The sequence below is a fragment of the Paracoccus sp. DMF genome, from assembly GCF_004407025.1.
Taxonomy (GTDB): domain Bacteria; phylum Pseudomonadota; class Alphaproteobacteria; order Rhodobacterales; family Rhodobacteraceae; genus Paracoccus; species Paracoccus aminovorans_B.
Genome location: NZ_SOKV02000006.1, coordinates 53,881 through 162,276, shown reverse-complemented (window position 1 = coordinate 162,276; position 108,396 = coordinate 53,881). Strand labels below are relative to the sequence as shown.

General features: G+C 68.1%; 113 protein-coding genes and 2 tRNA genes (2 of these 115 cut by a window edge). 42 read left to right on the top strand and 73 right to left on the bottom strand.

The window, feature by feature from the left end; genetic code table 11:
* From smpB to E3D03_RS05625, 5 genes are all read left to right on the top strand, one after another.
* Nucleotides 1–201, top strand: the 3' end of a protein-coding gene (smpB, locus tag E3D03_RS05645) for an SsrA-binding protein SmpB (protein ID WP_263566158.1). The gene continues 270 nt to the left of window position 1, outside the view; only the last 201 of its 471 coding nucleotides appear in the window; its start codon lies beyond the left edge, outside the window; it ends in the stop codon at nt 199–201.
* Nucleotides 202–264: 63 nt separating this feature from the next.
* Entirely contained in the window at nt 265–1,131 is an 867-nt protein-coding gene (sseA, locus tag E3D03_RS05640; protein WP_263566157.1) for a 3-mercaptopyruvate sulfurtransferase, read from the top strand.
* Complete coding sequence (locus E3D03_RS05635; RefSeq protein WP_263566156.1) at nt 1,132–2,316, top strand: aromatic amino acid transaminase; 1,185 nt, start codon at nt 1,132–1,134, stop codon at nt 2,314–2,316.
* Between the two features lie 64 nt (nt 2,317–2,380).
* The gene (locus tag E3D03_RS05630) at nt 2,381–2,689 is read left to right on the top strand and encodes a hypothetical protein (protein ID WP_263566155.1); all 309 of its coding nucleotides are present in this window, start codon (nt 2,381–2,383) and stop codon (nt 2,687–2,689) included.
* A gap of 28 nt (nt 2,690–2,717) precedes the next feature.
* The gene (locus E3D03_RS05625; RefSeq protein WP_263566154.1) at nt 2,718–3,104 is read left to right on the top strand and encodes a hypothetical protein; all 387 of its coding nucleotides are present in this window, start codon (nt 2,718–2,720) and stop codon (nt 3,102–3,104) included.
* A 64-nt stretch (nt 3,105–3,168) separates the two neighbouring features.
* On the opposite strand, the gene E3D03_RS05620 is transcribed toward E3D03_RS05625, so the two are convergent.
* The 3 genes from E3D03_RS05620 to ubiA form a co-directional block, all read right to left on the bottom strand.
* Nucleotides 3,169–3,495 (bottom strand): hypothetical protein, encoded by a 327-nt coding sequence (locus tag E3D03_RS05620; protein ID WP_062561790.1) that lies wholly within the window; start codon nt 3,493–3,495, stop codon nt 3,169–3,171.
* Nucleotides 3,496–3,522: 27 nt separating this feature from the next.
* On the bottom strand, nt 3,523–5,778 hold the full coding sequence (locus tag E3D03_RS05615; protein WP_263566153.1) for an OmpA family protein: 2,256 nt from the start codon (nt 5,776–5,778) through the stop codon (nt 3,523–3,525).
* 62 nt (nt 5,779–5,840) lie between these two features.
* Complete coding sequence (ubiA, locus tag E3D03_RS05610) at nt 5,841–6,797, bottom strand: 4-hydroxybenzoate octaprenyltransferase (RefSeq protein ID WP_263566152.1); 957 nt, start codon at nt 6,795–6,797, stop codon at nt 5,841–5,843.
* A gap of 15 nt (nt 6,798–6,812) precedes the next feature.
* On the opposite strand from ubiA, the gene E3D03_RS05605 reads away from it, so the two are divergent.
* The gene (locus E3D03_RS05605) at nt 6,813–7,532 is read left to right on the top strand and encodes a 16S rRNA (uracil(1498)-N(3))-methyltransferase (RefSeq protein ID WP_263566151.1); all 720 of its coding nucleotides are present in this window, start codon (nt 6,813–6,815) and stop codon (nt 7,530–7,532) included.
* A 238-nt stretch (nt 7,533–7,770) separates the two neighbouring features.
* Nucleotides 7,771–7,965 carry a DUF1127 domain-containing protein gene (locus E3D03_RS05600; RefSeq protein WP_017999339.1) on the top strand — a complete coding sequence of 65 codons (195 nt, stop codon included), beginning with the start codon at nt 7,771–7,773 and terminating at the stop codon, nt 7,963–7,965.
* 131 nt (nt 7,966–8,096) lie between these two features.
* On the opposite strand, the gene E3D03_RS05595 is transcribed toward E3D03_RS05600, so the two are convergent.
* Both E3D03_RS05595 and msrA read right to left on the bottom strand, forming a co-directional pair.
* Nucleotides 8,097–8,966, bottom strand: a complete 870-nt coding sequence (locus tag E3D03_RS05595) for a 50S ribosomal protein L11 methyltransferase (RefSeq protein WP_263566150.1) — start codon at nt 8,964–8,966, stop codon at nt 8,097–8,099.
* Entirely contained in the window at nt 8,967–9,551 is a 585-nt protein-coding gene (gene msrA, locus E3D03_RS05590) for a peptide-methionine (S)-S-oxide reductase MsrA (RefSeq protein WP_263566149.1), read from the bottom strand. It abuts the gene before it with no gap.
* A gap of 101 nt (nt 9,552–9,652) precedes the next feature.
* On the opposite strand from msrA, the gene E3D03_RS05585 reads away from it, so the two are divergent.
* Nucleotides 9,653–10,633 (top strand): P1 family peptidase, encoded by a 981-nt coding sequence (locus E3D03_RS05585; protein WP_263566148.1) that lies wholly within the window; start codon nt 9,653–9,655, stop codon nt 10,631–10,633.
* Here the strand turns inward: E3D03_RS05585 and E3D03_RS05580 are convergent.
* Nucleotides 10,630–11,409 carry a protein-disulfide reductase DsbD domain-containing protein gene (locus E3D03_RS05580; RefSeq protein WP_263566147.1) on the bottom strand — a complete coding sequence of 260 codons (780 nt, stop codon included), beginning with the start codon at nt 11,407–11,409 and terminating at the stop codon, nt 10,630–10,632. The genes E3D03_RS05585 and E3D03_RS05580 overlap by 4 nt on opposite strands.
* Nucleotides 11,410–11,531: 122 nt before the next feature.
* Here E3D03_RS05580 and E3D03_RS05575 point away from each other — a divergent pair, with 122 nt between their 5' ends.
* Nucleotides 11,532–12,104 carry a YqgE/AlgH family protein gene (locus E3D03_RS05575; RefSeq protein ID WP_263566146.1) on the top strand — a complete coding sequence of 191 codons (573 nt, stop codon included), beginning with the start codon at nt 11,532–11,534 and terminating at the stop codon, nt 12,102–12,104.
* On the opposite strand, the gene E3D03_RS05570 is transcribed toward E3D03_RS05575, so the two are convergent.
* The 6 genes from E3D03_RS05570 to E3D03_RS05545 all read right to left on the bottom strand — a co-directional run bounded on the left by E3D03_RS05570 (nt 12,101) and on the right by E3D03_RS05545 (nt 18,234).
* Nucleotides 12,101–13,246, bottom strand: a complete 1,146-nt coding sequence (locus tag E3D03_RS05570) for an iron-containing alcohol dehydrogenase (protein WP_263566145.1) — start codon at nt 13,244–13,246, stop codon at nt 12,101–12,103. The two genes, E3D03_RS05575 and E3D03_RS05570, sit on opposite strands and share 4 nt — an antisense overlap.
* A 32-nt stretch (nt 13,247–13,278) precedes the next feature.
* Nucleotides 13,279–13,905: an ABC-type transport auxiliary lipoprotein family protein gene (locus E3D03_RS05565; protein WP_263566144.1), complete on the bottom strand. Its 627-nt coding sequence runs from the start codon at nt 13,903–13,905 to the stop codon at nt 13,279–13,281.
* A gap of 9 nt (nt 13,906–13,914) precedes the next feature.
* The gene (locus E3D03_RS05560; RefSeq protein ID WP_263566143.1) at nt 13,915–15,216 is read right to left on the bottom strand and encodes an MlaD family protein; all 1,302 of its coding nucleotides are present in this window, start codon (nt 15,214–15,216) and stop codon (nt 13,915–13,917) included.
* A 3-nt stretch (nt 15,217–15,219) separates the two neighbouring features.
* Nucleotides 15,220–15,996, bottom strand: a complete 777-nt coding sequence (locus E3D03_RS05555; RefSeq protein ID WP_062561802.1) for an ABC transporter ATP-binding protein — start codon at nt 15,994–15,996, stop codon at nt 15,220–15,222.
* The gene (locus E3D03_RS05550) at nt 15,993–17,081 is read right to left on the bottom strand and encodes an MlaE family ABC transporter permease (RefSeq protein WP_062562305.1); all 1,089 of its coding nucleotides are present in this window, start codon (nt 17,079–17,081) and stop codon (nt 15,993–15,995) included. The genes E3D03_RS05555 and E3D03_RS05550 overlap by 4 nt, the downstream gene beginning before the upstream one ends.
* Before the next feature lie 235 nt (nt 17,082–17,316).
* The gene (locus E3D03_RS05545; RefSeq protein ID WP_263566142.1) at nt 17,317–18,234 is read right to left on the bottom strand and encodes a LysR family transcriptional regulator; all 918 of its coding nucleotides are present in this window, start codon (nt 18,232–18,234) and stop codon (nt 17,317–17,319) included.
* 90 nt (nt 18,235–18,324) lie between these two features.
* On the opposite strand from E3D03_RS05545, the gene metF reads away from it, so the two are divergent.
* On the top strand, nt 18,325–19,188 hold the full coding sequence (metF, locus tag E3D03_RS05540) for a methylenetetrahydrofolate reductase [NAD(P)H] (protein ID WP_062561804.1): 864 nt from the start codon (nt 18,325–18,327) through the stop codon (nt 19,186–19,188).
* Nucleotides 19,189–19,851: 663 nt separating this feature from the next.
* Here metF and E3D03_RS05535 read toward each other — a convergent pair.
* Both E3D03_RS05535 and E3D03_RS05530 read right to left on the bottom strand, forming a co-directional pair.
* Nucleotides 19,852–20,970 (bottom strand): DUF2235 domain-containing protein, encoded by a 1,119-nt coding sequence (locus E3D03_RS05535; protein WP_263566141.1) that lies wholly within the window; start codon nt 20,968–20,970, stop codon nt 19,852–19,854.
* 41 nt (nt 20,971–21,011) lie between these two features.
* The gene (locus tag E3D03_RS05530; RefSeq protein WP_062561805.1) at nt 21,012–22,169 is read right to left on the bottom strand and encodes a type III PLP-dependent enzyme; all 1,158 of its coding nucleotides are present in this window, start codon (nt 22,167–22,169) and stop codon (nt 21,012–21,014) included.
* A gap of 138 nt (nt 22,170–22,307) precedes the next feature.
* Between E3D03_RS05530 and E3D03_RS05525 the strand changes: the two genes are divergently transcribed.
* Nucleotides 22,308–22,739, top strand: a complete 432-nt coding sequence (locus tag E3D03_RS05525; protein ID WP_017999354.1) for an Lrp/AsnC family transcriptional regulator — start codon at nt 22,308–22,310, stop codon at nt 22,737–22,739.
* Here E3D03_RS05525 and rsmD read toward each other — a convergent pair.
* Together rsmD and E3D03_RS05515 are read right to left on the bottom strand one after the other, a co-directional pair.
* Nucleotides 22,736–23,302 (bottom strand): 16S rRNA (guanine(966)-N(2))-methyltransferase RsmD, encoded by a 567-nt coding sequence (gene rsmD / locus E3D03_RS05520; RefSeq protein WP_263566140.1) that lies wholly within the window; start codon nt 23,300–23,302, stop codon nt 22,736–22,738. The two genes, E3D03_RS05525 and rsmD, sit on opposite strands and share 4 nt — an antisense overlap.
* Complete coding sequence (locus tag E3D03_RS05515) at nt 23,299–24,480, bottom strand: NAD(P)/FAD-dependent oxidoreductase (RefSeq protein WP_263566139.1); 1,182 nt, start codon at nt 24,478–24,480, stop codon at nt 23,299–23,301. The genes rsmD and E3D03_RS05515 overlap by 4 nt, the downstream gene beginning before the upstream one ends.
* A gap of 81 nt (nt 24,481–24,561) precedes the next feature.
* On the opposite strand from E3D03_RS05515, the gene E3D03_RS05510 reads away from it, so the two are divergent.
* Entirely contained in the window at nt 24,562–25,044 is a 483-nt protein-coding gene (locus E3D03_RS05510) for a peroxiredoxin (protein ID WP_263566138.1), read from the top strand.
* On the opposite strand, the gene E3D03_RS05505 is transcribed toward E3D03_RS05510, so the two are convergent.
* Complete coding sequence (locus tag E3D03_RS05505; RefSeq protein ID WP_263566137.1) at nt 25,041–25,685, bottom strand: winged helix-turn-helix transcriptional regulator; 645 nt, start codon at nt 25,683–25,685, stop codon at nt 25,041–25,043. The two genes, E3D03_RS05510 and E3D03_RS05505, sit on opposite strands and share 4 nt — an antisense overlap.
* Before the next feature lie 88 nt (nt 25,686–25,773).
* Here E3D03_RS05505 and E3D03_RS05500 point away from each other — a divergent pair, with 88 nt between their 5' ends.
* The 6 genes from E3D03_RS05500 to E3D03_RS05475 are packed head-to-tail and all read left to right on the top strand — an operon-like array spanning nt 25,774 to nt 32,000.
* Complete coding sequence (locus E3D03_RS05500; RefSeq protein ID WP_062561809.1) at nt 25,774–26,130, top strand: DUF1428 domain-containing protein; 357 nt, start codon at nt 25,774–25,776, stop codon at nt 26,128–26,130.
* Between the two features lie 10 nt (nt 26,131–26,140).
* Nucleotides 26,141–26,929, top strand: coding sequence for a VOC family protein (locus E3D03_RS05495; protein ID WP_062561810.1), 789 nt, complete (start codon nt 26,141–26,143; stop codon nt 26,927–26,929).
* Nucleotides 26,926–27,558 carry a YceI family protein gene (locus tag E3D03_RS05490; RefSeq protein ID WP_263566136.1) on the top strand — a complete coding sequence of 211 codons (633 nt, stop codon included), beginning with the start codon at nt 26,926–26,928 and terminating at the stop codon, nt 27,556–27,558. Before E3D03_RS05495 ends, E3D03_RS05490 begins: the two co-directional genes overlap by 4 nt.
* Nucleotides 27,559–27,561: 3 nt before the next feature.
* Nucleotides 27,562–28,191, top strand: a complete 630-nt coding sequence (locus tag E3D03_RS05485; protein ID WP_263566135.1) for a glutathione S-transferase family protein — start codon at nt 27,562–27,564, stop codon at nt 28,189–28,191.
* Nucleotides 28,191–28,850, top strand: a complete 660-nt coding sequence (locus E3D03_RS05480; RefSeq protein WP_263566134.1) for a glutathione S-transferase family protein — start codon at nt 28,191–28,193, stop codon at nt 28,848–28,850. Before E3D03_RS05485 ends, E3D03_RS05480 begins: the two co-directional genes overlap by 1 nt.
* Before the next feature lie 60 nt (nt 28,851–28,910).
* Nucleotides 28,911–32,000, top strand: coding sequence for a valine--tRNA ligase (locus E3D03_RS05475; protein ID WP_263566133.1), 3,090 nt, complete (start codon nt 28,911–28,913; stop codon nt 31,998–32,000).
* Between the two features lie 116 nt (nt 32,001–32,116).
* On the opposite strand, the gene E3D03_RS05470 is transcribed toward E3D03_RS05475, so the two are convergent.
* Nucleotides 32,117–32,797, bottom strand: coding sequence for a sirohydrochlorin chelatase (locus tag E3D03_RS05470; RefSeq protein WP_263566132.1), 681 nt, complete (start codon nt 32,795–32,797; stop codon nt 32,117–32,119).
* Nucleotides 32,790–33,350, bottom strand: a complete 561-nt coding sequence (locus tag E3D03_RS05465; protein ID WP_263566131.1) for a DUF4202 domain-containing protein — start codon at nt 33,348–33,350, stop codon at nt 32,790–32,792. Before E3D03_RS05465 ends, E3D03_RS05470 begins: the two co-directional genes overlap by 8 nt.
* Before the next feature lie 90 nt (nt 33,351–33,440).
* Here E3D03_RS05465 and E3D03_RS05460 point away from each other — a divergent pair, with 90 nt between their 5' ends.
* The gene (locus E3D03_RS05460) at nt 33,441–33,947 is read left to right on the top strand and encodes an NnrU family protein (protein ID WP_263566130.1); all 507 of its coding nucleotides are present in this window, start codon (nt 33,441–33,443) and stop codon (nt 33,945–33,947) included.
* Here E3D03_RS05460 and E3D03_RS05455 read toward each other — a convergent pair.
* Nucleotides 33,931–34,932 (bottom strand): NAD(P)/FAD-dependent oxidoreductase, encoded by a 1,002-nt coding sequence (locus E3D03_RS05455; protein WP_263566129.1) that lies wholly within the window; start codon nt 34,930–34,932, stop codon nt 33,931–33,933. The genes E3D03_RS05460 and E3D03_RS05455 overlap by 17 nt on opposite strands.
* Nucleotides 34,933–34,978: 46 nt before the next feature.
* Between E3D03_RS05455 and mnmD the strand changes: the two genes are divergently transcribed.
* A complete protein-coding gene (gene mnmD, locus E3D03_RS05450) occupies nt 34,979–35,632 on the top strand; it encodes a tRNA (5-methylaminomethyl-2-thiouridine)(34)-methyltransferase MnmD (protein WP_263566128.1) in 654 nt (217 codons plus the stop codon).
* Here the strand turns inward: mnmD and E3D03_RS05445 are convergent.
* Nucleotides 35,629–36,348: a rhomboid family intramembrane serine protease gene (locus tag E3D03_RS05445; RefSeq protein ID WP_062562308.1), complete on the bottom strand. Its 720-nt coding sequence runs from the start codon at nt 36,346–36,348 to the stop codon at nt 35,629–35,631. The genes mnmD and E3D03_RS05445 overlap by 4 nt on opposite strands.
* A 101-nt stretch (nt 36,349–36,449) precedes the next feature.
* Here E3D03_RS05445 and E3D03_RS05440 point away from each other — a divergent pair, with 101 nt between their 5' ends.
* Nucleotides 36,450–37,718, top strand: a complete 1,269-nt coding sequence (locus E3D03_RS05440; RefSeq protein ID WP_062561820.1) for a 4-aminobutyrate--2-oxoglutarate transaminase — start codon at nt 36,450–36,452, stop codon at nt 37,716–37,718.
* A gap of 261 nt (nt 37,719–37,979) precedes the next feature.
* Here E3D03_RS05440 and E3D03_RS05435 read toward each other — a convergent pair whose 3' ends face one another.
* The 4 genes from E3D03_RS05435 to pgsA form a co-directional block, all read right to left on the bottom strand.
* On the bottom strand, nt 37,980–38,936 hold the full coding sequence (locus tag E3D03_RS05435) for an acetyl-CoA carboxylase carboxyltransferase subunit alpha (protein ID WP_263566127.1): 957 nt from the start codon (nt 38,934–38,936) through the stop codon (nt 37,980–37,982).
* 76 nt (nt 38,937–39,012) lie between these two features.
* Nucleotides 39,013–39,447, bottom strand: coding sequence for a molybdenum cofactor biosynthesis protein MoaE (locus E3D03_RS05430; RefSeq protein WP_263566126.1), 435 nt, complete (start codon nt 39,445–39,447; stop codon nt 39,013–39,015).
* Between the two features lies 1 nt (nt 39,448).
* Nucleotides 39,449–39,700 carry a molybdopterin converting factor subunit 1 gene (gene moaD, locus E3D03_RS05425; RefSeq protein WP_062561823.1) on the bottom strand — a complete coding sequence of 84 codons (252 nt, stop codon included), beginning with the start codon at nt 39,698–39,700 and terminating at the stop codon, nt 39,449–39,451.
* Nucleotides 39,690–40,319, bottom strand: coding sequence for a CDP-diacylglycerol--glycerol-3-phosphate 3-phosphatidyltransferase (gene pgsA / locus E3D03_RS05420; RefSeq protein WP_062562309.1), 630 nt, complete (start codon nt 40,317–40,319; stop codon nt 39,690–39,692). The genes moaD and pgsA overlap by 11 nt, the downstream gene beginning before the upstream one ends.
* Nucleotides 40,320–40,484: 165 nt before the next feature.
* On the opposite strand from pgsA, the gene E3D03_RS05415 reads away from it, so the two are divergent.
* A complete protein-coding gene (locus E3D03_RS05415; protein ID WP_062561824.1) occupies nt 40,485–40,889 on the top strand; it encodes a group II truncated hemoglobin in 405 nt (134 codons plus the stop codon).
* 18 nt (nt 40,890–40,907) lie between these two features.
* Here E3D03_RS05415 and E3D03_RS05410 read toward each other — a convergent pair whose 3' ends face one another.
* The 12 genes from E3D03_RS05410 to E3D03_RS05355 all read right to left on the bottom strand — a co-directional run bounded on the left by E3D03_RS05410 (nt 40,908) and on the right by E3D03_RS05355 (nt 55,248).
* Nucleotides 40,908–41,549, bottom strand: coding sequence for a DUF429 domain-containing protein (locus E3D03_RS05410; protein WP_263566125.1), 642 nt, complete (start codon nt 41,547–41,549; stop codon nt 40,908–40,910).
* A 138-nt stretch (nt 41,550–41,687) separates the two neighbouring features.
* Nucleotides 41,688–43,559, bottom strand: coding sequence for an excinuclease ABC subunit UvrC (gene uvrC / locus E3D03_RS05405; protein ID WP_263566124.1), 1,872 nt, complete (start codon nt 43,557–43,559; stop codon nt 41,688–41,690).
* Nucleotides 43,560–43,858: 299 nt separating this feature from the next.
* Nucleotides 43,859–44,629 carry an SDR family oxidoreductase gene (locus E3D03_RS05400; RefSeq protein WP_263566123.1) on the bottom strand — a complete coding sequence of 257 codons (771 nt, stop codon included), beginning with the start codon at nt 44,627–44,629 and terminating at the stop codon, nt 43,859–43,861.
* 103 nt (nt 44,630–44,732) lie between these two features.
* Nucleotides 44,733–45,545, bottom strand: a complete 813-nt coding sequence (locus E3D03_RS05395; protein WP_263566122.1) for a S49 family peptidase — start codon at nt 45,543–45,545, stop codon at nt 44,733–44,735.
* A gap of 39 nt (nt 45,546–45,584) precedes the next feature.
* A complete protein-coding gene (locus E3D03_RS05390) occupies nt 45,585–46,454 on the bottom strand; it encodes a ribokinase (protein ID WP_263566121.1) in 870 nt (289 codons plus the stop codon).
* A 145-nt stretch (nt 46,455–46,599) separates the two neighbouring features.
* Nucleotides 46,600–48,006, bottom strand: a complete 1,407-nt coding sequence (locus tag E3D03_RS21310; protein ID WP_318013704.1) for a cytochrome c1 — start codon at nt 48,004–48,006, stop codon at nt 46,600–46,602.
* A gap of 13 nt (nt 48,007–48,019) precedes the next feature.
* A complete protein-coding gene (gene petB / locus E3D03_RS05380; RefSeq protein WP_263566120.1) occupies nt 48,020–49,342 on the bottom strand; it encodes a cytochrome b in 1,323 nt (440 codons plus the stop codon).
* A gap of 10 nt (nt 49,343–49,352) precedes the next feature.
* Nucleotides 49,353–49,922, bottom strand: a complete 570-nt coding sequence (gene petA / locus E3D03_RS05375; RefSeq protein ID WP_026155292.1) for a ubiquinol-cytochrome c reductase iron-sulfur subunit — start codon at nt 49,920–49,922, stop codon at nt 49,353–49,355.
* A 196-nt stretch (nt 49,923–50,118) separates the two neighbouring features.
* On the bottom strand, nt 50,119–50,895 hold the full coding sequence (gene radC / locus E3D03_RS05370) for a RadC family protein (protein ID WP_263566119.1): 777 nt from the start codon (nt 50,893–50,895) through the stop codon (nt 50,119–50,121).
* 118 nt (nt 50,896–51,013) lie between these two features.
* Complete coding sequence (gene dnaJ, locus E3D03_RS05365) at nt 51,014–52,174, bottom strand: molecular chaperone DnaJ (RefSeq protein ID WP_263566163.1); 1,161 nt, start codon at nt 52,172–52,174, stop codon at nt 51,014–51,016.
* Nucleotides 52,175–52,255: 81 nt separating this feature from the next.
* Nucleotides 52,256–54,175, bottom strand: coding sequence for a molecular chaperone DnaK (gene dnaK / locus E3D03_RS05360; RefSeq protein WP_263566118.1), 1,920 nt, complete (start codon nt 54,173–54,175; stop codon nt 52,256–52,258).
* Between the two features lie 209 nt (nt 54,176–54,384).
* Nucleotides 54,385–55,248 carry an ABC transporter permease gene (locus tag E3D03_RS05355; protein ID WP_318013703.1) on the bottom strand — a complete coding sequence of 288 codons (864 nt, stop codon included), beginning with the start codon at nt 55,246–55,248 and terminating at the stop codon, nt 54,385–54,387.
* A 102-nt stretch (nt 55,249–55,350) separates the two neighbouring features.
* Here E3D03_RS05355 and cysQ point away from each other — a divergent pair, with 102 nt between their 5' ends.
* From cysQ to E3D03_RS05315, 8 genes are all read left to right on the top strand, one after another.
* Complete coding sequence (gene cysQ, locus E3D03_RS05350; RefSeq protein WP_062561834.1) at nt 55,351–56,148, top strand: 3'(2'),5'-bisphosphate nucleotidase CysQ; 798 nt, start codon at nt 55,351–55,353, stop codon at nt 56,146–56,148.
* 5 nt (nt 56,149–56,153) lie between these two features.
* Nucleotides 56,154–56,954 carry a 3-deoxy-manno-octulosonate cytidylyltransferase gene (locus E3D03_RS05345; protein ID WP_062561835.1) on the top strand — a complete coding sequence of 267 codons (801 nt, stop codon included), beginning with the start codon at nt 56,154–56,156 and terminating at the stop codon, nt 56,952–56,954.
* A 281-nt stretch (nt 56,955–57,235) separates the two neighbouring features.
* A complete protein-coding gene (locus E3D03_RS05340; RefSeq protein ID WP_017999391.1) occupies nt 57,236–58,126 on the top strand; it encodes a UTP--glucose-1-phosphate uridylyltransferase in 891 nt (296 codons plus the stop codon).
* Nucleotides 58,127–58,128: 2 nt separating this feature from the next.
* Nucleotides 58,129–59,127: a UDP-glucose 4-epimerase GalE gene (galE, locus tag E3D03_RS05335; RefSeq protein ID WP_062561836.1), complete on the top strand. Its 999-nt coding sequence runs from the start codon at nt 58,129–58,131 to the stop codon at nt 59,125–59,127.
* Nucleotides 59,124–60,167, top strand: a complete 1,044-nt coding sequence (locus E3D03_RS05330) for a glycosyltransferase family 2 protein (protein ID WP_263566117.1) — start codon at nt 59,124–59,126, stop codon at nt 60,165–60,167. Before galE ends, E3D03_RS05330 begins: the two co-directional genes overlap by 4 nt.
* 86 nt (nt 60,168–60,253) lie before the next feature.
* Nucleotides 60,254–61,282 carry a glycosyltransferase family 2 protein gene (locus E3D03_RS05325; RefSeq protein ID WP_263566116.1) on the top strand — a complete coding sequence of 343 codons (1,029 nt, stop codon included), beginning with the start codon at nt 60,254–60,256 and terminating at the stop codon, nt 61,280–61,282.
* The gene (locus tag E3D03_RS05320; RefSeq protein WP_263566115.1) at nt 61,279–62,961 is read left to right on the top strand and encodes a beta-1,6-N-acetylglucosaminyltransferase; all 1,683 of its coding nucleotides are present in this window, start codon (nt 61,279–61,281) and stop codon (nt 62,959–62,961) included. The genes E3D03_RS05325 and E3D03_RS05320 overlap by 4 nt, the downstream gene beginning before the upstream one ends.
* A complete protein-coding gene (locus E3D03_RS05315; RefSeq protein WP_263566114.1) occupies nt 62,958–64,352 on the top strand; it encodes a sulfotransferase in 1,395 nt (464 codons plus the stop codon). Before E3D03_RS05320 ends, E3D03_RS05315 begins: the two co-directional genes overlap by 4 nt.
* Here the strand turns inward: E3D03_RS05315 and E3D03_RS05310 are convergent.
* From E3D03_RS05310 to choX, 6 genes are all read right to left on the bottom strand, one after another.
* Nucleotides 64,349–65,281, bottom strand: a complete 933-nt coding sequence (locus E3D03_RS05310) for a DMT family transporter (RefSeq protein WP_062561838.1) — start codon at nt 65,279–65,281, stop codon at nt 64,349–64,351. The two genes, E3D03_RS05315 and E3D03_RS05310, sit on opposite strands and share 4 nt — an antisense overlap.
* Nucleotides 65,278–66,336, bottom strand: coding sequence for a tRNA epoxyqueuosine(34) reductase QueG (gene queG / locus E3D03_RS05305; protein ID WP_263566113.1), 1,059 nt, complete (start codon nt 66,334–66,336; stop codon nt 65,278–65,280). The genes E3D03_RS05310 and queG overlap by 4 nt, the downstream gene beginning before the upstream one ends.
* Nucleotides 66,317–67,006 carry a glutathione S-transferase family protein gene (locus E3D03_RS05300; protein WP_263566112.1) on the bottom strand — a complete coding sequence of 230 codons (690 nt, stop codon included), beginning with the start codon at nt 67,004–67,006 and terminating at the stop codon, nt 66,317–66,319. Before E3D03_RS05300 ends, queG begins: the two co-directional genes overlap by 20 nt.
* Nucleotides 67,007–67,082: 76 nt before the next feature.
* Complete coding sequence (gene mtgA, locus E3D03_RS05295) at nt 67,083–67,829, bottom strand: monofunctional biosynthetic peptidoglycan transglycosylase (protein ID WP_263566111.1); 747 nt, start codon at nt 67,827–67,829, stop codon at nt 67,083–67,085.
* A gap of 40 nt (nt 67,830–67,869) precedes the next feature.
* Complete coding sequence (locus E3D03_RS05290) at nt 67,870–68,427, bottom strand: DUF1269 domain-containing protein (protein ID WP_263566110.1); 558 nt, start codon at nt 68,425–68,427, stop codon at nt 67,870–67,872.
* A 110-nt stretch (nt 68,428–68,537) separates the two neighbouring features.
* Nucleotides 68,538–69,479: a choline ABC transporter substrate-binding protein gene (choX, locus tag E3D03_RS05285; protein WP_062561842.1), complete on the bottom strand. Its 942-nt coding sequence runs from the start codon at nt 69,477–69,479 to the stop codon at nt 68,538–68,540.
* A 160-nt stretch (nt 69,480–69,639) separates the two neighbouring features.
* On the opposite strand from choX, the gene E3D03_RS05280 reads away from it, so the two are divergent.
* Nucleotides 69,640–69,715, top strand: a tRNA-Ile gene (locus tag E3D03_RS05280).
* Nucleotides 69,716–69,722: 7 nt separating this feature from the next.
* Here E3D03_RS05280 and E3D03_RS05275 read toward each other — a convergent pair.
* The 6 genes from E3D03_RS05275 to E3D03_RS05250 all read right to left on the bottom strand — a co-directional run bounded on the left by E3D03_RS05275 (nt 69,723) and on the right by E3D03_RS05250 (nt 72,228).
* On the bottom strand, nt 69,723–70,841 hold the full coding sequence (locus tag E3D03_RS05275; RefSeq protein WP_263566109.1) for a tyrosine-type recombinase/integrase: 1,119 nt from the start codon (nt 70,839–70,841) through the stop codon (nt 69,723–69,725).
* 2 nt (nt 70,842–70,843) lie between these two features.
* Nucleotides 70,844–71,011 carry a hypothetical protein gene (locus tag E3D03_RS05270; protein WP_263566108.1) on the bottom strand — a complete coding sequence of 56 codons (168 nt, stop codon included), beginning with the start codon at nt 71,009–71,011 and terminating at the stop codon, nt 70,844–70,846.
* Between the two features lie 5 nt (nt 71,012–71,016).
* Nucleotides 71,017–71,481 (bottom strand): hypothetical protein, encoded by a 465-nt coding sequence (locus E3D03_RS05265; RefSeq protein WP_263566107.1) that lies wholly within the window; start codon nt 71,479–71,481, stop codon nt 71,017–71,019.
* Between the two features lie 95 nt (nt 71,482–71,576).
* On the bottom strand, nt 71,577–71,801 hold the full coding sequence (locus tag E3D03_RS05260; protein ID WP_263566106.1) for a hypothetical protein: 225 nt from the start codon (nt 71,799–71,801) through the stop codon (nt 71,577–71,579).
* Nucleotides 71,798–72,064: a hypothetical protein gene (locus tag E3D03_RS05255; protein ID WP_263566105.1), complete on the bottom strand. Its 267-nt coding sequence runs from the start codon at nt 72,062–72,064 to the stop codon at nt 71,798–71,800. The genes E3D03_RS05260 and E3D03_RS05255 overlap by 4 nt, the downstream gene beginning before the upstream one ends.
* Nucleotides 72,065–72,078: 14 nt before the next feature.
* The gene (locus E3D03_RS05250) at nt 72,079–72,228 is read right to left on the bottom strand and encodes an Arc family DNA-binding protein (protein WP_263566104.1); all 150 of its coding nucleotides are present in this window, start codon (nt 72,226–72,228) and stop codon (nt 72,079–72,081) included.
* Between the two features lie 97 nt (nt 72,229–72,325).
* Here E3D03_RS05250 and E3D03_RS05245 point away from each other — a divergent pair, with 97 nt between their 5' ends.
* Nucleotides 72,326–72,640: an Arc family DNA-binding protein gene (locus tag E3D03_RS05245; RefSeq protein WP_263566103.1), complete on the top strand. Its 315-nt coding sequence runs from the start codon at nt 72,326–72,328 to the stop codon at nt 72,638–72,640.
* A gap of 548 nt (nt 72,641–73,188) precedes the next feature.
* Here E3D03_RS05245 and E3D03_RS05240 read toward each other — a convergent pair.
* The 8 genes from E3D03_RS05240 to E3D03_RS05205 are packed head-to-tail and all read right to left on the bottom strand — an operon-like array spanning nt 73,189 to nt 80,422.
* Nucleotides 73,189–74,259, bottom strand: a complete 1,071-nt coding sequence (locus E3D03_RS05240; RefSeq protein ID WP_263566102.1) for a phage portal protein — start codon at nt 74,257–74,259, stop codon at nt 73,189–73,191.
* Between the two features lies 1 nt (nt 74,260).
* Nucleotides 74,261–74,830 (bottom strand): HK97 family phage prohead protease, encoded by a 570-nt coding sequence (locus E3D03_RS05235; protein WP_263566162.1) that lies wholly within the window; start codon nt 74,828–74,830, stop codon nt 74,261–74,263.
* On the bottom strand, nt 74,830–76,065 hold the full coding sequence (locus tag E3D03_RS05230) for a phage major capsid protein (RefSeq protein ID WP_263566101.1): 1,236 nt from the start codon (nt 76,063–76,065) through the stop codon (nt 74,830–74,832). Before E3D03_RS05230 ends, E3D03_RS05235 begins: the two co-directional genes overlap by 1 nt.
* Before the next feature lie 8 nt (nt 76,066–76,073).
* Nucleotides 76,074–76,412, bottom strand: a complete 339-nt coding sequence (locus tag E3D03_RS05225) for an HNH endonuclease (RefSeq protein WP_263566100.1) — start codon at nt 76,410–76,412, stop codon at nt 76,074–76,076.
* A complete protein-coding gene (locus tag E3D03_RS05220) occupies nt 76,403–78,040 on the bottom strand; it encodes a terminase large subunit domain-containing protein (RefSeq protein WP_263566099.1) in 1,638 nt (545 codons plus the stop codon). The genes E3D03_RS05225 and E3D03_RS05220 overlap by 10 nt, the downstream gene beginning before the upstream one ends.
* Nucleotides 78,037–78,648 (bottom strand): hypothetical protein, encoded by a 612-nt coding sequence (locus tag E3D03_RS05215; protein ID WP_263566098.1) that lies wholly within the window; start codon nt 78,646–78,648, stop codon nt 78,037–78,039. Before E3D03_RS05215 ends, E3D03_RS05220 begins: the two co-directional genes overlap by 4 nt.
* On the bottom strand, nt 78,645–80,003 hold the full coding sequence (locus tag E3D03_RS05210; protein WP_263566097.1) for an AAA family ATPase: 1,359 nt from the start codon (nt 80,001–80,003) through the stop codon (nt 78,645–78,647). The genes E3D03_RS05215 and E3D03_RS05210 overlap by 4 nt, the downstream gene beginning before the upstream one ends.
* Nucleotides 80,000–80,422: a hypothetical protein gene (locus E3D03_RS05205; RefSeq protein ID WP_263566096.1), complete on the bottom strand. Its 423-nt coding sequence runs from the start codon at nt 80,420–80,422 to the stop codon at nt 80,000–80,002. Before E3D03_RS05205 ends, E3D03_RS05210 begins: the two co-directional genes overlap by 4 nt.
* Nucleotides 80,423–80,585: 163 nt before the next feature.
* On the opposite strand from E3D03_RS05205, the gene E3D03_RS05200 reads away from it, so the two are divergent.
* Nucleotides 80,586–81,578 carry a type I glyceraldehyde-3-phosphate dehydrogenase gene (locus tag E3D03_RS05200; RefSeq protein WP_263566095.1) on the top strand — a complete coding sequence of 331 codons (993 nt, stop codon included), beginning with the start codon at nt 80,586–80,588 and terminating at the stop codon, nt 81,576–81,578.
* A 62-nt stretch (nt 81,579–81,640) separates the two neighbouring features.
* On the opposite strand, the gene katG is transcribed toward E3D03_RS05200, so the two are convergent.
* Nucleotides 81,641–83,818, bottom strand: a complete 2,178-nt coding sequence (gene katG, locus E3D03_RS05195) for a catalase/peroxidase HPI (RefSeq protein ID WP_263566094.1) — start codon at nt 83,816–83,818, stop codon at nt 81,641–81,643.
* Nucleotides 83,819–83,966: 148 nt separating this feature from the next.
* On the opposite strand from katG, the gene E3D03_RS05190 reads away from it, so the two are divergent.
* Complete coding sequence (locus tag E3D03_RS05190) at nt 83,967–84,356, top strand: VOC family protein (RefSeq protein ID WP_263566093.1); 390 nt, start codon at nt 83,967–83,969, stop codon at nt 84,354–84,356.
* On the opposite strand, the gene nagA is transcribed toward E3D03_RS05190, so the two are convergent.
* Genes nagA through E3D03_RS05170 form a run of 4 tightly spaced genes read right to left on the bottom strand, consistent with a single transcriptional unit; the run spans nt 84,353 to nt 88,090 of the window.
* Entirely contained in the window at nt 84,353–85,468 is a 1,116-nt protein-coding gene (gene nagA, locus E3D03_RS05185) for an N-acetylglucosamine-6-phosphate deacetylase (RefSeq protein WP_263566092.1), read from the bottom strand. The genes E3D03_RS05190 and nagA overlap by 4 nt on opposite strands.
* On the bottom strand, nt 85,465–86,490 hold the full coding sequence (locus E3D03_RS05180; RefSeq protein ID WP_263566091.1) for an SIS domain-containing protein: 1,026 nt from the start codon (nt 86,488–86,490) through the stop codon (nt 85,465–85,467). The genes nagA and E3D03_RS05180 overlap by 4 nt, the downstream gene beginning before the upstream one ends.
* Entirely contained in the window at nt 86,487–87,257 is a 771-nt protein-coding gene (locus E3D03_RS05175) for a GntR family transcriptional regulator (RefSeq protein WP_263566090.1), read from the bottom strand. The genes E3D03_RS05180 and E3D03_RS05175 overlap by 4 nt, the downstream gene beginning before the upstream one ends.
* On the bottom strand, nt 87,257–88,090 hold the full coding sequence (locus E3D03_RS05170; RefSeq protein WP_263566089.1) for a BadF/BadG/BcrA/BcrD ATPase family protein: 834 nt from the start codon (nt 88,088–88,090) through the stop codon (nt 87,257–87,259). The genes E3D03_RS05175 and E3D03_RS05170 overlap by 1 nt, the downstream gene beginning before the upstream one ends.
* Before the next feature lie 153 nt (nt 88,091–88,243).
* Here E3D03_RS05170 and E3D03_RS05165 point away from each other — a divergent pair, with 153 nt between their 5' ends.
* The 5 genes from E3D03_RS05165 (at nt 88,244) to E3D03_RS05145 (ending at nt 93,388) form a co-directional block, all read left to right on the top strand.
* Complete coding sequence (locus E3D03_RS05165) at nt 88,244–89,122, top strand: N-acetylmuramic acid 6-phosphate etherase (protein ID WP_263566088.1); 879 nt, start codon at nt 88,244–88,246, stop codon at nt 89,120–89,122.
* Between the two features lie 50 nt (nt 89,123–89,172).
* The gene (locus E3D03_RS05160; protein WP_263566087.1) at nt 89,173–90,447 is read left to right on the top strand and encodes an ABC transporter substrate-binding protein; all 1,275 of its coding nucleotides are present in this window, start codon (nt 89,173–89,175) and stop codon (nt 90,445–90,447) included.
* A 149-nt stretch (nt 90,448–90,596) separates the two neighbouring features.
* Nucleotides 90,597–91,514: a carbohydrate ABC transporter permease gene (locus E3D03_RS05155; protein ID WP_062561851.1), complete on the top strand. Its 918-nt coding sequence runs from the start codon at nt 90,597–90,599 to the stop codon at nt 91,512–91,514.
* 10 nt (nt 91,515–91,524) lie between these two features.
* The gene (locus E3D03_RS05150; protein ID WP_263566086.1) at nt 91,525–92,364 is read left to right on the top strand and encodes a carbohydrate ABC transporter permease; all 840 of its coding nucleotides are present in this window, start codon (nt 91,525–91,527) and stop codon (nt 92,362–92,364) included.
* A gap of 31 nt (nt 92,365–92,395) precedes the next feature.
* On the top strand, nt 92,396–93,388 hold the full coding sequence (locus tag E3D03_RS05145) for an ABC transporter ATP-binding protein (RefSeq protein WP_263566085.1): 993 nt from the start codon (nt 92,396–92,398) through the stop codon (nt 93,386–93,388).
* Here the strand turns inward: E3D03_RS05145 and E3D03_RS05140 are convergent.
* From E3D03_RS05140 to E3D03_RS05100, 9 genes are all read right to left on the bottom strand, one after another.
* Complete coding sequence (locus E3D03_RS05140; RefSeq protein WP_263566084.1) at nt 93,385–94,284, bottom strand: cation diffusion facilitator family transporter; 900 nt, start codon at nt 94,282–94,284, stop codon at nt 93,385–93,387. The two genes, E3D03_RS05145 and E3D03_RS05140, sit on opposite strands and share 4 nt — an antisense overlap.
* A 187-nt stretch (nt 94,285–94,471) precedes the next feature.
* The gene (locus E3D03_RS05135; protein ID WP_263566083.1) at nt 94,472–94,723 is read right to left on the bottom strand and encodes a hypothetical protein; all 252 of its coding nucleotides are present in this window, start codon (nt 94,721–94,723) and stop codon (nt 94,472–94,474) included.
* Nucleotides 94,724–94,731: 8 nt separating this feature from the next.
* Nucleotides 94,732–95,085 carry a hypothetical protein gene (locus E3D03_RS05130; RefSeq protein ID WP_263566082.1) on the bottom strand — a complete coding sequence of 118 codons (354 nt, stop codon included), beginning with the start codon at nt 95,083–95,085 and terminating at the stop codon, nt 94,732–94,734.
* Between the two features lie 92 nt (nt 95,086–95,177).
* Nucleotides 95,178–99,710, bottom strand: a complete 4,533-nt coding sequence (gene gltB / locus E3D03_RS05125) for a glutamate synthase large subunit (RefSeq protein ID WP_263566081.1) — start codon at nt 99,708–99,710, stop codon at nt 95,178–95,180.
* A 14-nt stretch (nt 99,711–99,724) separates the two neighbouring features.
* The gene (locus E3D03_RS05120) at nt 99,725–100,423 is read right to left on the bottom strand and encodes a hypothetical protein (RefSeq protein ID WP_263566080.1); all 699 of its coding nucleotides are present in this window, start codon (nt 100,421–100,423) and stop codon (nt 99,725–99,727) included.
* A 110-nt stretch (nt 100,424–100,533) separates the two neighbouring features.
* Nucleotides 100,534–102,018: an NAD(P)-dependent oxidoreductase gene (locus E3D03_RS05115; protein WP_263566079.1), complete on the bottom strand. Its 1,485-nt coding sequence runs from the start codon at nt 102,016–102,018 to the stop codon at nt 100,534–100,536.
* A 150-nt stretch (nt 102,019–102,168) separates the two neighbouring features.
* Entirely contained in the window at nt 102,169–102,972 is an 804-nt protein-coding gene (locus E3D03_RS05110) for an undecaprenyl-diphosphate phosphatase (protein WP_411969791.1), read from the bottom strand.
* Entirely contained in the window at nt 102,972–103,970 is a 999-nt protein-coding gene (locus tag E3D03_RS05105; protein WP_074969392.1) for a complex I NDUFA9 subunit family protein, read from the bottom strand. The genes E3D03_RS05110 and E3D03_RS05105 overlap by 1 nt, the downstream gene beginning before the upstream one ends.
* Before the next feature lie 34 nt (nt 103,971–104,004).
* Entirely contained in the window at nt 104,005–105,591 is a 1,587-nt protein-coding gene (locus E3D03_RS05100; protein ID WP_263566078.1) for a GMC oxidoreductase, read from the bottom strand.
* 247 nt (nt 105,592–105,838) lie between these two features.
* Between E3D03_RS05100 and E3D03_RS05095 the strand changes: the two genes are divergently transcribed.
* Nucleotides 105,839–105,923: transfer RNA gene (locus E3D03_RS05095), tRNA-Leu, on the top strand.
* Between the two features lie 161 nt (nt 105,924–106,084).
* Nucleotides 106,085–106,546: an NUDIX hydrolase gene (locus tag E3D03_RS05090; RefSeq protein ID WP_263566077.1), complete on the top strand. Its 462-nt coding sequence runs from the start codon at nt 106,085–106,087 to the stop codon at nt 106,544–106,546.
* On the opposite strand, the gene E3D03_RS05085 is transcribed toward E3D03_RS05090, so the two are convergent.
* Nucleotides 106,531–107,811: a PP2C family protein-serine/threonine phosphatase gene (locus tag E3D03_RS05085; RefSeq protein ID WP_062561863.1), complete on the bottom strand. Its 1,281-nt coding sequence runs from the start codon at nt 107,809–107,811 to the stop codon at nt 106,531–106,533. The two genes, E3D03_RS05090 and E3D03_RS05085, sit on opposite strands and share 16 nt — an antisense overlap.
* Nucleotides 107,812–107,928: 117 nt before the next feature.
* Between E3D03_RS05085 and E3D03_RS05080 the strand changes: the two genes are divergently transcribed.
* On the top strand, nt 107,929–108,282 hold the full coding sequence (locus tag E3D03_RS05080) for a histidine kinase (protein ID WP_062561864.1): 354 nt from the start codon (nt 107,929–107,931) through the stop codon (nt 108,280–108,282).
* A 22-nt stretch (nt 108,283–108,304) separates the two neighbouring features.
* Here E3D03_RS05080 and ilvA read toward each other — a convergent pair whose 3' ends face one another.
* A protein-coding gene (ilvA, locus tag E3D03_RS05075) for a threonine ammonia-lyase IlvA (protein ID WP_263566076.1) crosses the window boundary here: on the bottom strand, nt 108,305–108,396 show its 3' portion. Its footprint extends 1,150 nt past the window's final position; 92 of the gene's 1,242 nt are visible here — the last part of the coding sequence; its start codon lies off the right edge, out of view; its stop codon occupies nt 108,305–108,307.

The following is a 108,396-nucleotide window of genomic DNA, read 5'->3' as shown; positions in this document are numbered from 1 at the left end:
CGCAAGGAGCTGGCGCGGCTCTGGCAGGCCATCGGGCGCGAGGGCATGACGCTGGTGCCGCTGGTGATGTATTTCAACGACCGCGGCATGGTGAAGCTGAAGATCGGCGTCGCCAAGGGCAAGAAGAACCACGACAAGCGCGAAACCGACGCGAAACGCGACTGGAACCGGCAGAAGCAGCGCCTGCTGAAACAGGGATAGGCATTGCAGCCCCGCGCGCCTGCGGTTACATCGAAGGCGTTTTTCGCGGGGGGAGCCAGGCCGATGTCCCAGACGACCGATTCCGACGATCCCAGGGTGCTGGTCTCGACCGACTGGCTCGCGGCCCATCTGAACGATCCCGACCTGCGCATCATCGACGCGACCTGGTTCCTGGAGCCGGGCCGCGACGCCCGCGCCGAATACATGGACGCGCATATCCCCGGCGCCCGCTTCTTCGATCTCGACGAGATCGCGGACAAGCGCAGCCAGCTGCCGCATATGGCGCCGCCGCCCGAGATGTTCATCAGCCGCATGCGCGGCATGGGCATCGGCGACGGCCATCAGGTCGTGGTCTATGACAATTCGCCGGTGCGTTCGGCGGCGCGGGTCTGGTGGACCTTCAAGCTGATGGGCAAGCCCGACGTCGCGGTGCTGGACGGCGGCTTTGCCAAGTGGCAGGCCGAGGGCCGCCCGGTCGAGGACATGCCGCCGATCCAGCGCGACCGCCACATCACCGTCGCCCGCCAGGCCGGGCTGGTGCGCGACGTGACCCAGGTCGCCGCCGCCAGCAAGCTCGGCAGCCACGAGATCGTCGATGCCCGCAGCGCCGAGCGCTTTCGCGGCGAGGCGCCCGAGCCGCGCCCCGGCCTGCGCGCGGGCCATATCCCCGGCTCGAAAAGCCTGCCCTTCGGCCGGCTCTATAACGCCGACGGCACCCTGAAGCCCGCCGCGGCGCTGCGCGCCGAATTCCAGGCCGCCGGGGTTGATCTGTCCAGGCCAGTCATCACCAGCTGCGGCTCGGGGGTGACGGCGGCCTCGCTGTTCCTGGCGCTCGAACGCATCGGGCACCGGGACCATTCGCTTTACGACGGAAGCTGGGCCGAATGGGGCAGCTTCCCGGACCTTAAAATCGCAACCGGAGACGCGTGAATGCTGGGCAATCTGAAACCGCAGGCCCCCGACAAGATCCTGGCCCTGATGGGCGAATTCAAGGCCGATCCCCGCCAGGGCAAGATCGACCTCGGCGTCGGGGTCTACAAGGATGCCAGCGGCCACACCCCGATCATGCGCGCCGTGCTTGCCGCCGAAAAGCGGATGCTGGAAACCGAGACGACGAAAAGCTACGCCGGCCTGTCGGGCGAGCCGGATTTCCAGAAGGCCATGGGCGGGCTGATCCTAGGCGATCTGCTGAAGCCCGAGACCACCGCGACGCTGGCCACGGTCGGCGGCACCGGCGCGATCCGCCAGGCGCTGGAACTGGCGCGGATGGCGAATCCCGACCTGCGCGTCTTCGTCTCGAACCCGACCTGGCCGAACCATGTCTCGATCATGAATTTCATGGGCGTGCCGGTCCAGGAATACCGCTATTTCGACGCGGCCACCCGCGGCGTCGATTTCGAGGGCATGAAGGCCGACATCTCGACGGCGAAAAAGGGCGATGTCGTGCTGCTGCACGGCTGCTGCCACAACCCGACCGGCGCCAACCTGACGCTGGAGCAATGGGCCGAGGTCGCCGAAATCCTGGAAAGGACCGGCGCGCTGCCGCTGATCGACCTGGCCTACCAGGGCTTCGGCGACGGGCTGGAAGAGGACGCGGCCGGCACCCGGCTGATCGCCGCGCGCATCCCCGAGGTGCTGATCGCCGCCTCGTGCAGCAAGAACTTCGGCATCTACCGCGAGCGCACCGGCTGCCTGCTGGCGCTTTGCACCGACGCCGCGACGCGCGAGCTGGCCCAGGGCGCCATGGCCTTCCTGAACCGGCAGACCTATTCCTTCCCGCCCTTCCACGGCGCCAAGATCGTCTCGACCGTGCTCAACACGCCCGAGCTGCGCGCCGACTGGATGGCCGAACTCGAGGCGGTGCGCAGCGGCATGCTGCAACTGCGCGAGCAACTCGCCGGCGAACTCCGCGACCTTTCCGGATCGGACCGCTTCGACTTCGTGGCCCGGCATCGCGGCATGTTCTCGCGCCTCGGCGCAACGCCCGAGCAGGTGCAGCGGGTCAAGGAAGAGTTCGGCATCTACATGGTCGGCGATTCCCGCATCAACATCGCCGGCCTGAACCAGGCTACCATCCCGGTCCTGGCCCGCGCCATCATCGAAGCCGGCGTCTGAACCCGACCCAGACAGGGGGCGACCGCCGGTCCTGACCGACGGTCCGTCCCGACCGGGGGGTGCCATGACCAACCTCGAACGCGAGCTCTGGGTCGATCAACTCGGCAAAAGCCTCCTCACCGCTTTCCGATGGGTCAGCGGGCGCGAATCGCAGACTCCGGTCACCGAATTCGCCAGCGAATGGGCGGCGCTGATCGACAGCGCCCTGAACGATGTGCGGCTGACCGCGCCGCCGACCGTCGATGACCGGCAACCCTTCCTGTCCTTCATCAAGACACACCGCATCACCACCCACCTGTTCCAGGCCCTGCGCAGCGGCATGCTGGGCGGGGCCGCCGCTCGACCTGATCCTGCAGATCTGGTTCGACACTGAACATGCCAGCGGCGGCTTCGGCGTTCCAATGGTCATGCAGCAGGTGCCCCGCAGCGGCGCCATGCCGGAACCGATGTGGCACGAGCTGCGCCAGACGGCGCAAAAGCTGAACGTCGCCACCCCGGCCGGGCGGTTCGTCCTGCTGCGGCGTGGCGTGGATCCGGGCAGCGACAGCCTGTTCGACCATGACCATCACCCCGTGGTGATGAGCAGCTTCACCCTGGCCAGCACGCGGTCGCCGCCGCATCCGGTCTATGGCCGCCGCCTGGACCAGTTCTGCCATGACCTCGCCTCGGGCTGGATCGGAGACCCGGCGCTGTCCGGCCGCACGGATTCGCCGGTCTTCGACGAACTTCTCAGCAATTTCCACGTCGGGCCCGTGCTGCGGATCGCCATCCGGCAAGAGGGCGACTGAACGGCCCCGGCCTTCTTTGTTGCAGAAATACCCCGGGGTCCGGGGCAGAGCCCCGGTCCAGCTCCTATCGCTTCAGCTTGCGCTCGATATAGTCGCGCAGTTCCTCGATCTCCGTCGTGCTCTCGCGCAGCTCGCCCTGGACGGCAAGCAACTCCGCCTCGACCCCCGACAGTTTCGCCACCAGTTCGGCCTCGCGCTCCTCCAGCTCGGCCACGGCGCGGTCGCGGGCCTCCTCGGCCTCGTGCAATTGCTGGGCCATGCTTTCCAGCTCGCCCATCTCGGCCCGGGTGACGCGGGACAGGCGATGGATCAGCCAGCTGGCGAACCAGCCCAGCAGGAAGGCGGCGAACAGGATGATCGCGGTGGCGACGATGAATTCGGTGCGGTTCATGCGGGCTCGGGCGCTGAGGTTGCGGGGTCAGGGCGTCGCGGGACGCGGCTGCGGGCGGTCGGGCTCTGCCACCGTGGCGGCGGGCATGGTGGCGGTTTCCGTCGCGGCCTCGACCAGCAGCCCGGCCGAGGGCTGGGTGGCGGCCAGTTCGGGCGCGATGGGCGGCGGCAGCAGATCGCCCGCCGGCCGGGTCGCGGCCCGGATCACCAGCTGGTCGGGCAGCACCGTGGCCGCCGCGGGCAGGGCGCCGGCCTCGACCGGGGCCACCGGCGCCACCGCCAGCGCCGCGGGCTCGGTCGCGGCCTGCAGGGCCAGGGCCGGATCGGTCGGCACGCCCAGCGCCGGGCCGACGGCGGCGCTGGCCGCGCGCAGGGCCAGGGCCCCGGCGCGGGCGGCGACCGCCTCGGGCGGCTCGGTCACGCCCTTGACCAGCGCGGCGGGGGCCGGCGCATCGACCATGACCGGCTCATCCGCCAGCAGGGTGAATTCGATGCGCCGGTTCGCCTCGCGCCCGGCGTCGGTGTCGTTCTCGGCGATGGGCCGGCTTTCGCCATAGCCGCGCGCGGTCAGGTTCGCGGTGTCGATGCCGGCCTCGGTCATCGCGGTCAGCACCGCCTGGGCGCGCGAGCGCGAAAGCTCGGCGTTGAACCCCTCGGAGCCCTGGGAATCGGTATGACCGCCCAGCTCGATGCGGAAATCGCCGCACAGCGCCATGGTCTCGGCCAGCCGGGCCAGGGTCGGGCCGGGGTCGCCGGCGATCACCGACTTGTTCGGCTCGAAGCCGATCTCGGATTCCCGCATCGCCGCGTTCAGCCGGTCCACGCATTCCGCCCCCGAGGGCAGGCCCAGAAGCGGGTCCATGCGCTTGTCGTAGCGGATCGCCAGCTCATAGCGCGCGCCCGGTCCCAGCCGCTGCGCCAGCCGCGCCGCCACCATGTCCGAGGCGGTCTGGTTGCCCGAAACCCCGCTGATGCGCACCAGGTCGGGCGTCACCGTCGCGGTGCCGCGCTCCAGCCCGGTCATGGCCTCGATGGCGGCGATGGCGCGCAGGGTCCAGCCGCCCGGCACGGCATCATCGCTGCGCAACGCGCTGTCGACATGGTCGAAGCGGGCGCGGGCCATGCTTTCCACCGCCTCGCGCATGCGGTCGTCGGTGATGCGCCCGCGCAGCGAGACGCTGCCGTGATCGAGCACCGCGACGAATTCGGCCGGCCCCTGCGCCGCCGCATCGGGCTTTTCATGCTGCGCGGTCAGGGTGAAGCCGGCGGGCAGCGCCGCCTGCAACCGGCCGGTGGCCTCGTCGAAACGATCCGCCGCCACCTCGGAGGGCGCAAACAGCGCGATTTCGGTATCCGAGATCGTCACCGACCCCGCGCCCAGGCCCTTGACCGCCGCGATGGCCGGCACGGCCGCATCGGCCCAGCGGGGCGAGGGCGCGCCCAGGCCCAGCGTGCATTGCGGCTGGTCTGCCGCCCCGGCCTCGCGCCCGGCGGCCAGGATGCGGTCGCGCGCCGCCTCGGTATCGGCGGCGCAGGCGTCGAAGCGCGCGCCGCTGTCGTCCTTGACGAAGCGCAGGGTGAAGGGCGCGATCACCGGGCGCGGCGCGGTGATCTCGGCCGCCAGCTTGACCGAGGCCGGCCGGGCGCGATTCAGCGCCGCGGTCAGTTCGACCTTCTCGCGCGGGCTGTCGGTCACCGCGCGGACCGAGACCGCGCCCGCCGCGATCGAGACCTTGGCGCGTTTCGCCAGCTGCGCGGCCTTCAGGCCAAAGGCAAAGGCCTCGTCCCAGCCCTCGGGCTCGGGGTAGTCGGCGCTTTCCATCAGGTCCGAGATCTGCGCCGCGCCGGTCTGCCGCTTCAGACGCTCCACCAGCGCCTTGCGGTCAAGGCCGGCCGGGACCAGGCCGATGATCGAGATGCCCTCGTCATTGCGCAGAAGCTCGATCTCGAAGGCCGGTGTGGCCAGCGCGGCGGCGGCGGCGACCTGCATGTCGTCCACGACCCGGCCGGCGCCGACCAGGGTTTCCGCCTGGGCGCGGGCGCGGAAACGCTGCACCTCGTCGGGCGCGATGCCGCCCAGCTGCACCTGCAAGCCGTCCGTCTTGACCGTGACCCAATCAAGCCCCGCCAGCGCGGCCGAGACATCGCGCATCGCCCGGCTTTCGATGAAATCGGCGGCGGCGGTGGCGCCCCAGAGGGACAGGCCACTGGCGGCGACGAATGCGATCAGGCTCGCGGCGACGACCGGGCCGCGACGCGGACCTGGACGTTTGGGATTGGCCATCCGGGGAACCCTCGGGCTGTTTCCGACCCGCCGCATGTAAACCCTGCGCGCCGGTTTCGCAATCAGACCAGCCCGGCCAGGGCAAGAAACAGCGCAACGATCAGCCCGGCGTCGCGGTTCGAGCGGAACAGCCGCAGGCAGCCGGCCGGGTCGCGAATGTCCAGCGTCCGCAGCTGCCAGGCCAGATGCGCGGCAAAGCCTGCGACCCCCAAGAGGCCCAGCGTCAGGCCCAGCCCCTGGGGCGCCGTCGCCATGACCGCCAGCCCCAGCAGCAGCACCGCGGCGGTGCCGAAGCCCGCCAGCCAGCGATGCGTGTCCTGCCCGAACAGCCGGGCGGTGGACTTGACGCCGATCAGCGCGTCGTCCTCGGTATCCTGGTGGGCATAGATGGTGTCGTAGAAGATCGTCCAGGCGATGCCCGACAGCCAGGCCAGCAGCGGCGCCGGCGCCAGGTTGCCGGTATGCGCGGCCCAGGCCAGCAGCACGCCCCAGTTGAAGGCGAGCCCCAGGAAAACCTGCGGCCACCAGGTGAAGCGCTTGGCAAAGGGATAGATCGCGACCAGCGCCAGCGAGGCGACGCCCAGCAGGATCGCCGCCTTGCCCAGCGTCAGCAGGATGACGAGGCCCGCCAGCGCCTGCGCCGCCAGCCAGACCAGCGCGCCCTTGACCGTGACCTGCCCCGAGGGGAGCGGCCGCGACCGCGTCCGCGCCACCCGGGCGTCGATGTCGCGGTCGGTGATGTCGTTCCAGGTGCAGCCGGCGCCGCGCATCAGCATGGCGCCCAGCCCGCAGGCGACGGCGATCCACAGGTCGCGCCAATCCGGCTGGCCTGCGATCATCGCCAGCCCGATGCCCCACCAGCAGGGCAGCAGCAAGAGCCAGGTGCCGATGGGCCGGTCGGCGCGGGACATGCGCAGCCAGGGCCGCCAGCCCGGCGGGGCGTGGCGGTCCACCCAGTTGTCGGGCGGTGCGTCCGCGACCATGCGCGGGCCCTCTGGCGTCGGATCCTCGGTCTGCATATTCTGCGCCCCATCATGGCGAAAATCAGACTGTTCATAGATCACCCGCTGGCCGAGGGACAAGGCATCGCGCTGAATGCCGACCAGGCGCATTACCTGTCCTCGGTCATGCGGCAGGGGTCGGGGGACGAAATCCTGGTCTTCAACGGCCGCGACGGCGAATGGCTGGCGCGCATCGAGCGGCTGGCCAAGCGGGGCGGCGACCTGCTGGCCCAGCGCCAGACCGCGCCGCAGCTGGACCCGCCGGACCTGTGGCTGGTCTTCGCCCCGATCAAGAAGGCCCGCACCGATTTCATCGTCGAGAAGGCGGCCGAAATGGGTGCCGCCCGCATCCTGCCGGTGCAGACCGAACACACCAATTCCGAGCGCATCCGCCAGGACCGCCTGCAGGCCCATGCCGTCGAGGCCGCCGAGCAATGCGGCGGCACCTTCGTCCCCGAGGTCTGCGAGCTGCAACCGCTGGCGCGGCTTCTGGACGGCTGGGACCCGGCGCGGCGCATCCTCTGGGCCGACGAGGCGCTGGCCGGCCCGGCGCAGCTGCTCTCCGGCCTGCCGCGCGGGCCTTGGGCGATTCTCATCGGGCCCGAAGGCGGCTGGTCCGAATCGGAGCGGCGCCGGCTTTCGGCCATGGATTGCGTCACGCGCATCGCCCTGGGCCCCAGAATCCTGCGCGCCGACACCGCTGCCGTCGCGTCACTTGCGCTGTGGCAGGCGGCTTTGGGGGACTGGCGCTAGGGCTTCGGCCGCATTTCGCGCAAGTTTCCGCCGCGCGGTGGCGCTTCGGCGGGAGGATCTTGCGATGCGCTTGCAGAATTTACCCCTTCGTCACAAAAGTTAAGAAAAAACGGTCGCTTATGCAGCCGCTGCATAGCGGCAATGCCGGTTTGACCGTGGTTTTGCGACTTTGCCCGATCTATATGCTGTGCATCAACGAAGCGCCCGATGAGCGGGCAATGATCTCAAGGTGAAAACTATGTCGGCGATTGACACGAACCGCGTCCATGGCGGGGCGGTCTCCTTCGGTATTGGCTCGAAACTTCTGTCCGCCTTCGCGGCCTGGAACGACGCCCGCGTGACGAAGAACGCGCTGAGCCGTCTTTCGGATCGCGAGCTGGACGATATCGGTCTGTGCCGCGGCGATATCGATCTGATCTCGCGCGCCCGCTAAGCAGCGGTAGAAGACGCGACCGGACCGGCGGCTTGGCCCGCGGACGGTTCCCCGGCCCGGGCAGGGCAAGACGCTCAGGCGGCCCGCAAGGCCGCCTTTCGTATTTTCCGGGGCCCGGGATGCGCCATGCCTCAGGCCCGCTGCATCACCAGCGTGGACCAGTCGCCGAAATCGTCGCGCCGCTCCAGCGCCAGCCCGCCCTTGGCATAGGCGTCGATGACCTCCTGGGCCTGGGTGGTCAGGATGCCCGACAGAATCGCCCTGCCGCCATGCGCGACATAGCGCGCCATGTCCGGCACCAGGTCGATCAGCGGCTGCTTCAGGATATTGGCGAAGACCAGGTCGAAGGGCGCGGCCCGTTCGATCAGCGGATGGTCGAAGCCGACCGCCTCGACGCATTCCACCCGGCCGTCCAGCCCGTTGGCGATGACATTGGCGCGCGCCACGTCCACCGCCTGCGGGTCGATGTCGCCGGCCAGAACCATGACCGGGAACATCCGCGCCGCCGCCATGGCCAGCACGGCGGTGCCGCAGCCGATGTCGACGATGCGCTCGGGCGCCGCGCCCTCGGCCACCAGCCGGTCCAGCGCCAGCAGGCAGCCCTTGGTGGTGGCGTGGTGGCCGGTGCCGAAGGCCATCGCCGCCTCGATCAGCAGCGCCTCGGCGCCCTCGGGCACGCTCTCGGCGTCATGGCTGCCGTGGACGAAGAAACGCCCGGCCTCGACCGGCGCCAGCTCGCGCTTGACATGCGCGACCCAGTCCACCTCGGGCAGTTCCGAGACGGTGAAGGGTGCCGCGCCCCAGGCCGCGGCCAAGAGCGCCAGCGCCACGTCGTCCGGGGGCTCGGTGAAATACAGCCCGACCTCCCAGCGGTCGCTGCCATCCTCGATCTCGAAGACGCCGGTGCCGACGGGCTCGGGGGTCAGATCCTCGCCGGCCTCGGCCAGAGCCTCGGCCGCCTCGCGGCCTTTGGTATGGGTCAGCGCGGTCCAGGTCGCCATTCAGAAGTCCTCGGCAATATCGGTCAGAGGCGCTTTGACACCCGTGCCGCGCAATCCGCAATAGCCGTCGGGATGGCGGTCCAGATATTGCTGGTGATCCTCCTGCGCCGGCCAGAAGCGGGCGGCGGGCAGGATCTGCGTGGTGACATCGGGAAAACCCTGCACGGCCAGGCGGTTGCTGTAATCCGCCTTGCTGAGCTCCGCCGCCGCCCGCTGGCTGTCGGTGAAATGCATGATGACCGAGCGGTACTGGTCGCCCATGTCATTGCCCTGGCGGTCGCCTTGGGTCGGGTCGTGGTTTTCCCAGAACAGCTGCAGCAGCCGCTCATAGCTGATGCGCGAGCTGTCATAGACCAGCCGCACCACCTCGGCATGGCCGGTCTGGCCGGCGCAGACCTGCTCATAGGTCGGGTTCTCGGCGCTGCCGCCGGCAAAGCCGACCTCGGTCAGCCAGACGCCGTCCTGCTGCCAGAACAAGCGCTCGACGCCCCAATAGCAGCCCATGCCGAAGATCGCCTGGTCGAAGCCGCGGGGCGGTTCGGCATCCAGCGGCCGGTCGAAGATGCGGTGCAGCGGGGCGGTCATGGTCGCGTCCTTTCGAAAGCTGTTGTGGCACATCTAAGTGCCGCCCTAGTCTGGCGCAACGCCGCAGGCAGCCCGCCGGTTCGGCGGCAAGGAGGCCAAGCATGCGGAAAGGCCCGCGAAACCTGATCACCGATGTCGCCGGATTGCGGGTCGGCAATGCGCGCGACGACCGGCTGCGTTCCGGCACCACGGTGCTTCTGGGCGACGCGCCGCTGGCCTGCGGCGTCAATGTCATGGGCGGCGCCCCCGGCACGCGCGAGACGGAGCTGCTGGCCCCCGACAAGCTGGTGCCGGGCGTCGATGCGCTGGTGCTGTCAGGCGGCTCGGCCTTTGGCCTTGCGGCCTGCGACGGGGTCTCGGACGGGCTGCGGGCGCTGGGGCGCGGCTTTGCCGTCGGGCCGGTGCAGGTGCCGATCGTGCCGGGCGCCATCGTCTTCGACCTCTTGAACGGCGGCGACAAGGATTGGGACGCCAACCCCTATCCCGCCCTCGGCCGCGCGGCGCTGGAGGCGGCCGGTGCGGATTTCGGCTTGGGCAGCGAGGGAGCCGGCACCGGCGCGATGACGCATCGCTGGAAGGGCGGGCTCGGCTCGGCCTCGGCGGTGCTCGATTCGGGGGTGACGGTGGGGACGCTGGTGGTGGTGAACGCGATGGGCTCGGTCACGCTGCAGGCCACGCGGCAGTTCTGGGCCGCACCCTGGGAGATCGAGGGCGAATTCGGCGGGCTGGGCCTGACCGGCCCCTATCCCACCGCCGAGCCTGCGCCGGCCAAGCGGCTGGGCGAGGCGACGACCATCGCCATCGTGGCGACCGATGCCGCGCTGGACAAGGCCGGGCTGACGCGGCTGGCGACGGCGGCGCAGGACGGCATGGCCCGCGCCATCGTGCCCAGCCACACGCCCTTCGACGGCGATCTGGTGTTTGCGGTCTCGACCGGGGCGCAGCCGCTGCCCGACCCGGCGCTGACGCCGTTCCAGCTGGGCCATGCGGCGGCGACGGTGCTGGCCCGCGCCATCGCCCGGGCCGTGCACGAGGCGCGGCCGCGGCCGGGCGACCTGCAACCCTGCTGGCGCGTGACCTAGCTTTCGGGCCGGCAGCCGCGGAACTCGACCGCATCCTCGGGGCCGATCAGCGTCAGGCGCAGCGCGGCCGGGTCCAGCGGAAACGGCTTGCCCGAGGCGGCGACGAAATCCGCCTGCGCCACCACGCGCGCCCCTTCGGCGCTGGTTTCGGGGGCCGAAACCCAGATGTCCTTGCCGGCCAGTTCCATCGCCACGTCCTCGGCCAGAGCCGATTCCTCGGAAGGCAGGGTGGCGGTGACCTGCATGCCGTCCTTGATCGGCTGGACCCGGCACTCCGGCTGCCGGTCCGAGGCGCGGGGCTGGCGCGCCAGGGCCGCCTCGATCAGCGGATCGGGCGCGTCGCCGGGCGCCGGCGCGGTCAGCCGGACCTGCGCCGGCACGCAGATGTCGAGGCAGAGGCCGAAATCCACCACCACGCGCGGCGCGACCGGCTGGCCGGGCTGCGTGGGCGTGATCTCGATCGGCAGGATCAGCCGGTCGTGATAGCCCAGCGTGCGCTCGCCGCCGGAATCGATCACCTCGGGGCGGGGCCACAGCACCCGCACCGGGCCCAGGTTCTGCGAGCCCTGCCAGTCGAAGCGCGGCGGCACGCCGGCGTCGCCGGGGCTGCGCCAATAGGTCTTCCAGCCCGGCTCCAGCTCCAGCCGCAGCGCGGTCATGCGGTGGCCTTCGGCGGTGATCCAGCCGGGCAAAAGCTCGGCCGAAACCAGCCCCGGCGGCGGTTCGTCGGCCAGCGCCGGCAGGGCGGTCATCAGCAGGGCGGCAAGGATTCTCATGGGATGCCTTTTAGCGGGCGCCGGGGCACGCCGTGAAGTCACATTACCGCCAATCCCTTGCGAAATCAGCCCGCAGCGCCGATCTTGAGGAAAAGGCACCTGCGAAAGGAGCGCGGCGGCTCATGGACCTGTCCAGCAACCTGACCGGCAAGATGCTGATCGCCATGCCCGGCATGCGCGATCCGCGCTTCGAGCATGCGGTGATCCTGATCTGCGCCCATTCCGAGGACGGCGCCATGGGGCTGGTGCTGAACCGGCCGATGCCCGACGTGGATTTCTCGGACCTGCTGTCGCAGCTGGGCATCGACGCCGGGGTGGACGCGCTGGACATTCCGGTGCGCTTCGGCGGCCCGGTCGAGCCGGGGCGCGGCTTCGTCCTGCATCGCGTGCCGCAGGGCATCCGGGTCGAAGAGAACCGGCTGCGGATCTCGGACGACCTCGCCATGTCCACCACCCGCGACATCCTGGAAGATTACGCCCGCGGCCATGGCCCGCAGCCGGCCGTGCTGGCCCTGGGCTATGCCGGCTGGGGCCCGGGGCAGCTGGATTCCGAGATCCTGGCCAATGGCTGGCTGACCTCGGACCGCGGCGACGAGATCATCTTCGGCGCCGACAATGCCGGCAAATGGCGCGCGGCGCTGAAGTCGCTGGGCATCGACCCCTTGCACCTGTCGCCAAGCGCCGGCCGCGCCTAGAGGCAGCGTTCCAGCAGCGCGCGGGTGTTTTCCGCCGTCATCGCGACCGGGTTGCCGCCGCAGGAGGGATCCTCCAGCGCCATCCCGGTCAGCTCGTCCAGCCGGTCGCGGCCGACGCCCAGGGCGGTCAGGTTCGGCGGGATGCCCAATTCGGCGCGCAGGTCCATGACCCGGGCGCGGAAGCCGTCGAAGCCGCCCGGGATGCCCAGATAAGCGGCAGCGCGCGCCAGCCGGCCCTCGATGGCAGAGCGGTTGAAGTCCAGCACCATCGGCATCACCACCGCATTGGTGGTGCCGTGGTGGGTGCCATAGAGCGCGCCGATGGGATGGCTCAGCGCATGAATGGCGCCCAGCCCCTTCTGGAAGGCCACGGCGCCCATGGCGGCGGCGCTCATCATCTGCGCCCGCGCCTCCAGATCGCCGGGGCTGGCGTAGGCGCGCGGCAGGTATTCGTTGACCAGCCGCATCCCCTCCAGCGCGATGCCCTGGCTCATCGGGTGGTAATGCGGCGAGGAAAACGCCTCGAGGCAATGGGCAAAGGCGTCCATGCCGGTGCCGGCGGTGATGGCGGGCGGCATGCCGACGGTCAGCTCGGGGTCGCAGATCGTCACCCTGGGCATCAGCTTCGGGTGGAAGATGATCGTCTTGCGATGGGTTTCGGTGTTGGTCAGCACCCCGGCGCGCCCGACCTCGGAGCCGGTGCCGGCCGTGGTCGGCACGGCCACGATCGGGGCGATGCGGCTGGCATCGGCGCGGGTCCACCAGTCGCCCACGTCCTCCAGGTCCCAGACCGGGATCGACTGCCCGGCCATCAGCGCGATCATCTTGGCCAGATCCAGCGCCGAGCCGCCGCCAAAGCCGATCACCCCGTCATGGCGGCCGGCGGCATAGGCGGCGATGCCGGCCTGCATGTTCGCCTCGTTCGGGTTCGGATCGACCTCGGAAAACATCGCCCGGCCCAGGCCGCCGGCCTCCAGGATCTCCAGCGCGCGGGCGGTGATCGGCAGGCCGGCCAGCGCCCTGTCGGTGACCAGCAGCGGGCGCGCGATGCCGGCCGCCCGGCAATGCTCGGCCAGTTCGGCGATGCGGCCGGCGCCGAAGCGGATCGCGGTCGGATAGGACCAGTTCGCGCGCAATGTCATCCTTCGCCCCTTTTCGCTGCGGCCCACCGCCCTCAGCGGCAGCGGGCCGGATTCACCCCGATGCCGTTCAGGCCCCAGTCGGTCATCTGCGCCACCAGCTGCTGGCCGGCGGCGTCGAAGGCCGGGATCAGGTCGGCGGTCTTGGTGGTCGCCGCGTGGGCCGTGGTGGCGAAATGGCCGCGGGCGACGACGGTGGCGTCCATCTCGCGCACCAGCTGCGCATCGACGGTCAGCTTGATCAGCGCGCCCTTGCCCGCGACCTCGGCGTTGAAGTCCTGCACCTCGGAGATCAGCGCGTAATCCCCCGCCGTGCCCAGCGGCGCCCGGCCGACATGGGTGAAGGCGTCATAGCGGCCAAAGCCGCGCACCAGCAGCGTCTGCAAGGTGGTGGGCACGGTGTCGCCCCAGCGCGCATCGGGCAGATACTGGGTCTGCAACTGGTTCGGGCGGATCATGATGCGGTCGGTGTCCAGCGTGCCGCGCGCCTTGGGCGGCTCGATCACCAGCTCGGCCAGCCGGCCGCGGCCGCAGCGTTGCGGCTGGTCCGAGGGCGGGCGCAGCTCGAAGACGTCGCGGGCCGGCTCGCCCTCCAGCGCCTTCAGCGCCGCGCAGCCGGGCAGGGTCAGGGTCAGCATCAGCAGGGCGGCGGTCAGGCGCATGGCGGCTCCTCAGCGGCGGAATTCGGGGGTCTTCGGCCCCGAGAAGATCTGCGAGGGATTGCGCCGCAGGGCCGAGACCAGCTCGTTCACGTTGCCCACCAGCCCGCGCAGATCGCTGGTCATGCGGGTGATCTGCGGCAGCCCCTCGCGGGTGAAAGCCTGCACCGGGGCGCGGGCGCTGTCCAGCATCCCGCGCAGGCTGGCGAATGCCGCGTCGGCGCTGTCGGCGGCATCGCGCAGCTTGCCCGTGATCTCGGGCAGGTCGGCCACCACGCGGTCGATGGCCTCGTTGGCCTTGCCCAGCGTGACGCGCAGGTCGCCGACCACCGGCTCGATATTGCTGTTCATCACCCGGTCGGCGCTGTCGAAGGCCCGCTCGGCCGAGGCCAGCGTCCGCTGCCCGACCGCCAGCGCGGCGTCGAGCCCGTCGAGGCTTTGGTCCGCGCGATCCGTCAGCCGCGCCAAGTCGGTCTGCAGCGTGGTCGCGGTCTGGTCCAGCCGCTGCGTCAGCCCGCGCAAGTCGCCCGAAACATAGTCGCGCACCTCGTTCAGCGTCGCGGTGCCGGCGTCCAGCGCCGCATCGGCCTTGCCGGCGGTCTCGTCGAACTTGGCCAGGGCGGTATCGGCATTGCCCAGCGTCGTCTCGGCCGCTGCGGAAAGCCCGTCCAGCCGCTCGCCGAAGGCCGAGATGTCGGCGGCGGCCGAGGCGATGGACTCGGTCGCCTTGGTCACATCCCCCAGCGCCTTGTCCAGGTTGGCGCTGGAGCGTTCCACGTTGTCCAGGATATTGCGCACCCGGCTCTGGTTGTCGTCGCCCAGCAGCTGGGTCATCTGCTCGGCCACGGTGTTCAACCGCGAGATCATCTCGGGGCCCTGGTCCGACAGTGTCTGCAGGGCCGAGCGGTTGGCGGCGATGACCGGGATGCCCTCGGGCTGGGCCACGCGCAGCAAGGGCGCATCCGGGCTGCCGGCGGTGATCGCGACATTCGAGACGCCGGTGACGCCCTGGATCTCGATCGAGGCGCGGGAATTGGTGCGCACCGGCGTATCCTCGGCCACCTCGACGCGCACCCGCACGGCGCCGTTGACGCCGTCCGCCAGCTGCATGTCCACGACCTTGCCGACGGAAAGCCCGGCAAAGGCCACCTCGGACGAGATGGCCAGCCCCGAGACCTCGGGGAAATAGATGTCGTAATAAGCGAATTGCCGGTTGATCTGGATCTTGGCGAACCACATCAGGAACAAGAGCAACCCCAGGAAGCCCGCGATGGTGAAGGCGCCGATCAGGACGTAATTGGCCTTGGTCTCCATGGGCTACTCCTTGCTCCGGCCGGTGGCGATGGCGGCGCGGGCGCGGGGCCCGTGGAAATATTCATGCACCCAAGGATGATCCACCTTCAGCATCTCGGCCATGGTCCCGCTGACCAGCACCCGCTTTTCCGCCAGCACCGCGACGCGGTCGCAACAGGCGTGCAGCGTGTCGAGGTCATGCGTGACCAGGAAAACCGACAGGTCCAGCGCATCGCGCAGCTCGACGATCAGCCGGTCGAAGGCATCGGCGCCGATCGGGTCCAGCCCGGCCGTGGGCTCGTCCAGGAAGACGATCTCGGGGTCCAGCGCCAGGGCCCGCGCCAGCCCCGCGCGCTTTTTCATGCCCCCGGACAGGTCCGAGGGGTATTTGTCGTTGGCGTTCCACGGCAGCCCGGCCATCGAGACCTTCAGTTCCGCCAATCCCGCGCGCGTCTCGGGCGTCAGCCCCGGCACGGCGCGCAAGGGCACCTCGACATTCTCGCGCACGTTGAGCGAGGAAAACAGCGCCCCGGCCTGGAACATCACGCCCCAGCGCCGCTCCAGCGCCTCGCGCGCCGGGCCGTGCAGCGCGGTCACGTCCTGGCCAAAGACCCGGACCGTGCCGGCGGCGGGCGGGTTCAGCCCGACGATGGTGCGCAGAAGCACCGATTTCCCGGTGCCCGAACCGCCGACCACGCCCAGGATCTCGCCCCGCCGCAGGTCCAGGTCCAGCCCGTCATGCACGACATGGCTGCCGAATTGCGTGCGCAGGCCCCGGACCTCGATGACATTGTCGCTCACAACCCGATCTCCGCGAAGAAGACCGAGAACAGCGCATCCGCCACGATCACCGCGAAGATGGCGTTCACCACCGCGGTCGAGGTCTGCGCGCCCAGCGATTCCGCGTCCTTGCCGACCTTCATCCCGGCGTGGCAGCCGATGATGCCGATGATGATGGCAAAGACCGGCGCCTTGGACAGGCCGACGATGACATGGTCGACGCTGGTTTCCGCGATCAGCCGATAGCGGAACATCGAGGGCGAGATCCCGAGCTCCACCCAGGACATGATCGCGCCGCCGATCAGCCCGGCCAGGTTCGCGATCAGCCCCAGGATCGGCAGGGTGATGACCAGCGCCAGCACGCGCGGCAGGATCAGCACCATGTCGGGATCGAGGCCCAGCGTGCGCATGGCGTCGATTTCCTCGTTCATCTTCATCGAGCCGATCGAGGCCGTCAGCGCCGAGGCCGTGCGCCCGGCGACGATGATCGCGGTCAGAAGGATGCCCAGTTCGCGCAGGATCGAGATGGCGATAAGGTCGATGACAAAGATCTCGGCCCCGAACTGGCTGAGCTGCGCCGCGCCCTGAAAGGCCAGCACCACGCCGATCAGAAAGGACATCAGCGCCACGATGGGCACCGCGCGCAGGCCGGTTTCCTGGCAGTGATGGACCAGCGCGGTCAGGCGGAAATCGCGCGGGTGCCGGATGCCGCGCCACAGCGCCGCCAGGAACCGGCCCAGGTATTCCGCAAGCTCGCGCAGGAAGACCAGCGCGCCCATGATCCAGCGCCCGGTCGCATCCAGCGCCCGGCGCCAGCCGGGCTCGGGCGCGGGCGGCGGATCGGGCCGGGGCAGGGCGCCGGTCACGCTTTCCAGGAGCTTCGCCTGCGGCGCGGCCAGCCCCAGAAGCGTGGCGCCCGCGGCTGTGCGCCCGGCCAGGTACCAGGCGCCGGCGGTGTCGAGCCGCGTCAGGCCCGACAGCTCCAGCCGCTCCGGCGCCTCGGGCGGCAGCTGCGCCAGGGTCCAGACCGTCAGCGCGCCCTCAAGGCGCAGCTGCCCGTCCTGAAGGGTGGCGCGCAGCTGCGGATCGGCGGGAAGGCTGGCCATGGCGGTCCTGATGGGAAGCGTCACCGATTTCATCCGGCGATTGCGGGGCTTTGTCAAATCCGCCGCCGGGGCGGGTGGTGGCGTCGGGGCGAGAGGTTTCAATTTGCATCGTATTCTCGGGGTCTTGTGCTTGATCGCAATCCTGCCCCGGCCCTAGCCTGGGGGCAAGGCGAACGGGCCTGAACCTCCCCGGGATCGGGTGAACCAGTGCTGCTTTGACGATGATCCCGGGGCATCAGCCCGGCGCCGCCGCGCGCATCATTCGCACCGGCTCGGTCCGGGCCAGGCGCAGCACATGCGCCATATAGGGTTGCTGCAGGTCCTCGCTGCGCAGCCCGGCGTACAGCCGGCGCAGCATGCCCTGCGGCCCCAGCGGCAGCAGCGCCAGTTCGGGGTTGCCGGCCTGGCCGCGCAGCACCCAGTCGGGCATCACCGCCACCCCGCGCCCCGAGGCGATCAGCATCAGCGCGATGGCGGTCTGCTCGACTTGGCGCAGATGCGCCGGCTCGACCCCGGCCGGGTCGAGGAATTGCGAGAACACGTCCAGCCGCGCCCGGTCCATCGGATAGGTGATCAGCGTCTCGCCGGCCAGGTCGGCGGGCTCGGCATAGCCCTTGGCGACCAGCGGGTGACTGGCCCGCACCACCAGCGTCGGCGCATAGTCGAACAGCGGCTGGAAGCTGATGCCCGCGATTTCCTCGGGGTCCGAGGAAATCACCAGGTCCACCTGGCCGCGTTCCAGCGCCGGCAGCGCCTTCAGCGCCAGGCTGGTGCGGATGTCCAGGTCGACCTCGGGCCAGGCGCGGCGGAACTGGTCCAGCACCGGCAGGAGCCAGTCGAAGCAATGGTGGCATTCCATCGCCACATGCAGCCGGCCGGCCCGGCCCAGCTCGACGGCGCGGAATTCGGCCTCGGCGGCCTCGATCATCGGCAGCACCTGCTCGGCGGTGCGCAACAGCCGCATCCCGGCACCCGACAGGCGCAAGGGCTTGGTCTTGCGCAGGAAAAGCTCGACCCCGGCCTGTTCCTCCAGCGCCTTGATCTGGTGCGACAGCGCCGATTGCGTCAGGTTCAGCACCTCGGCCGCGCGGGCCAGCCCGCCCTGTTCATGGATGGCGCGCAGGCTGCGCAGATGGCGAAGTTCCAGATGCATCTTGAGCGGATCTCATCACGATCTTGAGGATTATGAATTTGTCTCACGTCGCGGCGCGTGTCACAAGTCCTGCGACAAAAGGATAGTGCGATGACGACACCGGCGATCAGTTTCGAATTCTTCCCGCCCCGGACCCTGGAGCAATCCTTCCGGCTGTGGGAGACCGCCCGGGCGCTGGCGCCGCTGGGGCCGGACTTCGTCTCGGTCACCTATGGCGCCGGCGGCACCACCCGGCAGCTGACGCATGAGGCGGTGACGGCGCTGGCCGGCCATTACGGGCTGAACGTCGCCGCGCATCTGACCTGCGTGGACGCGACGCGCGAGGAGACCTTGCAGATCGTCGCCGATTACGCGGCGGCCGGCGTGCACGAGATCGTCGCCCTGCGCGGCGACGCGCCGCAGGGCCAGGACCGCTTCACCGCCCATCCCGAGGGCTTCGCCAGCTCGGTCGCGCTGATCGAGGCGATTGCCGCGCGCGGCGACATGACCATCCGCTGCGGCGCCTATCCCGAGCCGCATCCCGACAGCGCCGACACTGCCGCCGACGTGGCCTGGCTGAAGCGCAAGGTGGACGCAGGCGCTAGTTCGGCCATCACGCAGTTCTTCTTTGACGCCGACACCTTCTTCCGCTTCCGCGACGCCTGCGCGGCCGCCGGCGTCGCGGCGCCGATCATCCCCGGCATCCTGCCGATCCAGAGCTGGGCCGGCACCCGCCGCTTTGCCGAACGCTGCGGCACCTCGGTTCCGCAATGGGCCGAGGAGGCCTTTGCCGCCGCCGGCCCCGAGGGCGAGGCCGCGCTGGCGCTGGATGTCTGCGTCAAGCTGTGCGAATCGCTGGTCGAGGGCGGCGTGGACAAGCTGCATTTCTATACGCTGAACAAGCCCGACCTGGTGCAGAAGGTCTGCGCCGGCCTGGGCGTCGCACCGAAGGCCGAATTTTCGCGCGTGGCCTGAGCGGCCGGGGCTGCGGTTCAGCATATCCTGACCGTTGAGCGCTGTGCCTTGGCCAATCGCGCCGAGAGGGCTGCGTTTGACGATTCGTGCCCAAGCTGCAGCACCGCCGCACCGCTATCCGTCGCTCAGGCCGAGGATCCTCGAACAGATCCGCGGCGGCGATCACCAGACCGCGCTTGCCGTTCTGCAATGCGCTTGCAGAATTCGGCTATGATGCCTCGCTGGTGGCCGACATGGCGGGCTGTTTCTGGGCGCTCGGGGATAGCGAGCCGCCATCCAGCTCCTGGTCGCCGTCACCGGGGATGGCGCCCGGCTGGGCGCGATGCATATCTTGATCGGAGAGGCTGGGAAGGCCAGGTTCGCGCTTGAACATGCGCTTCCGCGGTGCCCGGTCAACCGTTCCGACCCGACGCTGCGATGACCCTGGTGTCAGGCGGTATGCACTCTCAGGAACGGCGCCGCGCAAGAGAGTCTCCATGTTTTTGACGGTCTCAGCCTGATTCCGATGGCAGGCTTGGCCTTGGGGCATGCGCAGCCCGGCTGATCCTGCCGCCAAGCGAGCGCGGCAGCGCTTCAGATGTCGGTGCGGCCGAGAAGAGTCGAACTTCGATGACGGTGATTGCATCTCGACCATGTGCCAATCAGGCGTCCTGTCGCAACCCGTCAGGGCGCGATAATTCCTGGGTTATCGTCCTCTGCTGTCGCTCCGGGCATGGCCATTTCTTGCGGCGCGGCGGGCGTGCGGCGGCGGAAGCGGCGCTTGCGGTGCGGGCGTTCGGGCGCGGCCTCGGCCAGCGCGCCGGTCAGCAGCGCCGGGCCGGGATAGGGGCGCGGCACCGAGTCGTGCAGTCGTTCCGAGGCGTCCAGCCCCGTCAGCCGCGGCGCGCGGGCCAAGAAGGCCTTGCCCCAGCTGCGCCAGGACCCGACCGAGGGCGCCGTCGGGTCGCAGGGGAACTGCGTTTTCCAACCTGCGGGCAGCGGCAGGCCAAAGCGCTCGGCCCGCGTCATCATCCAGACCAGGGGGATATTGGCCAACGGCCGGGCATATTCCAGCCCCGACAACTGGCCGCCGATGTCCGGGTGGCAGCCGCGGAACCACATCTGCTCGATCCGGCCGGCGACCGACTGGCTGTCCCAGACCAGGGGCTGAAAGGCCGCCCGGGTCTCGTCCAGGGCCAGCGCCTGCAGGCCGTGCTCGACATGGCTGCCCAAGTGTTCATCGTGAAAGCGAAAGCGCGGCTCGGTCAGCATCCACAGCAGCGGCAGTCGGATGCCCAGCGCCATCACCGTGTCGAAGACACCGATCATGCGGATCGGCACGAAGGGATGGCACAGGCGCTGGTCCAGCTGCTCGACCCCCAGGTCGGCACCGTTGCGATAAAGCTGCCAGGCGTGGTGGACGTTTTCGGCCGTGGCATGGGTGTGCGTCAAGAGCCCGACCCGGCCGATCATCCCGGCCAGCGAGCGCACCGCGAAGGCGCCGCGCGAATAGCCGAAGAAGAACAGCGGATCGCCCGGCCGCCATTCGCGGGCAAGCCAGGCATAGGCGTCGCAGATGCTGCGCTCCAGCGTGGCGCCCATGGTCAGTTCGGGCAGGGTGCGCCAGGCCTGCCATTGCTGGCCCGGCGCGTAATGGATGCGCACCGGCGCCGGCAGCAGCCCGCGGTCGCCCGACAGCATCGCATGGATGCGCGCGATCGAGGACCGCCGCCCCTGGGTCAGCGAGGCGAAGGTTCCATCCATCAGGACGACATGGCACAGGGGCGGGCGGGACGATTCCATGGCGCGACGCTAGCACGGAACCGCGAACATTCGATTAATCCCTATTCAAGCGCGTTCACGGTCATGTGTGCCATCAACCCGAAGCCGTTGAACCGGGTATTGGTGACCGTGGAATAGGCGCCGGCGCCGTGGAAGATGACATAGTCGCCTTCCTGGAGAGTGCCGGGCAGCGCCAGTTCGCCCGGCAGCCGGTCGACCGAATCGCAGGTCGGGCCGAAGATGACGCGGGGATGCGCCTCGTCCTCGCGCGCCGTGCCTTCGGGGGTCAGCACCTGCAAGCGGTCGAGATTGCCGACGATCGGCAGCTCGAACAGCCCGCCATAGACGCCGTCATTCAGGAACACGTTCTGGCCGTCGCGCACCGCCTTGACCCGGGTGATCAGCGAAAAGGCGTCGGCGCAAAGCCCGCGCCCCGGCTCGCAGACCAGCGCCGGGGGCTCGGCGCCGAAAGCCTCGTCGGTGACGCGGCGGATCAGGGCAAAGATCGCCGCCAGGTCCGGCTCGACCCCGGTCACGCGATGCGAGGGGAAGCCGCCGCCGACGTTCAGCCGCCGCGCGCGCACCCCGGCCATGGCGCAGATCTCGGCCGCGGTGGTGATATAGGCCTCCCAGGCGTGCGGATCGGTGCATTGCGTGCCCGGATGGAAGGTCAGCGAGGGGATATAGCCGCGATCCGCCACCGCGCGCAGCAGCTCCGCCGCCAGCTCCGGCGAGGCGCCGAACTTCGAGCCGAAGTCATAGGCCGCGCCCAGCACCGGCAGCTTGAAGCGGGGCGAGATCTCGCAACCCTCGGCCGGCACCTTCTCGAACAGCTTCTCCAGCTCGGAATGGCTGTCGACCGACCAGGCCTTGATGCCCGCCTCGACCGCATGGGTGATCTCGGCACGCGAGCGCACGGGGTTGTGGTAATGCCGTGCCGCATCCGGGGCCAGCCGGCCGATCAGGTCGATCTCGGCCGGCGAGGCGACGTCGAAGCCCTTGACCCCGGCGGCGGCGAGCGTGCGGATCACCGCCTCGTCCGGGTTCGACTTGACGGCATAGGTCACCAGCCCCGGAAAGCCCTGCAGGAAGCGCTGGGCATTCGCGCGCAGGACCGAAGGGGCAAAGACCATGACCGGGTTTTCCGGCGCCAGCTTGCGGATGATCTCGGCGGGATTGTCCCAGACGGTCTTGGGGCCACGGCCCTCGGTCAGTCCCATCGGCATGTCCTTCCTGTGCGCGTGAGGGATGGAAACAAGTCTGCGCCCTATGGGTTCCGATTGAAGCAATGAAAAGGGTGGAAATGTTCCCGCCTATGGGTAATCTGCCGAAAGTGTCGTCATTATGACAGGTGGCAGGTGGACGAGCTCGACCGGGGAATTCTGACCCATCTCGCGCAGGATGCGCGCATGTCCGTGGCGGTGCTGGCCCGGCGGCTGAAGGTGGCGCGCTCGACCGTGCAGGCCAGGTTGGAACGGCTGGAAACTTCGGGCGCCATCGCGGGTTACACGCTGCGCCTGGGCGATTCCGCGCGCGAGCATCGCATCCGCGCCACCTGCCTGCTGACCATCGAGCCGCGCTCGCAAGCCGCGATCCTGGGCCGGCTGCGCAGCCTGCCCGAGGTCGAGCGCATCCATACCACCAGCGGCCGCGTCGATCTTTTGCTGCAACTGGCCGCCATATCGACCAGCCAGCTGGACGATGTGCTGGACCAGATCGGCGGTCTGACCGGCGTGAAGTCCAGCGAGAGCCTGATTCACCTGTCCACCAAGCTGGATCGCGCCACCTAGCCGTGTTCCGCGCGCAACAATGTGACGATCGTGTCGCCGTATTTGCGCTGGTCGATCTGGGCCAGCCCGGCGACCGGGGGCGGCGCGGCCGATTCTTCCCAGACCACCATGGCGCCCGGCGCGATCCAGCCGCCGGCCAGGGCCGATTCCAACGCCTGCGCGCCCAGGCCCCTGCCATAGGGCGGGTCGAGGAAGACCAGCCCATAGCCCGGACCGCGATTCTCGCCCAGTTTCGTCGCATCGCGGCGCCAGACATCGGTGACGCCCATGGCGCGGGCCTTCTCGATATTTGTGCGCAAGAGCCCGCGCGCCACCACGCCATCATCGACGAAGGCCACCCGCGCCGCGCCGCGCGACAGCGCCTCCAGCCCCAGGGCGCCGGTGCCGGCGAACAGGTCCAGCACCCGCGCGCCCGGGATCGGATTGCCATGCGTGCCGTTGATGAGCAGGTTGAAGATCGACTCGCGCACCCGGTCGGTCGTCGGGCGCAGATGCGCCGCCGGGTCGCCCGCGCCGACCTCGGCCAGTTTCAGCCCGCGCAGGCTGCCGCCGACGATCCTCACAGCAGCGCCTTCAGGTCGGGGGCCTCGGCCAGGGTTTCGGGACTGGGAGACTTGCCGGCCTCGATCAGGCGCTTGCCGATCATATAGGCGCGGGCGTCGTTCAGCGCGTCCACCGCGATCAGCCGGCCGTCGCGGTAATACCAGACCGAGCCGGGCCGGGTGACCACACGGTCGTAGCCCAGGTTCAGCCCGGCGATCTGCAGTTTCGCGTCGAACTGGTCCGACCAGAACCAGGGTTTCGGGACGTAATCCGTCCCGGCGCCCAGCATGTTCGCAGCCACCGCCTCGGCCATGTCGATGGCATTGCCGACGCTTTCCAGCCGCAGCCGCCCGCCCGCGGTGAGAAAGCTGGCGCAATCCCCGGCCGCCCAGATGCCTGGGTCCGAGGTCCGGCCCTGCGCATCGGTGGCGATGCCGTTGTCGATGGCCAGCCCCGCCGCCTCGGCCAGCGCGGTTTCGGGCGTGATGCCGATGCCGCAAATCACCAGATCGGCGGGCAGCAGCCGGCCATCGGCCAGTTCCACCCCCTCGACCGCCGCGTCGCCGGTGATGCGGGCGATGCCCACGCCCTCGATGATCTCGACGCCATGGCGGCGATGCAGGTCGCGGATCATGGCGGCGGTTTCGGGTGCCGCCACCCGGCCCAGGATGCGCGGCGCCGCCTCGACCAGCGTGACCTCCAGCCCCAGCTTGCGCGCGACGGCGGCCGCCTCCAGCCCGATATAGCCGCCGCCGATCACCACCAGCCGCCGCCCGGCCGTCAGCGCCGGTTGCAGCCCGGCAATGTCGGCCAGATTGCGCACCACATGCACGCCCGGCAGCGCCCCGCCCATCGCCGCGGGCAGCCGGCGCGGGCTGGCGCCCAGCGTCAGCGCCAGCGCGTCCCAGGGATATTCGCCGCGATCCGTCACCACCACGCGCCGCGCCCGGTCGATGGCCACCGCCCTTTCGCCCAGGTGCAGCGCGATGCCCTGTTCGGCCCACCAGTCCGGCCCGCGCAGCGTCAGCCGGTCCAGATCCATCTGGCCCAGCAGATAGGCCTTGGACAGCGGCGGGCGCTGATAGGGCGGCGCGGGCTCGTCGCCGATCACCGTCACCGGCCCGGCGTGTCCCAGCGCCCGCAGCTTCGCCGCCAGCGAGGCGGCCGCCTGGCCGGCGCCAAGGATGACGATGTTCATGGTTTTCCTCGCTGGTTTGCCTGCGGCGCGCAGCCTATAGTCCGGCCTGACGCGATGCAATTCGACAAGGAGGAAGCGCGCATGGCCATCGAAAAAGGGGCAAGCCTGCCCGACGGCACGCTGGTGAAACTGGGCGAGAACGGCCCCGAGCCGGTCGAGGTCGCGGACCTGCGCAAGGGTCGCGTCGCGATCTTTGCCGTGCCGGGCGCCTATACGCCGACCTGCACCAACGCCCATATGCCGAGCTTCGTGAAGAATGCCGACAAGCTGCGCGAGAAGGGCGTCTCGCGCATCGCCTGCATCACCGTGAACGACCCCTTCGTGGCCGGGCAATGGGCCAAGGACACCGGCGCGACCGGCGCCGGCATCGAGGTTCTGGCCGATGCCGACGGCAGATTCACCAAGGCGCTGGGTCTGGACATCCAGGCCGACGGCTGGATCAAGGGCCGCTCGAAACGCTATGCCATGCTGGTGAACGACGGCACGGTCGAGGTGCTGGAGATCGAGGAAAGCCCCGGCGCCTGCGCCATCTCCTCGGGCGAATCGCTCCTGGGCCTGATCTAGGGCTTCAGCCTGAACAGGTCCGTGAAGGCTTGCGCGGCGGCCCGGTCGCCGTGCAAGCCGATCAGCCCGGCGCTGGCGATCGTCACCGGCCCCGGGCCATAGATCGCGGCGGCCAGCGCATTGCCGCTGCCCTCCAGCAGGAAATCGCCCTGCGGCGCGCGCATCGCCGTGACCAGCGGCGCGCCCTTGGGCGACAGAATCACCTCGAACCCCTCTTTCCCCGACAGGAAGCCCGCGCGCAGGCTCGATCCCGCCGCCCGCCCCGCATCCACCGTCGCGGAAATCGAGATCATCAGCGCCGAGATGCTGATGAACTTGCGCGGGTCGTGCCCCGGCATCAGCAGCGCCCAGCGGCACAGCTCGCGCAGCACCGGATGCAGCGCGCGGCCCTGCTCGGTCAGCGCATAAAGCCCCAGCACCTCGTCATGGCTGACCACGCCGGCCTGCACCAGCTGGCCCAACCGCTGCGTCAGCACGCTGGCGGTCACCCCGGGCAGCCCGGCGCGGATCATCTGGAAGCGCTTGGGCGCAAACATCAGCTCGCGCACCACCAGAAGCGCCCAGCGGTCGCCCACCAAGTTCAGCGCATGGGCGCCGAGACAGCCTTCGTCATAGCGCAGGGTTTTGCCGGTCTTGCTCATGTTTTGATATTATCAGTTGCTTTTTGCTACTGCAAGTGCCAGCCTTCGACTCACCGGCGCTTTTCGCGCCAATCATGAGGAGGAGAAGATGACCTATTACTCCGGCTTCCTTTTGGCGGTCCCGACCGCGAACAAGCAGAAATACATCGACATGGCGAGTTCGGCCTGGCCGATGTTCAAGCGCTATGGCGCGCTGCGCATGGTCGAGACCTGGGGCGCCGACGTGCCCCATGGCAAGGTCACCGATTTCTACATGGCGACCCAGGCCAAGGAGGACGAGACCATCGTGTTTTCCTGGATCGAATGGCCCGACAAGGCCACAGCCGAGGCGGGTTTCGAAAAGATGATGAACGACCCCGAGATGCAGGGCCCGCCCGAGATGCCCTTCGACGGCATGCGGATGATCTGGGGCGGCTTCGAGCCCATCTTCGACGACAAGGCCTGAGGGGGCGGCGATGTATCACGGCAAACCCTGCTGGTTCGAGCTGGACACCGCGCGCGGCGGGCTTCCTGCCGCAAGCGACTTCTATGGCAAGGTCTTCGGCTGGTCGGTCGCCGATTCCGGCATGCCGGATTTCAGCTATTTGCTGGCCAGCCACGGCGGCGACATGGTGGCCGGGCTGATGGAGATCCCGCCCGGCTATGACGGCATCCCGCCGAACTGGCTGATCTACCTGGACGTGGACGATTGCGACGCGGCGGCGGAAAAGATCGCGCTGCTGGGCGGGACGGTCCACAAGCCTCCGGCCGATATTCCCGGCACCGGCCGCTTCGCCGTGGCGGCCGATCCGCAGGGCGCGGTCTTCGGCATCCTGCAACCGCTGCCGATGCAGCCGCAGCCCGCGGCCGAAACCGGCGCCTTCGACCAGAAGAAGGAAGGCCACGGCAACTGGATCGAGCTGATGTCCACCGATCCGGTGGCAGGCTTCGCCTTCTATGCCGAGCTGTTCGGCTGGACGGCGGGCGATGCCATGGACATGGGCGCGATGGGCAAATACCAGCTGTTCCGCTGGAACGGTACCGATATCGGCGGGATGATGGGTCTGGGCAATGCGCCCGTGTCCTGCTGGCTGCCCTATTTCGGCACCAACGGCGTCGAGCCGGCCATGCAGCGCATCCGCGATGCCGGCGGCGAGGTGGTCAGCGGTCCGCATGAGGTGCCGGGCCCGGCCTTCATCGCCGTGGCGCGCGACCCGCAGGGCGCGCATTTCGCCATCGTCGGCCCGCGCGAGGCCACGCCATGATCCGTGTCGCGCTGCTTTGCGCCCTTTGCGCCGCCCCCGTGGCGGCGCAAGAGGTGCAGCCCCAGGACATTCCGCAGGGGCAGAAGGACTATCACGCCGCCGAGGCCGGGACCTATAAGCTCGACCCCTATCACAGCGCGGTCATCGCCCGCGTGCCGCATATGGGCTTTTCCTACAGCGTCTTCCGCTTCGACGCGGTTTCGGGCGCGTTGACCTGGAACCCCGACGACCCGGCGGCGATGCGGCTGACGGCCGAGGTGCAGGTCGGCTCGATCTCGACCCCGGTCGAGGGCTTTGCCGAGGTGCTGAAGGGCGCCGAATACCTGAACACCGCCGCCAATCCGGTGGCGAGTTTCGTGTCGGACAGCTTTGTCCCCGAAAGCGACACCAGGGGCACGGTCTCGGGGCAACTGACGCTGATGGGCCGCACGCATCCGGCCAGCTTCGCGGTCGAGCTGGTCGGCGTCGGCAAGGGCTTTACCGGGGACGAGAATGGCAACCCGGTGATCCGCAACCTGATCGGCGTCCATGCCGAGACGCAGATCGACCCGCAGGCCTATGGCATGAACGCCTTTTTCACCGCGCCGATTCCCGTGGTGATCGACGCCGAATTCGCCCGGAGCGACTGAGCCATGTATGTGATTACGACCTACGACTGGGTGCCCGATTTCGCCCGCGGCCATGTCCGCGACCTGCGCATCCGCTGGGCCTGCGAAGAGGCCGGCCAGCCCTATCGCATCGAGACGACCAGCGTGCGCGAGAAGACCGCGCAGCATTTCGCCCGCCAACCCTTTGGCCAGGTGCCGATCCTGCAGGACGGCGATCTGACGCTGTTCGAAAGCGGCGCCATCCTGCTGTATCTCGGCGAGCGGCATGAGGCGCTGCTGCCCGCCGACGCGCAGGGCCGGGCCGAGACCCAGCAATGGCTGGTCGCGGCGCTGAACACGCTGGAGCCGGTGGTGATGGCGCTGGCGCTGGCCCGCATGTTCGACCGCGACGAGCGCGCCGCCGAACTGGCCCTGCCGCGGCTGGTCGCGCGACTGGAGCAACTGGCGCCGGTGTTGAAGTCCCGCGACTTCATCGCCGCCGGCCGCTTCACCATCGCCGACATCATGCTGGCCGAGGTGCTGCGCATCGTGGACAACCTGGGCGAGCTGGCCGGCCATCCGGTGCTGCTGGACTATATGCGGCGCATGACCGCCCGTCCGGCGTTCCGGCGCGCCCATGACGCGCAGCTGGCGCATTTCGAAAAGGCTGCGTGATGCTGACGCTTTATGGCCACCCGCTGTCCTCCTATACCCAGAAGGTGCTGATCGCGCTTTACGAGCTGGGGACGGATTTCACCTTCTGCGAGGTCGATCTGGGCGATGCGCAGGACCGGGCGCTGATGCAATCGGTCGAGCCGATGGGCCGGATGCCGGCGCTGCGCGAGGGCGATCTGGCGCTGTCGCAAAGCTCGCTGATGATCGAATGGCTGGACCGGCACCATCCCGGTCCGCAACGCCTGCTGGACCCGGACCCCGATGCCTCGCTGCCGGCGCGGCAATGGGACCGCTTCCTGGATTTCCAGGTCATGCAGATGATGCAGCAGATCGTCGACGCCCGCATCTTCATGGCCGAAGGCGCCGAGGAGCGGGTGGCGCCCTTTGCGCGGGCCAAGCTGGACCTGGCCTATGCCGCGCTGGACCGGCGCCTGGACGGGCGCGACTGGATCGCGGGCGGCTTCGGCCTGGCCGATTGCGCGGCGTTCCCGGCGCTGTTCTATGCCGGCGCCGTGCATCCCTTCGCGGATCATCCGCATCTCGGCGCCTATTTCGAGCGGCTGGTGGCGCGCCCCTCGATCCAGCGCGTGATCGCGGGCGCGCGGCCCTATTACGGCTGGTTCCCGTTCAAGGACGGGATTGCGGCGCGGTTTCTCTAGCGCCTCTTGGCCTTTGGCCGTGGTTTCGCTATCCCCTTGGGCAATTCAAGGGGTGACGACATGGCCATGGACAAGAACTTCGACGCCGCTTCCGCCGAGGCGCGGATCGCGGCGGAATGGGCGGCAAGCGATGCCTTCGCGGCGGGGGCCAATGCCTCGCGCGCGGAAACCTTCTCGGTCGTGATCCCGCCGCCGAATGTCACGGGCAGCCTGCATATCGGCCACGCGCTGAACAACACGCTGCAGGACATCCTGGTGCGCTGGCACCGGATGCGCGGCTTCGACACGCTGTGGCAGCCCGGCCAGGACCATGCCGGCATCGCCACCCAGATGGTGGTGGAGCGCCGGATGGCCGAGCGCCAGGAGCCCGGCCGGCGCGAGATCGGGCGCGAGGCCTTCCTGCAGAAGGTCTGGGCCTGGAAGCAGGAATCCGGCGACACCATCATCAACCAGTTGAAACGCCTGGGCGCGTCCTGCGACTGGTCGCGCAATGCCTTCACCATGTCCGGCGCCCCCGGCGCCCCGACGGGCGAGGAGGGCAATTTCCACGATGCCGTCATCAAGGTCTTTGTCGAGATGTTCGATAAGGGGCTGATCTATCGCGGCAAGCGGCTGGTGAACTGGGACCCGCATTTCGAGACCGCGATTTCCGACCTGGAGGTCGAGAACCGCGAAGTGCCCGGCCATATGTGGCATTTCAAGTACCCGCTGGCCGGCGGCGAGACCTATGAATACATCGAGCGCGACGCCGACGGCAACGTCACCCTGCGCGAGACGCGGGACTATATCAGCATCGCCACCACGCGGCCGGAAACCATGCTGGGCGACGGCGCGGTCGCGGTCCATCCGGACGACGCCCGCTATGCGCCCATCGTCGGCAAGCTGGTGGAAATCCCGGTCGGGCCGAAACAGCATCGCCGGCTGATCCCGATCATCACCGACGAATACCCGGACCCGGATTTCGGCTCGGGCGCGGTCAAGATCACCGGCGCGCATGACTTCAACGACTATGCCGTGGCGATGCGCAATGGCATTCCGCTCTATGCGCTGATGGACGGCAAGGGCGCCATGCGCGCGGACGGGCTCAGCTACGAGGAAAGCGCCGAGATCGCCACGCGGGCGGCACGGGGCGAGGATGTGGGCGACGTGTCCTCGGTCAACCTGGTGCCCGAGGAGTTGCGCGGGCTGGACCGCTACGACGCCCGCAAGCGCGTGATCGCGGCGATCACCGACGAGGGGCTGGCCGTTACCTATCTGCACAAGGAAATCGACAAGGAGACCGGCGCCGAGCATCTGGAGCGCCGTCCCCTGGTCGACTCGAAGCCGATCATGCAGCCCTTCGGCGACCGCTCGGGCGTGGTGATCGAGCCGATGCTGACCGACCAGTGGTTCGTCGATACGCCGAAGATCGTCGGCCCGGCGCTGGAGGCGGTGCGCGATGGCCGCACCGAGATCCTGCCCGAGCAGCACCGCAAGGTCTATTTCAACTGGCTCGAGAATATCGAGCCCTGGACCATCTCGCGCCAGCTGTGGTGGGGGCATCAGATTCCGGTCTGGTATGGCCTTGGCCTGCGGCTGGAAGGCCAGGTCGACGACGACCACGACGGCGCGCTGGACGATGTCGAGATCTTCGCGCTGCTCGAGGAAGGGCTGGTCCATGGCGACGACCTGCTGCAATGCGCGGCGAATTTCGCCGATGTGGCGCAGAAGTTCCGCGACGCGCTGGCCGACCTGCCGCAGCCGCTGGAAATCGCCCGGGTGATCGAGGTGGCGGACCGCGAGGCGGCGGTCGATGCCTTTGCCCAGGGGCTGGCCGACTATAACCTGACGCAGGATCCGACCAGGCTGGTCTATCCGGTCTGGCGCGATCCCGATGTGCTGGACACCTGGTTTTCCTCGGGTCTGTGGCCGATCGGCACGCTGGGCTGGCCCGAACCCACGCCCGAACTGCGCCGGTATTTCCCGACCGACGTGCTGGTCACCGGCTTTGACATCATCTTCTTCTGGGTCGCCCGGATGATGATGATGCAGCTGGCCGTGGTGGGCGACGTGCCGTTCCGCACCGTCTATGTCCACGGCCTCGTGCGCGACGAAAAGGGCGCCAAGATGTCAAAGTCGAAAGGCAACGTCATCGACCCCTTGGTGCTGATCGACCAATACGGCGCCGACGCGCTGCGCTTTACCCTGACCAGCATGGCGGCGATGGGCCGCGACCCCAAGCTGGGGCCGAAGCATGTCGAGGCGAACCGCAACTTCGTCACCAAGATCTGGAACGCCAGCCGCTTTGCCGAGATGAACGGCGTCAGGGGCGGCGGCGCCCGCCCGGCGCCCGCGCATGTGGTGAACCGCTGGATCATTGGCGAGGTCGCCCGCATCCGCCAGGCCACCGACGAGGCGCTGGCGGCGTTCCGCTTCAACGACGCCGCGACCGGGCTTTACGCCTTTGTCTGGGGCAAGGTCTGCGACTGGTATGTCGAGTTTTCCAAGCCGCTGTTCGATGGCGAATACCGCGACGAGACCCAGGCGACGATGGGCTGGGTGCTGGACCAGTGCTATCTGCTCTTGCACCCGATCATGCCCTTCGTCACCGAGGAGCTCTGGGCGCTGACCGGCGCGCGCGCCAAGCCGCTGGTGCATGGCGACTGGCCGGACTACGGCCCCGAGCTGATCGATGCCGAGGCCGACCGGCAGATGAACTGGGTGATTTCGGTGATCGAGAACATCCGCTCGGCCCGCGCGCAGATCGGCGTGCCGGCCGGGGCGCGGCCCGATCTGATCGTGACCGAAGCCGACGCGGCCGCCCGCGCGGCGCTGGCCGCCAATGGCCCGCTGGTCGAGCGGCTGGCGCGGGTGAACCCGCCGAGCGAGGGCGGGATGGGGCCGGGCATGATCGCGGTCGCGGCGCTGGGGGCGAGCTTTGCCCTGCCGGTGGGCGAGATGATCGACGTCGCGGCCGAGACGGCGCGGCTGGAAAAGGCCGCCGCCAAGGCCGAGAAGGACGCCGGCGGGTTGCGCGGCCGGCTGGGCAATCCGAAATTCGTCGAGAACGCCGAGCCGGAGGTGATCGAGGAGACGCGCGACAAGCTGGCCGCGCTGGAGGACGATCTGGCGCGGATCCGGGCGGCGCTGGGGCAGCTGGCGGCGATGTGAGGCCCCCGCCGCGCGGCTGCCGGAGTATTTGGGAAACGGTGAAAGCCGCGGTTTTCCCAAGGCCTGGTGCGGTGGCGGTGGCGCGGTTGCCGTGGGTATTTGCGGAGCAAAGAAGCTCAGGGCCGCTCGGTAAGGGCGGCCCTGATGCTGGCGGCGATCATCGCCGGCACTTCGGGGGCGAGGCCGATGGGGGGCAGGGTGATGCCGCGGAAGCCGGCCTCGGCCAGCGCCTGGGGCAGGTCGTCGGTGACGTGCCCGGCGCTGGTGGCGAAGAGCGGCAGGCAGAGCGTGCGCGCGGGCAGGGCGCGGGCGGCCTCGGCGAGTCGGGGCGGTTCCTCGATGAAGCCGCAGGTGACGGTCAGGGGCGCGAGGTCCGCGGCCATCTTGCGCGCCGCCTCGGCCGGGGCGCGCGAGCGGCCGGAGCCATGGGCGGCGAGCAGGACGTGTGTTTCGTCCAAGGCCCAGCCCTGCGCGGCGGCGGCTTGTGAGAGCAGGCGGCGGGCGAGCGCGGGCAGGCCGGGATCGGCGCCGAAGGGCGGCAGGATGCGGGCCTTGGGGGCGCCGGCCAGGGCCAGGCGGCGCGGCAGTTCGCTGCGCGTGAACCAGCCCGCCGCCATGAACAGCGGATAGACCAGCATGGCGTCATCGGCACCGTCCAGCGCGCCGGGCATGGCGAGCGTGGCGCCCCGGATGGTCACCCCGGGCAGCGGGATGCGGGCGGCCAGCGCCTCGATGGCGGCTTGCTGCGGGGCGGGGTCGCCGGGCTGGCCGTGGGCGACGATGAGCGCCCTAGGCACGGAAGGCCGCGGCGAAGGGTTCGGGGATGGCGAATTCGGTCAGCGCGATGCTGCGCGCCTGCGGCGACATCTTGCGCGCGGTCTTTTCGACGATGCGCTGCAATTCCTCGGCGTCGCGGGTTTCGGCGAAGGGGCCGAGATACCAGCGGATGAAGGTGAAGCAGGCCACGTCCTCGAGCGCCTGCACCTCGGGGTCGCGCTTGATGCCCTGTTTCGTCAGCATCTTCTCGGCATGGGCGATGGCGTCATCGTCGTAGCCCGCCGCCTGCATGATCCCGGCCACGCGGGCGGCGTGGCGCCGGCCCTGTTCGGTGCGCCAGGCCAGGTAGCCGGGCCGGTCCATCGGATAGGCGTCGCGCGGCAGGAGCCAGCGTTCGACATGCTGGCCGCGGCAGGCGATCTGCAGCGGCTCGGAGGCATCGGGGTAGAGCGCCCGTTGCTCGGCCGTCATGCGCTGGCCATAGAGGAGTTCGCGGGGCTCGCCGTCCTGAAGATGCGGGTCGGCGGCATTGGCCTGGTCGATGGCGTCGAAAGCGGTCTGAAGGCGGGTCATGGGCGGGATCCTTTTTGCGCCATCATGCCGCAGGCGGGGGCCGGGTCAATGCGGATTGCGGGGCCCTGGCGCCGGGGCTAGGCTCGGGGCATGGAATGGTTGGAATTCGCCCTGGCGCTGGCCGCTTTTCTGGGCTCGCATGTCATCCCGGCGCGGCTGCGCGGGCCCTTGGTCGCGCGCTTCGGCAAGCGGGCCTATGTCATCGGCTACAGCCTGCTGTCGCTGGGGCTGCTTTACTGGCTGATCGTGGCGGCGGGGCGGGCGCCCTTTGTCGAGATCTGGCCGCAGTGGCCCTGGACGCGCTGGCTGGTGAACATCGCCATGCCGGTCGCGGTGCTGGCGGCGCTGGTCGGCGGCATGGGCGGGCTGATGCTGGCGTTTGCGCTGTGGGCGACGGCGCATCTGCTGGCCAATGGCGACCTGGCGCATGTGATCCTGTTCGGCCTGCTGCTGGGTTATGCCCTGCTGGGGCTGGTGATGATGCGGCGGTTGCTGGTCTGGCGGCTGGCCTGGTGGCGGCTGGCGGCGGTGCCGCTGGTCTGGATTGCGCTCTATCACCTGCATCCGCTGGTGATCGGCGTCAGCCCGGCACCCTGAACCCCTCGGGTATGCGGTCCTGCCCGTCGAGGATCAGGTCCGCCAGCATCGCCGCGCAGGCCGGCGCCATGGCGATGCCGATCTTGAACCCGCCATTGGCGACGTAATGCCCCGGCCGGCCGGGCCATGGTCCCAAGAGCGGCGCCCGGGACAGCGCGCGCGGCCGGATGCCGGCCCAGCGGTCCACGACCGGCGCATCGGCCAGCGCCGGGCACAGCGCGCGGGCCTTGTCGATCAGCGCCTGAAGCTGCGCATCGGTGCCAAGGTCGGTCACGTCGCGTTCCGAGGTCGAGCCGACCGCCACCGTCCCGTCGGCATGCGGCACGATATGCAGCCCCTCGGCAAAGACCTGCGGCGCCTCGGGGGCGGCGAAGTCCAGCAGCGCCGACTGGCCCTTGACGCCGCCGCCGCCGAAGGGCGCCAGCCCGGTCCAGCCGGTGGCCCAGATCGCCGGGCCCTTTGTGCTGGCGCCTTCCTCGATGATGCCGCCGCGCGCGCGGATCGCGGCGGCCAGCGCCGCCCCGGCTCGGCGAGGGCTGATGCGCGCCGTCAGCCGGTCGACCAGCCACAGCCCGGTCTCGGACGGCGGCACCAGCGGGCCCTGCGGCGCGTCGGTGATCTGCATCGTCGCCCAGGCGGGCCAATGGCGGCGGGCAGCGGCGATGCGCTCGGCCATGCGCGCCTCGGTCCCCGGCAGCACGGGCTGGATGCGGCCGGTGCGGGCATAGCCGGGATCCACGCCGCCGGCCCGGGCCACCTCGGCCCACCAGGCCTCGGCGCCGACCAGCGCGTCCAGCTGCACCTGCTTCTTGTCGTTCCAGTTTTCCGGCGCGTGCGGGGCCAGCGCGCCCACCGTGCCGCCCGAGGCGCCGGCGCCGATGCGCGCGATCTCGACCACGCGCACCGGCCGGCCGCGCCGCGCCAGCTCCCATGCGCAGGCGAGGCCATAGATCCCCGCGCCCGCCACCGTGATTTCGCTTGCCATCCCGCCGCCCCTTGCCGCATCTGCCGGAAAACAGGAGTTAGCGCGAATGAGCGATCCCGACCAGAGCGCGGCGCTGGCATGGCGCGAGGGCGGCATCCCGGTCTCGACCCGATTCGACGACCCGTATTTCAGCCTGAACGGCGGGCTCGAGGAAACCCGGCATGTCTTTCTGGCCGGAAACGACCTGCCGGCGCGGCTGGTGCCCGGCTTTCACGTCGCCGAGCTGGGCTTCGGCACCGGGCTGAACCTGCTGGCGCTGGCGCAGGTGGCGACGGTCCCGGTCCGCTTCACCAGTTTCGAGGCCTTCCCGATGGCGCTGGAGGAACTGGCCCGCGCCCATGCCGCCTTTCCCGAACTGGCGCCGCTGGCCGAGGCCCTGCGCGCCGGCTGGCCCGTCCGGCGTTTCCAGGTCGGCCCCGTCAGTGCCGAGATCATCGTCGGCGATGCGCGCGCCGCGCTGCCCGCGTGGCAAGGCCGAGCGGATGCCTGGTTCCTCGACGGCTTTTCGCCGGCGAAGAACCCCGAGCTTTGGGGCGAGCCGCTGATGGCCGAGGTCGCCCGTCATACCGCGCCGGGCGGCACATTCGCGACCTATACCGCCGCCGGCCATGTGCGCCGGGCGCTGGCGGCGGCGGGCTTCGCGGTCAGCCGCGCGCCGGGCTTTGCCGGCAAGCGCCACATGAGCCGGGGCCGGCTCTAGCGGCGCACCTGCGGGATGCGCGAGGGCGGAAACGCCAGCGCCGCATGCGGCGGCCGGCCGTGGGTGCGGCGCCAGAAGGCGGGGCCGCCGCGGCGCAGGAACAGCGGCAGCGCCAGCACGATGCCGGCGAGGAAGCCGGCGGCATGGGCGACATAGGCGACGCCGTCCTCGGCCCCGATGGCGCCCGAGACCAGCTGGATGCCGAACCAGGCCAGAAGCAGCACCCAGGCCGGGATGGTGAAGCGGCGGATGATGACGATGATGATGGCGATGACATCGACCCGGGCGCGCGGGAACATCAGAAGATAGCCCCCCATCACCCCGGCGATGGCGCCCGAGGCCCCGACCATGGGCACGCCGCTGCCGGGGTCGGCGACGATCTGGCCGCCGGCCGCCGCCAGCCCGCAGGTCAGGTAGAAGCCCAAGAAGCCCAAGGGGCCCATCTGGTCCTCGAGATTGTCGCCGAAGACCCACAGGAACAGCATGTTGCCGGCGATATGCATGATGCCGGCATGCAGGAACATATGCGTCACCAGCCCCCACAGCCATGCGCCATGCGTGATCGCGACCGGATACAGCGCCAGCCGGTCCCAGAGCCCGACCTGGCCGCCGGCCCAGGGCATGGTCAGCAGGAACAGCGCAAGGTTCAGGACGATCAGCCCATAGGTGACATGGGGCGTGCGCTCGGAGGGGTTGTGGTCGCGGATCGGGAACATGGCCGCAGCCTGAAGCATCGCATGGGCGCGCGCAAGCGGCCCTGTTCGGATCCCCGAGCCGCGTATAGCATCACCCCCGAATCGCATCCGAGGAGGCGCCGATGACCAGCCTGACCGACCGCAAGAACGCCGCCATCTCGCGCGGCGTCGGCATGACCACGCAGGTCTATGCCGAGCGCGCCGAAAACGCCGAGATCTGGGACAAGGACGGCAATCGCTACATCGATTTCGCCGCCGGCATCGCGGTCGTCAACACCGGCCACCGCCACCCGAAGGTGATCGCGGCGGTCAAGGAGCAACTCGACCGCTTCACCCATACCTGCCACCAGGTCGTGCCCTACGAGAATTACGTCGCCCTGGCCGAGCGGCTGAACGCCGCGGTGCCGGGCAAGGGGCCGAAGAAGACCGCCTTCTACACCACCGGCGCCGAGGCGGTGGAAAACGCCATCAAGATCGCCCGCCACCATACCGGCCGCGCCGGGGTGATCGCCTTTTCCGGCGGCTTCCACGGCCGCACCTTCCTCGGCATGTCGCTGACCGGCAAGGTCCAGCCCTACAAGGCCGGCTTCGGGCCGATGATGAACGACATCTGGCACCTGCCTTTCCCGAACACCACCCATGGCGTGACGGCCGAGGACGCGCTGGCGGCGCTGGACCGGCTGTTCAAATCCGACATCGACCCGGCGCGGGTCGCGGCGATCATCATCGAGCCGGTGCAGGGCGAGGGCGGCTTCTACGAGGCGCCCGCCGGCTTCATCCAGCGCCTGCGCCAGATCTGCGACCAGTATTCGATCCTCCTGATCGCGGACGAGGTGCAGACCGGCTTCGCCCGCACCGGCAAGCTGTTCGCCATGGAGCACCACGGCGTCGCGGCCGACCTCACCACCATGGCCAAGGGTCTGGGCGGGGGCTTGCCGATCAGCGCCGTCACCGGCCGGGCCGAGGTGATGGACAGCCCGCAGCCCGGCGGCCTGGGCGGCACCTATGCCGGCAACCCGCTGGCCGTCGCGGCCGCCCATGCCGTGCTGGACGTGATCGAGGAGGAGCAGCTTTGCGACCGCGCCACCCGGCTCGGCCAGCGGCTGAAGCAGCGCCTGGCCGGCCTTGCCGAGGCGGTGCCCGAGATCGTCGACATTCGCGGCCCCGGCTTCATGAACGCGGTCGAGTTCAACATCGCCGGCAGCGACAAGCCCAACCCCGAGCTGACCAACCGGGTGCGCGAGGAGGCGCTGAAGCGCAACCTGATCCTCCTGACCTGCGGCGTCTACGGCAACGTGATCCGCTTCCTGGCGCCGCTGACCATCCCCGACGCGGTCTTCGACGAGGCGCTGGACATCATCGAGGAGTCGATCCGCGCCGCCCGCGGCTGATCCGGGGTCAACCGGCACCGGCCGCGCCCCCGACCGCGGCCGGCCGGGTATTTGAAAAACTGAAAAAAGCAGGCCCCGGGGCGGCGCCCAGGGGCGAGAGGCCATGGCTTCTTCGTTCCTCAAATACCCAAACGGCCGCGCGCATGAGAGCGGTCGGCGGGGTATTTCGGAAACAGAGAAAGCTGCAGGACAGTGCCCGGACGCGCGGATCGCCCGGGCTTTCACCGTTCTTCAAATACTCCCGCGGCCCGGGCGGCGGGGTCAGGCCAGCGCCTTGGAGCCCATGTGCAGGAACTTCTGCCGCCGGTCCTTGACCAGTTCGGCCGGCTTCTTGCCGTCGAGCTCGGCCAGCATGGCGGCGATGGCATCGCCCACCGCGGCCATGGCGTCCTGGGACGCGCGCTGGGCGCCGCCCAGCGGCTCGGCGATGATCTGGTCGATCACGCCCAGTTTCTTCAGGTCCTGCGCCGTCAGCTTCAGCGCCGTGGCGGCCTCGCGCATCTTCTCGGCATCCTTCCACAGGATCGAGGCGCAGCCCTCGGGCGAGATCACCGAATAGATCGAATGCTCCAGCATGGCGATGCGGTTAGCGGTGGCGAAGGCCACGGCGCCGCCCGATCCGCCCTCGCCGATGATGACCGAGACCAGCGGCACGCCGATCTGCAGGCATTTCTGGGTCGAGCGGGCGATGGCCTCGGACTGGCCGCGTTCCTCGGCGCCCTTGCCGGGATAGGCGCCGGGCGTATCGACCAGCGTGATCACCGGCAGGCGGAAGCGGTCGGCCATGTCCATCAGCCGGATCGCCTTGCGATAGCCCTCGGGCCGGGCCATGCCGAAATTGTGGGTGATGCGCGACTTGGTGTCATTGCCCTTTTCATGGCCGATCACCACGCAGGGCGCGTCGCGGAACCGCGCCAGGCCGCCCATGACGGCGTGATCCTCGCCAAAGGCGCGGTCGCCGGCCAGGGGCGTGTATTCGGTGAAGAGCGCCTCGACATAGTCGCGGCAATGCGGGCGTTCGGGGTGGCGGGCGACCTGGGTCTTGCGCCAGGGATCGAGCTGGCGATAGAGGTCGCGCAGCATGTCGCCGGCCTTCTTGTCGAGCGCCGCGGCCTCTTTCTCGAGATCGACGCCTTCGCCCTTGCGGGCCAGCACCCGCAACTCCTCGGCCTTGCCTTCCAGGTCGGCGAGGGGCTTTTCGAACTCGAGATAGGTCATTCAGGGCTCCGCACTGTGATCCGGTCCATCTGCGGGGACTATATGCTTGTCCGGGCCCCGGATTGCAACGTGCGCGTCACCACCGCGACAGCGCGTCCTCGTCCTCGGACCGGGCCTCAACCCAGGCGCCGGCACCGTCGGGGCCGATTTCGCGCTTCCAGAACGGGGCGCGCGACTTCAGCCAGTCCATCAGGTATTCCGCCGCCGCGAAGGCGGCCTGGCGGTGGCGGGCGGCGGTCGCGACCATCATGATCGGCTCGCCCACCGCCAGCCGGCCATGGCGGTGGATCACGCGCCAGTCCGACAGGCCGAAACGCTGCGCTGCCTCGGCGCCATAGGCGGCCAGCGTCTTTTCGGTCATGCCGGGGTAATGCTCGATTTCCAGCGCGACCAGCCGGCCGCCCTCGTCGCGCACCAGGCCCGAGAAGGTCACGATGGCGCCGGCGCCAGCGCCGAAGCCCGAGAGTTCGGCGCCGAGGTCGAAGGGCTCGCTTTGCACCCGGGCGGACATCTCAGCCTCCGGTCATCGGCGGGAAGAAGGCCACCTCGCGCACGCCGGCCAGCGGCGCGTCGAGATCGGCCAGTTCCTGGTCCAGCGCGACGCGCACCGCCGCCAGGTCCGACAGCGCGGCGGCATGCCATTCGTCCAGCGCCACCAGCTCGGCCACCAGATCGCGCACGGTCGCGGCCCGGGTCTCGATCCGCTCGCGCGGCTGGCCGATGCGTTCGCGCAGCCAGGCGAAATAGAGCACGTCAACGGCCATCGGAATCCCTCAGGAAGGGCCGAGCCTTGTCGAAATAATCCCAGCCGGTGATCGCGGTCAGCACGGCGGCGATCCAGAACAGCAGGAGGCCGGCCTGCGTCGCCAGGTCCGACCAGCTGTCGGACCAGGGCAGGCTGGTCTCGCCCACCAGGGGCGGGTGGCCGGTCTCGTAATAGTTCAGCCCGGTGCCCAGGAACAGCACGGCGATGGCGACCATCTGCGCCGTGGTCTTCCATTTCGCCAGCCGGGTGACCTTCAGCATCCGCGACTGGTCGCCCAGGAATTCGCGCAGGCCCGACACGAAGACCTCGCGGAACAGGATCACGGTCGAGGGCAGGATCAGCCAGGGGTTCATCCCGGAATAGCCGGTGATGACCACCACGGCGATGATGACCATGGCCTTGTCGGCGATCGGGTCCATGGCGGCGCCGAAGCGGCTTTCCTGGCCCCAGGCGCGCGCCAGATAGCCGTCGAACCAGTCGGTGACCGCGGCGACCAGGAACAGCGCCAGCGCCGCGAAATCCGCGAAGGGCCGGCTGAGGAAAAAGAACATCAGCGGCACCAGCGGCGCGGCCGCAAGTCGCAGAACGGTCAGGATATTGGGCAAGGTCCAGCGCATGGCCTGCAATCTAGGCGCTTGTGCGGCCGGGGGGAAGGGGCCAGACGCGGCGGCCCGCGCGCGCCTGTTTTCTATCCGGGAATAATTCTTTCCCGAAAAGCACATTTTCTGCCGCGAATCGGTCATTTTCCTGCTAGGCTGCGGCCGTGGCTTGCGGAGGGCCCCATGTATTTTGCCGGACAAAAGAAAGATTCGCTGTTCGCCCGCCTGGGCGGCGAGGAGGGCGTGCGCGCGCTGGTCGAGCTGTTTTACGACATCATCGAGCAGGACGAGGCGGCGCAGCCGCTGCACCAGCTGCACCTGCAAGGCTCGGGCGTCGCGCATTCGCGGGCCGAGCAGTTCAATTACCTCTGCGGCTTTTTCGGCGGGCCGCAGCATTACGTCATGCGCCACGGCCATTCCCGCCTGCGCGAGATCCACGAGCATGTCCCCATCGGCCCCGAGATGCGCGACCTGTGGCTGGCCTGCATGGAAAAGGCCATCGCGCAGCGCGGCATCGCCCCGGACCTGGCGGCGCAGCTGATGCGGCATTTCGCCGTCGCGGCCGAGACCTCGCGCAACCGGGACTGAGGCCCGGGGCCGCCCCGATTACAGCGAGATGTCTGCACACGAACGCGGCGTCGGTATCCATACCGCAGCCGTCGCGTCGCCGTATGACGTGGCGCGCCCTTCGATGATCTCGACCGCAACAGCCGCGCATATGATGGCATCCAGCTGATCCTCGAAGGATTTCAGCGATGCAAGGCTGGCATCGGTCGGCGGCATCGCCAAGGCATTCCGCGTGCCGGGCAGCAGAGTCTCCAAGGTTTTCAGGATGCGGGTCCATTCGATGCGCAGGTTCGCCCGCCGAGCCGAAGGCGAAAGATCGGGCCAGTATTTTCCCGCGCGCTGGATTTTGTAAGGCAGCCTTCTGGGTGCCTGCAGCAGTTCGATCAATGCGGGGTGGGGATAGACCTCGGCCAGCCGTCCGTCGGGGCGGGCCGAATGCCGCAGCTCATAGCCCCTGCTGCCGAGCTCCTGCCGCATCCGGTCGGCGATCGGTCCAGGCCGCAATGCCGAGGGCGAATGCGTGGCGGCAGCCCGTCCGCCATAGGCGCGACTCACCTCGCGGTCCGCTGCGCGGCGCGCGGTGATCGGCAGGTCCGACAGCGGCATGTCCACCGCGATAAGATCGGGATACCGGCCGCAAAGGCTTGCCACCCTGTCCGGCAGATCGGCGGCGCTTGGCATCGGTGCGTCCAGGAAATCGGCGTAGCTGGGCCAGACGGAGTGCAGGGATCACTTCCCTTGGTCTTGCGTGGCCAAGGCCAGACCGCTGGGGTTATGGGCCGTCCAGGCGGCGTCGATTCCCAACACCACCGTCATGCACTAGCCCTTCTGGAAGTGATCCACGATCTTCTGCGCCAGCGATTCGCTGATGCCCTCGACCGCGACCAGGTCGGCGAGGCCGGCGCGGCTGACCGCCTTGGCGCTGCCGAAATGCTGGAGCAGGGCGCGCTTGCGGCTGGCGCCGACGCCGGCGATCTCGTCCAGCGGATTCGCCATCACCGCCTTGGCGCGCTTGGCGCGATGCGTGCCGATGGCCCAGCGATGCGCCTCGTCGCGCAGGCGCTGGACGAAATACAGCACCGGATCGTTCATGCGCAGAGCGAAGGGGCGCTGGCCGAAGCGGTGGAATTCCTCCTTGCCGTGGTCGCGGTCGAGGCCCTTGGCGACCCCGACCATCGGGATGTCCTCGACCCCCATGTTCGCCATGATCTGATGCACCGCCGAGACCTGCCCGGCGCCGCCGTCGATCAGCAGCAGATCGGGCCAGGCGTCGGTCTGGCGGTCGGGATCTTCCTTCAGCAGGCGCGAGAAGCGCCGGGTCAGAACCTCTTTCATCATGCCGAAATCGTCGCCGGGGGTGATCTCGGTGCCCTTGATGTTGAACTTGCGATACTGGCTCTTGATCCAGCCCTCGGGGCCGGCGACGACCATGCCGCCGACGGCATTGGTGCCCTGGATGTGGCTGTTGTCATAGACCTCGATGCGCTGCGGCACGGCGGGCAGGTCGAAGGCCTCGGCCAGACCCTCGAGCAGCCGTGCCTGGGCCGCGCTTTCCGACATGCGGCGGGCCAGGCTCTCGCGCGCGTTGCGCAGGGCGTTCTCCACCAGCTCTGCCTTTTCGCCGCGCTGGGGCACGCCCAGCACCACCTTGCGGCCGGCCTTTGCGGTCAGGATCTCGGCCATCAGGTCGGGGTCCTCGATGCCATGCGACAGCAGGACCATGCGCGGCGGCACCTTGCCGTCGTAGAATTGCGCGATGAAGGCCTGCATCACCTCGTCGGCGGATTCGACGCCGTTGAGCCGGGGGTAGAAGTCGCGGTTGCCCCAGCTCTGGTTGCCGCGGATGAAGAAGACCTGCACGCAGGCCTGGCCGCCCTCCATATGCAGCGCGATCACGTCGGCCTCGGGCACGCCGCGCGGGTTGATCGCCTGCACCGATTGCACCGCGGTCAGCGCCTTGATGCGGTCGCGCAGCGCGGCGGCGCGTTCGTATTCCATCGCCTCGGCCGCCTCGGCCATCTCGCGCGCCAGGTTGGCCTGCACGGCGGTGGACTTGCCTTGCAGGAAGCGTTCGGCATCCAGCACCAGCGCGGCGTAATCCGCCTGTTCGATGCGGCCGACGCAGGGCGCCGAGCAGCGCTTGATCTGATAGAGCAGGCAGGGCCGGGTGCGGCTGCTGAATGTCGCGTCGGTGCAGCTGCGCAGCAGGAACACCCGCTGCAACTGGTTCAGCGTCCGGTTCACCGCGCCCGCGCTGGCGAAGGGGCCGTAATAGTCGCCCTTTTCCGACTTGGCGCCGCGATGCTTCTTGATCTGGGCAAAGGGATGCGCCTTGGCGACCAGGATGTTCGGGAAGGACTTGTCGTCGCGCAGCAGCACGTTGTAGCGCGGCTTCAGCTGCTTGATGAGGTTCTGCTCCAAGAGCAGCGCCTCGGTTTCGGTGCGCGTGGTCAGGAACATCATCGAGCAGGTTTCGCGGATCATCCGGGCGATGCGCCCCGAATGGCCGACCGGGCGGGCATAGTTCGACACCCGCGCCCGCAGGTTGCGCGCCTTGCCGACGTAGAGCACCGCCCCCTGGCCATCCAGCATGCGATAGACCCCCGGCGAGCCGTCGAGCGTCTTCAGATAGTCCTGGATCAGCGCGTGGCCGGTCTTGGCGGGCCGCTTGTCTGGGGTGGAATCGGTCATGCTGTTAACGAAATGATTCTGGAGTGGCGCTGCAAGTTCCGGCGTGGAAGTTCAAGCAGAATCCTGTCCACGGAATCTGGGGATAACTCTGTGAATCAGCTTGGGAGCAGCGGTCGATCCGCAAGCGTTTGTTGGAGATTCCTCGATCTGCACAAAAAACAGGCATCAAAGCAACGCCTTGTTTTCGCGAAATATTTTTTCTCCTTTCGCCAATCCCCTGAATCTCTTGCCAGAATCGTGAAGGATAGGTGAATGCCCGGCCAAAGGTGGACAACTTGCCGCAAGGGCACGGCCCGGCGCTATTCAACCCCAAGGACATCGGGCGTGCGCCAGGCCAGATGCTGGCCGCCGTCGGTGCAGATCAGCTGGCCGGTGACCGAGGGCGAGTCGAGGAAGAATCCCAGCGCGGCGCAGACGTCGCCCGGCCCGGCGCCGCGTTCCAGGATGGTGGCGGCGCGCTGGCGGCTGAAATGGCTGTCGGATTGCCGGGTGCCCTGCACGGTCGGGCCGGGGCCGATGGCATTGATGCGGATGTCGGGCGCCAGGGCCTGGGCCGAGGTGCGGGTCAGCCACCACAGGCCCGCCTTGGCCAGCGAATAGGTCATGAATTCCGGCGTCGGCTTCAGCACGCGCTGATCGATCATGTTGACCACCAGCGCGCGCGCCACCGGCTCGTCGCCGCTGCGGTCGGCCCCGGGCGCCTGGGCGGCGAAAGCCCGGGTCAGCAGGAAGGGCGCCCGCAGGTTCGAGCCCATGTGCCGGTCCCAGCTGTGCCGGCTGGCGCTTTGCAGGTTGTCGTATTCGAAGATCGAGGCATTGTTGACCAGCACCGTCAGCGGACCCAAGGCCGCCGTGGCGCGCGGCACCAGCGATTCGGTCGCCTCGGGGTCCAGCAGATCGGCCTGCAGGATCTCGGCCCGGACGCCAAGCGCGCGGATCTCGGCCGCGGTGGCCTCGGCCTCGGCGACGGATGCGTGGCAATGCACGGCGATGTCGTGGCCGCGCCCGGCCAGATACAGCGCCATGGCCTTGCCCAGCCGGCGGGCCCCCCCGGTGATCAGCGCGGTCATTTCAGCGGAATCCCCAGGATCTTGGCGATGATCCGGCGCACGCCCGGGCCGGCGACCAGCGCCAGCGCGATGATGATCAGCAGGCACAGGATGACGGTCTTGATCATCCGCGCACCTCGAAGCGGGAAAAGGCGGCGCGTTCCTCGACGCCGCCGATCAGCGCCTCGGCGGACAGGCCGAAGCGGCGCAGCAGCGGCACGCGCTGGCCATAGGTCAGGAAGCGGGTCTTGTCGCCGTAAAGTTCGCGCATCTTGGGCAACAGATGGGCGATGCCGTCGGCCAGGCCCAGCTCGACCGCCTCGCGGCCGGTCCAGATCTCGCCGGTGAACAGGTCGCGGCCCTCGGCCAGCCGGCTGCCGCGGCGGGCGACGACCTGCTCCTTGAAGGCCTGGTGGATCGGGCCCAGCAGGCGTTCCAGCCGGGCCACGTCCTCGGGGGTTTCGGGGCGGAACGGGTCCAGCATCGACTTCGAGCGCCCGGCGGTATGCACGCGCCGCTCGACCCCGTGGCGCTGGATCAGCTCGGCAAAGCCGAAGCCCGAGGAGATCACCCCGATCGAGCCCAGGATCGAACTGTGGTCGGCCCAGATGAAATCGGCGGCCGAGGCCAGCCAATAGCCGCCCGAGGCCGCCACATCCTCGACGAAGGCATGCACCGGCACGTCGTTTTCCCGCGCCAGCCGGCGGATGCGGGCGCCGATCAGGCTGGACTGCACCGGCGAGCCGCCGGGCGAGTTCACCGCCAGCGCCACCGCGACCGGCTTCCTGCGCTTGAAGGCGCGTTCCAGCAGCGGCGCCAGCGCCGCATCGGACAGGCCGGGGCCGCCGCGACCGGCAGCTCCGATGGCGCCCTGCAGGCGCAGCACGGCGACGCTGGCCGGGCGGTTCACGAGGCGGTTCACGAATGGAATTTTCATGTGCTCCAGATAGGCATGCGACGGGGCGGCGGCAAGCACTCAGCCCTGCGCTTTCAGAAAGGCCATCACCTCGGCGCGGTCGGGCATGGCGTCGCCTGCCCCGGCCCGCGTGACCTGCACCGCGGCGGCGGCGGCGGCGTGGCGCAGCGCGGTCGGCGCATCCTCGCCCCGCGCCAGCCCGGCGGCGAACCAGCCGGCAAAGCAGTCGCCGGCGCCGGTGGTATCCACCGCTGCGACGCGAAACGCCGGCTGGTGCCAGCTCTGGCCGCCTTGCAGGTCGCGGAACTCGGCCCCCTCGGCGCCGCGGGTGATCAGCAGCCCCTCGATGGGCAGATCCTCGCCGAAGGCGGCAAACGTGTCGCGGGCCTCGATCGCGTTCACCGCCAGGATCGAGACATGCGGCAGCACCGCCCGAAGCGCCTCGATCTCGAAGGGGGCGGCGGAATAGATCACCCGGGTGCCGGCGCTCCGGGCGCGGGCGGCGGTCTGGACCTGAAGGCTGGTCTCGTTCTGCATCAGGAGCAGGTCGCCAGGGCCGAAGGCCGCGCGCTCGGGCAGGTCGGCGGGCAGGGCCATATTGGCGCCGCCATGCAGGACGATGGAATTCTCGCCCGAGGCATCGACCAGGATGATGGCATGGCCGGTGGCGGTATCGGCCAGCCGGACGATGCCCGAGGTATCGACGCCGGCCGCGGCCAGGCGTGCGATCACCCAGTCCTCGGCCGTGCCCAAGGCGCCCAGATGCACCACCGGCGTCCCGGCGCGGGCGGCGGCGACCGACTGGTTCGCGCCCTTGCCGCCCAGGCCCTGGGCATAGGACAGGGCATGCATGGTTTCCCCGGCGCGGGGCAGAACCGGCAGGCGATAGACATGGTCGATGTTGATCGAGCCGAGATTATAGATCGTCATCCGCCCCCCTTCGTTCACCGTTTTCCAAATACTCATGCAACGCCGGCGGCGCACCGCGGCATTTCAGCCCTGGCGCGGCGCCTTGTCCATCCCGGAAACGAAAGACGCGCCCCGAGGGGCGCGTCTGCTGTTCATGGAGCGGCGGTCATTCCGGCTTGCGAGGATGCTTGATCGGCCACCACAGCTTCTTGTTGGTCAGATACAGCAGCACCGACAGCACGACCAGGAACAGGACCGAGACGAAGCCGACCTGCTTGCGGTCCATCATCTTCGGCTCGGCGGTCCACATCAGGAAGGCCGAGACGTCGCGCGACATCTGGTCCACGGTCGCCTCGGTGCCGTCCTCATAGGTGACCTGGCCGTCCGAAAGCGGCGGCGGCATCTTGATCCAGCCGGTCGAGAAGGCAGCGTTGTGATAGAAGGTGCTGCCCGCCTCTTCCTTTTCCTCGCCGTTGAAGCCGGTCAGGATGGCGTGGATGTATTCCGGCCCGCCGATGCCGTTGAACAGCTGGCTGATGCCGGTGCCATAGGGGCCGTGGAACCCGGCCCGCGACTTGGCCATCAGCGACAGGTCGGGGCCCATGCCATCGCCATGCACGGTCGGGAAGTGGTCGGTCGGGATGCGCGGGCGCTCCTCTCCGGTTTCCTCGTCCATGATGGACAGCGTGGCGGCATAGGCGCGGACCTGGTCCTCGGGCAGGGCGGGGCCGCCCTCGTCGGCAAGCGTGCGCAGCGGCACATAGGTCAGGCCGTGGCAGGCGGCGCAGACCTCGGTATAGACCTGCAGGCCGCGTTGCAGCTGGAACTGGTCGTATTTGCCGAAGGGCCCCTCGAAGCTGAACGAGATGTCCTCGATATGCGGCGCGGCATGGGCGGCAGCGGCCTCTTCGGCCGGAGCGGCGGCGGGCTCGGCCGCAGCCTCGCCCTCGGCGGCCGCGGGTTCCTCGGCCGGTGCGGCTTCGGCGGCCGGCTCAGCCTCGGCCGCGGCTTCGGCGGGGGCGGGTTCCTCGGCCGGGGCCGCAGGCTCGGCGGTCTCGGGCGCCGCAGCCTCGGTGCTTTCCGCTTGGTCGGCAGCCGGTTCCGCAGCGGGCTCGGCAGCCGGTTCCGCCGCGGCTGGCGCGGCTTCGGCCGGAGCCTCGGCCGCGGGCTGCTCGGCAGCCGGTTCTTCAGCAGCCGGTTCCTCGGCAGCAGGAGCTTCGGTGGTCGCGGCCTCTTCGGCCGGCGCCTCAGCAGCAGCCGGAACCTCAGCAGCCGGTTCCTCCGCGGCCGGTGCCTCAGCAGCCGGTTCCTCGGCGGCCGGAGCCTCCGCGGCGGGGGCCGCCGCCGGCTGGTCGTCAGCGCCTGCCTCGGCTTCGGCCGGAGCCTCGGTCGCGGTTTCGGTGCTGGTGGCCGGCGCCTCGGCTGCTGGGGCGGCTTGCGGCGTGGTCTGGTAGCTCGAGCCCGCGGGGGCGGTGGTGCCGGGCGCCGTCGTCGCGTCCTGCGCCACGGCCCCGCCTGCCAAGGCAACCGTCAGGGCCGCAACAGCCGTGAGCGATGCGTTTCTCAGGGTCATTGGATGCCTCTCCTTACTCGGCAGGATGGGTTTCGGGCCCGTAATGGGCGTTGAAGTCGTCCTCGATGGTCTGAGGCATGGGCAGCGGTTTCTCGATGATGCCCAGAAGCGGCAGGATGATCAGGAAATAGGCGAACCAATAGGCCGCACCTGCCAGCGCGATATAGGGATAGATCCCCTCGGCCGGCATGGCGCCGACCCACATCAGCACGACGAAATCCACCGCCAGGATCCAGAACCACCACTTGAACAGCGGCCGGTACTGGCCCGAACGCACCCGCGAGGTGTCGAGCCAGGGCACCAGCGCCATGACGATGATGGCGCCGAACATCGCGATGACGCCGAAGAACTTGGCGTCGATGATGCCGAAGGACAGCCAGTTCACCAGCTGCACCGCCCAGACATCGGCGGTGAAGGCGCGCAGGATGGCGTAGAAGGGCAGGAAATACCATTCCGGCACGATATGCGCGGGCGTGGCCAGGGCGTTTGCCTCGGTATAGTTGTCGGGGTGGCCGAGATAGTTCGGCATGAAGCCCACCACCGCGAAGAACACCACCAGGATCACCGACAGCGCCAGCAGGTCCTTGATCACGAAATAGGGCCAGAAGGGCAGGGTATCCTTCTGCGCCTCTTCCCTGGAACCGCGACGGACCTCGACCCCGGTGGGGTTGTTGTTGCCGGTGGTGTGGAAGGCCCAGATATGGACGATCACCAGCGCCGCGATCACGAAGGGCAGCAGGTAATGCAGCGAGAAGAAGCGGTTCAGCGTGGCGTTGTCGACCGCCGGGCCGCCCAGCAGCCAGGTCTGGATCGACGCGCCGATGCCCGGAATGGCGCCGAAGAGGCCGGTGATGACCGTCGCGCCCCAGAAGGACATCTGGCCCCAGGGCAGCACGTAGCCCATGAAGGCGGTGCCCATCATCATCAGATAGATCAGCATGCCGACGATCCAGGTCACCTCGCGCGGGGCCTTGTAGCTGCCATAGTACAGGCCGCGGAAGATGTGGATATAGACGGCAAAGAAGAACAGCGAGGCGCCGTTCGCATGCAGATAGCGCAGCATGTAGCCGCCGTTCACGTCGCGCATGATATGCTCGACACTGGCGAAGGCCAGGTCGACATGCGGGGTGTAATGCATCACCAGCACGATGCCGGTCGCGATCTGCAACACCAGGCAGAAGGCCAGCACGATGCCCCAGATCCACCACCAGTTCAGGTTCTTGGGGGTGGGAATCATGATGGTGTCATAGACCAGGCTGACCACCGGAAGGCGGCGGTGCAGCCAGCGTTCGAAACCCGTCTTGGGCTCGTAATGGTCGTGGGGAATTCCGGCCATGTGCGCCTCCTCAGCCCAGCTTGATCGTGGTTTCGTTGACGAATTCGGCAACGGGAATATGCAGGTTCTGCGGAGCCGGACCTTTGCGGATGCGGCCGGCCGTGTCGTAGTGGGACCCGTGGCAGGGGCAGAACCAGCCGCCGAAATCGCCCGCGCCATCGCCGATCGGCACGCAGCCGAGATGGGTGCAGACGCCGATCATCACCAGCCATTCGCCGGCCTCGTCCAGGGTGCGGTTCTGGTCGGTGGCGGGCTCGTTGGGCTTGTTGGGGTTCTCGGCGCTCTGGTCGATCAGGTCGCCCAGCGGCACATCGCGGCCCTTCTGGATCTCGTCCTCGGTGCGGCGGCGGATGAACACGGGCTTGCCGAGCCATTTCACCGTCAGCTGGGTGCCGGTTTCGACGCCGCTGACATCGACCTGAATCGAGGAAAGCGCCTGCACATCCGCCGAGGGGTTCATCTGGTTGACAAGGGTCCAGGCGGCAGCCCCGGCCGCGACGGCGCCGGCGCCGGCGGTCGCGAAATAGAGGAAATCCCTCCGGGTGCCGTGGTCACCTGCGTGTTCGTCTGCGTGGGACACGGGTCTGATCTCCATTTATGCCCCGAAACCGGGGCTATACGACGCATGGGGCCGTGTCGAACACAGCCCTCGCCTAGGCGGTTCTAGCGATCAAGTTCCTGTCAGTCCAGCGGGGTAGGGCGCTGGTCCCGGCGCAAAACACCGCAGGTGTCGCATTTTGGTTGCGCGTTGCGGCCGGCCGTCCGGGCCGTTGGCGCTAAAGCAGGCCCTCGCTGCGAAAGCTCAGCTCGCGCGACTTGCCGATGATGAGATGGTCGTGGACGGCGATTCCCATCACCTCGGCCGCCGCCACGATGCGGCCGGTCATGGCGATGTCGGCCTGCGAGGGCGTCGGATCGCCCGAGGGATGGTTGTGCACCAGGATCAGCGCGCTCGCGGTCAGCTCCAGCGCCCGGCGCATGATCTCGCGCGGATAGACCGGGACATGGTCGACGGTGCCGCGCGCCTGCTCCTCATCCGCGATCAGCACGTTCTTGCGGTCCAGGTAAAGCACGCGGAGCTGCTCGATCTCGCCATGGGCCATGGCGGTGTGGCAATAGTCCAGAAGCGCGTCCCAGCTGGTCAGCACCGGGCGCTGGATCACCCGCGACCGCGCCAGGCGCTGCGCTGCGGCCGCGACGATCTTCAGCTCCTGCACCACGGCCGGACCGACGCCCGTCACCTCGGACAGCCGCGCGGGCGGCGCCGAGATCACCCGGTTGAAATCGCCGAACCGGTCCAGAAGCCGCCGGGCCAGGGGCTTCACGTCCTGGCGCGGGATGGCGCGGAACAGCAACAGCTCCAGCAATTCGTAATCCGGCATTGCCTCGGCCCCGCCCTGCATGAAGCGGTCGCGCAGCCGGGCGCGGTGATCGGCGATATAGCTGGGCATCCGCCCGCCGGGCGCCAGCGGCGGCGCGGCCTCATCCCCGGCAGGCCGGGCCGAGGAGAAAAGTGGCAGCGGGGCTTCCTGAAAGGCGCGATTCTTGTCCATGGCCGGCAGCCTGCCACGACAAGAGTAAAGGCCGGGTTAACGCGCGCGTCCCCCCGGCCTTCTTTGTTTTCCAAATACCCAGATCCCAAAGGCGGCCACACGCGCCGCCCTGGCCGGTTCAGCCCTTCATCTCGTCCCAGAAGCCCTTGATCTTCTGGAAGAAGCCCTGAGTCTGCGGATTGTTGTCGGCCTTGATGTCTTCGAACTCGCGCAGCAGTTCGCGCTGGCGGGCGGTCAGGTTCACCGGGGTTTCCACGACGAGTTCGATCAGCATGTCGCCCGATTCGCCGTTCATGCCGGGGCCGTGGCGCAGCGGCGGCATGCCCTTGCCGCGCAGGCGCAGCTGCTTGCCCGATTGCGTGCCGGCCGGAACCTTGACGCGCGAGCGGCCGCCGTCGATGGTCGGGACCTCGATCTCGCCGCCAAGCGCGGCGGTGGCCATGCTGACCGGCACCTGGCAGGCCAGCATCTTGCCGTCGCGCAGGAAGATCGGGTGCTCCTTGACCTCGATGAAGATGTAAAGATCGCCCGCCGGACCGCCGCGCATGCCGGCCTCGCCCTCGCCGGCCAGGCGGATGCGGGTGCCGGTCTCGACCCCGGCGGGGATGTTCACCGACAGCGTGCGCTCTTTCTCGATCCGGCCGGCGCCGCGGCATTCCTGGCAGGGATTCTTGACGATCTGGCCCTGGCCGTTGCAGGTCGGACAGGTGCGCTCGACGGTAAAGAAACCCTGGGTGGCGCGGACCTTGCCCATGCCGGAACAGGTCGGGCAGGTGGCGGGCTCGACCGCGCCCTCGGCGCCGGTGCCGTTGCAGGCGCCGCAGGCGACCGAGCCGGGCACGGTGATGGTCTTCTGCGCCCCGGCATAGCCCTCGTCCAGCGAAACGCGCAGGTTGTAGCGCAGGTCCTGGCCGCGGCTGGCGCGCGAGCGGCCGCCACCGGCGCCGGGCCGGCGGCCCATCATGTCGCCGAACAGGTCCTCGAACACATCCGCGAAGGCCGAGCCGAAATCGCCATGGCCATTGCCGCCGCGCCCGAAGCCGCCGCCGCCGTTTTCGAAGGCGGCATGGCCGAAGCGGTCGTAGGCGGCCTTCTTCTGGTCGTCCTTGAGGCAGTCGTAGGCCTCGTTCACTTCCTTGAACTGCGCCTCCGAGACCTTGCAATCCTTGTTGCGGTCGGGATGCAGCTGCTTCGCCTTGGAGCGGTAGGCCTTCTTGATCTCCTCGGCCGAGGCGCCGCGCTGCACGCCAAGCACCTCGTAGTAATCGCGTTTCGCCATATCCATCGCGTCCGGGCTCTTTCACGAATTGGCCGGCCCGTGCGGGAAAGCAGCGGGCCGGCCGGTTGGGTCACATCGCGCTTACTTGCGCTTGTCGCCGCCGAGATCCTCGAAATCGGCGTCGACAATCTCGTCATCCACGTCGCGCGGGCCGGGCTCGTCATCGCCCGCATCGGCGCTGCCGCCTTCGGCCTGGCTGGCCTTGTAGATGGCTTCGCCCAGCTTCATCGAGGCGTCCATCAGGTTCTGGATGCCGCCCTTGATCTTGCCGGCATCCTCGGACTTCAGCGCATCTTCCAGCGCGCCGATGGCCAGCTCGATGGCCTCAACGGTCGAGCCGTCCACCTTGTCGCCATGCTCTTCCAGCGACTTCCTGGTGGTGTGGATCAGGCTTTCGGCCTGGTTGCGGGCCTCGACCAGTTCCTTGCGCTTCTTGTCGGCATCGGCATTGGCCTCGGCGTCCTTGACCATCTTCTCGATCTCGTCGTCCGAGAGACCGCCCGAGGCCTGGATGGTGATCTTCTGCTCTTTCCCGGTGCCCTTGTCCTTGGCCGAAACCGAGACGATGCCGTTGGCGTCGATGTCGAAGGTCACCTCGATCTGCGGCATGCCGCGCGGCGCCGGCGGGATGTTTTCCAGGTTGAACTGGCCCAGAAGCTTGTTGTCGGCGGCCATCTCGCGCTCGCCCTGGAACACCCGGATCGTCACGGCGTTCTGGTTGTCCTCGGCGGTCGAGAAGATCTGCGACTTCTTGGTCGGGATCGTGGTGTTGCGGTCGATCAGCCGGGTGAAGACGCCACCCAGGGTCTCGATGCCCAAGGACAGCGGCGTCACGTCCAGCAGGACCACGTCCTTGACGTCGCCTTGCAGCACGCCGGCCTGGATGGCGGCGCCAAGCGCCACGACCTCGTCCGGGTTCACGCCCTTGTGCGGCTCCTTGCCGAAGAAGCTGGTCACTTCCTCGACCACCTTCGGCATCCGGGTCATGCCGCCGACGAGCACGATCTCGTCGATGTCGCCCTTGGACATGCCGGCATCCTTCAGCGCGTCCTGGACGGGCTTCATGGTGCGCTTGATCAGGTCGCCGACCAGGCTTTCCAGCTTGGCGCGGGTCAGTTTCATGACCATGTGCAGCGGCGTGCCGGTGTTCTTGTCCATCGAGATGAAGGGCTGGTTGATTTCGGTCTGGCTCGAGCTCGACAGCTCGATCTTGGCCTTCTCGGCGGCCTCTTTCAGGCGCTGCAGCGCCATCTTGTCCTTGGTCAGGTCGACGCCATGCTCTTTCTTGAACTCCTCGGCGAGGTAGTTCACGATCCGCATGTCGAAGTCCTCGCCACCCAGGAAGGTGTCGCCGTTGGTGGACTTCACCTCGAAGAGGCCGTCATCGATCTCCAGGATGGTGATGTCGAAGGTGCCGCCGCCAAGGTCATAGACCGCGATGGTTTTCGATTCCTTCTTGTCCAGGCCATAGGCCAGCGCGGCCGCGGTCGGCTCGTTGATGATGCGCAGGACTTCCAGGCCCGCGATCTTGCCGGCGTCCTTGGTGGCCTGACGCTGGGCGTCGTTGAAATAGGCCGGGACGGTGATGACGGCCTGCGTGACGGGCTCACCAAGATAGCTCTCGGCGGTTTCCTTCATCTTTTGCAGGATGACGGCGGAGATCTGGCTGGGCGAGTATTTCTCGTCCCGGACCTCGACCCAGGCGTCGCCATTGCCACCGTCGACGATGGCATAGGGCACCAGTTTCTTGTCCTTTTCCACCTCGGCGTCGGTGGTGCGGCGGCCGATCAGGCGCTTGACGGCGAAGATGGTGTTCGAGGGGTTGGTCACCGCCTGCCGCTTCGCGGGCTGGCCGACCAGGCGTTCGTTGTCGGTGAAGGCCACGATCGACGGCGTCGTGCGCGCGCCTTCCGAGTTCTCGATGACCTTCGGCTGGCTGCCGTCCATGATGGCGACGCAGCTGTTGGTGGTCCCGAGGTCGATGCCGATGACTTTAGACATACAGTAACCTTTCTTGCGGCGATATTCTGGGCCTTGGGTCCGAAAGCGGCCCCCGAAGCCCGATCCCTGGATGGACCGAAGGGGACGGCGATCCGGGCCCTTCGATGTTCTGGAGGGCTATATAGGAAGGGGCTCGACGGGCTGCAACAGAGAGCCTGTCATAAAATCGAACGGTTTGCGCCCGGCCGCGCAGCCTGCGGCAAGCCGTCTCATCGCCCGGCCGACCAGCTGAGCGAGACCGCCTTGCGGGTGACGAATTCCGCCATCAGCCCGACCATCAACAGCGCTAGCGTGGTATAGACCGGATAGGTCAGCGACGAGTTGCGGGGCGAGTAGTTGATGAAGGCAAAGCCCCGGGTCTGGTCGATGATGTGGAACAGCGGGTTCCAGGCGAACATGTGCAGCATGAAGCCGGGCATGGTGTTGGCGACGAACATCTTGCCGGAAAACACCATGTTCAGCCGCTGGTAGAATTGCGTCAGCACCTGCGCCGCCTGCGGCCACCAGGGCCGGATCGACAGGAAGATCAGCCCGATGCAGCAGCCCGAGAACCAGGCCATCAGCAGCATGGCATAGCAGGCCAGCGGATTGTCGATCACGATCGGCTGCAACAGGTAGTGATAGGCCGACAGCACCACGATGGCCGAGAAGGTCTGCTTGTAGAGCGAGGCCAGCGCCGCGGCCGAGATCATCACCGCCGTGTTCATCGGCCCGTGCTTCATCATCTGGTTGCTGGGGTTGCCGGCCCCCGCGACCGCGCCGATGGCCTGGGAATGGGCCATGAACATGAAGACTCCGGTCATCAGGTAGACGATGAAGTCGCCACGGATCGGCGACTTGCGCACGCCGATGATGACGAACATCAGCCAGAAGCCGGCGATCATCGCCATGGCCTGCGCCACCGTCATCACCAGGCCGACCACGGCATTGCGCTGGCCCTTGCGCAGGTTGTTGACCGTGACGTGATAGATCAGCGACAGCGTGATGAACGCGGCCTCGATCATGTTGCGACTGCGGCGCTGGGTGAACATGCGTTTCGGGACTTTCTGGGCGGGATCTTTCCGTTGCGACATGCGGGGCGCTTGCCCTGCGCGGTTCGCCGCATCATAAGGAAGCGGACTGCCGTATTCAATCGGCGCCGCATTCCGGGAACGCCGGGACGGAAGGGAAAAAACATGCAATTCGATCAGTTGATTGCCGAGATGCGTCGCCTGGCCCTGCGGGCCGGGGACGAGATCATGCGCATCTATGGCGCCGAGGATTTCGCGGTGCGGGCCAAATCCGACGCCTCGCCGGTGACCGAGGCCGACGAGGCCGCCGACGCGCTGATCTCGGCCGGGCTGCGGGCGGCCTTCCCCGACATCGCGCTGGTGACCGAGGAGCAGGCCGCGACGCATGGCCAGCACCTGTCCACCTTCCTGATCGTCGATCCGCTGGACGGGACCAAGGAATTCGTGCAGCGCCGCGGCGATTTCACCGTGAACATCGCCTATGTCGAAAACGGCGTGCCGCGTTTCGGCGTGGTCTATGCCCCGGCCAAGGGCCGGCTGTTCTACACCACCGCCCAGGGCGGCTCGGTCGAGGAGAAGGGCCCCTTCGGCGAACAGCCGGGCGAGACGGTCGCCATCGGCGTGAACTCGATGCCCGACAACCGCGGGCTGATGGTCGTGGCCTCGAAATCGCATCGCGACCAGGCGACGGACGACTATATCAACCGCTACGGCGTGCGCGACATGACCTCGGCCGGCTCGTCGCTGAAATTCTGCCTGGTGGCGACGGGCGAGGCGGATCTGTATCCGCGCCTGGGCCGGACCATGGAATGGGACACGGCGGCGGGCGACGCGGTGCTGCGCGGCGCCGGCGGCGAGGTGGTGCGCTTCGACGACCATACGCCGCTGACCTATGGCAAGCCGGGTTTCGAGAACCCGTTCTTCATCGCCTTCGCCCCCGGCGTGCTGCTGGTCAAGGACTGAGCCCCATGTCGGTCGTCATCGTGATCCCCGCCCGGCATGCCTCGACGCGCTATCCGGGCAAGCCGCTGGTCGAGCTGCGCGGCGCCACGGGCGAGGGGCTGTCGCTGATCCGCCGCAGCTGGCAGGCGGCGCAGGCCGTCGCCGGCGTGGACCGGGTGATCGTCGCCACCGACGACGCCCGCATTGCCGAGCATGCAGCCGGCTTCGGCGCCGAGGTGGCGATGACCTCGACCGCCGCGCGCAACGGCACCGAACGCTGCGCCGAGGCTGTGGCGGCGCTGGGGCTGATGCATGACATCGTGGTCAACCTGCAGGGCGACGCGCCGCTGACGCCCGCGTGGTTCGTCGAGGAGCTGGTCGCGGGCCTCGCCGCCGATCCGGGCGCCGATGTGGCGACGCCGGTGCTGCGCTGCTCGGGCGCCATGCGGTCCGAACTGATCGCCGACCGGGTGGCGGGGCGCGTCGGCGGCACCACCGCCGTCTTTGGCCACGACCGCCGGGCGCTGTATTTCAGCAAGGAAGTCATCCCTTATGCCGCCGCCGATTTCGGCCCCTCGGACCCGACGCCGGTGTTCCACCATGTCGGCGTCTATGCCTATCGCCCGGCGGCGCTGGCCGAATACCCGGGCTGGGACGAGGGCCGGCTGGAGGCGCTGGAGGGGCTGGAGCAGCTGCGCTTCCTGGAACGCGGCCGCCGCATCCTCTGCGTCGAGGTCGAGGCCCGCGGCCGCGAGTTCTGGGAGCTCAACAATCCATCCGACGTGCCCAAGCTCGAGGCAATGATGCAGCGGATGGGTATTGCTTAGGCTAATCGCGTTAAAGTAGACTAACGCGCAGTTCCGTGTTTGTTTAAGTTGTTCAAATCTGCGGCAGCATTCAAACGCGCCGGACGACGCCATTTTGAAATCAGAGGAATTCCGCTGGAACTCCACAGCCAATAGGCAGAAACTCGCTGCCAGCCGCCAAAAATTGAATCACTTTCGTCGTTTGCAGAAACCTGCGCGGGGTATACGCACTTGTTGCGGAAGCCTCGTCAAAGAGGGATAAGCGTCGGGCTGTCGGCGCAAGAGATCAGGAGATCGGATCAATGAACCGCAAAGTCACCAAGGCCATCTTTCCCGTCGCTGGCCTGGGCACCCGCTTCCTTCCGGCTACGAAAAGCATTCCCAAGGAAATCATGACCTTGGTCGACCGGCCGCTGATCCAATACGCCATCGACGAGGCGCGCGCGGCCGGAATCGAGGAATTCATCTTCGTCACCTCGCGCGGCAAGGGCGCGCTCGAGGATTACTTCGACCACGCGCACGAACTGGAATCGAGCCTGAAGAAATCCGGCAAGACCGAGCTTCTGGACATCCTGCGCGGCACCAACATGGATTCGGGCGCCATCGCCTATGTCCGCCAGCACAAGGCCCTGGGCCTGGGCCATGCGGTCTGGTGCGCCCGCCGCCTGCTGGGCGACGAGCCGGTCGCGGTCATCCTGACCGACGACGTCATCATGGGCGAGCCGCCCTGCCTGCAACAAATGATCGAGGCCTACAAGGAAACCGGCGGCACCATGGTCGCCACCATGGAAGTCCCGGCCGAAAAGACCAAGGCCTATGGTGTCCTGGACGTGGCCGAGGACATGGGCGCCATCGTCCGCGCCAAGGGCATGGTCGAGAAGCCCAAGGAAAACCCGCCCTCGAACCTGGCCGTCATCGGCCGCTACATCCTGGCGCCGACGGTCATGGACAACCTCAACAAGCTGAAGCAGGGCGCCGGCGGCGAGATCCAGCTGACCGACGCCATCGCCGACGAGATCGAGGAAGGCCGCGACGTCTTCGGCCTGCGCTTCCGCGGCCAGCGCTTCGACTGCGGCAGCAAGGCGGGCTTCCTGCAGGCCACCGTGGCCTTCGGCCTGGCGCGCGACGAGCTGAAGCACGAGTTCGCCGAATATCTCTCGGACATCACCGCGATGTACAAGGCGGCCGAATAAGCATGACGGAAACGGTGCTGGTCACGGGCGGCGCGGGCTATATCGGCTCGCACGCCTGCAAGGCCCTGCGGGACGCGGGTTTCACCCCGGTCACCTATGACAACCTGTGCACGGGCTGGCAGGACGCGGTCAGGTTCGGGCCCTTCGAGCAGGGCGACCTGATGGACCGCGCCCGGCTGGATGCGGTCTTTGCCGCGCACAAGCCGGTCGCGGTGATGCATTTCGCCGCGCTGAGCCAGGTCGGCGAGGCCATGCGCGAGCCGGGCAAATACTGGCGCGGCAATGTCGGCGCCTCGCTGAACCTGATCGAGGCGACGCTGGCGGCGGGGGTGCGGAACTTCGTGTTTTCCTCGACCTGCGCCACCTATGGCGACCATGACGGCGTGGTGCTGGACGAGACGACCGCCCAGGCGCCGCTGAACGCCTATGGCGCCAGCAAGCGCGCGATCGAGGACATGCTGAAGGATTTCGGCGCCTCGGACGGGCTGCGCTCGGTGATCTTTCGCTATTTCAACGTCGCCGGCGCCGACCCCGACGGCGAGGTGGGCGAGTTCCATCAGCCCGAGACGCATCTGATCCCGCTGATCCTGGACGCGGTGGACGGCAAGCGCGACGCGCTGACCATCCACGGCACCGACTATCCGACGCCGGACGGCACCTGCATCCGCGACTATGTCCATGTCATGGACCTGGTCGATGCGCATGTGCTGGGCCTGCGCCACCTCTTGGCCGGCAAGGTCGCGGATGGCGGGCACGAGGTCTTCTGCCTGGGCACCGGCAACGGCTTTTCCGTGCGCGAGGTGGTGGCCGAGGCGCGTCATGTCACCAACCGCCCGGTGCCGATGGTCGAGGGCCCGCGCCGGGGCGGCGATGCGGTCAAGCTGGTCTCGGGCTCGGAAAAAGCGATCTCGGTCCTGGGCTGGAACCCGGCGCGCTCGACCATGCAGCAGATGGTGGCGGATGCCTGGCGCTGGCACCAGAATGGCGGCTATACCCGGTGAAGGCCGGCGACCGGCGCGGTCCGCTGCGGCGCGGCTGGTCGGCCTGGCGGATGCGCGCCAAGCGGCGCCAGCTGATCCTGCGCGCCATGCGGGCGGGGCGGGGCCTGCAGCCGCTCGCCGACCGCACGGCGGCGATCCGGCCCGGCGACATCCTGGGCTTCGTCACGCTGCGGAACGAGATGCAGCGACTGCCCGAGTTCCTGGCGCATTACCGGGCCTTGGGCGTCGCGCATTTCCTGATGGTGGACAATGCCAGCACCGACGGCGGCGCGGATTACCTGCGCAGCCAGCCCGACGTCTCGCTGTGGAGCGCGCCGGGCAGCTATCGCGAGGCGCGCTTCGGCATGGACTGGCTCTCGGCCCTGCTGCTGCGCCACGGCCGCGGGCATTGGTGCCTCAGCGTCGATGCCGACGAGTTGCTGGTCTATCCGCATTGCGACAGCCGCGACCTGCGGGCGTTGACCGCGCATCTGGATGCGCAGGGCATCGCCGGCATGGGCGCGCTGATGCTGGACCTGTATCCGCAAGGCCCGCTGGACCAGGCGCCTGCGACCGGCAGCGTGACCGAGCGGCTGCCCTGGTTCGACCCCGGCCCCTATCGCTGCCAGGTCATGCAGCCGCGCCGCAACCGCTGGGTGCAGGGCGGGGTGCGCGCGCGGGTGTTCTTCGCCGACCGGCCGAAACGCGCGCCGACGCTGAACAAGCTGCCGCTGATCCGCTGGCACTGGCGCTATGCCTATGTGAACTCGACCCATTCCATGCTGCCGGCGCGGTTGAACGACCTCTACAACGGGCCGGGCGATGCGCGGCTTTGCGGCGTGCTGCTGCACAGCAAGTTCCTGCCCGACATCGCCGCCCGCTCGGCCGAGGAACTGGCCCGGCGCCAGCATTTCGCCGATCCCGACGCCTATGCCGGCTATCACCGGGCACTGACCGATGCGCCCGACCTGTGGCACGCCGACTCGGTGCGCTATCGCGATTGGCGGCAGCTGGTCGCGCTGGGTCTGATGGCGGGCGAGGGCTGGCCCGGCGACCCGTAAGGAAACCGCTTGCGAAACCCCGCGCAACCACGCATGTCCCCTGACATGAAGCAAGACCGTCACATTCAACCCACGGATGGTATGCGGTGCCCCGGCTGACGCGCTGGCCGATCTGGAAGCGGCTGCGCCGACGGGCGCGGCGGCAATGGCTGGTCGCCCGGGCGGTGAACCGGGGGCGGGCGCTGCGCCCGGTCATGGACCGCACCCGCCGCATCGGGGCGGGCGAGATCCTGGCCTTCGTGACCCTGCGCAACGAATTGCCGCGCCTGCCGTATTTCCTTGCGCATTACCGTCGGCTGGGCATCGGGCATTTCCTGGTCGTGGACAATGCCAGCAGCGACGGCAGCGCCGAATGGCTGGCCGAGCAGCCCGACGTCTCGCTGTGGCGGACCGAGGCCAGCTACAAGGAATCGCGCTTCGGCATGGACTGGCTGAACTGCCTGTTGCGCCGCCACGGCAGCGGGCATTGGTGCCTGACCGTCGATCCCGACGAATTCCTGGTCTATCCGCATCACGACACCCGGCCCTTGCAGGCGCTGACCGACTGGCTGGACGCGGGCGAGATCCGGTCCTTCTCGGCCATGCTCCTGGACATGTATCCCAAGGGGTCGCTCGAGGCCGAACCCTATCGCCCCGGGCAGGACCCGTTCGAGATCGCGCGCTGGTTCGACCCAGCGAACTACACCATCCGCAAGAACAGCGAATACGGCAACCTGTGGATCCAGGGCGGGCCGCGCGGCCGCGCCTTCTTTGCCGACAATCCGCAGAACGGCCCGGCGCTGAACAAGATCCCGCTGGTGCGCTGGGAACGCGGCTATGCCTATGTCAGCTCGACCCACATGTTGCTGCCGCGGGCGCTGAACCTGGTCTATGACCAGGACGGCGGCGAAAAGGCCTCGGGCTGCCTGCTGCACGCCAAGTTCCTGTCCACCTTCGTTCAGAAATCCGCCGAGGAGCTGACCCGGCGCCAGCATTACGCCGACAGCCAGGAATACCGCGCCTATCACTCGGGCCTGCAGGAGGACCCGGATTTCTGGTGCGCGCAGAGCCGCGAGTTGCAGGACTGGCGCCAGCTCGAGGATCTGGGCCTGATCTCCAAGGGGAACTGGGCATGACCGTGCGGCTGGGCGTGGTGATGCTGTGCCACGACGAATTGCCCGTCGCGGCGCGCTTGGCGCGGGTCTGGGCCGAGGGCGGGGCCTCGGTCGCGGTCCATGTCGATGCCAAGGCGCCGCCGGACGGGGTGGAAACCATGCAGCAGGATCTGGCCGACCTGCCGCAGGTGGTGTTTAGCCCGCGCCATTCCTGCGAATGGGGCATGTTCAGCCTGGTCAAGGCCACGCAGGACGCCGCCGCGCTGCTTCTGGACCGGTTCGAGGACGTGACCCATGTGCTGGTGGTCTCGGGCTCCTGCCTGCCCCTGCGGCCGGTCGCCGACCTGGTGGCCTTCCTGGCGCTGCACCCGCGCCGCGACTTCATCGAAAGCGTGACGGCGGCCGATGTCGGCTGGACCGTGGGCGGGCTGAACGAGGAACGCTTTACCCTGCGCTTCCCGTTCTCGTTCCGGCGCCGCAGGAAGCTTTTCGACCGCTATGTCGCCTTGCAGCGCCGGCTGCGCTTTCGCCGCCGCATCCCGCAGGGGCTGGTGCCGCACCTGGGCTCGCAATGGTGGTGCCTGACCCGGACCACGCTGCGCGCCATCCTGGCCGATCCGCGCCGGGCCGAATTCGACCGCTATTTCGCCAAGGTCTGGATCCCGGACGAGAGCTATTTCCAGACCCTGGCCCGCCGCCATTCGCAGAATATCGAAAGCCGGTCGCTGACGCTGGCCAAGTTCGACGGCCAGGGCAAGCCCTATATCTTCTACGACGACCACCTGGAGATGCTGGAGCAGTCGCGCTGCTTCGTCGCCCGCAAGATCTGGCGCGGCGCGGCGCGGCTGCATGCGCATTTCCCGCATGGCGATCCGGCCCGCCCCGCGGCCGACGAGCCGCGCCCCGAGCGGCTGGACCGGGTCATCAGCCAGGCCGTCGCCCGCCGCAGCCTGGGCCGGCCCGGGCTTTACATGCAAAGCCGCTTTCCGCTGAAGGACCGCGAGAACGGCAAGACCTCGGCGCCCTATGCCGTGCTGCAGGGCTTCACCGACCTGTTTCCCGATTTCGCATCCTGGCTGGCCGAACGGGTGGATGCCGATGTGCACGGCCATCTTTTCGCGGTGCATGGCGCCGAATTCGCCGGCCGGACGCCGATCGGGCCGGGGGGGCTGTCGGACAGCGCGGCGCTGCGCGATCTGGACCCGCGCGGCTTTGTCGCCAACCTGATCCGCATGTCGGACCGGATGCCGCTGTGGCAGTTCAGCCCGCGCGACGGGCAAGAGATGAACTGGTTCACCGCCACCGACCCCAATGCCCGCATCTTCGTCATCACCGGCGCCTGGGCGGTGCCGCTGCTGCATTCCGACATGCCCTTCGACGACATCCGCCGCGTCGCCGCCATCCTGCAACGCACGGAACTGGCGCAGATGGAGGTGCTGAACTCGGTCTGGCTCAAGGCGCAGACCCAGGTCTGGGACCTGGGCGATTTCTGCGCCCGGCCCGCCGCCGTGCTGGGCGGCATCCTGCGCGCGCTTGGCGCCGACCCCGAGGCCGCCGCCGACCTGCCGCCCATGCGCGAGATCGCCGGCATGGGCCGATTCCTGCAACGCCTGCGCAATGCCGGGCTGCGCCCGCAGCTGATGGGCGATTTCCCCGCAACCGACATCGCTGTCCCGCCGCAAGAAAGACCCGCGCCATGACCCAGCCCTTCCGCAGCTTCGTCATCTTCGCCGAGATGCGCACCGGCTCGAACCTGCTCGAGGCGACGCTGAATGGCGTGAAGCGCGTCACCTGCTTCGGCGAGGCCTTCAACCCCTACATGATGGGCTGGCCCGACAAGACCGAGCTCAAGGGCATCACCATGGCCGAGCGCGACGCCGATCCGCACCGGCTGCTGGCGGCGATCTTCGACAAGCCGAACCACCTGCCGGGCTTCCGCTATTTCCACGACCACGACCCGCGCGTCTTCGACGCCATCATGGAGGACCGGGCCTGCGCCAAGATCGTGCTGACCCGCAATCCCGTGGACAGCTATGTCTCGACCGCGCTGGCGCGCGCCACCAACCAGTGGAAGCTGAACGAGACCGAGACGCCGATCCCCGCCGCCGCCCGCTTCGACGCCGAGGAATTTCGCCAGGTCACCGGCGAGATCGAGGCGTTCCAGCTGAAGGTGCTGCACCGCCTGCAGGTCACCGGCCAGGCCGGTTTCTGGCTGGGCTACGAGGATCTGCGCGACGCCGAGGTGATGACCGGGCTGCTGCATTGGCTGGGCCGCACCGACCTCGAGCGGGTCGAGCCGGCCAACGACCAGGTGCCGCAGAACCCGCGCGAGCTTGCCGAGAAGGTCGAGAATTTCGACGAGATGCAGGCGGAACTGGCGCGTCTCGACCCGTTCATGCTGCGCAAGATCCCGAATTTCGAGCCGAGGAAGGGCCCGGCCGTGCCCTCGTTCCTGGGGGCCGAGGCGGGCAAGGGGCTGATCTTCATGCCGATCAAGGGCGGGCCTTCGGACAGCGTGGCGCGCTGGCTGCGGGCCATGGGCGAGGTCTCGGCCGATTTCAACCAGAACAGCCTGCGGCAATGGAAGCGCCAGCATGTCGGCCACCGCAGCTTTACCGTGCTGCGCCACCCGCTGCTGCGCGCCTGGGCGGCCTTCGACAGCCTGCTGCGCGGCAGGAATGCCGAGCTGCGCCAGATCCTGCGCGACATCCACCGCGTCGCCCTGCCGCCCGATGCCGAGCTGGCCGCGATGGAAGACAGCCGCAAGGCCGAGCTTTTCGCGGCCTTCCTCGACTTCCTGCGCCGCAACCTGAACGCCCAGACCACGCTGCCCTGCTATCCCGGCTGGGCCAGCCAGTCCGAGGTGCTGGCCGGCTTCGCCCGCTTCGGCGCCCCGGACATGGTGCTGCGCGAAAGCGACCTGCCGCGCGACCTCAACTGGCTGGCGGCCAGCGCCGGCATCCGCGCGCCCGCCGACCTGCCGGACCCCGAGCCTTTTCCGGATTTCCTGAACGAACAGGAACTGCGCGGCGCGGCGAAAAAGGCCTATCTGCGCGATTACGTCGCCTTCGGCTTCGGCGGCCAGCCCTAACCCTGCGGCGTCATCGCCTTGCGCTGGCGGTTGCGCTCCAGCCCCAGCTGGCGCTCGCGCCAGATGATCAGGATGCCGGCGAGGATCACCAGCGCGGCGCCGGCCAGCATGGTCAGCGTCGGCGCCTCGCCGAAGACATACCAGCCGATGAGCAGCGCCAGGATCATCGAGCAATATTCGAAGGGCGCGATCAGCGAGGCATCGGCAAAGCGATAGGCCGAAGTCAGCAGGATCTGCGCGAACCCGCCGAGCAGGCCGATGGCGATCAGCGTCAGCGTGGTCCCGAGGTCCGTCGCCACCCAGCCGAAGGGCAGCGTCAAGAGCCCCAGCACCGTCGAGGTCAGCGAGAACCAGAACACGATGGCCGAGGTCTGTTCCTCTTGCGCGAGCTTGCGCACGAAGATCATCGCCAGCGCCGTGCAGGCCGCCGCCGACAGCGCCACCATGGCGCCCAGGCTCTGCTGCAGGCCGCCGGCACCCTGGCCCAGCCGCGGCGACAGCACGATCACCACGCCGACCAGCCCCAGAAGCACCATGCCCAGGCGAAACACCCGCACCTCTTCGCCCAAGAACATCGCGGCAAAGATCACCGTCAGCAGCGGCGCGGCATAGCCCAGCGTGGTGGCCTCGGGAAAGGGCAGCAGCGCCAGCGCCCAGAAGCTCAGCACCATGGCGCAGGTGCCGATGATGCCGCGATAGAAATGCCCGATCGGGCGAAAGGTGCGCAGCCCGGTGCGCAGGTCGCCGCGCCAGGCCAGCCAGCCCAGGATCACCGGAATCGCGAAGAACGAGCGAAAGAACACCTGCTGGCCCGGCGGCACGCCCAGGCCGCCCTCGGAGGTGGCCTTGACCAGCGTGCCCATCAGCGTGAACACCAGCACGCTGAGACATTTCAGGATGATGCCGCGCAGCGGGCTTTGAGGGATCATGGCAGGCGCTCGCAGGCCCAGCGTGCCGCATCGGCCACGGCGGGATCGGGGTCGTTCAGCAAGCCATCGGCCACGGGGCGCAGATGTGCAAGCCCTGAATTGCCGATGGCGTAAAGCACGTTCCGGACCATGCGGTCGCGGCCGATGCGCTTGATCGGGCTGCCCGAGAAGCGTTCGCGAAAGCCCGCGTCGTCCAGCTGCGCCAGCTCGGCCAGCGCCGGGCCGCCATGGGGCCCGTGATAGCGCAGCTCGGTCGCGGCCTGGGCGAACTTGTTCCAGGGGCAGGCGGCCAGGCAATCGTCGCAGCCATAGATGCGGTTCCCCAGCATCGGCCGCAGCTCGGGGTCGACCGGCCCCTTGTGCTCGATGGTCAGGTAGGAGATGCAGCGCCGCGCATCCAGCTGATAGGGTGCCGGAAAGGCGCGCGTGGGGCAGGCGTCGAGGCAGGACCGGCAGGATCCGCAATGGCTGCGCTCGGCCGCGTCCTTGGGCAGGTCCAGCGTGGTGAAGATCGAACCCAGGAAGAACCAGCTGCCCAGCTCGCGCGACAGCAGGTTGGTGTGCTTGCCCTGCCAGCCTAAGCCCGCCGCCTGCGCCAGCGGTTTCTCCATCACCGGGGCGGTATCGACGAAGACCTTGATCTCGCAGCCGGTCAGCCCCACCAGCCAGCCGCCCAGCCGCTTCAGCCGCTTCTTGACCAGGTCGTGATAATCCTTGCCCTGGGCATAGACGCTGACTGCGCCGCGATCCGGGTGGTGGCTGATCTCCAGCGGGTCGTGCTCGGGCGTATAGAGCTCGGCCAGCATGATGACCGAACGCGCCTCGGTCCAGAGGCTGGCGGGCGAGGCGCGCCAATGGCTGCGCTCGGCCATCCATTCCATCTGGCCATGGCGGCCCTCGGCCAGGAAGGCCGCCAGCCGGTCGGGCAACTGCGGGTTGGCGTCGGGGGCGCAGATGCCAAGGGCATTGAAACCCTCGGCCCGGGCCTGTTCCTGCAGCCGGGACCGGATCTCGGCCGGGTCGGCGATCCTGGTCCTAGAAGTCGAGCAGGGCATAATGCGGCGCCGGGTGGACGCCCGGCAAATGGTCGGCCAAGAGACTGCGGAAGGCCGGCCGTGACTTGATCTTGGCATACCATTCCTGCACCTCGGTCGAATAGGTCCAGTCCACGTCCGAGATGTAGTCGAGGCACGAGAGATGCGCCGCGGCGGCGAAATCCGCCAGCGTCATCGCGTCCCCGGCCAGCCAGCGGCGATGTTCCAGCAGGCTGCGCATGTAGTCGAGGTGATAGCGGATGGCCGACAGCCCGGCCTTGACCGTGCGCGAGTCCGGGTAGCCCAGGCGCATGACCTTCTTCCAGACCCGCTCGGTCATCACCGGCCTGGTCACCTCGGCGTTGAACTTGTCGTCGAACCAGGCGCAGAGCCGGCGGACCTCGTAGCGCTCGATGGCGGCATGCGGCATCAGCGCCGGCTGCGGGATGGTCTCGTCCAGATATTCGCAGATCGCCTGGCTTTCGGCCATCAGCCGGCCGTCCATGCGCAGCACCGGCAGCTTGCCGGCCGGATTGCGGCGCAGGATCTCGGACCCCGGCTCCCAGAAGCGGTCCTCGACCAGCTCGACCTCGACCCGCTTCTCGGCCAGCACCAGCCGCACCTTGCGGCAATAGGGCGACAGCGCGACATGATAGAGGCGGATCGTGGAATTGGGCGAGGAATTATTCATCTGGGAAAAACCGTGCGTGGCTGGGCCTTCGGGTTGATACGCCCCGGGGGCCGCGTTTTCAACCGCGATGCGCGGATCAGCGCCCAAGCACCAGGCAGGAATCGCGGCCGTCCGCCCGGATCGTCTGCGCGCCGCTGACGATGGACCGCGTCCGGGCCGAGCCGGTCTGCGGGTTGCGCACCCGCGGCGCCGGCAGGATCGAGGCCAGTGCCGCCGATTGCGTCAGCGTCAGCTTGTCGGGCGTGGTCTTGAAGTAATACTCGGCCGCCGCGTGCACGCCGAAGACGCCGCGGCCGAATTCGGCGATGTTCAGATAGACCTCGACGATGCGGCGCTTGGACCACAGCGCCTCCAGCATCGGGGTATAGGCGGTTTCCATCACCTTGCGCGGCCAGCTGCGGCCCTGCCACAGGAACACGTTCTTGGCGGTCTGCTGGGTGATGGTCGAGGCGCCCCGGCTGGAGCCCGAGGCGATGACCTTGCGGATCTCGACCATGTCGAAGCCCCAATGGGCGCAGAAATTGGCGTCCTCGGCTGCGACCACGGCGCGGACCATGTGGGGCGACACCTCGTCCAGATCGACCCATTCCCGGCTGGCGCGGCCGGGAAATTCGCTCTGGCCCTGGATGATGGTCCAGGTCGTCGGCGGGTTGATGAAGGAAAACAGAAAGACCAGCACGAACATCAGCGCCAGCAGCCGCAGCCCGATCCAGCGCCCCCAGCCCCAGAGCCACAGCGCGGCGCGCCGCAAGGGCCGCCAGCGCCGGGGCACGGCGGGCGGCATGTCCTGCGGGTCGTCAAGGGTCTGGCTGCGGCGGGGCATGGCCGCGTCCTGTCACGGCCATGGCCCCTGCGTCAAGCGATCAGGCGCCGGCAGGCGGGGCGGCGGGGCCCGCATCGGCCTGCGGCACGCCCAGCGCGGTGCCCAGCTTGCCGCCGGCAAAGGCCTCGCGCAGCTTTTCCTCCTGGGCGTCGGGCAGCGAGCTTTGCAGCACCCGGCCCTTCAGGTGGAAGCCTTCCAGCCGCGCCAGCACCTTGTCGGCGGTCATCTTGCGCACCAGGATGAACACGGCCGAGCCGCCGGGCGGGATGGAATGGCCCAGCTCGCGCATGAAATCGTCGTTGATGCCGATGTCCGACAGCTTGCCGGCCAGCGCGCCCGAGGCCGCGCCGACCGCCGCGCCCACCAGCGGGTTCAGGAACAGCAGCCCGACCAGCGTGCCCCAGAAGCCGCCGCCAAGCGCGCCGGCGGCGGTCAGGTTCATCGCCTGGTGCAGCTTGATATCCTCGGCCGAGGGGCGGGTGACGACCACGGCGTCCTCGAGCTCGATCAGGTATTCCTTCTGCATCTTCACCAGTTCGGTGCGCAGCTCGAAGCCCGAGGCTTCGTCGTCGAAGGCGATGACAAGCAGGTCTGACATGGCGAAAATCCTTTCCTTCAGGGGTCCGCCGGCCAACGCCGCGGCGCGGCGGCGGGTTCCTGCGGCGCCGTGTCGCTGGCCGGGACGCCGCCGCCTCCCGGCCGCGCCGGTCACTTGACCGAGGCCATTACCGCATCAGCGCCGGGCTTGCCGTCCAGCGTGGTCACGCCGTCCAGCCATTTCGCCACCGGCTCGGGGTTGGCGGCGATCCAGGCCTTGGCGGCATCCGCCGCATCGGCGCCGTCTTCCAGGATCTTGCCCATCAGCACGTTTTCCATGTCGACGGTAAAGGTCAGCTGGCTGAACAGCTTGGCCACGTTCGGGCATTGCGCGACCCAGTCCTTGCGCGCGACGGTATGCACGGTCGCGCCGCCGAAGTCCGGGCCGAATTCCTCGTCCCCGCCCGACAGATAGGTGACGGCGAAGTTGACGTTCATCGGATGCGGCGCCCAGGCCAGGAAGACCGAGGGGGTCTTGGCGGCATCGTTGCGCGCGACCTGCGCCAGCATCGCCTGCTCGCCCGATTCCACCAGCTCCCAGTCGCCCAGGCCGAACTTGTCGGCGTCGATCATCTTCTGGATCGACTGGTTCGCCGGTGCGCCGGGCTCGATGCCATAGATCTTGCCCTGGAAGGCGTCCTTATGCGCGTCGAGATCGGCGAAATCCTTGACGTTCAGGTCCTTGGCGGCATCGGTGACCGCCAGGGTGAACTTGGCGCCCTCGAGGTTCTGCACCAGTTCCTGCGTCTTGCCCGAGGCTTCCAGGTCGTCGCGGAACTTCTGCTGCGCCGGCATCCAGTTGCCCAGGAAGACGTCGGTCTCGCCCTTCTTCAGCGCCTCGTAGCCGATCGGCACCGAGAGCGTGGCGATGTTCGGGGTATAGCCCAGCCCGGTCAGCACCGCATTCGCCACGCCGTTGGTGGCGGTGATGTCGGTCCAGCCCGGGTCCGACAGGTGCACGGTGGCGCAGGTCTGCGGATCGGCGGCGAAGGCGGGTGCGGCCACCAGCGCAAGGGCCAGGGCGGTGGGGGCAAGCAGGGGGGGTCTTTGCATGGATCAGGCCTCCGGGTTCGGGTCGCGCGCGTTTCGCGCGATTGCCCGGGTATCAGCCCACAAGGCGGGCCGTCGCGCAAGAGAGGATCGCAGCGCCCGCCCGGCGGCGGATCGCGACCTTGACGAATGCCGCGGCGTCGATCAAAGGTGACGGCGGTCTGGGCCTGTAGCTCAATGGTCAGAGCAGGGCGCTCATAACGCCTTGGTTGGGGGTTCAAGTCCCTCCGGGCCTACCAAACCGCATCATTTATCCTTTCTTTCCATTGAGTTAGCGGATTTTTTGACGAACCTTGCGGGGTGGTTCGTCAAGTTTTGTTCGCTTTCCGCCCCGCTCGGCAGCCCTGCAATGGCCGAGTCGGCCTTGCCCTTCCGGTTGAAGCGGTCGCAATATTTCTGGGCCTCTTTGATGTCGGTGTGCCCGCTCACGGCCATCACCTTGAACACGTCGCCTTCAACCTCGGCGATGCGGCGGCAGATCGCCTTGCGCAGCCCATGGGACGTGCAGAGAGCCAGCCCCGCCTTGTCGCACCATTTGCGCATCGACGTGCCGAGGCCGTTGGCCGACCTGGATTTGCCGTCCTCGGTTTGCAAGAAGGTGAAGGCCGAGGCTGCGACATGCCCCAGCGTCTCCGCCAAGTAGGGATGCACCGGGATATTGACCTCGAAACCCTCGGGGTTCTTCTTGGTCTTGCGGCGCCGATAGACGATCCTGCCGTCGCGGATGTTGCCGCGCCCCAGCTTCACCGCATCACACTTCGCCGCGCCGGTGTAGAGCATCAGCGTCATGGCGCGATGCGCCGGGGTGCCCATCGGATGGATCTCGTAGAAGCGCGCTATCTCGCCTTCGTCCCAGGTGTGGAAACCCTCGGAGTTGATCGGAAACCGCTTGACGCCTTTTACCGGATTGTCGGTGCGCCATTCCAGATCCACGGCCAGGTCCATCATCTGCGAGAGCCGTTTCAAGGTCTTGTTCGCCTGCATGGGCGTGGTAGCCAGCTCGGCCTTGATCTCAATGACATGGCGGCGCTGCATGTGCGCAACGCGCTTGTGCCCGTGCTTGATGCGGAGAGGCTCGATCACCGCTCGATAATCTGCCGCCGTGCTGTCTGCGACGGTCGGCAGGTGCAGCTTGTAGAATCGGACTGCCAGATCGTTGAATGTGCCGGGGACGGTGCGGCTGGCGCCAGCGCCCTCCTTTGAGTTTTGGCAGTTCACCGCCTCGGCATAGCGCCGCCGAAAATCCTCGCTGCCCCATTCCGTGCCCAGCTCGGCCGTGAAGCCCTTATGACGATACCGCCAGCGGGCTTTGCCGTGGCGGTCGCGGTAGGTCTTGGCGTGGGGAAAGCGGTCGGATTTTTTCATGCTCAATCCCAGTCGTTCTTTTCGACCTGGGCGGCGGCCTCGCCCACCAGGACCACGATCTTTCCGTTGCGGTCGATTTCAACCCGCCCCACCGGCAAGCCTGCCGCGATCACGCCCTTGGCGGCGCGGGTCACATCGACTTGCTTGAAAGTGGCGCGGGGGTTCGCCATGCGTATTAGTCCTCTGCGTCGTCAGGGTGAACGTGGCGAGCAGCCAACTTTGCGAACTGATGCGCGATATTCTTGTGCTGCTGGCGCAAGTCCCAAGTCTCGATTGAAATGATGCTCGACCCGGCCAAGGAAACCTTCTTGAACGATTCGAGGTTCTGGGGCGCTACGACATGGCGGCGGCGAAAGGCATCCCGAACGATCAAGACCTCTTCAATGTCAGGATCGAACTTCAGCACATTGACAAACTGGCAGGCCAGATCACCCGCTTTCGCCGGAGGAATGCCGTCATCGATCAGATGGCCATACAGCCAGATCCCCATAACGTCGCGGGCCGTGAACACACGGGCGCGACCTTCGACTTTCGGCGCGCAGGGGTAATCCCCGCGCGCAACCGCTTCGTTGAAGCGTTGCTTGTTGAAAAAGGCGACCTCACTTGCGTAGGTGCTGGACATGGTGGCTTCGGTCGTCATGGCAGTCTCCTATTGATTGCTTTGACAATAGGTAGAATCGATTGCCGTTGCAATAGAAAATCGCCCGCAACCGGGATAATCGCGGGCGATCTGCATCATGCTGCTGCCTCGGGGATTTCGAGATCGCCAACTGTCAGATCCTCTCCGGCCCTGTGACGGTCCAGCCGCTCGCTAACCCACACCTCAAATTCATCGACGGTGAAGCGCCCGGTTCTTAGGGCATTAAGCCCACCGAGGAAGATCAGCTTCTCCACCTCGTCCATACTATGGTAGGCATCGAGAATTGCGCGCTCGTCGTCGCTGTAAGGTTCCAAGCTCATGCCCTGCTTTCCTGCGCTGCGTTGTAAGCCCGCATGACCAGCGGCATGGCGTCACCGAGATAGACCCAGTCGAGGGACATCCCGACGCGCTGGACATAGGCCAGAAACTCGTCACTGAACGTGTCCTCGCCCTCGCATTTCTCCAGCACTTTGTCGGCGGGAAAAGCGGTCGTGCCTGTCCACTCGGCAAAGGTCGCCAAGCGTTCCTGCACCCCATCCGGCAAGCCGGTTTCGTTCGCCCCAAGGCGTTCTTGCAGTTCCATCGTCCTCTCCATTGTCAGGTATGGGCTTCCGCCCGCTCCATGCGTTCCCGCACGGCGCGGATCACTTCGCTGTTCTGACTCGATCCGTTTTTCTCGGCCTGCGCTGTGAGCCACGTCTTAACGTCCGCAGGAACGCGCAGCGCAAGTTGCTTAAGGTCACTCATGCCGTTCTCCTATCCAGCACAATGCTATCACAGCATAGTGCTGGCATTGCGTCAATCAAAAAATACAGCATTGTGCTGCTGACCTTGGAGACCACAAATGTCGAAGCCGCCCGCGAGAGAACAGGCACAAGTCAACATCAGGATGCCAGAAGATCTGCGGGAGCGGATTAAGAGCGCGGCGGATGGCAACAACCGCAGTATGAACGCTGAAATTGTGGTTGCGCTAGAAGATCGCTACCCCGCTCCCCCGACGTTTTACGACACAGAGAAGGTCCATGCGATCATCGCAGAGATGAGAGAGCTTCTGGCGATCCTTCAGGCCCCCGCAATCGAGGCCGACCGGAAACAGCGTGCACAGAACAAAATCGACCAGCTCGAAACCGAATATCAAAAGTTGCGAGCTCTAAAGTAGTGGGCCGGGCGCGCAGATCCCCTGCGCCATCCCGGCCCCTTGCCTTTAATCAATCCAAAATTGCTTGGCCCATTCCCAGAAGGCCGGATCGCTGTAATCGGTCGATCCGGTTTTCTCGGTCCAAGCCTTGCGTAGTTCGTCGCGCTTCTTTCTGTGTTTGTAAGTGCAGCCCATAGTAAAGTCCTTTCAAGGTTAGGGGTCCAGTGACCGCCAAGCCTTGCCGCGCCATCCGCGCCTAACCTTACCGTGAGTTGCCGAGACCCTTTTAAGGTGTTGCCGCACCGTCACCTCTAGGCGACATGATATATTTAGTGGAAGGCCCCCTGCCAGTCAAGACAGAGGGCCTCCTTGCCCTGACGCGGGCTGTGGCACTTGCTCGTGCCGCGTTGGCAGGCCCCGGTGTGACGCCGTGTCTGCCTGCGCCGCGCCTCGGAGGAAGGCCGCGCCGTGACGGGGTTTTCGGCTGTCGGGGCCGGGCACTCGCCGTCTAATCCCAGGTGCTTTGCGGTGCAGATCAGAAGCCCGCAGGCGCACCCCGCCTTATTTCGTCACTCGGCCCAATCAATGAATTGCATCGCGTCCTTGACGGTGGCCGCGTCCAGCCCGGCCTCTTTCGCCTGGGCCATGGCTTGCAGCATGGTCGCGACAGCCCGGGCCTTGCCGCCATGGTCATAGGCCTGCATCGGCCGCACCACGTCGATGGCGACGGGCGCGCCCAGCTTCTCGGTGGCTTCCTCGGCCATCAGGCCAGCGATGGGTTGCAGAACCAGTTGCGCCAGGTGGCGCTGCGCCTCGCGCACCATGGGTCCGGTGGTGGCCGGGTTGGTCAGGCCGGGCAGGATGCCGAACACGTTGTAAACCTCGCCCTTGGCCTCGGTCAGCAGCTTGTCGGCAAGCGTCTTGTCGATCTGCGGGGAAAGCTGATCCGGCGACTGGCCGATATTCGGGTTCATGCCCGCCGCCGTCGCCTGCGCCACGCCCTCGATGACCAGCGCCGCGCCCCGGTTGCCCCGGAAGCTGCGCCGCATCAGCGCCATATCCTCGGCAGCACCCTCGGGGACAGGCACGATCTGCGAACCGATGGGCGCATCGCGGAACACATCGCGCAGGGCGGTGGTGATTTCGTCCAGGAGCGATGCCGACAGCTTCGCCCTTGCCAAGGGAGCAGTCCCGGCCCACGGGGTCACAGCATCGCAGCCGATGCGGAAGTGCAGCACCTCGCCCGCCAGCACGGTTTCCGAGCGCCCGCCGCCGATCTCGGGCAGGCCCACGCGATAGGCGCGCGGCTGGCCGTAGCGGGTGGACAGATCCCAATCGGTGCAGGGCACCAGCCGGTCGTCGCGGATCAGGAACAGACATTCACCCCGCAGCGCCAGAGAGCGCGCGCAGAGCGCCATACTGCGCCGGTCCAGCAGGTCGGTGCCGGTCACGTCAGCCAGCGACAGGCCGCTTTCCCAGAGGCTCACAGAGGCTTGCACGGCCCCCGTCAGTTCGGCGAGCCCCGAGCCGCCGCTGATCCACGCATCGCGCGCCGCCATGAGCGCGCTTGTGTATCCGGGCTGCACAGCGCGGGTTTCGACAGGATCAGTTTTCCGCGTGAAAAATGACAGCAGGCCCATATCAGACCCTCCACCGATTGAGGGGGTGAACAGCACCCCGATAGGGTTGCCGGTCCTGATGGGTTTCCCAGGAGCGGGCTTCCACCTGCGCCATGGGATAGGCGGGCCGGGTGACTGCCGACAGCTCGAACAGCTCGGCCCGGTGGATCACGCGGATCAGGCCCTCGCCGTCGCGCTTGACCATCTCGGCCCCGTCGCCCTGCGCCACGCGGAACCCAGGCGACAACCCACGGATCAACCCGGCCGCATGAGCCGCCAGGAAGTCCTGCGCCCAGGACGTGCCCGCCTCGATCCTCGCCTCGAAGATCAGCGCGTCGTCGGTGTCGGTCAGGTCCAGGCTGCCCGCAGCTCGGCTGGCGAGCGGCTTCTCGAAGTCATGCCCGGCCAGCAGGTGAATGTCCTCGCCCGCCTCGATCCTGGCTGCGAATGCCCGCGCCGCAAACACCTCGCGCTTGCGGGTCGGGGTCGTCGCCAGAACCGTTGCCGCCCCATAGGGGAAGCGGCCCCGCAGGCGGGTCGCCCCGCCCTCGGTGCGCAGTTCAAGCGAACCGTTGAAGCCGCCCCACAGCATCACGGTTCACCGATGCCGGTCAGGATGCGGGTTTGCAGGCCGCGCGGGACGTTGAAGTCCGCCGTGACAAGGCCGGTCAGGACAAGCTGGCCCGATGCCGCCTTCGTGTAGGGGTCGCGGATCAGGTCAACCCCGCCCCAGATGCCCAGATAGCCCGGCGCGATGCCTTGCACGGTCGCGGTCATGATCGCGGTTTCAGCCGGGATCACGTTCGAGATTGCCGGGGTGCCGACATGCTTGGTCAGGCGGTCCCATTCCGAAACAGCCGTGCCGGTGATGAGCGCGTCGTCCAGTTCGGCCCAGATCGCCGGGTCAAAGCCCAGGTTCACCTGATTGGCCGAAGTGATGGCATTGGCCTCCATGAAGGCCACAACCTGCGCCCGGAAGGCTGCCCAGGTCGCGGTCGCGCCCACGGCGGTCGAGGGGATGCCATAGGTCGCCGCGCCGGGGATCATGCCCAGAGGTTCGCCAGCCGTGCCGCTGCCGTTCACGACAACCCGGTCCAGTTCCGCGCCGATGGCTGCGTTCATGTCGCGCCGAATGGCCTGTTCCAGACCCTCGCCGGCCTGTTTCAGCGCCTTGCGGCTGATGACCATTTGAGCGCCCCCGGTATGATCCGGGTTCAGGCTGCGTTCGGAGGTGTCGAAAGCGGAAGGCCCGCCCACGTTGCCAAGTTCGGTCGTCTGCCAGCCAAAGACAGCGCCAGCGGTCGCCACGGGAAAGGCCAGTTCGCCCGCCGTGATGTTGATACGCTGGATCCCGAGACGCTCGGCAACCGAGTTCGGGAAAATGCGGTCGATGATCGGGCGGATCGTCTTGGGGTTCGGCACATCAGCCGCGACGGTTTCGCCCGCACGGGTTTCCAGAGCCGCCAAGGGGATCGGGATGCCCTGATAGCCGCCCTTGGCGCGCAGTTCCTGCACAACCTCGGCAGTCGCGCCAGACAGCGCCCGGCCTTCGTCCAGCGACAAGGCAACCTGCCGCAGTTCAAAGCGCCCGATCAGTTCCGCAAATTCGCGGTCAGAGCGGGTTTCCAGATCGGCCCCGGCCTCGCGCCGTTCCTGATCCTCGGCCACCAGGGCGGCGCGATAGCGGGTTTCGTTGGTGCGATATTCCTGATCCATGGTTTCCATGGAGCGGGTTTCGTCCTCGGTCGGGTTTTCCTTGCCGACCAGACCCGCCAGAGCCTGCCGGATTTCCGACTGGCGACGGGCGATTTTCACAGAGTCCAGCATTTGATACCTCATGTTGCCGGGTTGGGATTTGTCGCCAGATCGGCAACAGCTTTCGCCCAGGCGGATCGCTCGGGCGTGATGATCGGCGCGGGGTGCCCGCACTCGATCCGGGTCTTTTTCGTGTGGCAGGAACTGCACCGGACGGCGCAATTCGCCGGGTCAAAGGACAGCTCGGGATTGCTGCGAACCGGCTTCACATGGTCGATTTCCAGCCGCCCCTTGCGGGTGCCGCAGTCCACGCAAGCCCAGCCGTCCCGTTCCAGCACGATCTGCCGCAGCACCTGCCAGCGTTTGGTTTTCAGGACGGGCCGAGAGAACCGCCGCCATTCGTCGCGCGTCACGCCCATGCCAGCCTCGCCTTGCGGATCGGTGCCGCCTTCATGCGCTGCCCCTGCGCCACCGCCAGCACGGTCGCCGCTGCCGCGTCGATGCGCCCGAGGCTGCGGCCCTTCGCCAGCTTGGCGTTCATGGCCGGGTCCAGCAGAACGATTGCGTCGGAGAAGGCCGAGCGCAGCAGCAGGGACGCGGTGCATTTCACCTCGCCGTCGAACAGCGCGCGCCGGAAGCGTTCAATATCCTCGGAGCCGTCTTTCCAGCCGAAGCCGCGCCAGATGAACGGGACGCGGGCCAGCCCGGCCTTTTCCATCGCCTCGATGAACTCGGCATGGCGGAAGCGGTCGCCGCAGATGCAAGCCGGGGTGATGCCGTCCAGCTTCTTGACGATCTCGGCCAGCCACGGGCCGGGCGGAACCGTCGCATCGCCCATGACGGACAGCTCGCCGCGTTCCTGCATCTCGGTGTAGCGGTCGGAGACGCCATCAGCGGCCCCACGGTCGGCAAGCGACGGGGTGCTGGGGAAAGTGCCCAGAGCCTCAAGACGGCCCGTGTCGGGCCAGTAGAACGCCGCTGCCGACATGGAGCGAGAGCCGCCCAGATCCACGCCAAGGATGCACGGCCCTTCGCGCGCGGGAAGCTGATCGGGGTTCACCTCGGCAGAGAGCCATTCGTCCACCGTCACCAGAACCGAACGATCCTCGGTCGAAACCCGCTCGTTCCGGTTCAGGTTGCGGAAGCTGGACAGCGCCGAGCCGCCGCGCGCAATCGCCCGCTTGGCCTGTGCCACCAGCCATTCCGCCGTGGAGCCGATGCCCTCGGGCGCGCCGGGGTTGGCTTGCAGCAGGCTTTCCAGATCGTCGGCAGGCAGGCCAAAGGCTGGCCGATGTTCCTGCACATAGGTGCCGGGCGGGGGTTCATCCAGCCAGCGGGAAAAGGTGTTCGCGTCGTCCGGGGCAGAGGTCGAGATAATCAGCGCCCGGCCATCACGCTTGCCGAGGCCCGAGAGAATGGCGTTTTCGAGGTTGTCGCCCTTTTCGCGTTCCCACGCCGCCCGTTCATCCATCAGCGCCAGCGTCGGAGCGCCGCCGAGGATCGACTTGCCATCTGCTGCGATACAGCGAGCCAGCCCGCCGCCGTTGCCGCTGTATTCGACTTCCAGCTTGGAGCCGCGCCGGATCAGGAACAGCTCTTGTTCTTCCTCGGGCAGTCCCTCGATGAAGCCGACAAGGAACTGGAACGCGGTCTTGGCCTGATCGCGGTTCCGGGCGGCAAAGAGGATCTCGCGCTTGGGCTGATCGTCCCAGATGCCCTTGAGCGCGCCGAGCGCCAGCCCCGCCGACAGCGCGGTCTTGGCATTGCCCCGGCCAATGGAGAGACAGGCCACCATGACGCCATCCGCCATCGCGCCGCGCACGAAACGCTTCTGGAACTCGGCCAGCCGCAGCGGCTCACCGGCCTTTTTCCCTTCCGGAATTTTCAGGGTTTCCAGAAACTCAATCGCCAGATCGGCCTTTTCGGGGGTCGGGAAAGAGAGCGGAACACTCCGCCGCCGGTCCACCGCCCCAATCGAAACCTGGGCATTGGGACCAGTCCCCGACCGGCCCTTGCGCCCCTTCGCCCTGGTTGCCGCCTCGGTCATGCCACGGCCACCCTGCGGTGACGCGCTGCGATGCGGGACGCGGCCAGCGATAGCCCCTGCTTGCCATCCTCGGCCCCGCGCTGGTCATAGAACGCCGCCGCCTGGTCGTTGATCGCGTGTTGCAGATCCTCGGGGATGCTGGTCGCAGCCGAGCCGAAGCCCGCCGGATAGGTCACGACAAGCGCCGTGCCGTCCATGAACTGCCGATCGGTCAGGTGCAGCACGGGATAGCGCCCGGCATCCACCCACCAGCCTTGCGGCCATGAGACGAGCGAGCCATCCGCCTCACGGGTCTGCACGGTGATCGGGTGATCGTCCAGCGCCACCACGTCCAGCGGGCCAATGGGCAGAGGAACCACGCATCCCCATTCGGTGAAGGTGACGGTGATGATCTGGGTCATCAGCGCCAGCGCGCAATGCGCCTCGATCTCGCGCGCCGCCGTCCGGGCCATCAGCACCAGGTCGGGATCGTCGTCGTCAAACGACACGCGGGCGTGCAGCTTCACATCGTCCAGGATGAACGGATCGTCGGTCGAGAGGGGCGTGCGGGTGATGTGCATGGCAACAATATATCCTAGATGCGAATGGTTCTCAACTGACTTGCTCATGCCCATGCCTCCGGGTCGAATGCGTCGGGATCAGGCAGCCGAGAAGCTGGCCTATGTTCCTGGCCGGGGTCTGCGTTCCCTGCGTTCCCGCTCCTATAGAGCGCGGGAACGGTGGGAACGGTGGCTTGACCTGCGTTCCCGGTGTTCTCGGGAACGGTCTGGGAACGGTGGGAACGCTCGTCGCCCGCAACGACACGCCAGGCATAGCCGTCCACAATCCGCACCTGTTCCTTGTCTTGCAGGCGGGTCTTGGCCTTGTGGAACGCGGTCCTCTTGCTCGTCGGGCTGTCCCCAGCCGAAAGCGAATGGCGGTCGCACATGTCGCGCCAGTTCTCTAGCGACACGACCTCGCGGTTAGCCGGGAACATATCGCTGAGCATCACCTTGCCGTGCTGCGCGATGGCGTCGGACAGGGCTTGCAGGGCGATCTTATCGGAGCCGGTCAGCTTCACGCGCTTGGCCGGGGCCTCGGTCGCATCCACGACAGCCGAAGTTACCTTGTCGCCGTCCTCGTCATGGCCGAGGAACACGCCCTTGAGCCGATAGGCGAACACGCCGTCGCAGGGCATATCCCGCTGCTTGCGCGCCTCGGCCGTCACCACGTCGTCGGTGCGGGTCAGTTCGATCTCGGTATCGACAGCGGCCCGCAGGCTGCCAGAGCCGCGCGCGCCCTTGCTGGCGTCCTTGCCGCTGTGGTGGATCACCATGACATGCGCCCCGGTCGCCTCGCGCAACAGGTCGATGCTCTTGATGAACATGCCCATGTCCTTGGCGGTGTTCTCGTCGCCCGCCCCCATGGTGCGGGCCAGCGTGTCCACCACGATCAGGCTGGGCATCTGGTCGAAGTCCTCGCGGATCGCGTCGATCAGATAGCTGGCATCCTCGGACGTGCAGAGGTCCAGCGGTGCCGACAGCAGGCAGAAATCGCCGTTTTCCTCGATCCGCTCCATCAGTTCGGGCTTGGCCCGGCGCATGGCCTCGATCCGGTTATTGATCCCGCTGCCGCCCTCGCAGGCGACATAGATCACCGGCCCGGCCCACTTCTCGCCGGTCGGAACACGGCTGCCGTGCCATTCCTCGCCCGCTGCGACATGCAAGGCCAGGTCCAGGGCAAAGAAGGTCTTGCCCACGTTGCTTTCGCCATAGATCACGCTGGACGCGCCACGGTCGAGCCAGCCCTTGACCAGATAGCGGGATTTCAGCACCGGCTTGATCTTGTGCAGCGGGCGGATTGCACCCGACAGATCCAGCGCCCGGCCAGCCAAGTTGTGGTTGAAGCGCGGCCCCGCCGCTTGCGTGTGCTTGCGGTCCAAGTCGGCCATCTCCGAGAAATCGTTGCGCTGCATCACGGTCATGCCGCAGCCCTCCCGGTGATGTAGGTCAGGAACGCCTCTTTGTCGGTGCGCGACAGGCGACGATAGCAGGCCAGCATGTAAGCCTTGCGCTCGGGAGTCGTGGCGCTGTCGGCCCACCAGCCCGCTTCCTCCATCACGTCGATGTTGAACGACTTGGGCCAGCCGGGGCGGATCTGGTCTAGGATGGTTTCGAGGAACAGCACGCGGTCCTCGGGGTCACAGGACAGCACCGCCTCGATGATCCGGCTTGCGCCAGCCTGGCGCTTTACGTTAGAATCGAACCGTTCCCAAAACTTTTCGACTTTGGCCTCGGTTGCGCCCGCCAGCGCACCGAGGTTGTCGGATTCCTCAATGTCCGACAGGTTCACCGCAGGCCGGTTTTCACAAGCCTTTTCAATGGTGACGTTCTTTCGGTTCACTAGTGCAAGGTGCTGAGATCCTTGCGTGGCATCTTGCCCTCCGGGCCTACCAGCCATCCCGATCCCGAACGCCCGCGCGCCCGTGCGAGGGGCCTTGATCCCGTCCCGCCGTCCCGGCATGGATGCGGGCAGGACAGCGCGGCGATGCGCGGGGGAGGGGAACGTGACCGAGGCAAAGCTGCGGCTGGCGCTGAACGGATTTGGCCGCATCGGCCGCTCGATCCTGCGGATCTGGGCGCAGGGCGGCTACGAGGACCTGGACCTCGTGCTGATCAACGACATCGAGCCGCTGGAGAATTGCGCCTATCTCTTCGAATATGACAGCGTCTTCGGGCCGTGGCGCGGCACGGTGGCGGCGCGGGACGGGGCGCTGGTCGTCGATGGCCGCGCGATCCCGTTCCATTCCGCGCCGGACCTGCGGCAACTGGACCTGTCGGGCGTCGATATCGTGCTGGAATGCACCGGCATGACCGGCTCGCGCGCGGTGGTCGAGCGCGGCTTGCAGGCCGGGGCCGGCCGGGTGCTGATCTCGGGGCCTTCGGATCAGGCCGACGCGACCATCGTGATCGGCGCCAATGACGAAAAGCTGGCCGGGCAGAAGATCGTCTCGAACGCCTCCTGCACCACCAATGCGCTGGCGCCGCTGCTGCGGGTGCTGGACCAGGGCTTCGGCATCGTCTCGGGGCAGATGACCACGGTGCATTGCTATACCGGCAGCCAGCCGACGGTGGACAAGCCGCGCGGCGATGCGGCGCGGTCGCGGGCGGCGGCGCTGTCGATGGTGCCGACCACGACCAGCGCCGGGCGGCTGATCGGCACGGTGCTGCCGCATCTGGCCGGCCGGGTCGCGGCCCGCGCCATCCGGGTGCCGACCGCCAGCGTCTCCTGCATCGACCTGACCTTCGCCAGCGAGAAGCCCACCGAGGTCGCGGCGGTGAATGCGCTGCTGCAAGAGGCGGCGCGGACCTCGCCGGTCTTCGGCTGGACCGAGAAGCCGCTGGTGTCCTGCGACCTGCGGGCGCGGCCCGAGTCGATCGTGATCTGCGGGCCCGAGACCTCGGTCGCGGGCGGGCTGACGCGGGTCTTCGGCTGGTATGACAACGAATGGGGCTTTTCCACGCGGATGCTGGACATGGCCCGGCTGATGGGCCGCTAGCTGCCCCCGCATGAAAAAGGGGCCGGCGAACCGGCCCCCGATACTCGTTACCTTCGCGCGTTTTACTGTTTCAGGTCGAACCGGTCGGCGTTCATGACCTTGGTCCAGGCGGCCCCGAAGTCGCGGACGAACTTCGCGGCATTGTCGTCCTGGGCATAGACCTCGGCATAGGCGCGCAGGATCGCGTTCGAGCCGAAGACCAGGTCGACCCGGGTCGCGGTATGCTTGACCTCGCCGGTCTTGCGGTCGCGGATCTCGTAGTGATCCTTGCTGGCCGGCACCCAGGCGTTGCCCATGTCGGTCAGGGTGACGAAGAAGTCGTTCGTCAGCGCGCCCTCGCGGTCGGTGAAGACGCCATGCTTGCTGCCGCCATAATTGGCGCCGATGACCCGCAACCCGCCGACCAGCGCCGTCATCTCGGGCGCGGTCAGGCCCATGAGCTGGGCGCGGTCCAGCAGCATCTCCTCGGGCGAGACGACGTAATCCTGCTTCAGCCAGTTGCGGAAACCGTCGGCCAGGGGCTCCAGCACGTCGAAGGACTCGACGTCGGTCTGTTCCGCCGTGGCATCGCCGCGACCGGGCGAGAAGGGCAGGTCCAACTCGAAGCCCGCGGCCCGTGCCGCCTGCTCGACGCCCAGGTTGCCGCCCAGCACGATCACGTCGGCAAGGCTCGCGCCGCTTTCCGCCGCGATGGGCTCCAGCACCGAAAGCACCCGCGCCAGGCGCGGCGGCTCGTTGCCCTCCCAGTCCTTCTGCGGGGCCAGGCGGATGCGTGCGCCATTGGCGCCGCCGCGCATGTCCGAGCCGCGATAGGTCCGGGCGCTGTCCCAGGCCGTCGCTACCAGATCGGCGGTGGACAGCCCCGAGGCCGCGATGCGCACCTTGACCGCCGCCACGTCATAGTCGCTGCGGCCGGCGGGGATCGGGTCCTGCCAGGTCAGGTCCTCGGCCGGCACCCAGGGGCCCAGGTAGCGCGATTTCGGCCCCATGTCGCGGTGGGTCAGCTTGAACCAGCCGCGGGCGAAGGCGTCGCTGAAGGCCTCGAAATCGTTCATGAAGCGCAGCGAGATCTCGCGATAGACCGGATCAACCTTCAGCGCCATGTCGGCGTCGGTCATCATCGGCATGCGGCGGATCGAGGGATCCTCGACATCGACCGGCATGTCCTCTTCGGCGATGCTGATCGGCTGCCATTGCGAGGCGCCGGCCGGGCTGTGGGTCAGCGTCCATTCATGCTTGAACAGCATCTGGAAGAAGCCGTTGTCCCATTGCGTCGGGTGCGTGGTCCAGGCGCCCTCCAGCCCCGAGACGACGGTATTGCGGCCGATGCCGCGGCCCTTGGTGTTCATCCAGCCCAGGCCCTGGAACTCGGGACCGGCGGTTTCCGGGTCCGGGCTCAGGTCGGTGGCATTGCCGTTGCCGTGGCATTTGCCGACGGTATGGCCGCCGGCGGTCAGGGCGACGGTTTCCTCGTCATTCATGCCCATGCGGGCAAAGGTCTCGCGCATCATGTTGGCGGTGGCCTGCGGGTCCGAGCGGCCGTTCACCCCCTCGGGGTTGACGTAGATCAGGCCCATCTGCACCGCGGCCAGCGGGTTCACCAGGCTTTTCGCATCGCCCACATCGCCATAGCGGCTGTCGCTGGGCGCGAGCCATTCCTTTTCCTCGCCCCAATAGGTGTCCTTCTCGGGCGCCCAGATGTCCTCGCGGCCGAAGGCGAAACCATAGGTCTTGAGCCCCGCGACCTCATAGGCGACGGTGCCCGCCAGCACGATCAGGTCGGCCCAGCTGATCTTGTTGCCGTATTTCTTCTTGATCGGCCACAGCAGGCGGCGGCCCTTGTCGGTGTTGACGTTGTCGGGCCAGCTGTTCAGCGGCGCGAAACGCTGGTTGCCGGAGTTGGCGCCGCCGCGGCCGTCCGAGGTGCGATAGGAGCCCGCCGCGTGCCAGGCGGTGCGGGCGAACATGCCGACATAGCTGCCGTAATCGGCCGGCCACCAGTCCTGGCTGTCGGTCATCAGCGCCCGCAGGTCGGCCCGCAGCGCCTCGACGTCCAGCGTCTTCAGCGCCTCGCGATAGTTGAAGTCGGGGCCCAGCGGATTCGACTTGCTGTCATGCTGGTGCAGGATGTCCAGGTTCAGCGCATTGGGCCACCAGGCGGTGACCGAACTGCCCAGGGCGGTGTTGCCGCCATGCATGACCGGGCATTTCCCGGTGGTTGCGATGTTGTTTCCGTCCATGCTGGCTCTCCTTGCCGAGACGCTCGCGCGTATTTCCTGCGCTTGTTCTAGCAGGTTTTTGCATCATGAGAATTTATATTTATCAATCATTATGATAACTTAAAATTATGATTGCCCGGCGCGCCCGCGGGCTGCTAGCATCGCGGCCATGGTCCTGGCCGGCATCCATCACGTGGCGATCATCTGTTCGGATTATGCCGTCTCGCGCGATTTCTACACGCGGGTGCTGGGGCTTGCCGTGCTGGCCGAAAACCACCGGGCCGCGCGGCAATCCTGGAAGCTGGACCTGGCGCTGCCGGACGGCAGCCGGATCGAGCTGTTTTCCTTTCCCGCGCCGCCGCCGCGCCCCTCGGCGCCCGAGGCGCGGGGGCTGCGCCACCTGGCCTTCGCCACCGCCGACATGGACGCGGCCCTGCGGCATCTTCAGGCGCAGGGCGTCGCGGTCGAGCCGGTCCGCGTGGACGAATACACAGGCCGGCGCTTCACCTTCTTCCAGGACCCCGACGGCCTGCCGCTGGAGCTTTACGAGACCGGCTAGAGCCAGCTTTCCCGCAGCGCGAAATCCCGGCCCAGCAGCACGATCTCGGCCCGCCGGCCCGGCGCCAGCGCGCCATGGCTGTCCTGCAAGCCGATCAGCGCCGCCGGAACCGAGCTGGCCATGGCCAGCGCCCGTTCCGGCGCGATGCCGACCTCATGCACCAGGTTGGCCACGGCCTGCGGCAGGCTCAGGTCGGCGCCGGCCAGCGTGCCGTCGGCCAGCGTCAGCCGCCCGTCGCGGCGCAGCACCTGCCGGCCGCCCAGCTGCATCTCGGTCAGCGCGGTGCCGGCAAAGGCCATGCAATCGCTGACCAGAAAGATGCCCTCGGGCCGCGCGGCCAGCGCCAGCCGCATCACCGCCGGATGCACATGGATGCCGTCGGCGATCAGCCCGGCGCCGGCATCGCCCGACAGCACCGCGCCGGCCAGCCCCGGGGCGCGGTGGCCGATCTGGCTCATGGCGTTGAACAGATGCGTGACGCAGCGCGCCCCGGCGGCCAGCGCCGCCCGGGCGGTGTCGTAATCGCAATCGCTGTGTCCCAGGCTGACCACGGCCCCGGCGCCGGTCAGCGCCGCGATCTGCTGCGGCGTCGCGGCCTCGGGCGCCAGCGTGACCATCAGCGCCGGCAGCCGCCGCGCCGCCTCGCAGAGCCGCGCCAGATCATCGTCACCCATCGGCCGGATCAGGCCTGGATCATGCGCGCCCTTGCGGCGCGGGTCCAGATGCGGCCCTTCCAGATGCAGGCCCAGAAAGCCCGGCACCTGCGCATCGGTCGCGGCGATGCCGGCGGCGACGACCTGCGCCGTCGCCTGCGCCGTGTCGGTGATCAGCGTCGGCAGCACCCCCGCCGTGCCAAGGCCGCGATGCGCGGCGCAGATCTGGCGCAGCGCCGCCAGGTCGGTCGCGCCGTCGACCATGAGCCCGCCGCCGCCGTTCACCTGCAGGTCCAGAAAACCCGGGGCCAGGATGCCGTCCACCGCGCGGCGGCCCTGCGCCGGCGCCTCGGATTCGGGCAGGATCGCGGCGATCACGTCGCCCTCGATCACCAGCGCATGGCCGTCGAGGAAGCGGGCGCCGTCGAAGATGCGCGCGCCGGTCAGGACTTGCATCATACCGTCTCCGTCACCTTGCGCAGATGCGGCGGCGTGTCGGGATCGAAGCCGCGCCGCCGCGCCAATTCCTCGATGAAGGCGTAAAAGCCCGCGATGGCGACCAGCGGCGCCACCAGCGGGTGCAGGCCCTCGACCAGCGGCAGGGTCGTCGCGCCCTCGACCTCGGCGCCGGTGATGAAGACATCGGCGCCCTGCGCCACCAGCCGCTCGGCGGTCGAGACCACATGCGGCAGGGCGGCGTCCGGCATCCCCAGCACGAAGACCGGGAAATTCGCCTGCACGATGGCGGCGGGGCCGTGCAGCACCTCGGCGGCGGAATAGGCCTCGGCATGGATGCCGCAGGTCTCCTTGAACTTCAGCGCCGCCTCGCAGGCGATGGCGAAGCCCGGGCCGCGGCCCAGCACGAAGGCGGAATTGGCCCGCGCCAGCCGCGCCGACATCGGCGACCAGTCCAGCGCCACCGCCTGGCCCAGCGCCTCGGGCAGGGCGGCGACGGCGTCGCGCAGCGCGTTGTCCTCGCGCGATTCCGCCAGCAGCGACAGCAAGGCCAGCACCGAGCAGACGAAGGTCTTGGTCGCGGCCACGCTTTTTTCCTCGCCCGCCTGCAGGGGCAGGCAATGCACCGACGACCGCGCCATCGGGCTTTCGGGATCATTGGTCACGGCGATTGTCAGCGCCCCGCTCATCGCCGCGCTGCGCATCATCTCGACCCCGTCCGGGCTGCGGCCGGATTGCGAGATCCCCAGGCAGGCCGTTCCCCCCAGCCGCAGCGGCCGGCGATAGATCGAGGCGATCGAGGGCCCGACCGAGGCGACCGGGATCCCGGCCAGCAGCTCCACCGCATATTTGATATAGGTCGCGGCATGGTCGGACGAGCCGCGCGCGACGGTGACCACCAGGTCGGGGTCGCGGCGGCGCACGGCATCGGCTGCCTCCAGCACCGCGTCGCGCGACAGCGACAGGAAGCGCGCGGCGGCTTCGGGGATCTCGGCCACTTCGCGGGCCATGTGGGTCTGGCTCATCCTGAGCTCCTTTCGCCCTCGGGGGCTAGCTTGAGTTCCACGGCGAAATCATAGGCGTCGCCGCGATACAGCGATCGGGTGAATTCGACGACCTGGCCCGAAGGCAGGTAGGAGATGCGCTCGATGCGCAGGCCGGCGACGCCGGGCACCACGCCCAGCAGCTCCGCGTCCTTGGCGCCCAGGTTCGCGGCCGAGATGCGCTGCACCGCCCTGACCGGCCGCATGCCGCGCGATTCCAGCACCGCGTAAAGCGAGGCGTCGACGCCCGCCGGGTCGGGCAGGATCGCCTGCGGCAGCGAGGCGCGCTCGATGGCCAGGGGCACCCCGTCGGAGGAACGCACCCGTTCCAGCCGCGCGACCTTTTCGCCGACGCCCAGTCCCAGCGCCATGACCTCTTCGGGGGCGGGGGCGTGCAAGCCGCGCGCGATCCAGCGGCTTTCGACGCTGCGGCCGCGCCGCGCCATGTCCTCGGTGAACGAGGTCAGCAGCGACAGCGCCTGTTCCAGCTTCTCGACCCGCGGCGCGACGAAGGTGCCCGAGCCGCGCTTCTGGACCAGCTGCCCCGAGGCGACCAGTTCCGCCACGCCCTTCCTGACGGTGACGCGCGACAGGCCGGTCATCGCCGCCAGCTCGCGTTCCGGCGGCAGGCTGTCGCCGGGCTGCAGGCGGCCCTGGGCGATGGCCTCGGCGATCAGCCGCTGCAATTGCAGGTAAAGCGGGCCGCTGCCGGCTTCCTCGAAGGCGCGGGGGGTGAAGATCTCGCCCATCATGCCTCCTGCCGGGCCAGCAGCAGCGCCCCGTCCAGCCCCGAGCCCAGCGGCGCCGGCATCGGCCAGCGCCCGGAGAGCCGCTGGGCGTAATGCGCGCCCAGCCCGCCCAGGAACACCACCGGCAGGCCGCGCCCGGCCTGCAGCCTGTCGATCATCCCGCCGATCTCGGTCACGGCGGCGGTCATGATGCGCTCGGCCGCCGGGTCGGTGCCGGCGACGATGCGGGGCGCGAAACCGCCGAATTCCGCCGGCCGGGCGCGCAGGCCGAAAGAGATCACGCCCTCGATGCCGCCCAGCTCGTCCAGCACCGCCTGCAACAGCGGCGTCATCGGCGCGAATCCGTCCTCGGCCCGCAGCGCCTCGGCCAGCAGCGCCCGGCCCAGCACCGCGCCGCTGCCCTCGTCGCCCAGAAGGAAGCCGCGCCCGCCATATTGCCGCATCCTGCCGCCGGCCTGCACCGCGAAGACCGAGCCGGTGCCCATGGCCGCGACGATGCCGTCGGCCGTCCCCAGCGCCCCCACCGCCGCCGTCACCGCATCGGTGACGATTCGCGTGCGGCGGAACGGCAGCATCGCCTGCAAGCGCCGGGCCGAGGCGGTGACATTGGCCCCGGCCAGGCCCAGCACCGCCGTCAGCTGGTCCAGGTGGCCCTGGCCGGCCTGATCCAGCGCGGCGCGGGTGGCGGCCAGGATATTGGCGCAGGCGCCCTCGGTCTCGATCGAGATATTGGCGGGGCCGCCGGCACCCTGGCCGATGATCCGGCCCGAGGCATCCGCGATGGCGGCGCGGCAGCCGGTGCCTCCCCCGTCTATGCCCAGAAAATACGTCATGGCGACTCCCTTTGGCTGCACCATACCAAAACAATACCAGATGGGAAGAGGAAACTGAAAATCCCGGTAAAAATGCGCTTTTATCGCTGTATTCAGCAAGGGGGTTTACAATTGGTATTGTTTTGGCTTTATTGAGCGAACAGGGGGAATCACATGACCGCATCGGCGACCGAGGCACGGCATCCATCATCCGCAGGTCTGCACGCCCGGCCGGCGGCCGAGGCGCTGGCGCTGCTGCTGGATGCGCAGGCCGAGGCGGTGCAGGCGGTGCGGGACGCGATCCCGGCCCTGGCGCGCGCCGCCGATGCGGCGGCGGCTTCGCTGGGTGCGGGCGGCAGGCTCGGCTATGCCGGTGCGGGCTCGTCCGGGCTAATGGCGCTGGCCGATTGCCTGGAGCTGGCCGGCACCTTCGGCATCGCGCCCGAGCGCACGCCGATGCTGTTCGCCGGCGGCGCCGCAGCGCTCTTGCACATGAAGGGCAGCGTCGAGGACGACCCCGCGCTGGCGCTGGCCGATCTGGATCGTGCCGGGCTGGGGGCGGGGGACACGCTGCTGTGCCTCTCGGCCTCGGGGCGGACGCCCTATGCGCTGACCGTCGCGCGGGCCGCGCGCGAGCGCGGGGTGACGGTCGCGGGTCTCGCCAATGTGCCGGGCGCGGCGCTGCTCGAACTGGCGGATATCCCGGTGCTGATCGCGACCGGGGCCGAGGTGGTCTCGGGCTCGACCCGGATGGGGGCGGCGACGGCGCAGAAAGTGGCGCTGAACATGCTGTCCTCGCTGGTCGGCATCCGGCTGGGCCATGTCCATGACGGCTATATGGTCAATGTCGTGGCCGACAACATCAAGCTGGTCGACCGCGCCGCCCGCATCGTCGCGGCCCTGGCTCGGGTCGGCCGGGACGAGGCCGAGGCGGCGCTGCGCGCGACCGCGGGGGCGGTGAAGCCCGCGATCCTGGTCGCCCGGGGCATGGCCCCCGCGGCGGCCGAGGCGGCGCTGCGCGAGAATGGCGGCCACCTGGCGCCGCTGATCTGAAGGCAAGACGGGTCCGCGACAGACGAGACCCCCAACACGGGAGAGAGACCATGACCAAGACCATCCGCCCCACCGTTCTGAAAGGCGCGCTGCTGGCCAGCACGCTGCTGGGCGGCACCGCCTGGGCCCAGGATGTGACGCTGACCGTCGAAAGCTGGCGCAACGACGACCTGTCGATCTGGCAGGAAAAGATCATCCCCGCCTTCGAGGCCGCGAACCCCGGCATCAAGATCGATTTCGCGCCCTCGGCGCCGCCGGAATACAATGCGGTGCTGAATTCCAAGCTGGATGCCGGCTCGGCGGGCGACCTGATCACCTGCCGGCCCTTCGACGCCTCGCTGGAGCTGTTCAACAAGGGCAAGCTGGCCGATCTGAGCGGGCTGGCCGGCATGGCGAATTTCTCGGATGTGGCGAAATCGGCCTGGCAGACCGATGACGCGGCCAAGACCTTCTGCGTGCCGATGGCCTCGGTGATCCACGGCTTCATCTACAACAAGACCGCCTTCGACGAACTGGGCCTGACCCCGCCCAAGACCGAGGCCGAGTTCTTCGCCGTGCTGGAGAAGATCAAGGCCGACGGCACCTATATCCCGATGGCGATGGGCACCACCGACCAGTGGGAAGCCGCCACCATGGGCTATCAGAACATCGGCCCGAACTACTGGAAGGGCGAGGAAGGCCGCAAGGCGCTGATCGCCGGCACCTCGAGCCTGACCGATGAGCCTTGGGTGGCGCCCTTCCGCCAGCTGGCGAAATGGAAGGACTACCTGGGCGACGGGTTCGAGGCCCAGACCTATCCCGACAGCCAGAACCTGTTCACCCTGGGCCGCGCCGCGATCTATCCGGCCGGGTCCTGGGAGATCGGCGTCTTCGGCCCGCAGATCGGCGGCGCCTTCGAGATGGGCGCCTTTCCGCCCCCGGTCCCGGCCGAGGGCGACAAATGCTATATCAGCGACCATACCGATATCGCGCTGGGCATGAACGCGGCGACCAAGCATCCGGAAGAGGCGAAGAAATTCCTGGAATGGGTGGCCTCGTCGGAATTCGCCACGCTTTACGCCAATGCGCTGCCGGGCTTCTTCTCGCTGAACGCGGCGCCGGTCGAGATGGCCGATCCGCTGGCCAAGGAATTCGTCTCCTGGCGCGAGAGCTGCGAGCCCACCATCCGCTCGACCTACCAGATCCTGTCGCGCGGCACGCCGAACCTGGAGAACGAGACCTGGACCGCCTCGGCCAATGTCATAAATGGCAGCGAGACGCCGGAAGCCGCCGCCGAGCGGCTGCAGAAGGGCCTGGCGAGCTGGTACGCGCCGCAGCAGAAGTGATGCCTTGGGGCTGACGGCCCGGGGGCTATGGCCGGGCCTGGCGGCCCGACGCGAGAGGTTTGCCGGGCCTGGCGGCCCGGCGACGGCGGGGGGCTTTCCGCCCCCCGCACCCCCCGAGGGTATTTTTCAACGGAGAAGAGGAGGGTGCCATGGCACAGCGGCGCGCATTCCGCTGGCATATCGCGGTGTTTCTTGCGCCCGCGGTGCTGGTCTATACCGCCATCATGATCGTGCCGCTGTTCGGGACGCTGAACCTGTCGCTGTTCAATGTCGTCGAGGGGCAGCGGGTCTTTGTCGGGCTGCAGAACTTCGCCACCCTGCTGGGCGATCCGCGCTGGTCGGCGAGTTTCTGGAACGCGCTGGGCAACAATGCCTGGTTCTTCCTGGTGCACATGCTGGTGCAGAACCCGGTCGGCGTGGCGCTGGCGGCGCTGCTGTCCTCGCCGCGGCTGCGCGGCGCGGCCTTCTATCGCACCGCGATCTTCATCCCGACCATCCTGAGCTTCGTCATCGTCGGCTTCGTCTGGAAGCTGATCCTGTCGCCGATCTGGGGCATCGCGCCCGGCATGCTGGACGCCGTCGGGCTGAAGGCGCTGTTCGCGCCCTGGCTGGGCCGCGAGGGCACGGCGCTGACCACGCTGGCGCTGATCTCGGTCTGGCAATTCGTCGGCATCCCGATGATGCTGATCTATGCCGCGCTGCTGACGATCCCCGACGAGGTGATCGAGGCGGCCGAGATCGACGGCGTCACCGGCTGGGCGCAGTTCTGGAAGATCAAGCTGCCGCTGATCCTGCCCTCGATCGGCATCATCTCGATCCTGACCTTCGTCGGCAATTTCAACGCCTTCGACCTGATCTACGTGACGCAAGGCGCCTTGGCGGGGCCGAACTTCTCGACCGACATCCTGGGGACGTTCCTCTATCGGACCTTTTTCGGCTTCCAGTTGCAGATCGGCGACCCGCATATGGGCGCGACCATCGCCACCGCCATGTTCGCCATCATCCTGCTGGGCGTCTGCTTCTATCTCTTCGCCATCCAGCGCCGCATGCGCCGCTATCAGTTCTGAGGGCAAGACCATGAGTGACGCACGCCATTCCACCGCCCGCAGCATCGCCGCCCATGCCGTGCTGCTGACCTATACCGCCATCGCGCTGTTCCCGGTCTTTGTCATCGTGGTCAACAGCTTCAAGAACCGCCGGGCGATCTTTCAGGGTCCGCTGGCGCTGCCCTCGGGCGACAGCTTCGACCTGGTCGGCTATCGGACCGTGCTGGCGCAGGGGGATTTCCTGCTCTATTTCCAGAACTCGCTGATCGTCACCGTGGCGAGCCTGTTCTTCGTGCTGCTGTTCGGCGCCATGGCGGCCTTCGCGCTGTCGGAATACCGCTTTCGCGGCAACATGCTGATGGGGCTTTACCTGGCGCTGGGGATCATGATCCCGATCCGGCTGGGCACGGTCGCCATCCTGCAGCTGATGGTCGCCTCGGGGCTGGTCAACACGCTGGCGGCGCTGGTGCTGGTCTATACCGCGCAGGGGCTGCCGCTGGCGGTGTTCATCCTGTCCGAGTTCATGCGCGGCGTCTCGGACGACCTGAAGAACGCCGGGCGCATCGACGGGCTGTCGGAATACACCATCTTCTTCCGCCTGGTGCTGCCGCTGGTGCGTCCGGCCATGGCCACCGTCGCCGTCTTCACCATGATCCCGATCTGGAACGACCTGTGGTTCCCGCTGATCCTGGCACCCAGCGAGGCGACCAAGACCATCACCCTGGGCAGCCAGGTCTTCATCGGCCAGTTCGTCACCAACTGGAACGCGGTGCTGGCGGCGCTGAGCCTCGCCATCCTGCCGGTGCTGGCGCTCTACCTGGTGTTCTCGCGCCAATTGATCCGCGGCATCACCGCCGGCGCCGTGAAATGACCCTTTCCGCCATGAACAAGGAGCGAACCCCATGGGCGCCCTGAGCCTTTCGCAAGTCACCAAGTCCTTCGGCGCGACCGATGTCATCAAGGGCGTCGACCTGGAGGTCGCCGATGGCGAGTTCTGCGTCTTCGTCGGCCCCTCGGGCTGCGGCAAGTCTACGCTGCTGCGCATGGTCGCCGGGCTCGAGGAGGTCAGCGCCGGCGAGATCGCCATCGACGGCGCCCGCATCAACGACCTGGCCCCCGCCAAGCGCGAGATCGCCATGGTGTTCCAGAGCTATGCGCTTTATCCGCACATGACCGTGCGCGACAACATGGGGCTGGCGCTGAAACAGGCCGGCACGCCCCGGGCCGAGATCGCCCAGGCCACCGACCGCGCCGCCGCCATGCTGGCGCTGGACGCGCTGATGGCGCGCCGCCCGGCCGAGCTGTCGGGCGGCCAGCGCCAGCGCGTCGCCATCGGCCGCGCCATCGTGCGCCGCCCGAAGCTGTTCCTGTTCGACGAGCCGCTCTCGAACCTCGACGCCGCGCTGCGGGTGCAGACCCGGATCGAGATCGCCCGGCTGCATCGCGAGTTGGGCGCGACGATGATCTATGTCACCCATGACCAGGTCGAGGCGATGACGCTGGCCGACAAGATCGTCGTCTTGCGCGCCGGCCGCGTCGAGCAGGTCGGGCGGCCGATGGATCTGTATAACGACCCCGACAACACCTTCGTCGCCGGCTTCATCGGCAGCCCGCAGATGAACTTCCTTAAGGGCGCGCGGCTGGGCCTCAACTCGGACACGCTGGGCATCCGCCCCGAGCATCTGCTGCCCGGCGGCAGCCGCATCCAGGGTCGCGTCAGCCATGTCGAGAAGCTGGGCGGCGAGACCCTGGCCTATGTCCAGGCCGAGGACCACGGGCTCTTGACCCTGCGCATGTTCGGCGAGCGCGACTTTGCCGTGGACGAGGCGCTGGGGCTGGATTTCGACCCGGACCGCGCCTTTCACTTCGACGCCGAAGGGCAGCGGCTGCGCTAGATCACCAGCACGCCGGAATGCTTGGCCTTGTGCGGCGGCTCGACGTGGATGGTAATCATCGCATCCGGCAGCTTGGCCTTCAGCGCCTGCTCGATGCGGTCGCAGATCGCATGGGCGGCTTCGACCGTGGTCTGGCCGTCGACGACCAGGTGGAAGTCGATGAAGGTGCGCGGGCCGGCGTGGCGGGTGCGCAGGTCATGCGCCTCGATCGCGCCGATCGCCGTGTCCGAGATGGTGGCGCGGATCGCGGCCAGGGTTTCTTCGGACACCGCCTCGTCCATCAGGCCTGACAGCGAGCGGCCCATGACCTTCCAGCCCGACCACAGGATGTTCAGCGCCACCAGCGCCGCCAGCGCCGGGTCGAGCACCGCCCAGCCGGTCGCCACCGCCGCCGCCACCCCGACCACCACGCCGGCCGAGGAGATCACGTCGGTCAGCAGGTGATGCCCGTCCGCCACCAGCGCCGGCGAGCGCAGCTTGCGCCCGCGCGAGATCAGCACCCAGCACCACCAGGCATTGACCACCGAGGCGGCGATGTTGATCGCCAGCCCCAGGGCCGGCGCGTCCAGCAGACGCGGGTTCTGGATGCCGTGCCAGGCCTCGCGCAGGATCAGCAGCGCGGCGGTGATGATCATCGCCCCCTCCAGCACGGCGCTGAAGAACTCGGCCTTGTGGTGGCCATAGGGGTGGTCCTTGTCGGCGGGTTTCTGCGCGATGCGGATGGCGATCAGCGCCGCCACCGCCGTGGCCACGTTCACCGTGCTTTCCAGCGCGTCCGACAGCAGCGCGACCGAGCCGGTCAGCCACCAAGCCAGTGCCTTGAGCCCCAGCACCAGGACGCCGACGAGGATGCTGCCCAGCGCGATGCGCTCGGTGGGCGAGAAGCGGGCTGACATGGCGGGCGTCCTTTTCCGAATCCGGCGCTCGGGGGCTTTTAGCCAGCCGAGGCCCCATGTCAAACCCTGTATCGGCCTCGCCATGCGAATGAGACGCAAGTGTAAATAATTGTTCTTACTAATCTTATTCTTGCGCAAAACGCCGGGCACGCAGAAATGTCCGCACCGCCCCGCGCCTGCCCGCGCGTCAGACGACGCGCGCCAAGCCTGCCATGATCGCCGCCGCCACCACCCCGAAGATCAGCGAGGCCAGCAGCCAGTTGCGCCAGAACGGTCGATGCGGCCCGATCAGGTCGGTCTGCGGGTCCTTTTTCAGCCGGCCCTCGGCAAAGCGGGCCTTGCGCGTCTCGAAGGTCTTGCGGGCCATGGGCGTCTTGAACATCAGGGCAAAGGCCGGCCCCGCAAACAGCGCGATCAGCAGCACGAAGGCTGCGGCCATCCCGCCGTTCATTGCGCCACCATCTTGAAGTCCTGCGTCACGCCATTGGCGGTGATGCTGAAGCTGCCATCGGTGCCGACGGCTTTTTCCTCGGCGCAAAGCGGCTCGGCGGCGCCGTCCTCATGCAGGCACAGCTTGCCGTCCCGGCGCGACCATTTGCCTTGCGCGACGGGCTTCGGCACATTGTCCTGCATGTCGACATAGGTGCCGTCCTTGTTGAAGACCGCGCGATGCGCGATGCCATTGTTGGTCGTCGCATAGATGCCGGGCTTCATCGGCCCTTCGGCCTGTTCGTCGCGGCAGCCGCCCAGCAGGGCCAGCGCCAGCAGCGGGGCGCAGATCGGCAGGAATGTGCGGGTCATCGGGGAAAATCCTTGGTCAATGGAACGGGCCTAGACAGCCACAAGCAAACGGGGGCCGCAAGGGCCCCCGTTCGCATTCCGATCCGGCGCGGTTACTCGGCCGGCACCGCCGCCAGGTCCTCGACATCCGCGATGGGATGCTTCAGATGCGGCAGCATCTCGCGCGGGCAGACCTGCAGGAAGTTCAGCTTTTCTTCCTCCCAGTTCTGCAGGATGTCCTCGGCCCGGCGCGAGCGGGTCTCGCGCGCATGACGCTCGATCAGGCCCTTCAGCTCGGCTTCCCAATGGGCTTGCGTCACCGGGCACAGGATCAGCGTCTCGGCATTGACATAGTCGCGCGCCAGCCCCTCGGGGTCATAGAGATAGGCCATGCCGCCGGTCATGCCGGCGCCGAAGTTGGCGCCGATCCGGCCCAGGATCACCGCGACCCCGCCGGTCATGTATTCGCAGCCGTTGGACCCGCAGCCCTCGATCACCACCTTGGCGCCCGAGTTCCGGACCGCGAAACGCTCGCCCGCGCGACCGGCCGCGAACAGGTAGCCGTCGGTCGCGCCGTAAAGCACGGTATTGCCGATGATGGTGTTCTCGGCCGCGACCAGCGGGCTCGACATCGGCGGGCGCACGGTGATGGTGCCGCCCGACAGCCCCTTGCCGACATAGTCGTTGGCATCGCCCGAGACCTCGATCTTCAGCCCCGGCGCGGCGAATGCGCCCAGCGACTGGCCCGCGCTGCCGGTCAGCCGCACCGTCAGATGGTCGGGCTGCAGGTTGTTGCGCATGCCGAAGGTCTGCACGATCATCGACGAGGTCCGCGTGCCGATGGTGCGCAGCGTGTTCCGGACCGCATAGCTCAGCTGCATCTTCTCGCCGTCCGAGAAGAAGCGGCTGGCGTCGCGGATGATCTCGGCGTCCAGCGTGTCCGGCACGGCGTTGCGCGGCTTGGTGCGGTCATAGACGATCTTCTCGCTGCCATCGACGGTGATCAGCAGCGGGTTCAGGTCCAGGTCATCCAGCGATTTGTCGCCCCGGCTGATCTGGGTCAGCAGGTCGGCGCGGCCGATCACCTCGTCGAGCGACCGCGCGCCGATGCTGGCCAGGATTTCCCGCACCTCGGTCGCATAGAAGGTGATCAGGTTCACCACCTTGTCGGCCGAGCCGGTGAACATCGCCCGCAGCTTTTCGTCCTGGGTGCAGACGCCGACCGGGCAGGTGTTCGACTGGCACTGGCGCACCATGATGCAGCCCATGGCGATCAGCGCGGCGGTGCCGATGCCATATTCCTCGGCCCCCATCATCGCCGCCATGACGATGTCGCGGCCGGTGCGCAGACCGCCGTCGGTGCGCAGCGTGACGCGGTCGCGCAGGCGGTTCATCGCCAGCACCTGATGCGCCTCGGTCAGGCCCATCTCCCACGGCAGGCCGGCGAACTTGATCGAGGTCGCCGGCGAGGCCCCGGTGCCGCCGTTGTGCCCCGAGATCAGGATCACGTCCGCCTTGGCCTTGGCCACGCCCGCCGCGATGGTGCCGACGCCCGAGGACGCCACCAGCTTCACGGTGATCTTGGCGCGCGGGTTGATCTGTTTCAGGTCATAGATCAGCTGCGCCAGGTCCTCGATCGAATAGATGTCGTGATGCGGCGGCGGCGAGATCAGCGTCACGCCCTTGGTCGAATGCCGCAGCCGCGCGATCAGGTCGGTGACCTTCATGCCCGGAAGCTGGCCGCCCTCGCCGGGCTTGGCGCCTTGCGCGACCTTGATCTCCAGCTCTTCGCAGGCATTCAGGTATTCGGCGGTGACGCCGAAGCGGCCCGAGGCGACCTGCTTGATCTTGGCGCAGGGGTTGTCGCCATTCGGCAGCGGGTGGCTGTGCGCCGGATCCTCGCCGCCCTCGCCGCTGTCGGACTTGGCGCCGATGCGGTTCATGGCGATGTTCAGCGTCATATGCGCCTCGGGCGACAGGGCGCCCAGCGACATGCCCGGCGTCACGAAGCGCTTGCGGATCGAGGTGATCGATTCCACCTCCTCCAGCGGCACCGGCTTGCCCAGCGGCTTGATGTCCAAGAGGTCGCGCAGGTGGATCGGCGGGTTCGCCCGCATCGTCGCGGTGAACTGCTTCCACACGTCATAGGACGCCTTTTCGCAGGCGATCTGCAGCAGTTTCATGGTGTTGGCTTCCCAGGCGTGCTTTTCGCCCGAGCGGCGCGCCTTGTAGAAGCCGCCCACCGGCAGCAGTTCGGTGGTGTCGGCATGGAAGCCCTTGGCGTGGATGTCCTCCAGCTTCGCCTGCAACCCGTGCAGACCGATGCCCGAGATCCGCGACTGCATGCCGGGGAAATATTCCGCGACCATGGCGCGCGACAGCCCCACCGCCTCGAAGTTCAAGCCGCCGCGATAGGAGGACAGCACCGAGATCCCCATCTTCGCCATGATCTTCAGCAGACCGGCGTCGATGGCATCGCGATAGTTGCGCATGTTGTCGATCAGGCTGCCCGAGAGCAGCCCGCGCTCGATCCGCTCGGCGATGGTGTCCTGCGCCAGATAGGCGTTCACCGTGGTCGCGCCGCAGCCGATCAGCACCGCGAAGTAATGCGGGTCGATGCATTCCGCCGAGCGCACGTTGACCGAGCAGAAGGTCCGCAGCCCCTTGCGGGTCAGCCAGCTGTGCACGGCGCTGGTCGCCAGGATCATCGGCAGGCCGATGCGGTCCGGGCCGACCTTCTCGTCCGACAGCACCAGATGGCCGGCGCCGGAACGCACGGCATCCTCGGCCTCGGCGCGGATGCGGGCCAGGGCCTCGGCCATGGCCTCGGGACCGGCGCCATCGGCGAAGGTGCAGTCGATCTGCGTCACCGCATCGCCGAACAGCTTCATCATCTCGGCGAATTCGCCATTGGCGACGAAGGGGCTTTCCAGCAGCAGGATCTCGGTCTGGGCGCTGGATTCGTCCAGCACGTTCTTGAGGTTGCCAAAGCGCGTCTTCAGCGACATCACCCGCGTCTCGCGCAGCGAGTCGATGGGCGGGTTGGTCACCTGGCTGAAGTTCTGCCGGAAGAAATGCGACAGCGGCCGATACTGGCCCGACAGCACCGCGGGCGGCGTGTCGTCGCCCATCGAGGCCAGCGCCTCCTTGCCGTCCTCGGCCATGGGCGCCAGCATCTGCTCGATTTCCTCGACCGTATAGCCGGCGGCGATCTGGCGGCGGCGCAGTTCCTCGCCGGTAAAGGACAGTTCCTCGGGCAGGTCGCGCATCACTTCCGAAAGCTGCACCACCTTCTCGATCCATTCGCCGAAGGGCTGGGCCGAGGCGAGGTAGTCCTTGATCTCGCGGTCGTGGTAGAGCTTGCCCTCGGCCATGTCGACGGCGATCATCTGGCCCGGACCCAGCGCGCCCTTCTCGCGCACCGTGGCCTCGGCGACCGGGACCATGCCGGCCTCGGAGCCCGCGATCAGCAGCCCGTCGCCGGTGATGACATAGCGCAGCGGCCGCAGCCCGTTGCGGTCCAGGCCGCCACAGACCCAGCGCCCGTCGGTCATCGCCAGCGCGGCCGGCCCGTCCCAGGGCTCCATGACCGAGTTGCAATAGGCATACATGTCGGCCCAGGCCTGCGGCATGTCGGTGGTGGCCTTGGACCAGGCTTCCGGCACCAGCATGGTCTTGGTCATCGGCGCCGAGCGGCCGGAACGCACCATGACCTCGAACACCGCGTCCAGCGCCGCCGAATCCGAGCTGCCGCCGGGGATGATCGGCTTGATATCCTCGGCCATCTCGCCGAAGGCGCGGCTGGCCATGCGGATCTCGTGGCTGCGCATCCAGTTCGAGTTGCCCTTCAGCGTGTTGATCTCGCCGTTATGGGCCAGCATGCGGAAGGGCTGCGCCAGCCACCATTGCGGGAAGGTGTTGGTGGAATAGCGCTGGTGATAGATCGCGAAGGCCGATTCGAACCGCTCGTCCTTCAGGTCGGGATAGAATTCCGCGACCTGCTCGGCCAGCATCATGCCCTTGTAGATGATCGACCGACAGGACAGCGTGCACAGATACAGCCCGCCGATCTGCGCGGCGATGGCCGCTTTTTCGATGCGGCGGCGGATGATATACAGCTCGCGCTCGAACTGCTCCTGGTCGATGTCCTTTTCGCAGCGGATCAGGATCTGCTCGATCTCGGGGCGGGTGGCATTGGCCTTTTCGCCCAGGACCGAGGTGTTCACCGGCACATGCCGCCAGCCATAGATATAATGGCCCATGCGCAGCACTTCGGATTCGACGATGGTGCGGCAAAGCTCCTGCTGGGCGAAGTTCGTGCGCGGCAGGAAGCACTGGCCCACGGCGATCAGCTTGTTCTGATCCGGCTCGTGCCCGGTGCGGCGCACCTGATCGTAAAAGAACGGCACCGGGATCTGCACATGGATGCCGGCGCCGTCGCCGGTCTTGCCGTCCGCGTCCACCGCGCCGCGGTGCCAGATCGCTTTCAGCGCATTGATGCCGGCATCGACCACCTTGCGGCTGGCCTTGCCGTCCAGGTTCACCACCAGGCCGACGCCGCAAGAGGAATGCTCGTCCTCGGCACGATACAGCGAATGCTGGTCCATCCAGTCGCGGCGGGCCTGTTCCTGCTGTTCCCAGCTCATGTTTTCACAGTCCTTCACGTCCGTGCCCCTTTCAAAAGCTGCCTCACGGCGTCGGCGTCGCGGCCGTTCACCATTTGCAGGTCGCAATCATATTCCGGCGTGGTCGCGCCAAAGCCGGGCTGTCCCGGGAAGGCGAAGGTCACCGGGCTGTCGTTGGTTTCCTGGCGCGCGCCGGTCCAGTCCTCCGAGGTCTCGACCCCGCCATAGAACCGGCGCTGGGCGCGGCTGATGAACTGCTGGCCCTTGCGGGTAATCAGCACGTCGCCCGATTCGCTATAGGTGGTCAGCTCGAACTGCGTCACCTCCAGCGGTACGCCGTCGATCTGCACCGTCTCGCCGGTCAGCCGGTCCTCGCCGACGTGATGCAGCCGCTCGCCATTGTTCGAGCGGGTCCAGAAGTCGAAATCGTCCTTGCCGGTCGCCGCCAGCGTGCTGAATGAGGCGTCGTCCGCCGCGCCCTCCTCCAGCACATCGACCAGCCCGCTGCGCAGGTCGGTGCTTTCCATCCAGCGCGTTTCCTTGTCGATACGCGACTGGTAGGTGGCGCCCTCGCGGGTGAAATAGGTCACCCACTGGTCGCCCGGCGTATCGCCCGAACAGCGGTAATGCTGCGACACCGTGCAGCCGCGGTTCTGCACCGTGATCTCCAGCCGGCAGCCTTCCGGCGGGGCGAAATTCGCCGCCGCCACGGGCAGGGCAGAAAGGGTCAGCAAGCCTGCCGTTCCCGCCGCCAGCACCCAGGCCCGCGCAACGGGCAACGCGCGCAGGCGGTGTACGCGCGGTGTACGGTCCGTGTACGTCCCGTGCATCATGGTCACACCCCCTATTCGGCGGCGACGCGGGCGCTGCCGGCCAGGAAGCCGGCGATGCTGTCGGCGGCCTCGCGGCCGTCGCGGATCGCCCAGACCACCAGGCTGGCGCCACGCACGATATCGCCCACGGCAAAGACGCCGGGCAGGCTGGTCTGGTGCGTCTGGTAATCGGCCTTGATCGTGCCCCAGCGCGTCACTTCCAGCCCCTCGACGCCCCAAAGCCGCGGCAGCTCCTCGGGCTCGAAACCCAGCGCCTTGATGACCAGGTCGGCCGGCTCGTCGTAATCGGCGCCCTCGATCAGCTCCGGCGACTGCCGGCCGCTGACGTCCGGTGCGCCCAGCCGCATCTTCTGCACCCGGACCGAGGCGATGGCGGGCAGCCCGTCCACATCGACCTCTTGCGCGACCATCGCCTCGCCGGTGACATGGCCGCTGAACGAGCCGGGGGCGGAAAGCCACACGAATTCAACGCCTTCTTCCTCGGCGTTCTGCACTTCGCGCTGGCTGCCCGGCATGTTGGCGCGGTCGCGGCGATACAGGCACTTGACCGATTGCGCGCCTTGGCGGATGGCGGTGCGCACGCAGTCCATGGCGGTGTCGCCGCCGCCGATCACCACGACGCGCTTGCCGCGGGCGTTCAGCTCGCCATCCTCGTAATCGGGGATCTCGTCGCCCAGATCGACCCGGTTCGAGGCGGTCAGATAGTCCAGCGCCCGCACCACGCCGCGCGCCTCGGCATTGTCGATGTCCAGGTCACGGGTCTTGTAGACGCCGGTCGCGATCAGCACCGCATCATGCTTGCCGCGGATGGCGTCGAAGCTGATGTCCTCGCCGACATTGGCGTTCAGCACGAATTCCACGCCGCCGTCGCGCAGCAGCTGGTTGCGGCGCTCGACCACGGATTTCTCCAGCTTGAAGCCGGGGATGCCATAGATCAGCAGCCCGCCGGCGCGGTCGTGGCGGTCATAGACCGTGACCTGATAGCCCATGCGGCGCAGCCGGTCGGCGGCGGCCAGCCCGCCCGGGCCGGCGCCGATGATGCCAATGGATTCAGCGCGTTCCACCACCGGGGCGGCGGGCTGGACCCAGCCCATCTCCCAGGCGGTGTCGGTGATGTATTTCTCGATCGCGCCGATGGTGACGGTGCCGTGGCCGGATTGCTCGATGACGCAATTGCCCTCGCACAGCCGGTCCTGCGGGCAGATGCGGCCGCAGATCTCGGGGAACGTGTTGGTTTCCTGGCTGCGGAAATAGGCCTCTTGCGTGCGGCCCTCGGCGGTCAGGCGCAACCAGTCCGGGATGTTGTTATGAAGCGGGCAATGGCTCTGGCAATAGGGCACGCCGCATTGGCTGCAGCGGCTGGCCTGTTCCTTGGCCTTGGCGTCGGCAAACTCGCGATAGATCTCGTGGAAGTCTTCCGAGCGGGTCGCCGCGTCACGCTTTTCGGGCATCTCGCGCCCGATGGTGACGAATTTGAGCATCTTTTGCGTGGCCATGGCTGCGCGTCCTTCGATCACGAGGAGTATGAGAGCCTGATAAAACAGGCCGCAGCCGATTAAAAGTCAGCTAGGCTGACCTAATTAACGATTTCTGGCGCCCGCCAGCAGATTTTCTTGCTGCGAGTGCGGAAAATAGGTCAGCGCATCTTACCAACCTGCCTGCAAAGCCAGCAGAACCAGGGCGCCGACCACGATTCGCCACCAGGCGAAGAACGCATAGCCATGCGCCGAGACGTAATTCAGCAGCCCGCGCACCACGACCACGGCCGCCAAGAAGGCGCAGACGAAGCCGACGACGATATTGCCCGCCGCCGCCGCGTCCAGGATGTCGCGGTTCTTGTAGAGGTCATAGACAAAGGCGCCCAGCATCGTGGGCATGGACAGGAAAAAGCTGAATTCCGCGGCAGAACGCTTGTCGGCGCCCAAAAGCAGGGCACCGACGATGGTCGCCCCGGAACGCGAGACGCCGGGAATCATCGCCAGGCACTGGATGAAGCCGATCTTCACCGCCATCGGCAGCGGGAAATCCTCGGCCGCGTGATAGCGCGGCCGGGTCGCCATGCGGTCCACGAACAGCAGCACCACCCCGCCCAGGATCAGCATGCTGGCGATCAGCAGCGGGGTTTCGAACAGGATCTCCTTGATGACCTTGTGCGCCAGCACACCGATCACCACGGCGGGCAGGAAGGCCAGCAGGACCGCCAGGATGAAGCGGCGCGCCTTGGGATCATGCGGCGCGCTGGAGAAGATGCGCCACAGCTTGCCGGCATAGACCCCCAGGATCGCCAGGATGGCGCCCAGCTGGATCAGCACCTCGAAGGCGCGTCCGGGCGAGTCGAAGCCCAGGAAATGCCCGGCCAGCAGGACGTGGCCGGTCGAGGACACGGGAATGAACTCGGTCAGCCCTTCCAGCAGGCCGAGGGCGGCGGCGACGATGGTGTTGTGTTCCATCAGTTGTCGCGCAGGTTCTTCGCCGTGGCGGTGATCGCGTCATATTGGCCCGAGGGCCGGAAGCGCCACAGGTATTCCGCGATCACGGCCGGGGCCGCGGTCGGCTGGATGCCCAGATCGGCAAAGGTGCGGATGCCTTGGTCTTGGCCGACGCGGTTCGCCAGCCGCAGCGTGCGCGCCTGGTCGCGGGTCAGCAGCCGGTTGGTCAGCAGCCCGCCGACCGCGACCTGGCCCGCATCCAGCACCCCGCCCATGATCCCGGCCAGGACATGCGGCAGGCCGACGATCAGCCGGCGCCGGTCGGTGGCCGTCAGCACCTGTTGCGCGATGTCGCGCATGGTCAGCACGTCCGGCCCGCCCAGTTCGTAGATGCCGGGCGGCGCCTCACCCGCGGCGGCCAGGGCGGCGGCGCGGGCCACGTCCTCGACATAGACTGGCTGCACCGGCGTGTTCGCGCCCGGCACGACCAGGATCGGTCCCAGCCGGGTCATGGCCGCGATGCGGTTGTAGAACCGGTCGTCCGAACCGAAGATGATCGACGGCCGCAGGATCACCGCATCGGGGCGCTGCGCCAGCACCTCGGCCTCGCCCCGGCCCTTCGAGGCGGCGTAGCGGCTGGTCGAATCCGGGTCCGCGCCCAGGGCCGAGACATGCACGAAATGCCTGACGCCCTGCTGGGCGGCGATACGGGCGATGCGGCCCGCGGCCTCTTCGTGGATGGCCTGGAAGGTGTTCTTGCCCTCGCGCACCATGATGCCGACGCAGTTGATCACCGCATCCGCATCGGTCATGCAGGCGGTGACGGAAAGGTCGTCGCGCACGTTGCAGGGCACCGGCTCGACCTGGCCGGGAGCGCCGTAGGTGCGCACGACGCCGGCCTGGTTCGGGCGGCGGACGGCGACGCGGATGCGCCAGCCCTGCTGGGCCATGGTTCGGGCGATCTGCCGCCCCAGGAATCCAGACCCGCCATAGATGGTGACAAGTTTGGTTGCGGACATGGCTCTCGCTCCTATGCGTGGCGTGCTTGTCCGTTCAATACCCAAGCCCACCGCCAGCGGCAAGCCGTAGCCCCGCCGCGACCGCATCCGCGACCCGCAGCGCATTGGCGGCGATGGTCAGGCTGGGGTTGACCCCGTTCGAGGTCGGCATGAACGAGCTGTCGGCCACATAGAGGTTTTCCACCCCGTGCAGCCGGCAGTCGCGGTCCAGCACGCTGGTCCGGGGATCGTCGCCGAAGCGCAGCGTGCCGCAGGGATGGGCGAAGTTCAGCTGTGGGGCCGCGCCCATGAACATGGCGCGATGCGGCCGGAACGCCTTGCGCATCGCCTTGCGGAAGGCGGCGCGGCGGCTGCGCAGCTCGTCAGAGATGTCATAGTGGAACCGCAGCCGGTCGGGGTCGTCGGCATCGGGCAGCACCCGGTTCTGGGCATAGGGCAGGTCCTCGAGCACGCCGACGAACAGCTTGGCGCGGCCCAGCATCCGCGCCGCGACCATGGCGGGGATGCGCATGCCGTGACGCAGCGGGCGCAGCCGGCGCAGCGGCGACTGGTCGAAGCGGCCGTGCAGCGCATGCAGGATCTCGCCGAAACCGGCGCTCAGCCCCATGGATTGCACGGTGCCGAAGCGCTGGCCCTCCATGAAATACAGGTCGCGCAGGCTGATCGAGCGCGTCGCCTCCTCCCGGCCGCGCCCGGCCCAGATCGCGATGATCTCGGACAGGTGGAACATCAGGTTGCGCCCGACCAGCCCGCTGCGGTTGCCAAGCCCCTCGGGCCAGGCCTCGGCCGCCGAGTTGAGCAGCAGCGCCGGCGATGCCAGCCCGCCCGCCGCGAGCACGTAGCGCCGGGCGCGCAGGGTGAAGTCCTGCCCCGCGCGCCGGCAGGTCAGGGCCTGGACCCGGCCGGCATCGGCCTCGATCCGGGTGACGGTGCAGCGGTCGATCAGCGCGGCGCGCCCGGTCTCCAGCGCCGGCAGCACGCCGGCCGTGCGGCCGTCCATCTTGCAGCGCCGCGCGCAGCGCCGGCCGAAGCAGTTCTCGCAGCCGGGCAGGAAGCGCGCCGCCATATGGGTGCGATAGGGGTGCATGCCGGCGCGGCGCAGGTCCTGCATCAGCGCCGCATCCGAGGCCGGCAGCGGCAGCACCGGCGCCAGCAGCGCGGCACCGTTCGGGGCCAGCGGATCGACCTCGCCATTGATGTGGAAATAGCGCTCGGCCAGTTCGAACCAGGGCCGCATCTCGTCATAGCCGACGGGCCAGCCGCCGGTGGGATGCGGATGGCCGTCGCTGTCGTCCAGGTCGTGCCGCTCGGGCCGTTCCAGGGTCGCGGCGTAATAGGCCGAGGTGCCGCCGACACCGGCGCCGATCATGCCGTCGAGCTCGCACCAGGCGCCGTCGAGCTCCGCCTCGAGCAGCCGGGGCCAGGCGCCGTTGGCAAGCCGTTCGTCGGGGTCGCGGGTCTCGATCCCCAAGGCGGGCAGGGCGGCGTCGCCCAGGTCGGGGCCCTTTTCCAGGTAGAGCACGGAAAGCCCCTGTTCGGCCAGGCGCCGTCCGGCCGTGCCGCCGCCCACGCCGGTGCCGATCACGATGGCATCCCATTCGCGGCTTATGAGGTCATCCATGATGGTCCGTTCGACTGGGGCACAGGCAACATTATACGGGTTGTGAAGCCCTTCTAATCCCGCCGGGATTTGCCCGGCAAGCTGGCCGAATGGACAGGCCCGGACGGGGTGCGCGGCCGGCCCGGCAAGGCCCGGATGCGGGGTCTTTCGGGGCGGGCGAAAAAAGATTTGCGCGGCGCGAAGATTTTCTCCGAACCCCCGTTGACACCCCCCGCGGCTGGCCTTAATCACCCGGCTTACGCGACCTGCCCAGGTGGCGGAATTGGTAGACGCGCACGGTTCAGGTCCGTGTGCCGCAAGGCGTGGAGGTTCGAGTCCTCTCCTGGGCACCAAAATAAAAACCGCGCAAGCCTTTGGGTTTGCGCGGTTTTTGTTTTCTGCCCGCGCTGATTGCCAAGCCCGCGCCGGTGGCGCGGTCGCGTGGGTATTTGAAGAGCAAAGAAGCCGGGCAAGGCCGTGATGCCGGCCGGGCCGGAGCGGAAAGGGGCAGGCGATGATTCCACGGTTCGGACCACCGCCGGGGGCGCGGGACTATCGCTTGCGCCCGGGGGCCTATGCGCTGCTGATCCGCGGCGATGCGGCGCTGCTGACGTTCCAGCGCGCGCCGGTGCCCGAGTTCCAGCTGCCCGGTGGCGGTATCGATCCCGGCGAATCGCCGCTTTGCGCCCTGCATCGCGAGGTGGCCGAGGAGACCGGCTGGAGCATCGGCGGCTGCCGGCGCCTGGGTGCCTATCGCCGGTTCTGCTTCATGCCGGATTACGGATTCTGGGCCGAGAAGCTGTGCTCGGTCTGGATCGCCCGGCCGGTGCTGCGCCGCGGTCCGCCCCGCGAGGCCGGGCATGAGGCGCGTTGGGTGCCGCTGGACCAGGTCGCGCGGCTGTTGCCCGATCCCGGCGGGCGGGCCTTCGTGACCGCGGCCTTGCAGCGCGGTGTCAGGGATCAGCCGCGCGGCTGATCCAGCGACGTGACGGGCCCGCGCCGCTCGATCAGCACGGCCGAGATGTCGTCGTTGCGCTGGCCGCCGGCGTAATTCGCGGCCGACCAGCAGATCGATTCCAGCAGCGCGTCGCCCCGCAGCAGGGCGTTGGTGCGCAGGATGGCCTGAAGCCCCTCTTCGCCCAGCGGCTCGCCGCGGGCATTCTCGGCCTCGGTCAGCCCGTCCGAGGCGATGAACAGCCGGTCGCCGGGGTGCAGGAACAGCTGCACCTCTTCGTATTCGGCATGGTCGAAGACGCCGACCGGCAGCCCGCCGCCGCCGATCCGCTCCATGCTGCCGTCGGCGCGTTGCAGGACCGGATGGGGATGGCCGGCCTGCACCAGCCGCAGCCGGCCACTGAGGAAATCCAGGTCGGCATAGACCATGGTGAAATAGGAATCGGTGCGCAATTCCTGGATCATCAGGGTGTTGAGCAGGCGCAGGATCTCGGCCGGGGGATGGGCATCGTAGAGGCCAAGCTCGGTGATGCGCAGCGCGACATTGTGGTCGGTGGCGCCCGAAAGCAGCGCCGCCAGCCGGGCGCTGAGCAGTGCCGCCGCCACGCCATGGCCAGCCACGTCCAGCGCGAACATGCCGACGCGCCGGGCATTGATCGGGAAGAAGCCGACCAGGTCGCCGCCGATCTGGCCGGCCGGGCGCATCAGCAGCGACAGTTCGAAATCGCCGAAATGGCCGTGCCTTTCGCGCACCAGCCCCTGCTGCAGGCGCCGCGCCTCGCGCAGGTCGCGGTCGATGGCGGCCTGGGTCTCGCGCAGCTGGTCCAGCGTGTCGCGCAGCTGGGCATTGGTGCTGCGCAGGCTTTCCTCCATGCGCAGGATGCGCTCGCTGGCGGAAAGCCGGGCCAGCAGTTCCGCCCCCGACACCGGCTTGGTCATGAATTCATCCGCGCCAGCGCGCAGCCCTTCGGCAATGTCCTTCTTGTCGTTGCGCGAGGTCAGCAGGATGAAATAGCCGTAGCGGTCGGATTGCATGTCCCTGAACTGGCGGCAGAATTCCAGCCCGGTCTGCCCCGGCATCATCCAATCCGAGATCACGATGTCCGGCCGGCGGTCCAGGCAGATCCGCATCGCCTCTTCGCCGCTGGCGGCCTCGACCACGTGATAGCCGGCGCGGATGAGCTGCACCGCCAGCGTGCGCCGTTGCGCCCGGCTGTCGTCGACAAGCAGGACCAGCCGCGAATTATGCGGAATCGACTTCACGGCCTGGCTGTCGAGGATCATCATGCCCCCGGTCTAACCCGCCGAGCTGAAGACTCCGTTAATCCTGACAATTTTCGCGATTAACACGCCAGAGATGAAATTGCTGCTAAGCTGGCCGCATGATTCTTGCAAAGGTTGTCCATGCTGGATTGGGACCGCATCAACGAACTGCGCGCCGAGGTCGGGGACGACGAGTTCCAGCTGATCCTCGAGCTGTTTCTCGACGAGGTCGAGGGCGTGCTCATGCGCCTGTCGCGGCGCAATGCCCTGCGGCTGGAGACCAACCTGCATTTCCTGAAGGGTTGCGCCTGGAACCTGGGTTTTTCCGACTTCGGCAATCTCTGCGACCAAGGTGAACGCATCGCAGCGGGGGGGCGGCCGATGCAGGTCGACACCCCCGGCCTGCTGCAAAGCTATTCTGAATCGAAGCGGGCGCTGATGCGCGGGCTGGAGGCCGATGCCTGCCCCGTCCGGACCAGCATGCGCCGCGCCTGAAGGGGGAGGGGTCGGGCCAGGATCAGATCAGGAATTCCGCCAGCACCGGGTCGCGGGTGATGTCGCGATAGCCGATGCCCGCCGCCTCCAGCCGGGCGCGCAGGCTGTCCAGGT

What these genes read in the sequence shown, in the direction of transcription:
- E3D03_RS05410 (WP_263566125.1), bottom strand. Translation starts at nt 41,549, where the DNA reads ATGCCAAGCGCCGCCGATCTGCCGGACAGGGTGGCAAGCCTTTGCGGC.
- E3D03_RS21310 (WP_318013704.1), bottom strand. Translation starts at nt 48,006, where the DNA reads ATGACCCTGAGAAACGCATCGCTCACGGCTGTTGCGGCCCTGACGGTT.
- E3D03_RS05165 (WP_263566088.1), top strand. Translation starts at nt 88,244, where the DNA reads ATGACCGCATCGGCGACCGAGGCACGGCATCCATCATCCGCAGGTCTG.
- E3D03_RS05315 (WP_263566114.1), top strand. Translation starts at nt 62,958, where the DNA reads ATGACCCAGCCCTTCCGCAGCTTCGTCATCTTCGCCGAGATGCGCACC.
- E3D03_RS05600 (WP_017999339.1), top strand. Translation starts at nt 7,771, where the DNA reads ATGTCGGCGATTGACACGAACCGCGTCCATGGCGGGGCGGTCTCCTTC.
- katG (WP_263566094.1), bottom strand. Translation starts at nt 83,818, where the DNA reads ATGGACGGAAACAACATCGCAACCACCGGGAAATGCCCGGTCATGCAT.
- pgsA (WP_062562309.1), bottom strand. Translation starts at nt 40,319, where the DNA reads ATGCGCTGGACCTTGCCCAATATCCTGACCGTTCTGCGACTTGCGGCC.
- E3D03_RS05250 (WP_263566104.1), bottom strand. Translation starts at nt 72,228, where the DNA reads ATGAGTGACCTTAAGCAACTTGCGCTGCGCGTTCCTGCGGACGTTAAG.
- E3D03_RS05560 (WP_263566143.1), bottom strand. Translation starts at nt 15,216, where the DNA reads ATGGAGACCAAGGCCAATTACGTCCTGATCGGCGCCTTCACCATCGCG.
- E3D03_RS05460 (WP_263566130.1), top strand. Translation starts at nt 33,441, where the DNA reads ATGGAATGGTTGGAATTCGCCCTGGCGCTGGCCGCTTTTCTGGGCTCG.
- E3D03_RS05510 (WP_263566138.1), top strand. Translation starts at nt 24,562, where the DNA reads ATGGCCATCGAAAAAGGGGCAAGCCTGCCCGACGGCACGCTGGTGAAA.
- E3D03_RS05605 (WP_263566151.1), top strand. Translation starts at nt 6,813, where the DNA reads ATGGCGAAAATCAGACTGTTCATAGATCACCCGCTGGCCGAGGGACAA.
- E3D03_RS05485 (WP_263566135.1), top strand. Translation starts at nt 27,562, where the DNA reads ATGTATGTGATTACGACCTACGACTGGGTGCCCGATTTCGCCCGCGGC.
- E3D03_RS05265 (WP_263566107.1), bottom strand. Translation starts at nt 71,481, where the DNA reads ATGACGACCGAAGCCACCATGTCCAGCACCTACGCAAGTGAGGTCGCC.
- E3D03_RS05135 (WP_263566083.1), bottom strand. Translation starts at nt 94,723, where the DNA reads ATGGCCGCAGCCTTCGTGCTGCTGATCGCGCTGTTTGCGGGGCCGGCC.
- E3D03_RS05240 (WP_263566102.1), bottom strand. Translation starts at nt 74,259, where the DNA reads ATGGGCCTGCTGTCATTTTTCACGCGGAAAACTGATCCTGTCGAAACC.
- nagA (WP_263566092.1), bottom strand. Translation starts at nt 85,468, where the DNA reads ATGATGCAAGTCCTGACCGGCGCGCGCATCTTCGACGGCGCCCGCTTC.
- E3D03_RS05530 (WP_062561805.1), bottom strand. Translation starts at nt 22,169, where the DNA reads ATGGGACTGACCGAGGGCCGTGGCCCCAAGACCGTCTGGGACAATCCC.
- E3D03_RS05415 (WP_062561824.1), top strand. Translation starts at nt 40,485, where the DNA reads ATGTATTTTGCCGGACAAAAGAAAGATTCGCTGTTCGCCCGCCTGGGC.
- E3D03_RS05355 (WP_318013703.1), bottom strand. Translation starts at nt 55,248, where the DNA reads ATGTCGCAACGGAAAGATCCCGCCCAGAAAGTCCCGAAACGCATGTTC.
- E3D03_RS05390 (WP_263566121.1), bottom strand. Translation starts at nt 46,454, where the DNA reads ATGACGATCTATAATCTCGGCTCGATCAACATCGACCATGTCTATCGC.
- E3D03_RS05130 (WP_263566082.1), bottom strand. Translation starts at nt 95,085, where the DNA reads ATGACCCGCACATTCCTGCCGATCTGCGCCCCGCTGCTGGCGCTGGCC.
- moaD (WP_062561823.1), bottom strand. Translation starts at nt 39,700, where the DNA reads ATGGCCGTTGACGTGCTCTATTTCGCCTGGCTGCGCGAACGCATCGGC.
- E3D03_RS05270 (WP_263566108.1), bottom strand. Translation starts at nt 71,011, where the DNA reads ATGGCGAACCCCCGCGCCACTTTCAAGCAAGTCGATGTGACCCGCGCC.
- E3D03_RS05615 (WP_263566153.1), bottom strand. Translation starts at nt 5,778, where the DNA reads ATGGCCAATCCCAAACGTCCAGGTCCGCGTCGCGGCCCGGTCGTCGCC.
- E3D03_RS05475 (WP_263566133.1), top strand. Translation starts at nt 28,911, where the DNA reads ATGGCCATGGACAAGAACTTCGACGCCGCTTCCGCCGAGGCGCGGATC.
- galE (WP_062561836.1), top strand. Translation starts at nt 58,129, where the DNA reads ATGACGGAAACGGTGCTGGTCACGGGCGGCGCGGGCTATATCGGCTCG.
- E3D03_RS05545 (WP_263566142.1), bottom strand. Translation starts at nt 18,234, where the DNA reads ATGCATCTGGAACTTCGCCATCTGCGCAGCCTGCGCGCCATCCATGAA.
- E3D03_RS05320 (WP_263566115.1), top strand. Translation starts at nt 61,279, where the DNA reads ATGACCGTGCGGCTGGGCGTGGTGATGCTGTGCCACGACGAATTGCCC.
- E3D03_RS05585 (WP_263566148.1), top strand. Translation starts at nt 9,653, where the DNA reads ATGCGGAAAGGCCCGCGAAACCTGATCACCGATGTCGCCGGATTGCGG.
- E3D03_RS05465 (WP_263566131.1), bottom strand. Translation starts at nt 33,350, where the DNA reads ATGACCCGCCTTCAGACCGCTTTCGACGCCATCGACCAGGCCAATGCC.
- E3D03_RS05340 (WP_017999391.1), top strand. Translation starts at nt 57,236, where the DNA reads ATGAACCGCAAAGTCACCAAGGCCATCTTTCCCGTCGCTGGCCTGGGC.
- E3D03_RS05100 (WP_263566078.1), bottom strand. Translation starts at nt 105,591, where the DNA reads ATGGATGACCTCATAAGCCGCGAATGGGATGCCATCGTGATCGGCACC.
- E3D03_RS05395 (WP_263566122.1), bottom strand. Translation starts at nt 45,545, where the DNA reads ATGAAAATTCCATTCGTGAACCGCCTCGTGAACCGCCCGGCCAGCGTC.
- queG (WP_263566113.1), bottom strand. Translation starts at nt 66,336, where the DNA reads ATGCCCTGCTCGACTTCTAGGACCAGGATCGCCGACCCGGCCGAGATC.
- dnaK (WP_263566118.1), bottom strand. Translation starts at nt 54,175, where the DNA reads ATGTCTAAAGTCATCGGCATCGACCTCGGGACCACCAACAGCTGCGTC.
- E3D03_RS05245 (WP_263566103.1), top strand. Translation starts at nt 72,326, where the DNA reads ATGTCGAAGCCGCCCGCGAGAGAACAGGCACAAGTCAACATCAGGATG.
- E3D03_RS05140 (WP_263566084.1), bottom strand. Translation starts at nt 94,284, where the DNA reads ATGTCAGCCCGCTTCTCGCCCACCGAGCGCATCGCGCTGGGCAGCATC.
- E3D03_RS05535 (WP_263566141.1), bottom strand. Translation starts at nt 20,970, where the DNA reads ATGGAATCGTCCCGCCCGCCCCTGTGCCATGTCGTCCTGATGGATGGA.
- E3D03_RS05260 (WP_263566106.1), bottom strand. Translation starts at nt 71,801, where the DNA reads ATGAGCTTGGAACCTTACAGCGACGACGAGCGCGCAATTCTCGATGCC.
- E3D03_RS05500 (WP_062561809.1), top strand. Translation starts at nt 25,774, where the DNA reads ATGACCTATTACTCCGGCTTCCTTTTGGCGGTCCCGACCGCGAACAAG.
- E3D03_RS05170 (WP_263566089.1), bottom strand. Translation starts at nt 88,090, where the DNA reads ATGACGTATTTTCTGGGCATAGACGGGGGAGGCACCGGCTGCCGCGCC.
- E3D03_RS05480 (WP_263566134.1), top strand. Translation starts at nt 28,191, where the DNA reads ATGCTGACGCTTTATGGCCACCCGCTGTCCTCCTATACCCAGAAGGTG.
- E3D03_RS05190 (WP_263566093.1), top strand. Translation starts at nt 83,967, where the DNA reads ATGGTCCTGGCCGGCATCCATCACGTGGCGATCATCTGTTCGGATTAT.
- E3D03_RS05080 (WP_062561864.1), top strand. Translation starts at nt 107,929, where the DNA reads ATGCTGGATTGGGACCGCATCAACGAACTGCGCGCCGAGGTCGGGGAC.
- dnaJ (WP_263566163.1), bottom strand. Translation starts at nt 52,174, where the DNA reads ATGGCGAAACGCGATTACTACGAGGTGCTTGGCGTGCAGCGCGGCGCC.
- E3D03_RS05160 (WP_263566087.1), top strand. Translation starts at nt 89,173, where the DNA reads ATGACCAAGACCATCCGCCCCACCGTTCTGAAAGGCGCGCTGCTGGCC.
- E3D03_RS05570 (WP_263566145.1), bottom strand. Translation starts at nt 13,246, where the DNA reads ATGACATTGCGCGCGAACTGGTCCTATCCGACCGCGATCCGCTTCGGC.
- E3D03_RS05220 (WP_263566099.1), bottom strand. Translation starts at nt 78,040, where the DNA reads ATGACCGAGGCGGCAACCAGGGCGAAGGGGCGCAAGGGCCGGTCGGGG.
- E3D03_RS05105 (WP_074969392.1), bottom strand. Translation starts at nt 103,970, where the DNA reads ATGTCCGCAACCAAACTTGTCACCATCTATGGCGGGTCTGGATTCCTG.
- E3D03_RS05575 (WP_263566146.1), top strand. Translation starts at nt 11,532, where the DNA reads ATGGACCTGTCCAGCAACCTGACCGGCAAGATGCTGATCGCCATGCCC.
- E3D03_RS05345 (WP_062561835.1), top strand. Translation starts at nt 56,154, where the DNA reads ATGTCGGTCGTCATCGTGATCCCCGCCCGGCATGCCTCGACGCGCTAT.
- E3D03_RS05275 (WP_263566109.1), bottom strand. Translation starts at nt 70,841, where the DNA reads ATGAAAAAATCCGACCGCTTTCCCCACGCCAAGACCTACCGCGACCGC.
- E3D03_RS05110 (WP_411969791.1), bottom strand. Translation starts at nt 102,972, where the DNA reads ATGGAACACAACACCATCGTCGCCGCCGCCCTCGGCCTGCTGGAAGGG.
- E3D03_RS05430 (WP_263566126.1), bottom strand. Translation starts at nt 39,447, where the DNA reads ATGTCCGCCCGGGTGCAAAGCGAGCCCTTCGACCTCGGCGCCGAACTC.
- petB (WP_263566120.1), bottom strand. Translation starts at nt 49,342, where the DNA reads ATGGCCGGAATTCCCCACGACCATTACGAGCCCAAGACGGGTTTCGAA.
- cysQ (WP_062561834.1), top strand. Translation starts at nt 55,351, where the DNA reads ATGCAATTCGATCAGTTGATTGCCGAGATGCGTCGCCTGGCCCTGCGG.
- E3D03_RS05290 (WP_263566110.1), bottom strand. Translation starts at nt 68,427, where the DNA reads ATGTCAGACCTGCTTGTCATCGCCTTCGACGACGAAGCCTCGGGCTTC.
- E3D03_RS05310 (WP_062561838.1), bottom strand. Translation starts at nt 65,281, where the DNA reads ATGATCCCTCAAAGCCCGCTGCGCGGCATCATCCTGAAATGTCTCAGC.
- E3D03_RS05145 (WP_263566085.1), top strand. Translation starts at nt 92,396, where the DNA reads ATGGGCGCCCTGAGCCTTTCGCAAGTCACCAAGTCCTTCGGCGCGACC.
- E3D03_RS05215 (WP_263566098.1), bottom strand. Translation starts at nt 78,648, where the DNA reads ATGAGCAAGTCAGTTGAGAACCATTCGCATCTAGGATATATTGTTGCC.
- E3D03_RS05505 (WP_263566137.1), bottom strand. Translation starts at nt 25,685, where the DNA reads ATGAGCAAGACCGGCAAAACCCTGCGCTATGACGAAGGCTGTCTCGGC.
- E3D03_RS05090 (WP_263566077.1), top strand. Translation starts at nt 106,085, where the DNA reads ATGATTCCACGGTTCGGACCACCGCCGGGGGCGCGGGACTATCGCTTG.
- E3D03_RS05175 (WP_263566090.1), bottom strand. Translation starts at nt 87,257, where the DNA reads ATGGGCGAGATCTTCACCCCCCGCGCCTTCGAGGAAGCCGGCAGCGGC.
- E3D03_RS05150 (WP_263566086.1), top strand. Translation starts at nt 91,525, where the DNA reads ATGAGTGACGCACGCCATTCCACCGCCCGCAGCATCGCCGCCCATGCC.
- sseA (WP_263566157.1), top strand. Translation starts at nt 265, where the DNA reads ATGTCCCAGACGACCGATTCCGACGATCCCAGGGTGCTGGTCTCGACC.
- E3D03_RS05550 (WP_062562305.1), bottom strand. Translation starts at nt 17,081, where the DNA reads ATGGCCAGCCTTCCCGCCGATCCGCAGCTGCGCGCCACCCTTCAGGAC.
- E3D03_RS05225 (WP_263566100.1), bottom strand. Translation starts at nt 76,412, where the DNA reads ATGGGCGTGACGCGCGACGAATGGCGGCGGTTCTCTCGGCCCGTCCTG.
- E3D03_RS05235 (WP_263566162.1), bottom strand. Translation starts at nt 74,830, where the DNA reads ATGCTGTGGGGCGGCTTCAACGGTTCGCTTGAACTGCGCACCGAGGGC.
- E3D03_RS05445 (WP_062562308.1), bottom strand. Translation starts at nt 36,348, where the DNA reads ATGTTCCCGATCCGCGACCACAACCCCTCCGAGCGCACGCCCCATGTC.
- E3D03_RS05580 (WP_263566147.1), bottom strand. Translation starts at nt 11,409, where the DNA reads ATGAGAATCCTTGCCGCCCTGCTGATGACCGCCCTGCCGGCGCTGGCC.
- uvrC (WP_263566124.1), bottom strand. Translation starts at nt 43,559, where the DNA reads ATGACCGATTCCACCCCAGACAAGCGGCCCGCCAAGACCGGCCACGCG.
- E3D03_RS05490 (WP_263566136.1), top strand. Translation starts at nt 26,926, where the DNA reads ATGATCCGTGTCGCGCTGCTTTGCGCCCTTTGCGCCGCCCCCGTGGCG.
- E3D03_RS05595 (WP_263566150.1), bottom strand. Translation starts at nt 8,966, where the DNA reads ATGGCGACCTGGACCGCGCTGACCCATACCAAAGGCCGCGAGGCGGCC.
- E3D03_RS05155 (WP_062561851.1), top strand. Translation starts at nt 90,597, where the DNA reads ATGGCACAGCGGCGCGCATTCCGCTGGCATATCGCGGTGTTTCTTGCG.
- choX (WP_062561842.1), bottom strand. Translation starts at nt 69,479, where the DNA reads ATGCAAAGACCCCCCCTGCTTGCCCCCACCGCCCTGGCCCTTGCGCTG.
- E3D03_RS05400 (WP_263566123.1), bottom strand. Translation starts at nt 44,629, where the DNA reads ATGACCGCGCTGATCACCGGGGGGGCCCGCCGGCTGGGCAAGGCCATG.
- E3D03_RS05565 (WP_263566144.1), bottom strand. Translation starts at nt 13,905, where the DNA reads ATGCGCCTGACCGCCGCCCTGCTGATGCTGACCCTGACCCTGCCCGGC.
- E3D03_RS05515 (WP_263566139.1), bottom strand. Translation starts at nt 24,480, where the DNA reads ATGAACATCGTCATCCTTGGCGCCGGCCAGGCGGCCGCCTCGCTGGCG.
- metF (WP_062561804.1), top strand. Translation starts at nt 18,325, where the DNA reads ATGACGACACCGGCGATCAGTTTCGAATTCTTCCCGCCCCGGACCCTG.
- E3D03_RS05210 (WP_263566097.1), bottom strand. Translation starts at nt 80,003, where the DNA reads ATGACCGTGATGCAGCGCAACGATTTCTCGGAGATGGCCGACTTGGAC.
- E3D03_RS05085 (WP_062561863.1), bottom strand. Translation starts at nt 107,811, where the DNA reads ATGATGATCCTCGACAGCCAGGCCGTGAAGTCGATTCCGCATAATTCG.
- radC (WP_263566119.1), bottom strand. Translation starts at nt 50,895, where the DNA reads ATGGACAAGAATCGCGCCTTTCAGGAAGCCCCGCTGCCACTTTTCTCC.
- E3D03_RS05455 (WP_263566129.1), bottom strand. Translation starts at nt 34,932, where the DNA reads ATGGCAAGCGAAATCACGGTGGCGGGCGCGGGGATCTATGGCCTCGCC.
- E3D03_RS05620 (WP_062561790.1), bottom strand. Translation starts at nt 3,495, where the DNA reads ATGAACCGCACCGAATTCATCGTCGCCACCGCGATCATCCTGTTCGCC.
- mtgA (WP_263566111.1), bottom strand. Translation starts at nt 67,829, where the DNA reads ATGCCCCGCCGCAGCCAGACCCTTGACGACCCGCAGGACATGCCGCCC.
- E3D03_RS05255 (WP_263566105.1), bottom strand. Translation starts at nt 72,064, where the DNA reads ATGGAACTGCAAGAACGCCTTGGGGCGAACGAAACCGGCTTGCCGGAT.
- E3D03_RS05625 (WP_263566154.1), top strand. Translation starts at nt 2,718, where the DNA reads ATGGTCATGCAGCAGGTGCCCCGCAGCGGCGCCATGCCGGAACCGATG.
- E3D03_RS05300 (WP_263566112.1), bottom strand. Translation starts at nt 67,006, where the DNA reads ATGAATAATTCCTCGCCCAATTCCACGATCCGCCTCTATCATGTCGCG.
- ubiA (WP_263566152.1), bottom strand. Translation starts at nt 6,797, where the DNA reads ATGCAGACCGAGGATCCGACGCCAGAGGGCCCGCGCATGGTCGCGGAC.
- E3D03_RS05630 (WP_263566155.1), top strand. Translation starts at nt 2,381, where the DNA reads ATGACCAACCTCGAACGCGAGCTCTGGGTCGATCAACTCGGCAAAAGC.
- E3D03_RS05115 (WP_263566079.1), bottom strand. Translation starts at nt 102,018, where the DNA reads ATGGCCACGCAAAAGATGCTCAAATTCGTCACCATCGGGCGCGAGATG.
- E3D03_RS05180 (WP_263566091.1), bottom strand. Translation starts at nt 86,490, where the DNA reads ATGAGCCAGACCCACATGGCCCGCGAAGTGGCCGAGATCCCCGAAGCC.
- msrA (WP_263566149.1), bottom strand. Translation starts at nt 9,551, where the DNA reads ATGACCGCCCCGCTGCACCGCATCTTCGACCGGCCGCTGGATGCCGAA.
- gltB (WP_263566081.1), bottom strand. Translation starts at nt 99,710, where the DNA reads ATGAGCTGGGAACAGCAGGAACAGGCCCGCCGCGACTGGATGGACCAG.
- E3D03_RS05440 (WP_062561820.1), top strand. Translation starts at nt 36,450, where the DNA reads ATGACCAGCCTGACCGACCGCAAGAACGCCGCCATCTCGCGCGGCGTC.
- E3D03_RS05635 (WP_263566156.1), top strand. Translation starts at nt 1,132, where the DNA reads ATGCTGGGCAATCTGAAACCGCAGGCCCCCGACAAGATCCTGGCCCTG.
- mnmD (WP_263566128.1), top strand. Translation starts at nt 34,979, where the DNA reads ATGAGCGATCCCGACCAGAGCGCGGCGCTGGCATGGCGCGAGGGCGGC.
- E3D03_RS05435 (WP_263566127.1), bottom strand. Translation starts at nt 38,936, where the DNA reads ATGACCTATCTCGAGTTCGAAAAGCCCCTCGCCGACCTGGAAGGCAAG.
- E3D03_RS05495 (WP_062561810.1), top strand. Translation starts at nt 26,141, where the DNA reads ATGTATCACGGCAAACCCTGCTGGTTCGAGCTGGACACCGCGCGCGGC.
- E3D03_RS05230 (WP_263566101.1), bottom strand. Translation starts at nt 76,065, where the DNA reads ATGCTGGACTCTGTGAAAATCGCCCGTCGCCAGTCGGAAATCCGGCAG.